The sequence below is a fragment of the Rhodococcus sp. IEGM1428 genome (assembly GCF_050321865.1).
Classification (GTDB): Bacteria; Actinomycetota; Actinomycetes; order Mycobacteriales; family Mycobacteriaceae; genus Rhodococcoides.
Genome location: NZ_JBNQFW010000001.1, coordinates 409,917 through 522,661, shown reverse-complemented (window position 1 = coordinate 522,661; position 112,745 = coordinate 409,917). Strand labels below are relative to the sequence as shown.

Sequence of the window (112,745 nt, the reverse complement as noted above, 5' to 3'; positions counted from 1 at the left end):
GCGCGCGATCGACAGCCCGGATGCGTCGACCACCTGGACCGAATTGAACACGGATTCACCGCTGCTCTCGGGATACCCGTACACGATTGCGACAGTTCGAGATCGTGCGATCGCGGCGATGCGCTCGAAGATCGGACCGTCGAACGGTTCGGCGCGCTCCCGCACGAGATCTCCGATGTCGTAGCCACTGACCGACATCTCCGGGGTGACGAGGATGGACGCCCCTGCCGCGGACGCGCTCGCCGCGGCGGCGTCGATCGCCGCGAGGTTCGCCTCGACATCACCGGACAACTCCGGCCCTTGGAACAGCGACACGGTGACAGTCATGAGGAAAACTCCTGTTTCGTCGCAGGCAACTCCTCCGGCAACGCCGGGGCCAGTACCCACAGAACCTGCGCACCGCCGCTACCCTCGCTGCGAAAGCTGTGCGGTCGCCTGGGCGAGAAGGTGAACGCATCGCCCGCCCCGAGCAGGACGTCGTCGCCGCCGAAGCTGCCGTCGGGGTCGGCCTCGAAGGTCACCCGCACCTCACCGGACAACACGTGCACGAACGTGACGTCCAACGGCAGGGTATACGCCTCCGCCCCGCTGCCGCCGCCCTCCTCGATGTCCCCCAGCAACACCTGGACGCGGCGTTCCCCCACCGGAGTCAACAGATACTCCGTCATCGCCTCGCCGCCGAAGACGATGCGCGGCAACGACTGTGCCCGTACGACGTCACCCGCCGGGGCATCGTCGAACAGGGAGCCGACCGGTACGTCGAGCGCAGCACAGACCCGCACCAACGACGCAACCGAGGCGTTCACCTGATCGCGCTCGAGCTTGGACAGGTAGCCCTTGGTCACCCCGCACGTCTCGGCGAGCGCGTCCAGAGTCAACCGCTTCTTCTGCCGAGCCTCCCTGAGCCGCGCACCGATACGCGGTGCATCGCTGACAACCGACGTAGCAAGGGACACTGCTCTCGCCTTTCAGGAAACTCGTGTTGACAAGATCGAGCATCAGAGTAACGCTTGCCGGGCGAACTGGTCGACCCGACGTGACCGGACTCCTGAAATTTCGGAAGGATTTGTCGATGAACCCGAGCAATCCCGAGCACCCCCCGATCGGTCCGGTCGACGCCACCAAGGTCCCCCGCTTCGCCGAGCCGACCACTTTCGCACGGCTGCCCCGTCTCGACGAGGTGTCTCGCGCCGACGTCACCATCCTCGGTGTGCCGTTCGATTCCGGCGTGAGTTACCGCCCAGGGGCACGTTTCGGCCCGGGTCACATCCGCGCGGCCTCGAAACTGTTGCGGCCGTACAACCCTGCGCTGAAGGTGTCGCCCTTCGCCCGTCAACAAGTGGCGGACTTCGGCGACATCGGGGTCAATCCGTTCGACATCACCGAGGCACTGACCACAGTGCACGACGCGGTGACGGACCTGCGCGCCGACGGCTCGTCGGTTCTCACCCTCGGCGGTGACCACACCATCGCACTGCCGATCCTGCGTTCGCTCGCGCGCGACCACGGGCCGATAGCAGTGCTGCACTTCGATGCTCACCTCGACACGTGGGACACGTACTTCGGTGCGCCCTACACACACGGGACGCCGTTCCGACGAGCCAGCGAGGAAGGGCTCATCGACCTCGAACGCTCACAGCACATCGGCATCCGCGGCCCGCTCTACAGCGAGCAGGACCTCGAGGACGACCGGGTGCTGGGCTTCCAGGTGATCCGTTCCGACGACTACGAGGTCGACGGCGTGGCCAGCATCGTCGAGCGGATGCGTCGTCGCCTCGACGGTGGACCGGTCTACGTCTCGGTCGACATCGACGTACTCGACCCAGCACACGCTCCGGGCACCGGCACTCCCGAAGCCGGGGGAATGACCTCTCGCGAGCTGTTGAACACGCTGCGTGGACTTGTCGGACTGAACGTGGTCGGTGCCGACATCGTCGAGGTCGCGCCTGCGTACGACCACGCCGAGATCACCGGAATCGCCGCGGCTCACGTGGCCTACGAACTGCTCTCGGTGCTGGCCCTCAACCGATAGAACGTCACCGACGCGGCAGCACCAGGATCGGTACCGGTGAGTGACGAATGATCTTCGTTGCCCGCGAACCGAGGAACACCCGAGCGATGGGCCCCAACGGTCCGGACGATCCGATGGTCAATACTTCGCCGTCCTGCCAGTGCAGTTCGTCGAGGGCTTCGCGCCAACTCCCGGCCGTGGCCAACTCGGTCGTCACCTGTTCGGCCGGAAGTCCCACCGCAACAGCGTCGTCCACCGCCGCAGTGAGTGCCTCGCTCAACCCCCGGGCAAGCTCGGCGGCAACATCGTCCTCGGCTCGCAGGCCGACCTCGGGTGGGTACATCGTTGCCCCGCGGACGACGAACGACGCCAATCTCAGTGGAATCCCGGCATCCCTGGCCAGTTCCGCGGTGGGTCCCACCACACGCGAGGCCTCGCTGTCACCGGAGAACGCGCAGGTGATCCGCGTCAGCGTCGCACGTTCTCGCATGCGATAGCCGCGCGGAGCGAGCGCTACCGTCACCGGTGAGGAGTGCAGGAGCTTGTCCGCGGTCGACCCGACGACAACTTGCCCGAGCGCCCCGTCCCCCGAGGAACCGAGTACCAGAACCGACGCCGAAAGGTTCTGTGCCGCTTCGGTCAACGCCGTCGATACCGAGCGGTGTGCCAGACGATGGAACGACGCTGCGATGTCGGGGGCCCGGTCCTCCAGGTAGTGGCGCGCCTTCGATTCCGACTCGGCTGCCGTCACCGCCGCCCAATCCGCGAACTCGGCATCGACGCGTGCCATCGACGGCGTGGACCACGGTTTGGGCACCACCGTCGCAACGTCGATGTCGGTACCCGACGACCGCGCGAGTTGGGCACCGAGATCGAGGGCACCGACACTGCCTTTTCCCGGCGCGAAGGCGATCAGAACGCTCATTCCGCGTCCTTTCCAACCGATCGAAGCGCCGAATGATGCCGACCCCACAGGAAGTAGAACGCGAGAACCACAGCGAGCCAGAGCCCGAACCAGAACCACGTGGTCCACCGCAGACCCGACAGGATGTACACGCATGCGGCGACCGACAACACCGGCGTCACCGGGTAGCCCGGCACCTTGAACGGACGCTCCAGGTCCGGCATCGTCCGACGAAGCACGACCACCCCAACCGCCACGACGATGAACGCGACGAGCGTTCCGATCGACACCAGATCGGCCAGCTTGTCGAGCGGAATGAACGCAGCGAGTATCGAGATGATCACCGCGACCACGATCGTGTTGTTGACCGGGGTGTGCGTGCGCGGACTGACTTTGGCAAACGCCTTCGGCAACATGCCGTCTCGGCCCATCGCGAACAGAATGCGAGTCTGCCCGTACATCGTCACCAGGGTCACCGAGAAGATCGAGATGACCGCGCCGGCAGCCAGAATCGTTGCCGGCCAGGCCTGCCCGGTGACGTTGCGAAGAATCTCGGCCAAGCCGGCTTCCTCCTGACCGGCGAAGGCGGTCCACGGCTGAGTCCCCAGCGCTGCCACCGCGACCACGAGGTAGAAGACGATGACGACGATGAGCGCAGCAATGATGGCCCGCGGCATGGTCTTCTGCGGATTCTTCACCTCGTCGCCCGCGGTGGACACCGCGTCGAGTCCGATGAACGAGAAGAAGATGGTGCCTGCGGCCGCGGTGACACCGGCAGTACCCAGCGGCATGAAGTCGGAGAAATTCCCTGAGTCGAAGGCGGAGAATCCGACGACCGCGAACAGTGCGAGCACACCGAGTTTGATGACGACCATGACCGCATTGACTGCAGCGGATTCACTGGCACCGCGAATGAGCAGCACGGCGCACAACACGATCAGCACCACCGCGGGCAGGTTCATGACACCGGGGTCGGCGTCGCCCGGTGCAGCGGACAACGCATGCGGGATGGTGAAACCGAAGAGGTTGTTGAGCAGTTCGTTGAGATACCCGCTCCACCCCACGGCGACGGCGGCACTCGACACCCCGTACTCGAGCAGCAGACAGGCCGCGACCCCCATCGCGACCACCTCACCCATCGTCACGTAGGCGTACGAGTAGGTCGAGCCGGAAACCGGCACTGCCGATGCCATTTCGGCGTAACAGATAGCGGCGAGACCGGCCGCGATACCTGCCGCCAGGAACGAGAGGATCACTGCGGGACCGGCCTCGGGAACGGCCAGCGACAGCACGAAGAAGATACCGGTGCCGATGGTGGCACCGACGCCGAACATCGTCAGCTGGAACGTGCCGATAGTGCGTTCGAGCCCCCCGCTGCTGTGCTGTTCGGGGTCCACGATCGGCTTCTTGCGTAGCAGCTGTGATCGAAGACCCGATGCAGGTCTGTTCGACGAAGTCATGGTCGGCTCTCCCAACGTGGAGGCGAACGTGCGGATCGGCTGATTGTGCTCCCAGATAGTGCCTGCCGCACATCGAACACGCCGCGAAATCTGTCGATTCACGCAGCGACTCGTTTCGGGACGGCCACTGCGATGCCTACCATTGACCTTCGATCGAATGGGAGACGAGCGAACACATGGCCACACAGGAGGGCGGGGCACGGCTCGACACGGTCGCAGCGCTGGCTGCGTCGGACGCAGGCGGCCTCGACGTCGTGTTCCTCGGAAACTTTCTCGATGTCCTCACCGACGCGGTGAACGCCGGCGTCCCGCTCAGACGACAACAGCTCAGACCGTTCCGGGCGCAGGGTGATGCTGCCGCGCGCGCCGGAGTCGCATTGCGCGCGCTTCTCGACATGTATCTGTCCTCGGCATGGCGACTGTGGCGAGAACTGCCCGCAGTGACGGCAGCCGCCGACAATCCGGCCGGCGTCGTGACGGCAGGCGAGGTGATGCTGCGGGCCGTCGACGACGCAGTGGCCGAACTCGCCGAAGGGTTTCAACTCGCCCGCCGCACGCTCGTTCGTGCCGAGGTACTCGCCCGCCGCGAGTTCGTGGACGATCTGCTCTCGGGAACGTCCGACGTCGCCGGGGTACTCGGACGCGCCCAGACGTTCGGACTCGACCTGTCGAGTCCGCACGCGGTTGCGGTGGTCACGTCGAGCAAGCCGTTCACCGACGCGAGCTCGGCGATCGGACTCGTCGAGCGCAGCGTGCAGGGCAGCAAAGGTGACGCCGAGTTGCTCGTCGCAACCAAGCAGGGCCGGTTGATTCTGGTCTTTCCCGCACCCGACCGCGAGGCCGTCGAGCATGTTCTCGACAGGGCGGGACGTGTCCTCGGTACGTCCGCGCACACCCCGACCGACTCCGTCGACCTCCGTCGCGACGGCGAGTACGGCAGGACGCAGATCGGGGTCGGTCGCCCACGCGGAGGAGCAGGGGGCGTCGCCGCGTCCTACCGGGAGGCGCTCGATGCTCTCGAACTGGCCTCCGCGCTCGGACTCGATACCCCGGTGGTCGATGCCCGAGATCTGCTCGTCTACCGAGTTCTCATCAGTGACCGGGCCGCCATCGCAGATCTGGTCGACACGTTGCTGACGCCGTTACTGGTCGCCCGCGGTGGTGCAGGTCCGTTGCTGGAAACGTTGCAGGTGTACTTCGACACCGGCGCGAACTCTGCGTCCACCGCGCGGCGCATGCACTTGTCGGTGAGGGCGGTCACGTACAGATTGTCGCGAATACATGATTTGACCGGTCAAGATGTGGGCAACCCCGTCGAGGCATTTGCGCTGCATACAGCCGTACTCGGCGCGATGCTGCTCGACTGGCCGGGCGGTCGCTTGCCGTCATGACAGGTACAGTCGACCAACTTGCCGGGTTCCGGCAAAGAAATCCGACGAAACATGTCCGCAAAACAACCCTGCCTGCATGAACCTGAACAGTCACACTGGAGTAGTCGCGGTCGGACCCACCAGGCGTGGGGCCCCGCGGAAAGACCCACGATTCCCGTCGAGCAGAACGCTCGGCCAGAACGCCACCGGGATCATACGAACGAGAACGCAAGGAGCATGTGACAGATGTCGTCATTGGTACAGAAGTTGACCACATTCGCTCGCAGCCCACAGGGCAAGAAGATGGTCGATCAGGCACGTAGATACGCAACCAAGCCGGAGAATCAGGCGAAGTTGAAGCAACTCGGTAGCAAATTCAGCGGTAAGGGTGGTCGTCCATGAACGTCGTTCCGTGGTGGGCGTGGGCGGCTTTCGGTGCCGTCGTCCTCATCCTGCTGGCAATAGACCTGCTTGCGCACCGCGGTGCCCACATCATCGGCTTCAAGGAGGCCGCGTGGTGGAGCGCTCTGTGGGTCGGCGTGGCCATCATCTTCGGTATCGTCGTGTTCTTCACGCTCGGCACGACTGCCGGCGTGGAATACACCACGGCGTGGTTGCTGGAGAAGAGTCTGTCCGTCGACAACCTGTTCGTCTTCGCGCTGATCTTCGGCTACTTCAAGGTTCCCCGTGAGTACCAGCACCGCGTGCTGTTCTTCGGTGTCATCGGCGCCCTGGTCTTCCGTGCCATCTTCCTGGCCGCCGGTGTGGCCATCGTCAGCAAGTTCGCGGCCGTTCTGTTCGTCTTCGCAGCCATCCTGCTCTACAGCGCTTACAAGCTGATGAAGGACGAGGACGACTCGTACGACCCCGGCACCTCCATCGCAGTGCGCTTGCTCAAGAAGATCGTCCCCGTTCAGGACGAGTACTCCGGTACCAAGTTCTTCGTCAAGGAAGCAGGCAAGCGGGTGGCCACGCCGCTGCTCGCCGTCGTGGTAGCGATCGAGGCCGCCGACCTGGTGTTCGCAGTCGACAGCGTTCCCGCTGTTCTGGCCGTGACCGACGACCCGTTCATCGTGTACTCCTCGAACGCGTTCGCCATCCTCGGACTGCGTGCCCTGTACTTCTTGCTCGCAGGGTTGCTCGAGAAGTTCCACTACCTGTCCAAGGGTCTGGCAATCATCCTCGCCTTCATCGGCGTCAAGCTGATTCTCCAGGCCGGACACAAGGTGATCAGCACGTCGATCCCCGAGATCCCGTCTCTGGTCAGCCTGGTGGTCATCATCGTGGTCCTGGCAGGCTCGATCATCCTGAGCCTGAAGAATCCCCCGGAGGAAGACAGCGCCGACGCGATCGACAAGGCCGCGGCCGACAGCCCTATCGTCGACCCGACGGACGGAACATCCACCGCCGGCTCCTCGTCGACGGGAACGTCGGGTACGGATTCACCGAGACTCGACAAGTCCTAGCACCGCACGACACATGCCCCGCCGATCAGTTCGGCGGGGCATGTTTGTGTTCCGGGGCGTTGGGGCAAACACTGATCATGGCTGAAAAGAACTCGTACACCGTTCCCGGACTCACCTCGGAAAAGGGCGCGCGCGTCGCCGAGATCTTGCAAGATCGACTGAACGCGTACAACGACCTACACCTGACGCTCAAGCACATTCACTGGAATGTCGTCGGACCCAACTTCATCTCGGTGCACGAGATGCTCGACCCGCAGGTCGAGGCAGTTCGCGGTTTCGCGGACGACGTCGCCGAGCGCATCGCAACCCTGGGCTCCTCGGCCAAGGGCACGCCCGGCACCATCGTCTCCGAACGTAGCTGGGACGACTACTCGATCGGACGCGCAACGGCCATCGAGCACCTCGGAGCTCTCGATCTGGTCTACACCGGCGTCATCGAGACCACTCGTAAGAACATCGACGAGGTCGGCGAGATCGACCCCATCACCGAGGACATGCTCATCGGCCAAAGCGCCCAGCTCGAACTGTTCCACTGGTTCGTTCGCGCGCACCTGGAGAACTCCGGCGGGCAGCTGTCCACCGCGAGCGCAACCAGCGAGGTCGACGCGGCAATTCAAGCAGGCTAGACCTCCTCGACACCAGCACCGACCTCGCCGTGAGCGGCGAGGTCGGTGCTTTTCGTCCGAGTGCAGTCAGTCGGTCGGCCTGGCCTCGTGCCCGCGGCGGCCATGGGTACGACGCTGCTCCTTCATCTCTGCCTCGAAGACGTGGCGGCGACCGTCGAGCAGTTCGTCTCGCACCGCCCGCTCGTGTTCGCGCAGCGGACTCCAGTAGCCGTCGTCGAATTCCTCGACGAGCTGGAACGTCCAGCGTCCGGGTGCGATGTTCCTGCCGATCATGTCGTCGCCGATTCGCAGTGCGATCGCATCGTGATCTGCTTCGGCGAGTGCCTCGACGGCTTCTCCGAGCAGCAGGTCGGAGTGACCCATCAGTTGATGGAACGAATAGAGGTGCCCGCGGGCCCGCTCGGCGCACTCGAGCGCCTCGGACATCTTGCCCACCGCGGCCACGGTCGCGTCGTTCACACCGCTCGGACGCCGATGCTCCGGAGACGGTGTCTCGTGGGCGGGCTTGGCGTCGCTGTCTGAGTTCATGGTCGACGGTTACCCGGATCGCATCCGTACAACCGCACCCACAACGGGGATTACCGCGTCCGATCGTGGGTATAGCTCTCTGCGAACAGGTAGGACAATCTATTTCGAGGAGTTCACATGGCTGATTTCATCGACAAGGCAAAGCACAAGGCCGAAGAGCTGGTGGGCGAAGCCAAGGAAAAGATCGGCCACAAGACCGACAACGACGATCTTGCTGCCGAAGGCGCAAAGGATCAGGCTTCGGGTAAGACCAAGCAGGTCGGCGACGACGTCTCCGACGCTGCAGGCAACATCAAGGACAAGTTCACGAACTGACTTCGTGTTCGGACGACCGAGGACCCCGCATCTCGAGCTGTTCGAGATGCGGGGTCCTCGGTCTGTGCGCGATCGACGGCGTCAGATCTGCGGATTCGGGAGCGGCATCGGCCGGCCGAACAGCCAGCCCTGCCCCAGGGTCGCGCCCAATGCCATTGCACGACGCAGATGCCGACGAGTCTCGATTCCTTCCGCCAACAGAGTTGCGTCGCTCGTGCGCAGGTAATCTCGCACCTGCCGCATCGCAGTACGCGATCGGTACGGCGACCGGACGATCGACGCGTCGAGTTTGACGATGTCCGGCGCGACCGACGCCAGCAGACCGAGTGTCGCCGGGGTCGCACCCACGTCGTCCATCGCCACCGACATCCCGCGTGCGCGAGCACCTCGAACCAGCGCCATCAGCATCGGTACGTTTCGATCGAGGTCTCGCTCGGTGATCTCGAGGACCACGTCGAGATCGTTGCCGATCGCATCGAGGTGGGTGTCGACATCCCGTTCGTCGATGAAGCAGCCCGGCTCGATGTTGAGGAAGAATCGCACTCTGCGTGCGTACGCACGCTCACGAGCCGCCCGCAACGCGGCCGCGCGACATGCGACGTCCACACGGCCCACCATGCCGCGCTCGCGAGCGAGGGCGAACACGGCCTCGGGAACGGCCAGGCTGGGAGAGGGCCACCTGGCGAGCGCCTCGTATCCGACGACAGCCCCGGTCGACAGTTCGACGACGGGCTGAAACATCGCAGCGACCGACTCGATCGAATCGAGCGCCGCCGATGCTGCCAGCACCGCGCCGTCCGACACGGTCACGATATTCGCTCGTCCACCGGAGCGCGGCGTGCCTCGAGGCGGTCGGCGATCAGAGCCGCGTGCAGTCGGCGCAATCCCGACGGCTTCATCGGATCCAGCCCGGTGAGCTGCTCCACGCGCTTGAGTCGGTAGTCGACCGTGTTGGGGTGCACCGTGAGCCAGGTGGCCGTCTTCTTTCGGTTGGAGTCCGATTCGACGAAGGCCTGCAGCGTCGGCAACAGATCGACCGAATCGCGTAGCGGATCGATCAACGTCACGAGGTGCTTGCGGCCCAGACCCGGCCTGCTCACCTGATACTCGAACACCAGATCCGCAATCCGATACGTTCCCGGTGAGTATCGCAGCCGACGAACGAGACTCAGCAACTCGTACAGATGCGGTGCGGTAGCAGCGATGTCGTCGATCGCTGCCGACGCAGTGGTCGCGGTAACGGCTATCTGCCCGCCGTCAGTGAAACGACCGACCAGTTCGTCGACGTCGACACCGGGTATGTCGGGGAGCAGAACGGTTCCACCGGTAGCGCTGACGGATGCGATCGGCGCACAGTCCGCGTCCAACGTCGCCAGCGCACCATGGATTCTGCGCAGTTTGCGGGCTGCCATCATGCCGGCGTCACCTCTGCGGGCACCTTCGTCGGCGTGGGCCGGGAAGTGCAGAGCCACCACGTGATAGTCCTCCGCGAGCAGTGCGCCCATTCGATCGGCGATCTTGCGGGCCGTCCCGTCGCCGGTCAGCAGCGCGTCGAGCAGTTCCGCGTCGTGGCGGGGACCGTTCTGCGTCAGTGTGCGAAATTCCGCGAGGTAGGCATCGGAGACGGATTCGGTGACTGCGTCGAGGAGCTCCATGATCAGTACGGTGCCGTCGACCATCGGAGCATCGGCGTTCTCTTCGACCGAGCGTGGGGCAGTACGCAAACCCAGTGCGCAGCCCTCGTTTATCGCGTGCTGGATCCGTCCGAGCGGGACACCGTCGCGGGCCCACCTGGTTGCGGCATCACGAAAGATGTCCATCGCACCCGCGATCGGTAGACGGCCGGATTCCAGGACCCCCGTTGCCAGTTCGCAACAGGTGGTCGTCATGTCGTCGAGCTCACCGCGAGCACAGTCCCGGGGCGGTGGAGTGTCCTCCGGTTCCCCGATGTCCTGATCCAACATCCGGGCTGCCGTCTCTCGCGGTGTCCGCAAGCGATCGGATGCACGTCGCCCGCCCACGTAATCCTCCTGTGGCACGCGCACGCTCTCTGTCATGGTCACCCGACTCCACCCCTCGCACTCGAAACCTGTCACAGGTTTGTCTGTCGTATCGGCTCGGCACCCACCTGCTGCGGCATCGACCTCGTGCGTCGCTCTCTACCGCGCCCGCTGAACCACGAACGAAGAAGCGAACACACGAACCGTAGAACAATAATCAAACCTACGGATTGTTTTCGCCAACATATCCGGCATCGCATCCTGAATCGAGGTGGCCCACGTCACTTGTGATGTCACCTCACAAATGACGCAGCGGTTACGGGCAGATTCCAAACGCCAGGCCGGAGGCCGTAATCGACGGAAATCCGCGCCTACTGTTCCGGCTTGTCCATCAACCCTCGTCGAAAGTCAGGCTCCATGACCACTTCTCGGTCCACTTTCCGCGCAACACGGAAAGCCACCACTGTGCGCGCTGCAATGATCGCGGCAATGGCGTGCTCGCTTGCCCTCGGTACCGGCTCGGCAGCACTTGCCGCTCCCGCCGCTCCCGCTCCGCCCGCCACCGTGCAGGGCGAGGACGTCATCCCGCCCGCACCGACCGAGGCATCACCCAAGGCCTCCGACCAGGGCATCGTTCCTCCGAGTCTCGACTCCGCTCTTCCGGCGACCAGCACCTACGATCCGAAGACCGAGACGAAGGGCTACGGACCGGTATTCACCAACTTCCTCGCCGGCTTCCTGTACAGCGTCGTCAATCCCGACGTGGCACCGCAGGGGGCCAACGACTGGAACTGCAAGCCTTCGGCAGCGCATCCGCGACCGGTTGTCCTGTTGCACGGCACCTGGGAGAACGCGTTCAACAACTTCGCTCGGATGTCGCCTGCGCTGAAGAAGGAGGGCTACTGCGTCTTCGCCCTGAACTACGGTGACACGGACTCCAGCGCCATCGGTCACATCAAGTCGCTGCGCGGCACGGACTCCGTCGCTTCGAGCGCCAAGGAAATCGCGACCTACATCGACGCAGTGCGGGCCGCTACCGGCTCCGCTCAGGTCGACATCGTCGGTCACTCTCAGGGTGGACTCGTCACCCGTCAGTACCTTCGCTTCGAGGGCGGAGCCAACCTGGCCGATCCCACCAAGAACAAGGTGAACACCGTCGTCAGCGTCGCCGGCTCGAACCACGGCACCACGCTGGTCGGAATCGGTACGCTCGGTCGCACCATCAACAATCTGGGTCTGAACGTGCTCGGCGTCGTCGGTGCCATCGCCGGCCCCGCTGCCTCCGACCAGGTCATCGACTCTCCGCTGGTCAAGGCACTGGCTGTGGGCGGTGACACCGACCCCGGTATCAAGTACACCGTGATCGGCACCAAGTACGACGAGGTCGTCACCCCCTACAAGACGACGTTCCTCACCGCAGGCCCCGGTGCCACGGTCAACAACGTCACCCTGCAGGACGGCTGCGGAATCGATCTGTCCGACCACCTGTCGATCTCCGTCTCGGAGCGCGCGATCGGAATCGTGAAGAACGCACTGGATCCGAAGGGCTTCCCCACGAAGTCGATCCCGTGCGCGTACAACTCCCCCATCACCGGCGGCTAGTCACCCCGCTCAGCACTCACCGATGAGGACGATCGGCCGTACGGTCGATCGTCCTCATTGCTGTGCGGGCCTCCATCCCAGGGCCGGACCCAGCTCGAGTGCCATGTCGGTGAGGATCTGTACGTAGTCCTCGTGGTCGAAGCTGAACGGCAGAGCGAACGCCACCTCGTCCACCTCACGAAACGACTTGTTGGCATACAGCTGCTCGGCAATGTCATCCGAGGTACCGACCACGTCGGGTGCGAACATCATCCGCGCCGGACCCTGCGGCTCGTGCGTGCGCGCCGATCGGTTCCGCGCATACTCCTCGTACTTGGCGACCTGAGTAGCACTGGCGTTGTCGGTCGGAATCACGACCAGTCCCTGCGACACCCTCGCATCGCGCCCTGCCGGGTGGAACTGCCGAAACGTGCGGATGTGCGAGAGCTGAATCTCGTCGAACTCGGTCGACTCCTCGGCACGTACCACGCTGCTCACCAGAAGATTCATCTCGTTCTCACCGGCCCACTGCGCCGACCGAAGGCTTGCGCCGCCGTACCACATCCGATTCCGCAGACCTGGCGAATGCGGTTGCACTCGATCGGAGTACGACTCGATCCCCTCGGTTCCCGACCAGCTCGACGCCGGCTCACCCGCAACGAATCCGAGCAACCTCGATACCCGTCCGTACCCGAAATCCTCCTCGTTCGCGGTGTCGGGATACAACGAATTCCGAATGCGATCGAACTGCATCGGTGGACCCACACTGACGCCGGGATTGATCCGTCCTCCCGAGAGCACATCGACCGTCGCGAGATCCTCGGCCAAGCGCAGTGGATTCTCCCAACCCAACGGTGTCACCGCCGTACCGAGTGCTATCCGGTCGGTCCGCTGTGACGCCGCAGCCATCACCGCGATGGGTGACGAGATTCCGTACTGAAGATGTCGGTGGCGAAGCCACGCACTGTCGAATCCCAGCCGCTCGCCGAGTTCGATGATGCTCAACGTCGATTCGTGCCCTCGCGCGGGATCGTCTTCGTCGAACAACCCGATCGTGAGGAAGCCGAGCGAGCGCAGCGGCTGAGAAGGCTGGGGCACTGGGTTACTCCTCGGTCCGAATGTTCGACCAGCCTAACCGACGTGACCGGATGTGCGCCGAATCCCGGAGTCGCCGAACTCGATGAGACCGCGGGCCGCGAACGCGTCGAGCCAACCGACCATCGGCCACCGACCCCATCGATCGAAGAACCTACGCGCGTTGGCAACGATGTCGTCGAGATGCTCCACCGGAGGATCGGAGACCGGATGCCACTGGTGATACGCATGCGCCCCGCCCACCCACCGCAACCCCATGCCCGACGCCACCGCGGTGGCTCCGAAATCGGTGTCCTCGCCGCCGTAGCCGGTGTAGTCCTCCCAGAAACCACCCAGTTCGGTCCAGGTCTGTGTGGTGACGGCGAAGGACAGCGACCAGAAGAGGTCGAAGTTGTCCCCGTGTGCGACGGTTCCGGCCGGCGGATTCGGGCGCGCCGGATGCGGCGCGGTCAGTGCCGCCAGAGCCGGACCCTCGGTACCGACGTCACGTTCTTTCAGGTAGGTCACCGGACCGCACAGCAAGGATCGTTCGTTACCCGGAGCGGCTGCCGCACAACGGTATCGCTCCAACAATTCCGGCCCCGGGATGCAGTCGACGTCGAGGAACACCAACAACTCCGCGCCGCGGTCGACCGCAGCAGCAGCGCCGAGGTTGCGCGCACGGGCCAGCGGTAGCGCGTTCTCCACAGGGATCTCGAGACATGTGGCGGCCGAACCGGTCCGGGTCAGTACGTCGGCAATTGCGTCGTCTCCCATGGACACGACGATGTGGTCGACCTGTTCCGCGGTGGTCCGTCGCAGACCGCGCACCTGAGCGCGCAGGTGCTCGTGTCGCCCGGCCACCACGGTGACGACCGCGATCTTCACTGCCGACTCCGTCGAGGAACGGACTGCTCGATGGCCCGGGCGGCTCTCTCAGGGGCACCATCGGTGCGCAGTGCCGACCACCGGGCACCCCCGAGATCGAGGGCGCGATCCGCTGCGGCATGCCACCGGGCTACGGACGGCCATGTGTCGAGCACCTCGGCGATCGAGCCGTCGGCCAGGGCCCGTCCGGTGGCCGACTGCTCGCCGAAGGGCCGGACCTGCGGCACGACGACGGCGGGCGCACCGGACGCGGCGACGTCGGCGACGGCGTTCTGCCCGGCGTGTGTGACGACGAGAGCGGCCGAACACAGCACCGGCCACACGTCGTCGATCCACTCTCCGCCGGCGACGCCGAGGGCGCGAAACTCGAAGCGGTCGTCCACCGCGGACCACGAGTTCACCAGATCGCGGGTGAGCGACGTACCGCCTGCCGCACCCAACACCACAACCGTCGGATCGCCCGAACGCGAGGTTCGCTCGCGTCCGGCGAATCGACTGATCGATCCCGAGAACGTCGTCTTGTCCGCGTAGGGCAGCAGCCAACCGGGGTCGTAGACCTCGCGTGACCACGGCGCGAGGATGTGTGTCGCTGCTCGGTAGGCGAGACCATGGATCGGATCGGTGCGCTCCCCCGGGATTGCCATGACGATCACCCGAACTCCCATGAGACGCAGGAACATCGCCACTTCCACCGACACGTCCACCACTACCGCCGACGGTTTCTCACGCGCCACCCACTGCGCGACGATCGCCATCCGCTCGGTCAGACCGTCCACGTCGTGCGGTGCCCAGTGCAGCACTCCGCCGGCCGAACCATCCTGTGCCACAACGTCTGTGGACTCGTCCACATCGAAGGGTAGCGAGAGCCACTCCGCCGCCGCATGCCCTGGAGGTCGAGGCCTCGAGGACAGAACGGTCATCGGTTCCGACATCGAGCGTGCGATGGCGTCGGCACGGGTGACATGACCGACCCCGTGATGATGCGCGTAATAGCCGATCATGCGATCGCGAGCCGATCGTCGACCGGGTCTGCGACCGCCTGGAGCGTCGAGCGGTACAGGGCCTCGTACTCGTCGACCATCCGATCCATCGAGCACACCGCTTCGGCGCGTGCCCTGACGTCGCTTCTCTTCAGAGCAGCGGCCCGAGGGATCGCCGCGGCGAGGCCCTGAACATCGTCGGCCGGTACGAGTACGCCCGACGACGAGTCGACGATCTCCGGAATGCCGCCTCGTGCGAACGCGGCGACGGGAGTACCGCAGGCCAGCGCTTCCGCCACCACCAGGCCGTACGGCTCGGACCACACCGGCGACACCAACGCGACCTCGGCGCCGGCCACCAACGCCGCCAACGCTGGCTGGTCGAGGTGACCGACGTAGCGAATGTCCTCGTCGAGCAACGGTTCGACGACGTCGTGGAAGTAGTCGAGGTTACTCAGCGGACCCGCGATGCGCAGCGAGCGTCCTGCTTGCTTCGCAGCGGCGATGGCCAGGTGCAGCCCTTTCTCCGGAACGACCCGGCCGGACCACACCACGTAATCGCCACCACTGCCGAAGGGCCACTCCTCCAAGGAAATTCCGTTACGGATGACTACGGTGCCGGTAGTGACATCGGCCCATTGCGAGGCTGCGAACTCACTGACCGCGGCAAAAGTGTTGGCCCCGGCAGGGGCCAGCGCAACGGCCGACTCCAACCATGCGAACGGCGGTGTGTGCAGAGTCGTCACCATCGGCACCGACAACGTCGAGGACATGGCCAGCGGCAGGTAATGCAGGCTGTGGTTGTGCACGATGTCGAACGACTCGGACAACGTCCCTGCCAGTTCCATCATGACCGCAAGATAGGCGTGGTGTTCGCGAATCGCGGTCGGAGTGATCGCGACGTCGGCAATGGATATCGGCGTCAGATCCAGTGTTCGGACCGGCAGCAGCGTCGCGTCCAGATCGACGCTCGAGCCGTCCGCTGCGAACAAACTCACCCGGTGCCCGCGCTCGGTGAGCGCACGCACCAGGTTGTAGACATGTGCCTCCAGACCGCCCGCGAAAGGCTGGGCCACCGGAAAACTCGATGACGCCAGCACCGCGATGCGAAGTGGGTTCTCGTTCAACGCATCTCCTTTGTCACTGCTGAATAGATTGCTGCGTGGGTTTCTGCGATCGTTCGTCTCTGCTTCGCTCGGACGTCGGGATCGAGTGCGGGCGTTCGATCGTCGTGCGCTGCCTGCACGGCCGCAACGAGGCCGGCCGCATCGAAAGAATCGATTCCCATTCGGAAGCTGTGCACCGGGGCTTGGTCTGCATAGAAGCCACAGTCCGACGCGACCACGGCCGTCCCGAGATCGCGGCACGCCTCCAGCCAGCCCGAGTGGGTGCCGAATCGATACGGCAGCAAGGACACGTCGATCTCGGTGAGATAGTTCCAGAGCGCATCGTCGTCGAACCGCTGGTGCACCCGCACATCGACATCGGGAAACGTGTTGTAATCCAACAGCTTTGCGCCGACCGTGGGACTGTACCAGTGGCTCGTGGACTCGAAGACATCCTGGTCGATATCCAACCGAACCGTCGCGTCGGGCAGCGATCTCGCGGCCTCGATCACCGCGTCCATCACCGCCAGCGGGTCCATGTTGGATCGTAGGTTCTTGGCGTGGACACCGATGACGAACGAGTCCGACCGGGGGCGGGCACAGTTCATTCGCTCGAGCGGCACCACGTGAGGGTGCTCCACCACACTCGCGCGCACCCCCCACCGGTCGTGGATCCAGGCGGCCGCACCCTCGGTCAGGGTGATCACCGCATCGGCCCCGCAAACCAGGACGTCCAGTTGCCGCAGATGTTCGGTGTTGTCGGCGACATGGGGATTGTGCAGATCGTGGACGGTCAGCACCAACGCCTGACGGTGGGCACGTAGGTGTTCGACGGTGCGAGCGAGCTCCTCGGGACCGAAGGACTCGAACCCGAAATGCACGTGCAGAACGTCGAACTGGACGTCGGTCTGCTCGGCGAGCCACTGTGCATCGAGCAGCCGCGGCGGCCACCACTGCCCGGGCACATCCACGCGGACCGGTGGAGGGTCGGGTAGCAACGTGACGGACTCGAGGGTGGATGTCGCACCGTCGCCGAGCACCGGCTGCAGGTGCTGAACGTAGACGTGCGAGGACGGAACCGAGGCAACACGAATCATGACATCCTTCGGGTACAGGCAGGGCAATCGTGCCTGGTCCCGACACGCGATACGTGTCCAGTACCCACTTTCTTCCGGGTTCAATCGGGGTTGGCGCAGCAGGTCTTCCGGGGTTACGTTGACGAGGAAATGGTCCACTACGAACGAGCACACGACGTCGGGGCAAGCATGGACGGGCGCACCCGCCACTACGGCGAATTCTACGAAGTAGCCGAACGACAACAGGGCCGTGACGCCCCTGAACACGACGACCGGCCGCTCCTTCTGGTCTGGGGAAATTGTCAGGCCGAGGCACTGCGTATTCTCCTCGATTCCGATCCGGCCATGCCGCTGCGGACGGTGCGCGTACCACCCGTCCACGAGCTCGAGTCCTCGGACTTGCCCTATGTCGACCGGCTCGTGCGCCAGGCGTCGGTCCTTCTCACGCAACCAGTTCGGGCCGGCTATCGTTCGCTACCGCTCGGGGTACCCGATCTTGCCGAGATCCTGCCGCCCGACGCCACCGTCGTGCGATGGCCGGTGCTCAGATATGCAGGGCTGCATCCCTTTCAGGTGATCGTTCGACATCCGAGCGATCCTGCCGCCGTTCCGAGCCTGGTGCCGTACCACGACCTGCGCACGATACTTGCCGCTGAGAGCGGACTCGGAGAAGACGACGACTGGGACCGCTCCGTCTCGGACGACGGTCTCCGACACGCAGCCGAGTCGAGCCTCGACGAGTTGCGTCGGCGCGAGAGGCGAGATACCGACATCGCAGCGTCCGACCTGTTCGCCGATGCCGGGCGCGCTGCCACCCACACGATCAATCATGCGACCAATGTGGTGTTGACTGCGCTGGCGCAGCGGATTCTTGACCAGCTCGGCACCGGCTGCACCGCCGCGGATCCGGGCCGCGAATTGCTCGGTGGCGTCCGAGCACCGGTCGAGCGACGAGTACTCGACGCACTCGGTCTCGACGGCGATCCACGGCCCGAGTGGACGGTGGACGGCACACCGCATTCATCGAGTTCGGTGCACCGTGCCCATCTGCGTTGGTATGCAGCTCATCCAGAATTCGTCGGTGCGGCGCTGCAGCGGCACTCGGAACTGATTCGCATCCTGGAGCTGGTGCCGTGACCCAGCATGTGCACCATCTGGTCATCGGCCCTCCTGAGCACGGAGTGACTCGTTGCGCGCGCGAAATGGCCTCTGCGACAGCCAGTCCGGTGATCCCGAGCTTCGAAGATCTGCCCGTCGACATTCCGATACACGTGCATTTCACCGACCGGCTGTTCGGCCGAACCGCGGGTGAGGCCGCAGACGTCTTCGTCTCCGCGGTGGAGCGGCACCGAGCTCCGATCACCGTCACACTGCACGACATCCCGCAGGCCTCGGATGGAACCGCATTCGAAGCGCGAACGACATGCTATCGGCGGGTAATGGACTGCGTGTCTGCAGTCGTCGTCTCCAGCATGCACGAGCGGCTGCTGCTCGACGACGTAGCGCACGACCGAATCGGCACTCGCGTCATTCCCCTGCCGATCCACAGTGCTACAGCAGAACCCGGACCGCGCGACGCCATGCGCAACGTCGTCGGCGTACTGGGGTTCGTGTACCCGGGCAAGGGGCACGAGGAAGTACTGCAGGCCATGAGATCTCTCGACACTGCTGTCGACCTGCTGTCGATCGGATCCGCGTCGCCGGGCCACGAGACCATGATCGACGAACTCGCCTGTGCCGCGGTTCGACTCGGCCGTTCGTTCGACTCCACCGGTTTCGTTCCCGACGCCGACCTCGACGAACTCCTTCGGTCGATCGCGATACCCGTCGCGTTCCACCGGCACCTGTCGGCATCCGGTTCGATCAACTCCTGGATCGCGGCAGGCCGCAGGCCGCTGGTCCCCCGCGGTCGGTACGTGGAGGAGATCGAGGCCAATTCTCCGGGGACACTCTGGATCCACGAGAACTCCGTCGACGGCCTCGCAGCCGCCATGATCGAGGCGCTGGAACAACCCGAAAAGACCTGGCAGCAACCCGGCGTGGTTCCTTATCCGACACTCCAGCAGGCAGCGACGCTGTACTCCGCATTGTTTCGCGAACAGAGCGTGCCGACGGCGCAGCAGCTGCCCGATGGCCGCTGGGTGGTACCGGGCAATCGGTGGGACCTGTTACCACCCGCCGACCGGAACCCGTCGGTGTCGGTGGTGATTCCGTACTTCGAGCAACAACGCCGGTTGGAGTTGGTTCTGACCGCGCTCACCGCACAGACGTATCCGGCCTCTCGCATCCAGGTGATCGTCGCCGACGACGGGTCCCCCGTCGCGCCCGACGTCGGGGCCTTTCGTTCCGCGCTCGATATCACCGTCGTACGACAGCCCGATCTCGGGTTTCGTGCGGCAGCGGCCCGCAATCTCGGCGCGTCGGCCGCCCATGGTGAGATTCTCTGTTTTCTCGACGCGGACACCGTTCCCGAGCCCGGGTACATCGCGGAATCGGCCCAGCTGCTCGCGGCCCTGCCCGACGCCCTCGCCGTGGGACGTCGACGCCACGCCGATATGGAGGGCTGGACCTCGAGGGACGTGGTGGAGTGGCTCGGCGGGCGATCGGCCGGACCGCCCGAGTTGACGGAACCGCTCTGGCTCCGAGACGGATATGCGCACTCGCGTGACTTGCTCGACGCCGATCGACGCTCGTACCGGTACATCATCAGCGCAGTCATGTCGTGTACCCGGCAGCTCTTCACGGAGATCGGCGGGTTCGACGAGACCATCGTCGGATACGGCGGAGAGGACTGGGATTTCGCGCACCGCGCCTACGACGCCGGAGCCGTCCTGGCACACCTGCCACGCGCAGTCGCTTGGCACGACGGGCCGGAATGGGCCGAGCGGACGGGCGGAGACCGCGAACGCAAGAACCTGGAGGCCATGATGTTGGCCTCGCGGATCACCGACCCGGCGGCTCGCACCCACGGTTTGGTCTACGCCGTGCCCGAGATCGTTGTGGTCGTGGATTCCGCAGGACACACCTCGGCGTCTCTGTTGCACACCGTCGGATCCGTTTTGCGCGAACGAGATTGCGTCGTATGGATTCACGGCACCGACGCAGCCGAGTTGCGACGGCCGTGGGGCGACGTCGATCCGCGAGTGAAACAGGGGCAACCGAGCGACACCGGCCGCAGCCACGCCGTTGTGCACGTACGCGGCCCGGTGCTGTTCGGCGAGCACGCTCTGCGTCGACTGCTCGCCACCGGGACCGATCGGATGACAGTGGACGTCGGGGGTACGGGAGTGGTCGAATTCAGCACTTCGCGGTCGAATGCACGTACGGCGCGGTGGGCAGCGGCCCTGGGGCGCACACCGGAGGACGTGGCCGACGCGTTGTTCGGCCACACGCACCGCACAGGTGTCGAATTCGGGTTGTCGATCGGCGAGCAGCAGCCGAACCTGGCCTGGTGACGGATAATGCGTTGCCGGAGCGAACGATTCAGTCAAGGTCGATGGATAGTACGAGTCGAGGCTCGTCGGGACGAAGTGAAGAGCAAGGTCGGATGAAGATGAACAGAACGCTGTATTCGATGATCTGCATGATGGCGATCATCGCCTTCGTTGCATTGCTGTGGGGCACAGTCGGGTACGTCTATGCCGACACCCACCCGTTGCGCCGCGCGGCGTTCGTCGGTGGCGGGGTGCTGATCTCGGGATGGCTGATCGTGCTCGTCGCCGCGGGCGTCAAGGTATCTCGGTTGAAGGCCCGCAGACGAGAGAGCAACTCCGACTCCGATTGAGAACGCCGGCGACGGGTACTCGGGACGGAAGTCTCGACGTACACCCTCCAGTTCGGATGCTCGTCGGGTCCCTCGTATCGGGTGCCGAGCAAGGATCGTCGATGGTCAGTCAGCGCAGTGTGTCCAGTCAGCGGGATTCCCCGGTTCGTCCGGCGACTCGCGACGAATACCTGGCGACGTGGTCGACGCTGCACAACGGCATCGATCCGTCTTCGTCGGTGTTGGTCAGATGGTGGCTCCGAGTGGTCTACACGCTGAGCGCCCCGCTGGTTCGTGCATCCGTGTCTGCCCATGTCGTCACCTGCACCGCCGTCGTCATGGCCGGGGCTGCGGTCGCTCTGTCTCGGCCCGGCACCTCGGCCCCCCTGCTCGCCGCTGTGCTCATTGCTCTCTCGGGCCTGCTCGACAGTATCGACGGCGGCGTCGCGATGATCGGTCGATCCCAATCGCAGTGGGGTTATCTGCTCGACACGGTCGCAGATCGCTGCAGCGATCTGCTGTTGCTGGCGAGCGGCCTTGCGCTGGGAGCCCCGATGCCTCTGGTCGTCGCGGTCGGGGTGACGACCCTCCTGCACGAGATGGCCCGAGCCCGAGCAGTCGGGGCCGGCATACCCGACGTCGGATTTCTGACGGTATGGGAGCGCCCGTCCCGAGTCATCGCTGCCGCGGTCACTGCCACCGTTGCCGGTGCCGCTCCGGCGAGTGCCGGTACATCGGCGACGATCGGTATCTCCGTGACGTGCACACTGGCCGTTCTCGGCTTCACTCAGTTGATGTTCGGGCTGCATCGCCGGGCAGATCGAACTCCGCGGTGACCAGCCAGCCTGCGAGCGCCAAGATATGGAACACGAACATCCACAGCATGATTGCCACGCCCCCGCCGATCGCGGTGAGGCCGCCGAACGGCGCGCCGAGATCCACCGGAATCGCCAGGAACAGAATGAATCCGTGCACGAACCCGGTGACGATGGACGAGGTGACCAACGATCCCACGGCCAACGCCCGCCAACCCACCGCCCGTGGAGCAATCACTCGGTAGGTCCACGCAAGGGGAACCGACAGAATCAGCCACAGACAGTTGAACCCGAGGAACACGCGCAGCGTCATCGCACCGATGCCGCCGTTGCCGGTCGTTGCTTCGAGCAGCCGCGCAACACTCAGCACGCCGGCCAGCAGCACCGGGGCTGCGGCGAAGAACGGCACCATCGCCAGTCGGCCACGCCAACCGGTGAACGATTCTCGAGTCGGAGCGAACCGCACGATCGCCCGGCGTAGGCCTTCCCCGTAGAACGTCGCGGGAAAGATCGAGATCAGGACCCCGAGTGGACCGAGTTCGATTCCCGCGGTGGCCAATCCGTCGACCGCAGCCCGGGCGCCGAGTGCGTCGGGCAGCAATGCCGACACCGCATCGAAGCCGGACCGTACCCACTCCGCCGATACCAGCAGAGCAGTGGCGCGAATAGCGAGCAGTAGCAGCGGCACAACGGCGATGACGGCGTAGAACGTGAGTCCGCCAGCGATCAGAGTGGTGTCCTCGCGGGCGAACCCTGCTCTGATGGCACCGAGGCTTCGACTTGCCCGCGTACGAATTGTCGTCACGGCTGGAAATGTGCCACAGAACGCCGGCGCGGCGTCATTCGAGGCTTACGTCCACTCCGTCGATCACCTTGAGAAACGGGCAGATCGACGTCGCCTGCGCAAGGACCGCCTCGGGATTCTCCGTGCCCGGCAGTGACACGGCCAGAGAGAACTTCGCGTCGTACCCGGATGCGTCGGAGTCGGTGAGGACGACAGTGCCCTTGACGGCCAGTTCGTCGACACTGCCGCCCACTGTGCCGAGGGCGATGCGCAACGATTCGACCAGGCAACTCGACAGGGCGGCGGCCATGAGTTGCTCGGGGTTGGTGCGTTCCCCGGGACCACCGAGTTGTTGGGGTTCGCGCACTCCGAGGGACAGGACGCCGTCATCGGATGTGACGCCGGTCGCGGTGGCGGAAACGGTTGCTGTGTAGAGCTCGGTGTTCATCGATCACGAATGTCCACTCGGTGCGCGATCGAAACCGGCGTACGTCGCGATCATTCCGCGCATCCGTCCGCACGTGTCCCTGTTCACACATCCGCGACTCCTGTTTGACCGAACCTACCCACGGGTAATGACCGGTACAGGGCCGAGCATCACGCTGCGACCCGCAGGCATCGGCCACAGGGAATCGATCACCAACCGAAAGGGGAGCACCATGAGCACATCCACACTGATCGCTCAGTTGCGCGTCGCGCTGCAGCTGACGAACACGGAAATCCAGATCGCGGAAACTCGCGTCGTTCAGGCGCGCACCGAGGCGGTTCGTCGAGAACTGGCCCAGAATGCCGCTAACGGCCGGGATCGCGCCGCAGCCATCGAGGAAGCCCTTCGTGGTCTCGGCGGCTTGCCCGATCTCGTGTCACCGTTCCTGGGACGCACCCTCGCTGCTGTCAAGGCGGTCGCCGAACAGGCTCAGCCGTTCGACGAAGCCCTGCTGGGTGACCTCGCACTCGAGCAGCAACTGCTGGGCCGCGCGAAGTACATCAAGGCACTGGCAACGGCAGCGAACGAGCCGTCCGTGGTTGCACTGGCCACCAGGCTGGCCGCCGCTCACACCGCCACGGTCGAGTGGCTCGAGACGGTACTTGCCGAGGACGCTCTGGGCGGACCCGCAGCATTGCGCCGCACCCCGTTCCAGGCCGCCGCAGGTACCGCGGTCAAGATCGTCAACGCACCGGCAACGTGGTCGGCACGAGGCCTCGACCGCGCACTGGATGCAGCTCGCGCCACCCCGGACCGCCTCAGCGCACTGCTGGGCCGCGGTGCACATGCCGGTGACGTCGCAGTCAAGACACTCACCGCGAGCCGCGATGCAGCACTCGAGGCTGCCGAGGACGTGACCCGCAGCGAAGGCGTCGATGCTGTCGCCGACGCGATCCACACTGCTCGCTCGGCCAGCGGAACCCTCGACGCCGACGAGCTCCCGATCTCGGACTACGACGATCTCAACGTCTCGGACGCCGTCGCCGCCATCAAGGACCTCAGCAACCCGACCGACGTTCGCACCGTCGTGACGTACGAAGAGGCACACAAGAACCGCCACGGAGTCGTGTCCGCAGGACAGACGCGCGTGGCAGCAATCGCCAAGGACGTCATCTCTGTCGACTGATCCTTCTGCGAATACCGATGCGGCCCGTGATTTTCCGGGCCGCATCGCTGTATTCGAAGCCCTACGGCTTCAGCAGAACCTTGATGGCGCCGTCCTGCTTCTTCTGAAAGATCTCGTACGCGTGCGGGGCATCGTCGAGCGACAGCTCGTGCGTTGCAAAGGAATCGACGCCGAGAGGATCGTCGTCGCCGAGCAACGGCATGATGTCGTCGACCCACCTCTTGATGTTCGCCTGCCCCATGCGAAGCTGAATCTGCTTGTCGAACATGGTCATCAGCGGTAGCGGATCGGCCATACCGCCGTACACGCCGATGATCGAAATGGTTCCGCCGCGGCGAACGATGTCGATGGCCGAGTACAACGCACCGAGCCGATCGACACCGGCTTTCTGCATCATCGGAGCCGCAACGGCGTCCGGGAGCATCCCGACGATCTGCTGCGCCATCTTGCCGACCGGAGATCCGTGCGCTTCCATGCCCACGGCGTCGATGACGGAGTCGGTTCCCCTGCCGTGGGTCATCTCCCGGATCACGTCGCCGACGCCACCGCTGTGTTCGGCGAGGTTCACCGTTTCGATTCCTCGCGCCGCTGCGCGGGCAAGCCGTTCGGGAACGAGGTCGACCGCGATCACTCGGAAACCCTTGTGCTGAGCGATGCGAGCGGCCATGTCTCCGATGGGCCCGAGACCGAGGACCGTTACCGATCCGCCCTCGGGGATCGCTGCGTATTCCACGGACTGCCACGCGGTCGGCAACACGTCCGACAAGTAGACGAATCGTGAATCCGGCGGTCCCTCGGGAACTTTGATGTGGGTGAACTGCGCCTGCGGGACACGAAGGTACTCGGCCTGTCCGCCGGGCACCTGCCCGTAGAGCTTGGAGAAGCCGAACAATGCTGCGCCCATTCCCTGCTCGCGAACCTGGGTGGTCTCGCACTGGGTGTACAGACTCGAATTGCACATGTAGCAGTGTCCGCAGGAAATCTGGAACGGGATGACGACGCGGTCGCCGACTGCCAGATCACCGGTGTGCGAACCGACTTCCTCGACGATGCCCATGGGCTCGTGTCCCAGAATGTCGCCCTCGTCCATGAAGGCACCGAGAGTTTCGTACAGATGCAGATCCGATCCGCAGATGTTGGTGGTCGTGATTTTGACGATCGCGTCCGTCGGCTGCTCTATCTGCGGATCGGGAACCGTGTCCACGCTGACTTTTCTCTTGCCCTGCCAGGTGACTGCGCGCATGAGGTCCTTCCGGTGGATTCGACACCGAAGTTCGATGTCGTGCACAACGGATTGCCGGTTGTGACGGCTCACAAACACCTACGCCGACTGCGATTGGTACCGCCCCGCGGTGGGTAGCCTCAGGTATGACCGAGCTTCTGTCCGCCCGACCGACCGCCGCACGCTCCCCCGTCCTGCCGGTTCCGTGCGGGCCGATTTCGGAAGCCGTCGTACAGTGCTTGACCACAGGTGAGCCGGGAACGGTCGGGATCGTGCCGACACCGACAGACGTCGATTCCACGTCGCGAGACGTACAACTCGCCCTGCTGATCTGCTACGAATTGCACTATCGCGGATTCGACGGTGTCGCCGACGCATGGGAGTGGGACCCCGATCTGCTTCGCCTGCGAGCAACACTCGAATCCGCTTTTCTCGAGTACGTCCGGGCTCACGTCGAACCCGGGCACGATGCAGCCGCAGAGATGGACTCCCTCTCCGTCGAGGCCACCTCGGGAACCGGCCCGTCGTGGTTCCTGCGCGACGAGGGCTCGTGGGAGCAGATGCGCGAGTACTTCGTGCATCGGTCGATCTACCATCTCAAGGAGGCCGATCCGCACGCCTGGGCCATCCCCCGGTTGACCGGTCAGGCCAAAGCTTCCTATGTGGCAGTCGAATTCGACGAGTACGGCGGCGGGAAAGGTGATCGCGTCCACCAGAAACTGTGGGCCGACTCCATGGTGGCAGCCGAACTCGATGCGTCGTACCTCGGATACGTCGACCGTGTTCCCGCTCAGACTCTGGCGTGGGTGAACCTGATGTCTCTCTTCGGTCTGCACCGAAGACTCCGTGGTGCCACAGTCGGACACCTTGCGGCCACCGAGATCACGTCGTCGCCGGGCTCACAGCGGTACGTACACGGTCTGAAGAGGTTGAAGGCGCCCCAGGCATGCATTGCGTTCTACGCAGAGCACGTCGAGGCGGATGCAGTGCACGAGCAGGTGCTTCGGCACGATGTCGTCGGCAATCTAATCCGCGACGAGCCCGAACTCGAGGCCGATGTGGTGTTCGGAATGCGCGCACTGGATTTCGTGGAGAACGAGCTCGCCGATCATGTGATGTCGCGCTGGTCCGCCGGTCGGTCCTCGCTCGACTGAGCCTGCCGCTTCTTGGCGCGATGGCTGGTGTCGCAGAGCGGATAGTTCTTGCTCCGTCGGCACGTGCAGACCGCCACCGCGAATCGGTCGGAACACACTCGTGTGCCGTCGTCCAACTCGATGTCGACCGGTCCGTCGATGACGATCGGCCCACCCCTGACGATGCGGACGGTGGTGCGTTTCGTGGTGGGCGCCGCGGGACCATGGTTGCCGCCGTCGGCACTGCCCTCATCGTCGGTCGGCACGAATGACCACTAGATCCTCGATGTCGCGGGATGCTTCGAGCAGTCCGACCTGCTCGAGCCAGGCAGCCCTCTCCGTCATGACCGGGCCGAACGAGATCGATCGACGTGCGGCCACGGACACCGTCATGCCCGTACGGCGCAGCATCGCCTCGGTTCGTGCAGGGTCGGAGTACTCCGACTGCACCACCATCAGGGTCCCACCGGGAACGAGTAGGTCGTGAGCGGCATCGCACAGCGGATCCAGCACCACGCGGCCGTCGTGGCCGCCGTCCCACGCTCGGTGCGGACCGACACCCTCGGGCACCGCCTCCGAGGGCACGTACGGCGGATTGCACAGAACCACGTCGAACGGCTCGAGCACCGACGCGTCCGCGAACGACCCGAGGCGGACGTCGACCTCGACATCGAGGGCGGCTGCGTTGCGACGAGCGCACGCCACTGCGAGCGGCGAAATGTCGAACGCCAGCACTTCACGTGCTCCCAACGACGCCGCAGCGAGCGCCACGGCACCGCTCCCGGTGCACATATCGAGCACACGGGCACCGCGCACCACCCCGGCCCGCGACGCCATCTCGCACAGCAACCATGAATCGTCCTGTGGCTCATAAACTCCGGGATCTGCATGAACCGCGCGGGTGGATCTGAACGTATCGAATTCCGCCGTCGTCATCGAGGTGTCCTCTCGGAGATCGTCATCGCAAGACGTGCCCTCTCGGGCTGTGTGCCGAGCGTGGACTCCACTCGAAGGTGGCTACTGTATGCCCGATCGAACCGGCCGCAAACAAGCCGCTTGAAACCGCGCGAATCGGGTAATCCGTCAACAACACGCGGTGAAGCAAACGCCGCCGTTCGCCCGTCTCGGGCCCACACCGTCCGCTTCGGCAGCACTGACCGCCGTCGTTCATCGAGGAGATTCTCTTGTCGGTTCTACCGTCCATCGACCCTGTTCCCGCCGTCGTCGTACCGTCGCTTCGGCAGGTGTTTCCGGCACCGACTGCCGGGGCCGGCATCACCGTCACCGAATTCGGAGGTGCCACCGTCGTTCGCGTCGCCGGAGAATTCGGTCGTCAGGATCTCGGCGTGCTGGCCGAGACACTCGGTGACGCATCGGTCGAAGGTTCTCGGTTGGTGCTCGATCTGACCGCGGTCGACGCGGTGCCGGCAGGCACGGCGGCAATTCTCGATGCCACGTCGATGCACCTGAGCCGGTGGGGCACTCGACTGGCTGTGGTCGGTTCGATCGAATCGACCCGAGCGCTGGCCGCAAACACACGCGGCCGCACCGCCTTTCACACCACTGTCGACGCTGCACTCGCATACAGAGAGATGTCGGCTTGACCTCGGCCGGCGTCGACGGCCGCCACGACGTTCTCGTTCTCGGCGGCGGCAACGCAGGCGTCAGTGCGGCCGCACGCGCACTTCGTCTCGGGATCAGCGATGTAGCGGTCATCGAACCCCAGTCCGTGCACACCTATCAGCCGTTGCTGTCGTACGTCGGGGGCGGCCAAGCCCGACTTCGCGATGCCAAGCGAACCCAACGCTCGGTGACGCCGAAGGGCAGCACCTGGATCCAGGACACGGTAGCCCGCGTCGACCCCTACGAGAAGGTGGTCACGACCGCGTCGGGTCGGCGATACGGCTATCGCGACCTCATCATCGGGACCGGTCTGGTACCCGACCACGAGGCTCTGCCCGGCATCACCGCAGCCGCCGACTCGGACGCGGTGACGAGCAATTATCTGGGTCGAGCAGAGAAGACCTGGCAACTGATCTCCCACTTCCCGTCACCCGAGATCGGCGGCTCCTCCGAGCGCGGCACGGCAGTGTTCACGGTGCCGCGGCCACCCGTGGGCTGCACCGGTACCACGCTCAAACCACTGTTCCTGGCCGCCGCCCACTGGCGGGCGACCGGGCAGCTCGCCGACATCGACATCACCCTGGTGATCGACCGCGAGGGTCTACTCGATGTGCCTCGGCTCGATTCGGTGTTGCTCGATCATCTCCGCGATCTCGGCGTCCGGATATTGCACCGCACAGCAGTGACCGCCCTTTCCCCTGCAACTCGGCAGATCACCGTCACCGATCACCATGGCGCACAGCAGATCATCGACTACCGGATGCTGCACCTGGTGCCCCCGTTTCGCGGACAGCCATGGGTCGAGTCGTCGAAACTGACCGGAGACGGACAGCACGGTCTCGTCGACATCGACCCCCGCACACTGCGACACCGCGAACACAGCGAGATCTGGGCCGCCGGTGACGGTGCCGGAATCGACACCGATTCGTCCGGCGGTGGGCTGAGAAAGCAAATCACCGTTCTCATCGACAATCTGCTGGCCGCCAGAGCGGGACGAGAACTGTCCTCGTACGACGGCTACACCGTGGCACCGGTGACGACCGACGTCCACCGTCTCGTTGCGGCCGAGTTCGACCGAACCGGGGAACTCACGCCATCACTACCGTCGTTTCTGGATCCACTGAAATCGCGACGATCGGCCTGGTTGTTCGACCGCTACGGCCTGCCCCTGAGCTACTGGAACATGATTCTCCGCGGACGGCTCTGACGGCACCGCCCACCGATCAGTCGAGTTCGAGCACTGCCATCAGTCCGTGCGGATCATCGATGTCGACGTCGTGGCCGTCTTCGCGCAGACCAGCGGCTGCGTCCTCGAGAAGCCGACGCGCCACGTCGTCCATCGCGCGAACATGGTTCAGATCGAGGGTGATTCGGGGATGGGCGTCGATGCCCTCGGCCAAGGTGGCCAGGACCGACTCGGCACCGGCGAAACGTAGGTCACCTTGCAGGTGCACGATTGTGGCGTCCTCACCCGTCACCTCACGAAGGGCCGACGTACCACTCGGTGCCACATGCATCATGTGCAATTCTAGATCCCGAGAGAGGCGCTCGAACACGGCGACGCCCCGCACACTGTTTCCGTGTTGGTTCAACTTGGGCGACAGCACAGCCAACCCGACCTGCCCGGGCAGCACACCGACGATCGCACCGGCCACCCCACTCTTGGCCGGAATGCCCACCACCGCAACCCAACTCCCCGATCCGTCGTACATCCCGCAGGTGGACATCACCGACAGCACGTGCCGATTGACCGCACCGTCGATCAACCGTTCCCCGGTGCTGGGATCTACTCCGCCGTTGGCCATCACCGACGCAATGGTGGCCAGGTCCACGCAGTTGACGTCCACCGAACATTGACGGGCGTAGCCGTCGACCACCTCGGCCGGATCGGCTGCGAGAATTCCGACGGATTTCAGAAGGTAGGCGATCGCAGTGTTGCGGTCGTCCGATTCGATCTCGGCTTCGTAGACCGACGTGTTGGTGCTCAATTGCCGTCCGGCGCACCGGCTGTGCAAGTCCCTGATGCGATCGGCACGCTCCTGCGCCGAGCTCCCCCGAATCATCGAGTGCACAGCGAGTGCTCCTGCATTGATCAGCGGATTGCGCGGTCGACCCGTGGCGCGTTCGAGCGAGATCTCGTTGAACGAATCGCCGGAGGGTTCGACGTCGGTGGCCTCCAGCATTCGTTCGAGTCCGTTGTCCTCGACGGCCAACGCATACGCGAGGGCCTTGGAGATGGACTGGATGGAGAATTCGGTATCGCAATCACCTGCGGCATAGACCGATCCACCGACGGTCGCAAGTGCCACCGCGAAGGTCTCGGGGTCTGCTCGCTCGAGTTCGGCGTTACCCTCCGCGATTGCCCCGCCGTCGAGGTGTCGGCAATCGTCGAGGACGGATTCGAGGTAGCGGTTGATCGGTGACTGCATACCGTCACGCTAACTCGGCGCAGAGGTCACTTCCGCATTGCGCGATTCAGCGCTCGCGCTCGGAGTTCGTCGTCGACGCGCTCTGAAACATTTCCAGGAAGGATCCGAAGCCCTGGCCACTCGTCGCAGTGTTGTCACGTGTGTCCTGTGCGGGTCCGACCGCCGCGTTGTCTGATTCCATGTCACCGATGCTGCCGTTCGGACATGTCAGCAGATCTGGGGGCAATATCACGATAGGGCAACAAAATATAACGAAGCGATAACGGCCGCCGAGGTAGCGCCGTCGTGACGAGTGACAAATGGCGGAGGGAATTCTCGGGCTCGCGAACGGCCGAACCTCGACGTGCGCCGTTTGTCGGATCGGCGACTGTAAAGTCGGGCCCGACCGAAAGGACGATGTGACGCACGCGACACCCGGACGGCGCACCGTATCGCGTCGTTCCTTCTTCACCGCTGTAGTGGCCGGCTCCACGTTGATGCTCGTCACACGCACCACCGCGTCTGCGGAACCGGCCGCCACCGACGGTGAGCCCGATCAGGTCCTCACCGCGATTCCCGCCGACTCGAATCTGGTGATCCTCGAGGTGCGCGGGGACGGCTCCGTGCACTGCGCGTTGCCCCGCGCCGAGATCGGACAGGGACTGACCACCTCGGTGGCGATGCTGATAGCGGAAGAGCTGGACACGTCTCTCGACAAGACCGTCGTGTCACTCTCACGTGGCCGGCAGGAACTGATCGGAAACCACTACACGGGCGGCTCCAACTCCATCCAGTCTCTCTGGGAGCCCGTTCGATCCATCGCTGCGACGGCACGAGCGCGGCTGCTGCGCGCTGCCACCGATCGGTGGGGTGCCGATGTCGGCACGCTGAGGATCGTCGACGGTGTCGTCATGGCACCGGACGGACGGGCGGCGCACTTCGGCGAGCTGGCAGTCGCTGCCGCGGCCCCGCAACTGCGCTTCGAGGCGGTGGATCCGAAGGCGGAGGAAGATCTGACGGTCGTCGGCACTCCGACCACGCGCCAGGATGCTCGCGCGATCGTCACCGGTCGGCTCACCTACACGCTCGATCTCGACGTGCCCGACGCCATGCCTGTCGTCGTCCGACGCCCACCGACGATCAACGGAACCGTTGCCTCGGTGGACGAGGCGGCCTTGCGAGCGATGCCAGGGGTCATCGATGTTGCCGTCGTGTCCACCGGGGTCGCCATCATGGCGCGCACCTTCGGATACGCGCTCGCGGCGAAAGACGCCGCGGTGGTCACGTGGAACGCCGGAACCATCGACGACGAGTCCACCGATTCCATCCAGGACAGGCTTCGGCGGAGCACCCCGGCGTTCACGGGTTTCGGCGGAGTGGGTAGGCCCGAGCTGCCGGGCGAAACGAAACTGAACGTCGATTTCGACTTCGCTCCCGTTTCGCATGCCGCGATGGAAACCAATTCGGCAGTCGCCGACGTGCGATCCGATCGCGCGGACGTATGGGCATCGATGCAGCTACCCAACTACGCCGGTCAGAAAATTGCTCTGACACTGGGTATTCCTTTGAACAGGGTCACCACCCACGTGATGAACGGCGGAGGCTCGTTCGGCCGAAGGCTCTACTTGGACGGCCCACTCGAGGCCGCCGTCATCTCCCGAGCAATGGGCAAACCGGTGCGCCTGATGTGGTCCCGGGTGGACGACATGCGGCACGGCCGAGCCCGGCCCGCGGTACACACCAAGTTCGACGCGGTCCTCGCCCGCGGCTCGGTGATCTCCTGGGAGCAGCGCGTGGCCGCAGTGTGCACCGATTTCGACGGCGGCTTCGGTGACCTCGTCACCGACGCATTGGCACCGTCCCCGCTGATTTCCCAGACGCTGTTCCACAGCACCCGCGACCCGTACTCGTTCACCGACAGCAGCATCAGGACCCTCGTCGAGGTACCGGTGGAAATGCCTACCGGCAGTTGGCGATCGGTGTTCTCCGGAACGGTACGTACAGCGGCCGAGATCATGGTTGATCGCATCGCCGACGCCCTCGATACCGATCCGCTGGAGCTACGCATCGGGGCCGTCGCGAGCGACCGCCACCGTGATGTGCTCAATACGCTCGCCGCAGAGGGCAACTGGGGTGCAGACCTCGGCCCCGGCCGGGCGCAGGGTATCGGGTTCCATTCCGAGTTCGGTTCCAGTGCAGGATATCTCGTCGAGATCGATGCGCAGGACCCGCGAGCGCCCCGCGTGAGAAAAGCCGTCATCGTCGTGGACGTCGGCCGCGTGGTCAACCCTCGCAGTCTCGAGGCCCAGATGATCGGCTGCCTGATGGACGGCATCTCGACCACCCTCAGGGCCGGACTGCACTACGAGCAGGGGCTGCCGCTCGAAGGTAGTTACTCGCAGTTCCACTACGCCCGCCAACGCGATTCACCACTGGATGTGTCGGTGGTGATCATGCCGCCCACCACCGAGAACCCCGGTGGGGCAGGAGAATTGGGAGTGCCCGCTGCGGCCGCCGCAGTGGCCAACGCGTACGCGCGCGCCACCGATACCACCCCCACCAGCTTCCCGATCCTGTTCGACGTCGACTTCGACCCGTTCCCGAAATGAGGACCCATGGCTGAACAGAAGTTCGTCGTCAACGGGGTCGCGGTGTCGGTCGACCTACCCGACGACATGCCGTTGCTCTGGGCCCTGCGGGACGAACTCGGTGTCCGCGGCCCCAAGTACGGGTGTGGCATCGGCGTGTGCCATGCCTGCACGAGCCACCTCGACGGGGAGGAGGTACTCCCCTGTGTCACACCGGTCTCCGATGCCGTCGACAAAGAGGTCACGACCATCGAGGGGCTCGCGGACGGCGACGTTCTCCATCCCGTGCAGCAGGCATGGATCGACGAGGACGTCTCCCAGTGCGGTTACTGCCAACCCGGTCAGATCATGGCTGCCGTCGCACTGCTGAAGCGCATCCCCGACCCTACGGACGAGGACATCGACACCATCGAGAACGTCTGCCGGTGCGGTACCTATCCCCGAATTCGACGGGCCATCAAGGCGGCCGCGAAAGCGATGTCGCAGCGCTGATCGAAAAAGTTTCTGCCACAGCACAGCACCCCGCGAACCACAGGTTCGCGGGGTGCTGTGTGAACTACCCGATTCAGCTCAGTTCGAAGCGATCGAGCATCATGACCTTGTCCCAGGCCGCGACGAAGTCCCGGACGAACTTCTCCTTGGCGTCGTCGCAGGCGTACACCTCTGCGAGAGCGCGCAATTCGGAGTTCGAGCCGAAGACCAGATCGTTGCGAGTTCCGGTCCACTTCTTCTCACCGGTCGCGGCATCCTTGGCCTCGTAGATGCCGTCCTCGGCGGTGGGAACCCACTCGGTGCCCATGTCGAGGAGGTTGACGAAGAAGTCGTTGGTGAGCGTGCCGACCTTGTCGGTCAGGACGCCGTGTGTCGACTGCTTGTAGTTCGCGCCGAGCACGCGCAGACCACCGACGAGCACGGTCATCTCGGGTGCACTGAGCGACAGCAGGTTTGCGCGATCGACCAGGTTGAACTCGGCCGGCAGCTTCTGGCCCTTGCCCAGGAAGTTACGGAAACCGTCGACCTTGGGCTCCAGATCGGAGAACGAGTCGACGTCCGTCTTCTCCTGCGTGGCATCCATGCGGCCCGGAGTGAAGGGAACCGTGATGTCGACGCCTGCGTTCTTGGCGGCCTGCTCGACGGCTGCGACGCCACCGAGTACCACGAGGTCTGCGAAGGACACCGTTCCGGAGAACGACTGCTGGATTCCTTCGAGGACGCGGATGACCTGCGCGAGCTCGTCGGGCTCGTTGACCTCCCAGCCGGCCTGCGGCTGCAGACGCAGACGGCCACCGTTGGCACCGCCGCGCTTGTCACTGACGCGGAACGACGACGCCGCCGCCCATGCAGCCGAAATCAGCTGCTCCTGAGTCAGTTCGGATCCGAGGATGGCCTGCTTCAGTTCGGCGATCTGTGCGTCACCGATCAGCTCGTGGTCGACGGCCGGGATCGGGTCCTGCCAGAGCAGGGGCTCCGCGGGAACCTCGGGGCCGAGGTAACGCGAGACCGGTCCCATGTCGCGGTGGGTGAGCTTGAACCATGCCTTCTGGAATTCCTCTGCGAGCTCCTCGGGATGGTCGAGCCACCGCCGGGTGATCTGCTCGTAGATCGGGTCGACGCGCATCGCGATGTCGGAGGTGAGCATCGACGGGTGGCGACGCTTGGAGGGATCGGCGGGGTCGGGAACGAGATCCGCGCCCTCGCCGTTCTTCGGGCGCCACTGGTGTGCACCGGCCGGGCTCTTGTAGAGCTCCCACTCGAACCCGTACAGGGTCTCGAGGAACGAGTTGTCCCACTGGGTGGGCGTGGGGGTCCAGATGACCTCGAGGCCACTGGTGATCGCGTCTGCGCCGACACCACTCTGGTAGCTGTTCTTCCAGCCGAGGCCCATCTGCTCGATGGGGGCACCCTCGGGCTCGGCACCGATGTGCTCGTCGGGGTCCGCTGCGCCGTGTGTCTTACCGAACGTGTGTCCGCCGACGGCGAGTGCCGCGGTCTCGATGTCGTTCATGGCCATCCGGCCGAAGGTCTCGCGAATGTCCAGTGCGGACTGCACGGGGTCCGGGTTGCCGTTGGGGCCTTCCGGGTTGACGTAGATCAGGCCCATCTGTACTGCGGCAAGCGGGTTTTCGAGGCTCGTGCGATCACCGTCGTAGCGCTCGTCGCCCAACCAGGTCTGCTCGGGGCCCCAGTAGACGTCCTCGTCCGGCTCCCAGGCGTCGACGCGTCCGCCGGCGAAGCCGTAGGTCGGCAGACCCATGGACTCGATGGCAACGTTGCCGGTGAGCACGATCAGGTCGGCCCAGGACAGCTTGCGGCCGTACTTCTGCTTGACCGGCCAGATCAGGCGCCGGGCCTTGTCCAGGCTTGCGTTGTCGGGCCAGCTGTTCAGCGGCGCGAAGCGCTGCATGCCGGCTCCGGCACCGCCGCGTCCGTCCTGCTTGCGGTACGTGCCCGCTGCATGCCATGCCATGCGAATGAAGAAGGGGCCGTAATGACCGAAGTCGGCAGGCCACCAGGGCTGCGAGTTCGTCATCAGGGCCTCGATGTCACGCTTGACCTCGGCGAGATCGAGAGAGTTGAACTCGGCTGCGTAGTCGTAGTCGGGCCCCATGGGGTCGCCGACTGCCGGGTTCTTCTTGAGGATCTTCAGATTCAGCGACTTCGGCCACCACTCACGATTGCTTCCGCCTTCGACGGGCCTCGGCATCGAGTCGTGCATGACCGGACACTTGCCGCCGCCACCTTCCTGCGGCTGATCCTCGTTCATCTCTTTTTCGCGTGTTACGTGATCTTCAGACACGTGCTTCCTTCCAAGGTATGACGATCGGGCTGTGATCGGTGGTCACGAACTCTGCTGTGTTCGAGACCGGGGAGGGAACTGAACGGGAACCGACGGCTGCTCGCGAGCTGCCGAACACTGTGCGCAGAGGCCCCAGTAGATGACCTCTGCCTCGTCGATGGTGAAACCGACGGAGTCCGATGCCGTGAGACACGGCGTCTCGCCTACTGCGCAATCCACATCGGCGATGACGCCGCACGAGCGGCATACGGCGTGATGGTGATTGTCGCCGACGCGCGACTCGTACCGCGCGGGCGAACCCGCCGGCTCGATCCGCCGAACCAGGCGCGCAACCGTCAATGCATTGAGGACGTCGTAGACCGTCTGCCGCGACACCTCGGGCAGCATGGATCGCACGAGCCCGAGAATGGTGTCGGTGTCTGCGTGCGGGTTGGTTTCGACGACCTCGAGTACCGCGACCCGGGGACGGGTTACGCGCATATCGGCAGTGCGCAACTGCTCCGCATGCGGCGAGATCGGCATCACGTGGTCAGTATCCACCGGCTTTCTGGACTAAGTCAAGTATTCGTTCGGAATCCACCAGCCGGACGTCACATGTTCATCGCGGACGGGTTCCGGGCAACCCGAACACCGCACACGCTACTGCCGTCAGCCGCCGATCAGTGCCGACCGTTCCACTGCTTCTCTATCCCCCGCAGAACCTCCAGCGTCTGGGCAGAGTCCGCATCGACCGCCATCCGCGACCGGGCGCGCTCGAGCGCACGCTCGGCGCGCGTCACTGCACGGTGACCCGAGTCGGTGGCCTCGACCAAGTACTGCTGTCGGTTCCGCGGATTGACGCTTCGCACCAGCAGCCCCGCGTCCACCAGGCTCGAGGTGGTCGCGGTGATACTTGTTCTGTGCCGCACCAACTCTCGCGACAATGTGCTGTACGACGTCGGCCCTCGCCTGCACACCAGTTCCAGCACCTCGTACCTCGCCCAGCTCAGCCCCTGTGCGTCCAGTGCCTCCGCCAGACGAACCCGCGCGGCCGACGCCATGCGCAGCACCGTCGACACGATTTCGAGCTCGGTCGAATGCACCGGAGAGGTATCACCGTCGAACGATTCAGCGAGGGCAGTCATCGGATACTCCCTACTTGATTTCTGTGAGGACGGTGCCTTGGGTGATGGCGTCGCCTGCGGTGACGCTCAGGCCGGTGATGGTTCCGCCTTTGTGGGCGGTGACGGGGTTTTCCATTTTCATCGCTTCCAGGACGGCGATGAGGTCCCCGGCGTCGACGGTTTGGCCTTCGGTGACGGCGACCTTGACCACGGTGCCCTGCATCGGTGCGGTCACCGAGTCACCGGACGCTGCTCCCGCGCCGGCTCCACCGCGAGTACGGGCTTTCGGCTTACGCCGCACCGCTCCGGCAGGCCCGCCTCCGTTGCTGCCGAGGGACAGTTCCCCGGGCAGTGAGACCTCGACGCGGCGGCCACCGACCTCGACGACGACGGACTGCCGCGGCAGGACCTCGTCGCCGTCGATGGGTTGCCCGGCGGTGAACGGGGGAACCTGGTTGTCCCATTCGGTTTCGATCCAGCGGGTGTGCACCGAGAAGGAGTCCCCGTCGCCGATGAACGCCGGGTCGGAGACCACCGCGGCATGGAACGGGATCACTGTCGCCAGGCCTTCGACGGTGAATTCGGCCAACGCCCGACGCGAACGCGCCAGTGCTTCCTCGCGGGTGGCTCCGGTGACGATGAGTTTGGCGAGCATCGAATCGAACTGGCCACCGATCACCGAGCCGGATTCGACACCGGAGTCGACGCGGACACCGGGGCCGGAGGGGGCGGTGAAGGTGGTGACCGGTCCGGGTGCGGGCAGGAACCCACGGCCGGCGTCTTCGCCGTTGATCCGGAACTCGAACGAATGCCCCCGCGGTTCGGGGTCGTCGGTGATGGTCAGTTCTTCGCCGTTGGCGATGCGGAACTGTTGCAGCACCAGGTCGATGCCGGAGGTTTCCTCGGTGACGGGATGCTCGACCTGCAGGCGGGTGTTGACTTCCAGGAAGGAGACGAGTCCGTCTTGGCCGACGAGGTATTCGACGGTTCCGGCGCCGTAGTAGCCGGCTTCGAGGCAGATGGCTTTGGCGGAGGAGTGGATTTCTTTGCGTTGGGCGTCGGTGAGGAACGGGGCGGGGGCTTCTTCGACGAGTTTCTGGAAGCGGCGTTGCAGGGAGCAGTCGCGGGTGCCGGCGACGATGACGTTGCCGTGCTGGTCGGCGATGACCTGCGCTTCGACGTGGCGGGGTTTGTCGAGGTAGCGTTCGACGAAGCATTCCCCGCGCCCGAACGCGGCGACGGCTTCGCGGGTGGCGGAGTCGAACAGTTCGGGGATTTCCTCGCGGGTGCGGGCGACTTTCATGCCGCGGCCGCCGCCACCGAACGCGGCTTTGATCGCGATCGGGAGGCCGTGTTCGTCGACGAACGCCAAAATTTCGTGGGCGTCTTTCACCGGCTCGGACGTGCCCGGGACCGACGGGGCTTTGGCGCGGGCGGCGATGTGGCGGGCGGTGACCTTGTCGCCGAGGTCGCGGATGGACTGCGGGGACGGTCCGATCCAGATCAGGCCTGCATCGATCACGGCCTGGGCGAAGTCGGCGTTCTCGGAGAGGAATCCGTAGCCGGGGTGGATGGCGTCGGCGCCGGACTTGGCGGCGGCATCCAAAATTTTGTCGATCACCAAATAGGATTCGGCCGAGGACTGCCCACCGAGGGCGAATGCTTCGTCGGCGAGGCGGACGAAGGGGGCATCGGCGTCGGGTTCGGCGTAGACAGCGACACTGGCCAACCCGGCATCAGCAGCCGCCCGGATCACCCGCACCGCGATCTCACCACGATTGGCAACAAGAACCTTGGTGATCTTCCGATGAGAATTGGACGTGGTCATATTGTCGAGTTCCTTCACTGGCCGTATCGGGCATTGACGAAAAGAGCTGGGGCACTGGCGAGTCCGTAACGGTGCATATCTTCCGGGCGACCCCACAGATCGAGCACCGGCGGAGATTCTTCGACCACGGTCGGCCGCGCAGCGGACAACACAGCAACAACAGCGGCGATGTCGACGTCGGTCGGACATCCTCGAAACGACCAACTACTCGACGCCGCACCGCGATTCGCTTCGGTCACTGCGTCATGATTCGCTTCGCCGCTCATAGGGGAATGTTTCCGTGCTTCTTCGGTGGGAGGGTGACTTGTTTGCGTTCGAGCAGACGCAGCGCGGTCACGATCTGACCACGGGTATGACTCGGCGGGATGACGGCATCGAGGTACCCACGCTCGGCAGCGACGTACGGGTTGACGAGAGTGTCCTCGTATTCCTGCTGCAACGTCAGCCGCAACGCATCGACGTCCTCACCGTTCTTCGCCGCCTCCAACAACTGCTTGCGGTACACGAACCCGACCGCACCCGAGGCCCCCATCACCGCGATCTGCGCCGTCGGCCACGCCAAATTGACGTCGGCACCCATGTGCTTGGACCCCATCACGTCGTACGCCCCGCCGTACGCCTTGCGGGTGATGACGGTGATCTTCCCGACCGTCGCCTCCCCGTAGGCATACAACAATTTCGCGCCCCGCCGAATGATGCCGTTGTACTCCTGCCCCGTCCCGGGCAGGAACCCCGGCACATCGACCAACGTGATGATCGGAACGTTGAAACAATCACACGTGCGGACGAAGCGGGCCGCCTTCTCCGAGGCATCGATATCGAGTGTGCCCGCGAACTGCGTCGGCTGATTGGCCACGATCCCCACCGACCGGCCGTCGATCCGCCCGAACCCGACGATGATGTTGCGGGCCCGCCCCTCCTGCACCTCGAGGAACTCGTCGTCGTCGAGGATCCGGGTGATCACCTCGTGCATGTCGTAGGGGGTGTTCGGTGAATCCGGGATCAGGGTGTCGAGCTCGAGATCCTCCGCTGTGAGCGAGTCCTCGATGGCCCCGGTGATCGGATCCGACGGGACCGTCCGCGGGGCGTCGGCGCGATTGTTCGACGGCAGATACGACAGCAGATCCCGCACGTACTCCAATGCGTCGTGCTCACCGGAGGCGACGTAATGCGCGACCCCGGACTTCTCCATGTGTGTCTTCGCGCCACCGAGCTCCTCCATCGTCACGTTCTCACCGGTGACGGTTTTGATGACATCGGGGCCGGTGACGAACATCTGACTGGTGCCGTCGACCATGACCACGAAATCGGTCAATGCCGGGGAGTAGACGTGCCCACCGGCGGCGGGGCCCATGATCAGCGAGATCTGCGGGATCACCCCCGACGCGCGGACGTTGCGGTGAAAGATCTCCCCGTACAACCCGAGAGAGACGACACCTTCCTGGATGCGGGCACCGGCACCTTCGTTGATCCCCACCAACGGGCGTCCGGTCTTGACCGCCAGGTCCATCACCTTGACGATCTTCTCGCCGTAGATCTCCCCCAACGAGCCACCGAAGACGGTCGCATCCTGGGAGAACACACACACATCACGGCCGTCGACGGTGCCGTAGCCGGTGACGACACCGTCACCGAGGGGCCGATTCTCACCCAACCCGAAATTCTGGGACCGGTGCCGCGCCAACGCATCGAGCTCGACGAACGAGCCCTCGTCGAGCAATGCCGTGATCCGCTCGCGTGCGGTCAACTTGCCCTTCGCGTGGACCCGCTCCACCGCCGCCTCACCCGAGGGATGCTCCGCACCCGCGAGACGTTTACGAAGATCGGCCAATTTACCCGCAGTGGTATGGATATCGGGTTCGGTTGTCGTCATGCAGATGTCCCCTACGTTGTGTGAAAAGCCGGGTACGGATCGTCAGTTGGTTGCGAGCGATCGCGCGATGACCAGACGCTGAATCTGGTTGGTGCCCTCGAAGATCTGGGTGATCTTGGCGTCGCGCATGTATCGCTCGACGCGGAAGTCCCTGGTGTAGCCGTAACCGCCGAACACCTGAACTGCATCGGTGGTCACCTTCATGGCTGCGTCCGTGGCGATCAGTTTTGCCACGGACGCATTGCGGGAGTACGGAAGTCCTGCGTCCCGGCGGCGAGCCGCATCGAGGTAGGTGGCGCGGGCGGAATCGACCGCAGCCGCCATGTCCGCCAGTACGAAGCCCAGACCCTGATGGTCGATGATTTTCTTGCCGAACGCAGTGCGTTCCTGGGCGTACTTCACTGCATCGTCGAGTGCTGCCTGGGCGATTCCAACTGCGACAGCGGCAATTCCGAGCCTTCCGGCGTCCAGCGCACTGAACGCGATCTGCAGCCCTTGGCCCTCCGCTCCGATTCGCCATTCAGTGGGTACGTGCACGTCGTCGTAGTGCGCGGAGGTCGTCGGGATCGCATGCAACCCCATCTTCTCCTCGGGCTTGCCGAAGCTCAACCCCTCGGTTCCATTCGGAACGAGGAAGCACGAGATCCCCTTCGAGCCTTCTCCGGTGCGGGCGAAGAGGTTGTAGAAATCGGCCACACCGCCGTGCGTGATCCAGGCCTTCGATCCGTTCACCGTGTAGCCACCATCGGTTGCGGTGGCCTTGCAACTCAGCGCCGCTGCGTCGGAACCGGCCTGGGCCTCGGACAGCGAGTACGCACCGATCTGTCCGCCGCCGAGCATGCCGGGGAGCTTGTCTTCCTTCTGCTGATCGGTACCGAACGCCATCATGGGATAGCAGGCCAGACCGTGCACGCTCACCGCCACTGCAACTGCGGCCCATCGTGATGCCAACTCTTCGAGAACCTGCAGGTAGACCTCGTACGGTTGGCCGCCACCGCCCCACTCTTCGGCGTACGGCAGGCTCAGCAGGCCCGCCTCGCCCAAAGTCGCGAACACCCCGTCCGGGTAGGTCTCATGGCGTTCGTGTTCGTCGACGATCGGGTCGAGTACCTTGTCCGCCACATCTCGGGTGAGCGCTATGAGGTCACGTGCTTCGGCGGTGGGCAACAGGCGATCGACGGGCACGGACAACCTCCGGGACTTTTCAGCATCAGTACTGCAGGGTGATCCGCAGTACTGATGCACAGTACTGCACAAGTCGATGCAGTACCATCCTTGGTGTGAACGCACCCGTGACCTCGCACGCCACGGCGCGCCGTTCCGAGCTCTTCGACCAACTCGTGAGTCTGTTCTTGGCCGAGGGATTCGCACACCTGACACTCGACACAATCGCGGCACGGCTTCGCTGCTCCAAGTCCACCCTCTACACCCTGGCGTCCAGCAAGGATCAGCTGGTCGGCGCAGCTACAGTGCACTACTTCAAGTCCATGACCACCCAGGTCGAAAATGCGGTAGCCGAGGTGGACGGCACCCGCAATCGCATCACCACCTACCTCACAGCCGTCGGCGCAGCTCTGGAATCGGCATCCGAACAGTTCATGACCGATCTGGCATCGCTCGAGTCGGCGCGTTCGGTGTACGAGCGCAACACCGCAATCGCCGCACGACGCGTCCAGGAGCTGATCAGCGAAGGAGTCGCCAGTGGCGAGGTACGCGACGTGCACGCGGCCTTCGTCGGCGACGTCGCGTCCTCGGTCATGGTCCGAATTCAGACGCGAGAAGTGTTCCGATTGACCGGCCTGAGTGACGGAGATGCGTATCTCGAACTGGCGAAATTGCTGACCGCTGGAATCGGCGCGTAGCAGCGGAGTCGGGAATGAATCCACCCCGACACGTGCTGAAGTACAGTGAATATGGTTGATCCTTCAACGAAAGAGCACGTGATGAAGAAGATCGGATTCCTGTCCTTCGGTCATTGGTCCCCGTCCCCGCAGTCACAGACGCGATCGGCGTCGGATGTGCTGCTGCAGTCGATCGACCTCGCGGTGGCGGCCGAAGAACTCGGGGCCGACGGCGCGTACTACCGCGTGCACCACTTCGCCAACCAGCTTGCCTCTCCGTTTCCGCTGCTCGCCGCCGTGGGCGCCAGAACGAGCACCATCGAAATCGGTACCGGCGTCATCGACATGCGCTACGAGAATCCTTTCTATATGGCCGAGGATTCCGGCTCTGCCGACCTCATCTCGGGCGGGCGGTTGCAACTCGGCGTGAGCCGAGGATCGCCCGAGCAGGTCATCGAGGGTTACCGGTATTTCGGATACTCCCCCGCGGAGGGCTCCGATCATGCAGACATGGCTCGTGAGCACACCCGCATCTACCTCGACCTTCTGGAAGGCAAGGGCTTCGCTCAGCCGAACCCGCGGCCGATGTTCCCCAATCCGCCCGGGCTGCTGCGCCTGGAACCTCACGCACCGGGTCTGCGCCAACGCATCTGGTGGGGTGCAGGCACCCGCGAGACGGCCGAGTGGACAGCACGCCAGGGCATGAACTTGATGAGCTCGACCCTGCTGAGCGAAGACACCGGAGTGCCCTTCCATCAGTTGCAAGCCGAGCAGATCGAACGTTTTCACAAGACGTGGAGCGACGCAGGCCACGACTTCGCTCCTCGAACGTCCGTGAGTCGTAGCATCTTTCCGATCGTGAGCGACCTGGATCGCGCCTACTTCGGACGGGAGGGAAGCGGCGACGACCAAGTCGGCTACCTCGACGGCGGCAAGGCCCGGTTCGGCAAGACCTACGCGGGTGAGCCCGATCGACTGATCGAAGAACTCGCCGCAGACGAGGCGATCGCTGCCGCGGATACCCTCCTGCTCACCGTCCCGAATCAGTTGGGCGTCGACTACTGCGCTCACGTGGTGGAGACACTCCTCCGCGACGTGGCCCCCGCACTGGGGTGGCGCTGATCACTCGGTGACGAGTCGCGATTGGTTTCGGTGGATACGGGTACTGGCAGCAGGTTCACCCACCACCACCTGCCAGGAGTTCCAGTGCTCAAACGCGACGTATCCGCGCGCCTCGATGTAGACATCACCGCAGCCACCACACTCGAATTCCAGATCGCGATTGCTCCGCATCCGGGCACGACGGTCACCGAATCACTGTCCTTCGTCCTCGACGGCAAACCCATCGAGGCAAAGGAAGTGAGCGGGCCGCACGGCAACCGAATTCACGTCATGCCCGCCGATGTCGGCAACCTTCAGGTCTCGTACGATGCCACGATTCTGGGCAACACCACCCCGGCACCGGTCACCGATTACGACATGTCGCTCTATCTGCGACCGAGTCGGTACGCCGAGGCCGACAAGTTCTATGGTTTCGCCGCCACCGAATTCGGCGACTACGCGGACTCCGAGGAACTGCTGGCGAAGATTTCCGCGTGGGTCGGCGCTCGGCTGAGTTACGTTCCGGGAAGCAGTGATCCGATCGACGGTGCTGTCGACACGTTGCTCGCCGGACAGGGCGTCTGCCGGGACTACTCGCACCTCGTGGTCGCCATGCTGCGTGCGGTCAACGTTCCGGCCCGTCTGGTTGCGGTGTACGCGCCCGGCTGCGATCCGATGGACTTCCACGCTGTCGCCGAGGCGTTCGTGGGCGGCCAATGGCGTGTTGTCGATGCCACCTGCCTCGCCCCCCGCTCCACTTTGGTGCGAATCTCCGTCGGTCGCGATGCTGCCGACACAGCATTCCTGGACAACCACAAGGGTGCCATCACGTTGAACAGTTCCGTGGTCACCGCCGTGGTCGACGGCGAGCTCCCCCAGGACGACATCACTGAGCTGGTCTCCCTCACCTGATCGTTCGACCGAACGCCACCGCGATATGAGCTACATCACAGCGGCGTTTGTTTTCGCGCGCGAAAACCGACTATCTATCCGTTACCAACATTCACAGCCACATGAAAGGCGAACACCATGAGCTTCATCGACAAGGCCAAGAACGCAGCAGAAGACGCCATCGGCAAGGCGAAGGAAGTTGTGGGCGACGCTACGAACAACAAGGACCTCGAGGCCGAGGGCAAGAAGGATCAGGGTTCGGCAGGCGTGAAGAAGGTCGGCGAGAACATCAAGGACACCTTCAAGTAACCACCCCAAGCTCATCGAGTGCCGCCGATCTCGATGATCGGCGGCACTCGCACTTCACCCACTTTTCACACCGGAGAACGGAAAACCCCTCATGACCACATCGACCGACACCACGACCACCAAGCGCCGCGGCGGATTCGCCTCGAAGCTCGCCCTGCTGATCACGCTCGTGCTGGTCGCCGCACTGGTGATCTTCGTACTGCAGAACACCGTGCACACCACGATCAACTTCCTGGGCTGGAACTTCGATCTCGGCCAAGGAGTCTCGCTGCTCGGCGCAGCCGTCGTCGGTGCCGTCATCACGCTGACCGCTACCGCCGCACTGAAGGTTCGACGCGCAGTCCGCTGACCGACTCCCACACGAAAAGGATCCTTCCGATGCTTCCCTTGCTGGCACGCAAGTACCTGTACCGCTATCTCATCGTCGCGATCGGGCTTCCCATCCTCGCGCGCATCTTGGCCTTCGCCGGGCAAAGCCTCGAAAAGCGAACGGGGAAAGACAACTTCGTGTCCAAGGGACTCAAGTCGGCCGGCAGATTTGCGCAGAAGCGAGCCGATAAGTCGCAGGGCAAGAAGGAACGCAAGTCCCAGCACGCCCTGCGCTAGGCCCGCCGAAGAGTACGTCGCCCGGCTGCACCGGCCGTGAGGGCAACGATCGAGGTCGGGTCGATCAATGTCCAGCTGGGTCGGTCAGCGACTTGCCTTCCCGAGCCTTGACGCGCTTGCGCTCGAGGAGGACCAGGGCAATCCCGGCCACGAGTAGAACCGGCGCAGCGATCGCCCCGATCCACACCCACCCGGTGAATCCATAACCTGCCGCGGTGAGGGTGAGGCCGAGGCTCACCAACGCCACTCCGATGCAGATGTAGCCGGGCCAGTTACGCGTGTCGACGATTGCCTCACCCGCGTGACCGCGAGTCGTCCGATCGTCGTCGGTTGCCCCGGCGTCGGATTCGCTCGTGTTCTCGTCTGCCATGTGGATCCTCTCCGGATACGGACCGTTCGTCCCACTCGAGACGAACCGTCCACGTCGGCTGCCCGCTGGACCTCGGCGGTAAACCTGACGTCGGATCGGACCGTCAGTCGTGCCAACTCACAGCAGCGAACGGAGCACGGCTCGCGAGCCGACCGACGATGCCGGCGTGCGCGAAGTCCTTGGCCGTCGCAACGGCGTCCAGCACGTCCGCGCCCTTGGCCAACTCCGCAGTGATGGCTGCGGCGAATACGCAGCCCGCACCCGACACACGTTCTTCGCCCACTTTCGAAGCACGGAGCACGGTGAGGTCGGACCCGTCGTAGACGACATCGACGGCCTCGCCGCCGGGCAGCCCGGCACCACCCTTGACCACCACGTAGCGAGGTCCGAGGTCGGCAATTCTCTTCGCGGCCTCGCCGAGCTCCTCGACGGTGGTGATCTCGTTCATCCCGGACAGTGTCTGCGCCTCGAACAGGTTGGGGGTGATCACGGTGGCCAGCGGAAGAATCTCGCGCCGGAGCGCATTGTCGGTGTCGAGCGCGGCACCGGGTTCCTGGCCTTTGCAGATCAACACCGGATCGACCACCACGTGCCGCCACGACTGCCGACGCAACGAGCTGGCCACCGTGTCGACGGTGTCCGGGGTACCGAGCATGCCGATCTTGACGACATCGAGATCGTGTGCGGCAGTGGCGACTTCGATCTGATCGGCGATGACGGAACTGTCGATGGGAACGAACCGGTGACCCCAGCCGGACTTCGGATCGAACGACACGATGCAGGTGATCGTTCCGACGCCGTACACCCCGAGCCGCTCGAATGTCTTCAGATCGGCCTGCAACCCGGCTCCGCCGGTAGCTTCCGAACCTGCAATGACATACGCGATTGTCGACATGCACTCAGTATGACAATCCGCGATCGCCCGTGAATCAGGTGGTCGACATCCGATTGGGTCCGGCTGTTTCGGGGCATACGTCGAATTCGGTTCGGCTCACCCAGCGACCGACGACACCGCGCAGCACACCGACTTCGAGCCCAGGAGTAGCGGAGCACGATCGCTGATCGTGCAATCACGCCCAACGACCAGAGTCTCGGAGGCCGAACAGTGCCCACCAGCAGGAACACGACAGCCAGTTGCGACGACGTATGGGACGTTCTCGCGAACGGATGGAGCTATGCGACATGGGTTGTCGGTGCTTCCCGAATTCGCGCCGTCGACGGCAACTGGCCCGCCGCCGGAAGCTCGATCCATCATTCGGTCGGTGCCTGGCCCGCAGTACTCAGTGACGTCACCCGCTCGGTGGGAATGCACGCCGGTCGTGAACTCCGGCTGGAGGCGCGTGCACTGCCGTTCGGAAAGGCGTCGATCACAGTTCGTGTGCACCCGACAGCCACCGGATGCCGCATCGAGATCATCGAACACGCGATCACCGCACCGTTCGACCTGGTGCCGGACCGCATCCAACATGTTCTCGCGCATCCACGCAACGCCGAAGCGTTGCGCAGACTTGCACTCCTGGCCGAGCGATCCACCGCTCCGTGAGCAACACTGCACTGCGACAAGCAGTCTCGGGAAAGATGCTGTTCGTGTTCATTCTCGGCGACGTGCTCGGTGCCGGAATCTACGCTCTCGTCGGCGAGATCGCGGGCGAGGTCGGCGGAGCCATCTGGCTTCCCATGCTCGTCGCCCTGCTGATGGCACTGCTCACCGCGGCGTCGTATGCAGAGTTGGTCACCAAGTACCCACGAGCAGGCGGCGCAGCCGTGTTCGCGCAACAGGCGTACGGAAAACCGCTCGTGTCGTTCCTGGTCGGATTTTCGATGCTCGCCGCAGGCGTCACCAGTGCCGCCGGGCTTGCGCTTGCCTTCTCGGGCGATTACCTGGGCGTGTTCCTCGACGTGCCGGCCGTACCCGCTGCAGTGGTCTTCTTGCTGCTGGTCGGATTGCTCAACGCGCGCGGAATCACCGAATCTCTCCGGGCCAACCTCGTCATGACGGTGGTCGAGGTATCCGGGCTGGTGGTCGTCATCGCCCTTGCCGGACTCGTACTGAGCCGCGGAGACGGCGTGCCGTCTCGCGTCCTCGAATTCACCGACGAGACAACCCCGACGCTGGCCGTGCTCGGGGCGGCCCTGCTCGCCTTCTACTCGTTCGTGGGCTTCGAGACCTCAGCGAACATCGCCGAGGAAGTCGAGGACGTGCGCCGAGTCTACCCACGAGCCCTACTGGGTGCCGTCACGGCGGCCGGTGTGGTGTACGTGCTGGTAGGACTGGCAGTCTCGACCGTCGTGCCTGCCGACACGTTGGCGCAATCGACCGGCCCGCTGCTCGAGGTCGTCGCCGCCGCAGACGCCGGTATTCCGCCGTGGGTGTTCAGCCTCGTCGCGCTCGTCGCGGTGGCCAACGGCGCATTGCTGACGATGATCATGGCGTCCCGCTTGACATTCGGGATGGCGCGCGACGGTTTGCTCCCCGGAGCGCTGGCCAAGGTTCTGCCCGGGAGAAAGACACCGTGGCTTGCCATCGTGGCCACCACCGTCGTTGCAATGGTTCTCTGCACCACCGGATCTGTTGCTGCACTGGCCGAAACCGTGGTGTTGCTACTGCTGTTCGTCTTCGTGAGCACCAACGTCGCAGTGCTCGTGCTACGCCGCGATCGCACAGATAGCGACCATTTCCGAACGCCCACAGCACTTCCCGTCCTCGCGCTCATCACCTGCGCTGTACTGCTCACCCAACAGTCGGGAGCAACGTGGCTGCGCGCCGGACTGCTCCTCGCGGTGGGGGTCGCACTGTACGTCGTCGGTACAGTCCTGACCAGGAAGACCACCACCGAGCAGAGGAGCACTTCCCGATGACCACCACCGAGGTCGACGCGATAGTCATCGGCAGCGGTCACAACGGATTGGTGGCTGCTGCGGCGATGGCCGACGCGGGCTGGGACGTGGTGGTCCTCGAAGCTGCCGAGCACCCCGGCGGTGCCGTGCGTAGTGCCGAGCTGGTTCCGGGTTTCACCAGCGACCTTTTCAGCGCCTTCTATCCGATGGCGCTTGCATCGCCGGCAATGACCGCCCTCGAGCTCGAACGACACGGGCTGCAGTGGTCGCACTCGCCCGCGGTGTACGGCCATGCACGGTCGGCACAGGACGTCGACGCTCCCGTCGTCCACCACGACGTCGAGACCACGGCGGCGCTACTGTCCGAACACGACGCGCGAGACGGCGATACCTGGCTGCGGCTCTTCGAGCAGTGGGAGCGCATTCGCGAGCCGCTCCTGGGTTCACTGTTCGGACCGTTTCCGCCCGTGGCACCCGCAGCACGGTTGGTCCGCACCCTCGGGGTGCCCGAGACACTGCGTTTCGTCCGATTCGCGGCCCTTCCGGCCCGGGTGATGGCTCACGAGTTGTTCCACAGCGAAGCTGCGCGTTGCTTGCTGCTGGGCAATGCGATGCACGGCGACGTGCCGACCGATGCCCCCGTCAGCGGAATGATGGGCTACCTGCTCACGATGCTCGCCCAGGACGTCGGCTACCCCGCCCCGGTCGGTGGATCATCGGCACTGACCGGCGCTCTGATTCGCCGAGGGGCCGCATCGGGGGCCGCGCTCGAATGTGGACAGCTGGTCGAATCGATCGACGTTCGCGGCGGCCGTGCACGTGCGGTGCACACGGCGGCCGGAGACACGTTCCGTGCACGCAGGGCAATCGTCGCCGATGTATCGGCACCGGCACTGTACGGCTCGCTGCTTCCGTTCGACGCAGTTCCGAGTCGAGTGCACGACGACCTGCGCACCTTCGAGTGGGACACCCCGGTAGTGAAGGTCAACTACGCCCTCGATCGTCGAATACCCTGGAACTCACCGTCTTTGGCGGATGCAGGCACAGTTCACCTCGGTGCCGACGACAACGGCCTCGTGCACTGGGCCGCCGACCTCACCACCGGAGTTCTTCCACAGAGCCCGTTCATGCTGTTCGGCCAGATGACCACGGCCGATCGAAGCAGGTCGCCGGAAGGTACCGAAAGCGCTTGGGCCTACACCCATCTACCGAGAGGCGTCGTCGACGATGCTGCGGCCGACACCGTCGCCGACCGTGTGGACAGAGTTCTCGATGCTCATGCACCGGGATTTCTGAATTCGATCGTCGGCCGGATCGTGCAGCGACCGAGCGATCTGCACGGGGCCGATGCCAACCTGTACGGCGGCGCGGTGAACGGTGGAACCGCACAGCTTCAGCAACAGTTGATATTTCGGCCGACGTCGGGGCTGGGACGGTCGGAAACTCCCGTCGAGGGTCTGTTCCTCGGTTCTGCATCGGCGCACCCCGGTGGCGGGGTGCACGGAGCAGCAGGCCTCAACGCTGCTCGGGCAGCGCTCGGGCAGCGCGGCGTACGAGGCTGGATGAAGAAGAAGGTCACGAGTTCTCTCATAGAGCTGCTGGCCAGGTGACGGCGTTACCGAACCGAGACTTGTCGTTACCGATTCGAGATCTGCGGCAGAGCCTTCCGCAACTACCCACTGACATTGTTGAAAGCACAACAACTCAGCGTCTCGCACCGCACGGGCACACCGATCGGTGCGAGCGCTTCGGGGAAGAGGTAAGGACATGCTGACGAGCACTGCAACCATGGAACGCTCCCTCCGCGACGACGAAAGCGTCTTCCGACTCGAGACAGTTCGCAATTCCGACGGCCTCGACACACTGCGCGCATTCGGCGAGCTGGACATGTCCACTCGGGCCGAATTCGTCCACAGCCTCGACTGCCTCGCGTCCACGTCGGATCGGGTGGTGGTCGATCTGTCGCAGGTGTCGTTCATGTATTCGGGTGTGGCCAACGCGATCATCGATGCGACGTACGCGCATCCGGGCAAGATCGCCGTATTCGCACCTGCACGATCGGTTCGTATGGTTCTGGACGTGCTCGGTGCCGGCGGGTTGTTGATCGACACTTTCCGGTCGTGAATCGCACTCGATAACAGGTAACGTCGCAGACATGTCAGAGGAGCCGACCGGAGGGCCGTTCGAGATCGTGTCGGCTGCGCACGACTCGACGACCGTACTCACTGTTCGAGGGGAATTGGACCTCGACACCATCCCTACGCTGTCTGCCACAGCGTTTCCTGCGGCCGACACCGCCGAAGGGGGCTTGGTCGTGGACTTGACCGACGTGAGTTTCCTGTCGTCGAGCGCGATCACAGTGTTGGTGCGCGTGTGCGATCGACTGCCGGACGCCTCGCGCATGGCGTTGGTTGCGGTGAACGGCGTGGTCGTTCGGCCCGTGCAGCTCAGCGGAATCGATCGCGTGATGGCCACGTTCACCACCGTTCCCGACGCCGTTGCGCACGTGCAGTCGTCGACTCGCAGCGGCGAGGCCGACCGATGACACCACATCCCCGGTCGGAGCGCAGATCGTGACCGAGAGCAATTCGGGGTCGGCCCCTCTGCGTTGGAGTCACACGGCACAGGCCGAGCCGACGACGGCGAGCACGCTTCGTCGGCGGCTGCGCGGCTGGGTGCTCGAACTCGGAGTGAACAGCGCTCTGGTGGACGACATCGTGCTCGGGGTCTACGAGGCACTCGCCAACGTCGTCGAACATGCCTATCGCGCGTCCCCCGAAACCGGAACGATGACGATCACCGCGGCGTACGACCACGAGACGCTCACCGTGACCGTCTCCGATACCGGAACGTGGCACCCACCGACACCGACGACCACTCGTAGCCACGGCCTGCAGTTGGCCGCCGCAGTATCGGACGAGCTGTCGGTCGATCATCGACCCGGTCTCGGCACGGTGGTGACCGTCGCGTGGAGCAAGCCGCTCGCCGCGGCCCGCCCCAGCGGGTCATCCCACCGCGCGACCTGATCAGGAGGAGTACCCATGACCGCTTCGGCTGCCGAACTACTCGCCTCTGCGCCCTGCGGAGTGTTCTCGGTCGACGTCGCCAGCGGCAGAATTCTGTACGCGAATGTGGCCGCCTCTCGAATCACCGCCCGCAGCCGTGACTCTCTGGAGGGAACCCCCGTCGCAGACCTCTTCGGTACCGAATTCGCGCCGGTGCTGGCCGGCCTGCTCGACGCTGCATCCACATCCGATTCGGACGTGCCGATCGGGACTGCAGCCCAGCTGACAGGCGCGCCGGGGCGAGCGTCGTCCACTGCGGTGTCCGTGCTGGCGAACAGACTTCGTTCGGAGTCGGGCGCGATGACCGTCACGATGACGCTGCACAACGAGACGGAACGCCGAGTGCGCGAAAAAGATCTCGTCGACGCTCGTATCAACGCCGAGGCAGCTCAGGACGATGCCGAAGCAGCCCTCGATCGATCCCAGGATGCGTTGGGAGCATCGGAGCAAGCCCGAAAGTTGGCCGAGGCCGAACGAACTCAGGTTCAGATCTTGGCGTCGACGCTTCAGCGGACTCTGCTACCGCCGATCCTCTCCGCGCCGACCGGCATGAACGTCGCAGCCCATTATCACCCCGCGTCCCTCGACGAAGTCGGTGGTGATTTCTACGATGTGTTTCCACTCGACAAAGACACGTGGGGCTTCTTCCTCGGTGACGTGAGTGGCAAGGGTGCCGGCGCAGCCGCCGTCACGTCGTTGACCCGGTACACCTTGCGGGCCGCGGCAGTGTTCGACCGCAACCCGATCTCGGTGTTGGAGAACCTCAACACCGTTCTGCATCACGAGTTTCACGGCGACGACCCGAGGTTCTGCACGGTGGTGTTCGGCACCATCACTCCGCAACCGAACGGCGCGGTGGTGCACCTCGCAAGCGGCGGGCACCCACCTGCGATACGCGTAACCCACGACGCTGCAGTCGATTTCGTCGACACCACCGGTGGGCAGCTCGTCGGTGCCCTGTCCGAGCCCCACTTCGAGTCGGCATCGGTGACACTGCGGGCCGGTGACGTCATGGCGTTCTACACCGATGGCCTGACCGAAGCCATCGTGGGGCCCGGCCGAACTCGCTTCGACGACAACGGCAACCTGGAGACCTTCGTCGCCGAGATGGGGCCCACCACTGCTCCGAAGATCGTCGACGACCTCACCACCCTGCTGGCGTCGTTCGGAGACGGACTTCAGGACGACGTGGCTCTGCTCGCCTTCGACGTCCCACTTCCCGACACAGACTCTGTGGAGGCGTAGTTGTCGCGGAGTGCGTCGACTACCGAGACAATATTCCGGACAGGAACACCTTCAGCACATTGTCGGCGACTTCTTCCGGGGATTCTCCCGATCGCGTCAGCGATCTGATCACCACATTGTTGGCGAGCACGGTGGCCGATTCGACTGCGGACACCTCGGTAGCGAAGTCGCCTCGGAGCTGACCGCTCTCGAGAATCGGGGTCAGTGCCGACGGCACGGGAAGGTGGTCCCTGATGGTGGTGACGGTACCGGGCTCGTGAAACTGCTCGAAGCTCAGCGCAAGCAACATTCCCGAGCTCATGGCCCGGTTGCGCGACACGAACTCCGCCAGACGATTCACCGAACGCACCAGAGCCACAACCGGTTCCACGTCGAGCCGAGCATCCGCGCGACCCAGCCGGAGTACACGCTCGAACTCGGAGGTGAGTGCGGCGACGATGATGTCGACTTTGCTCGGAAACAATCGCTTGAGATCGGTGACGGCGAGCGACGAGGCCGACGCGATGTCCGCGAGGGTGACCGAGAAGTATCCGTGTTCCGAGAACAGCGTCTCGGTGGCCACGATGACATCGGATTCGATGTCGACCCTTGCCGGATCGAGGGATTCGAGCGATGGCAGCGCATCGACCTGCTCGTCGGTACGCTGCCGACGATCCGAGTGGACCGGGTCCACCGCCCAAGCGCTCGCCGGTGCTGGAGGAACCTGGATAGGCATTGTGGAAAGTCTGATGCGACAGTCCTGCTTCTTCGACGACGGCTGCAATGGACAGCGAGCGCGCGAACACCGTCATATCGAGATCGGTCAGCAGGCGGGAACCGGCCAGGAGCAATTGTTCGCGTGGTGTGGATCTCGAGCTCAACGACAACCGCCTACGAATGTTCGATCTGATGGATCGTCGACTATATCGATTCACACCACGAGCTGAATTTTTACAAGTATATAAAGTCCATTGGATGCGGATATCGAATTACGCAGTGGTCCTCGAACATGGTGGTGTTGTTTCATATTTCGCGGCGTGGTCGGATGATCGAAACACCCAAGACGGACAACGGGGGTCGACTGCCATGCGGGACACGAACACAGGTGTGACGACCACGACGCTCGAGATTGCGTCCGGTGGGTCGCTCCACCCGTCGCAGCGATTTGCGCCTCGGCGAAGCGCGTCGGCGGTGCGCTCCCGAACCACGGCAACCCCCGGCACCGATAGGCCTCGGGTGCCGCAGGTACCGGCCGAGTTCGTCGATCCCGGATTGACCACGCGCGAAATCGCGGTTCTCGGAGCCTGGTTGCGCTGCGACTCCAAGCAAGAAGTGTGCGCGGTGCTGCATATTGCGCTGGGCACGGTGAATACCCATCTGTCCCGTATTCGCGCGAAGTATGCCGGTGTCGGTCGAGCCGCGCCGACCAAAGCGTCGCTGGTGGCGAGAGCGCTGCAGGACGGCCTGGTCGCCCTGGACGATCTGTGAGCGAAGGTCGGCACGAGGCGGACGGTGCAACGATGCCCTGTCCGCCCGGGTGACGACGCACATGGCACACTTCGGTCGATGAACGACAAGCCTGTGTTGATGTTGCTGCACGGTGTCACCATGTCGGGAGCAGCGTGGAACGACGTCGTGCCGTTGCTGGCCGAACGATTCGATGTCATTGCTCCCACCGCGGCCGGTCATCGTGGAGGCCCGACGCTCGCAGGCGTGGCGACAATAGCCGCCGTCACCGATGCCGCAGAACGCGAACTCGACGAGCGCGGCCTGGATGCAGTACACATCGCCGGAAATTCGATGGGCGGATGGATGGCCGTCGAACTGGCGAGACGGGGACGCGCACGCTCGGTCTGTGCATTCTCACCTGCGGGACTGTGGGAAAAGGACGAGAAGCCGGGTGCCAGCCGAGCCACCTTGATCCGTACCAAGAGATTGGCCGACGCGACTCGTCGCCTGGCCCCAGCGCTGATGAGGTTCGGTCTCGCTCGCCGAATTGCCATGCGCGACATTGCAGTCCATGGAGAGCGCATGACACCGCAGCAAGCCGTGCGATCGTTTCAGGATCTCGTCGGGTGCGAGGCAGCGTACGAACTACTGAACACCCGCGAAAGCATGGATCCACTCCTCGACCTGCCATGCCCGGTCACCGTCTCGTGGGCGGCTCACGATCGCATCTTTCCGCCTGCAGAGTTCGTCCCCATTGCCCGGCAGCGCCTCCCTCGGGCCCGGTTCGTCACCCTGCCGGGCGTCGGCCACGTTCCGATGATCGACGACCCGGTTCTGTGCGCACGAACGATCGTCGATTCGATCGAGAACCAGGCGGGCTGACGCGTCCGTCAGGCCCACGGGTCCACACGTCGCCACAGCGTCGGTAGCTCGAGAACGACTCCGTCTCTCCGTGCGCAGTCGGCCAGCACGCCGATCGAGGCAGTCATATCGTCGAAGGCGTACGGGAGTGCATGCAGGGGCTTGTGCAAAGGCCGAAAGAAGTTGTCCCAGTGCGTCAGGACGACGCGCCGGGCACCGACGACCGAGACCGTCTCGCGCCAATACTGCTCGATGAACGCTCGCGATTGCCGGCCGAGTTGGCCTATCGACAGATAGACCACGTCTGCGCGGTTTCCGTGGAGCAGGCCCACCCGGAAACCGGCGCTGCTGTGGACCAGTGCGGTTCGGCCGCTGGGAATGTGTTCGATCAGCATCGACCACGCCTCGCCGCACCGATACTCGCTCACCCGAGCGGGCTGGCTCAGAGGTCGCTCGATCACCCCGTGTGCTCGATCCGGATGCGAGTGAACGGATTCGAGGAATGTGACGGCGAAATTCCCATGCTCGGTCGTTTCACCGTTCTCGACCGCGACGATGCGGTCGTCGGGTAGGTCCGAACCCTTCCCGATGAAACCGGTCGAGGAACCACCGACCAGAACCGCCCCGGTTATCCGAGCCACCGCCGCTGAATCGAGGGCGTGATCGTAGTGCGAGTGGGCACACAGAACAGCGTCGAGCGAGATGATTCCCGCTCTGCGCAGGGCGGCGTCGATGCGCTGCATGTCGGAACGAAGCGGCAGCGCAAGGGTTCTCGCCAGAGACGGGCGCGAGAAGAACCCATCGGTGAGAACCGCAGATTCGCCGTCGTCGAACAACACCGTACTGACACCGAGGAAAGACACCGTCACCGGCGAGCGAGGAGTCGCCGACACGGTGGTGGCGATCTCCGACGGACCCGGCAACGGGGGCCGACCGACGCGTCGGAACACCGTCACGCCTGCGCTGCGAGCGCACGCCCGGCTTGCCGGCCCCCGAAGATGCACCCGCCCAGGAACGTTCCCTCCAGCGAGCGATATCCGTGCACTCCACCGCCGCCGAATCCGGCAATCTCGCCTGCCGCCCACAGCCCCTCGATCGCTCGCCCCTCGCTGTCGAGAACGCGCCCCTGAAGGTCGGTTTGGATTCCGCCCAAAGTCTTTCGGGTGATGATGTTCAGCCGCACCGCAATCAACGGCCCCGATTTGGGATCGAGAATCTTGTGCAGAGACGCAGTACGCGCGATGCGCTCCCCGCGCGAACGACGGGAATTGTGAATCGCGGAGACCTGCAGGTCCTTGGTGAACGGGTTGTCGACTTCCCGGTCGCGAGCCTCGATCTGCCGGCGCAAATCCACCAGGTCGATCAGGTCCTCGCCGGCAACCCTGTTCATTCCCTGCACGAGTTCACCGAGGGTGTCGGCGACGACAAAATCCTCGCCGTTCTTCTTGAACGCCTCGACCGGTGCACTGGCACCGGGCAAGACTCGACCGAGTACGAGCTTGAGGTTCTTGCCGGTGATGTCCGGGTTCTGCTCCGATCCCGACAGTGCAAATTCCTTCTCGATGATCTTCTGGGTGAGGACGAACCATGAGTACTCGAAACCGCTGTCCTGGATGGCTTTCAATGTTCCTAGTGTGTCGAAGCCCGGGAAGTTGGGGGCCGGGAATCGCCGACCACGCGCATCGAACCACATCGACGACGGTCCTGGAATGATCCTGATTCCGTGGTTCTTCCAGATCGGGTTCCAGTTCTTGATGCCCTCGGTGTAGTGCCACATCCGGTCCTTGTTGACCAGACGACCGCCGACCTTCTCGGTAATGCCGAGCATGCGGCCGTCGACGTGTTCGGGAACTCCCGAGATCAACGATTTCGGAGCCGTTCCCAGACGGGCCGGCCAGTTCTCCCGCACCAGATCATGGTTCGCTCCGATGCCTCCCGCGGTGACGAGCACCGCACCGGCGTGCAACTCGAACTCCCCCACCTCGACGCGAGTACTGCCCGCACCGCGTTCCGCTGCGCTGGGTTCGAGAATTGCGCCGCGCACTCCCTCGACCACCCCTGCGCTGACGACGAACTCGTCGACGCGATGACGAAAACCGAAGCGCACCAGTCCCGTGTCCGCAGCCTCGCGGACACGACGCTCGAACGGTGCGACGACGCCCGGCCCGGTGCCCCAGGTCAAGTGGAAGCGTGGAACCGAGTTGCCGTGGCCGTCGGCGAGGTACCCGCCGCGTTCGGCCCAGCCGACGATAGGAACCCACCGCACACCCTGCGCGTGCAGCCAAGACCGCTTCTCCCCTGCCGCGAAATCGAGGTATGCCCGTGCCCACTGGTGACCCCAGTAATCCTCGCCTGCGGGATCGTCGATACCCCGATCGAATGTCGCGGTGCCGAGCCAGTCCTGCCAGGCCAGTTCGGCCGAATCCTTGATACCCATGCGTCGCTGTTCCGGAGTGTCGACCATGAACAGCCCGCCGAGTGACCAGAACGCCTGCCCGCCCAGGTTCTGCTCGGGCTCCTGGTCGAGAAGGAGCACACGCTTTCCGGCGTCGGCCAATTCGGCGGTTGCCACCAGTCCGGCCAAGCCCGCGCCCACCACGATCACGTCTGCGTCCATTGCCCCACTCTTCTGCTCGACCCGGATGTCTCCTTCGACTGTGCTGAGGTCGCCGCCGGAACTCAAGGAAACCGACTCGAATGACTATAGGATTTGTCAGACACTGACAGAGCGTAGGAGGTGGATCGATGTACCCAGCGCGGGTCGCCGTGGTCGCGACGATCGAGTCGGAGTTGGGCCCCGTCGTCGCATCGGCAGTAGACGCGATTCGCGACGCGATCCCGGTCTACCGATCACTGCAGGGTGCACAGTTGGCCGATGTCGAGGCCATTGCGTATTGGTCACTGAGGCGGTTGATGGCCCTGTGGGCGCACGGCGATCGGACGATCGACGACCGTGACCACAGCAGATTCCGCGCAATAGGTGCCGCGCGCGCCGCGGACGGGCGCCCGCTGGCCGACGTGCTCCGTGCGTATCGAGTCGCGTCGAGCGTGTTCGTTCGGCACGTGACAACCGAGTATCTCGATGTACTCGAACCACAGGACATCGCCGAACTCGGCCTCGGCGTGCTCGACGCCATCGACGCAATCTCCGAGGAAATCATCGGCGCGTATGTCATTGCGCGCGAACAGCTCACCACCAACCGCGCGCAGGCGCACGCCGCATTGCTCGACGACTTGCTGGCTGCCAGACATAATTCACCCGGGACGGTGTCGGATCGTTGCCGCGAACTCGACCTGAAGCTACCCACGCACCCGAATCTGCTCGTGGTGCAATCGACAGATCCGGGCCGACCCATGTCCGACGACACCGTCGAATCGCTGGTTCTCGCAGTGGGACTCGTTCCCCCGGACCGCACCGCGGCGTCGGGTCAGCGGACTCACCTGTGCACTCGGCGCGAACAACGCGCGATCGCGTTGCTGCCACCATCGATCCACCGCGTCGAGGCCGACCTCGCGTGTCGAGATCTACTGCTTCGCGGATGCCTCGTGGAGAGATCGACCATTGCCGGTATCAGCAGTTCGTGGCGACTCGCCTCGGAAGCGCTGGACACCGCACCGGATCACGCGTTCGACCACCGGGCACTGCTCGATCAGGGTGACGGTCAGCTGCTGGCACTGTTGACCGCGCGTACCACCGCGGACACGAGCGAGGTGGTACGTAGCGTGCTCGGTCCGCTGACCGAGGCGGCGAACGAACACATTCTGCAGGGCCTTTCGGCCTTCATCTCCACCGGCAGCGCAACGGCTGCCGCCACCCGACTACAGGTGCACCCGCAGACTTTGCGCTACCGATTGCGCCGGGCCCAGGAACTGACCGGCCGCGATCCGCGATCGGCCTGGCACAGACTGGCCCTGGATACTGCGATACAACTACGTCAACTCGGTTGACCCGGCTCGGCTGAACCCAGCGTCGTCGGTGGTCATGCGCACACGCGACCGTGCCTGACTACTCGAGCCCGAGTCGTCGATCCTAGGATGAGCGGTATGTCGGAACAGGTCACGTTTTCCAGCGCAACCGGACCCACCTTGGCAGGCGTGGTCGATGTTCCCGAGGGTGAGGCGCGAGGGTGGGGTGTATTCGCTCACGGATTCACGCTGGGCAAGGACTGCCCGGCGGCGAATCGAATGTGCAAGCAGCTCGCGGCCGACGGCATCGGAATGCTTCGCTTCGATAACCTCGGTCTGGGCCACTCCGAGGGCGACTGGGGCGACGGTTCGTTCTCGAACAAGGTGCACGACACCGTCAAAGCCGTCGAGTTCATGAACGCGACCGGTCGCGAGGTGAAGTTGCTCGTCGGCCATTCCTTCGGCGGCTCGGCGGCCATTGCTGCGGCGCACGACTGTCCGACGGTCGAAGCGGTCGCCATCGTCGCCGCCCCGTTTCAGCCCGCGCATGTCGAGCACAACTACGACGCACTCATTCACCGGATCCAGGACGAGGGCGAAGCGCCGTTCCACGCCGGCGGCAAAGCGCTGACCCTCAAACGACAGTTCGTCGACGACGTCCGCAAAGCAGACCTGCGCGAGCGCATCACCACCCTGCGGAGACCGCTACTCGTCATGCACTCCCCCACCGACAACACGGTAGGGATCGACAACGCCAGCGAGATCTTCCAGGCCGCCCGCCACCCCCGGAGCTTCGTTTCGCTCGAGGGGGCCAATCACCTTCTCACCGGCAAGAATCAAGCAGCTCGTGCCGGTCGGATCATCAGCGCCTGGGCGGATCCGTACCTCTGACAGGCGGGATCGAGCGATTCAGTTGATGTTCCACGACTCGACAGCATCCAGTCGCTGGCCGTCGGAGTCGTACGTGTAGAAGCCTTCACCGTCCCCGAGACCGGTCTTTCCCGCGTCGATACCCTTTTGCAGTATGTCGGCAAATTTGACCTGATCCTCGCCACCGTGTGCGCGCGCGATATGAGCTGCGACGTTGAATCCGACAGTGTCGTATATCTGGAACGGACCGGCGGGTGCCCCGGTGGCTATGCGCCACACGTTGTCGATGTCTGCCGGATTGGCAACCCCGCCGACGTAAAGGTTGGCTCCTGCTTGCAACAGCGGGATCAGAAGACTGTTCAGCACGTATCCCGGAATTTCCTTTCGGACCGGAACGGGAACGAGACCGATCTCCGAAGCAAAGCCCAATACGACATCGAAGTAGACAGGATCTGTTGCAGCAGTTGCCATCACCTCACCGGTGTTGTACCGCCACACGAGATTGGCGAAGTGCAATGCAAGAAACTTTTCCGGCCGCCCGGTGGCCTCGGCGAAACTGCTGGGCAGTAGCGACGACGAGTTGGTCACGAAGATAGTTTTCGGCGGAGCGGACGCGCCGATATCCGACCAGACCTTCTTCTTCAGGTCGAGATCCTCCGGAACTGCTTCGATCACCAGGTCGGCGTCCGAAACGGCCTCGGCGACGCTGGTGGTGGTCGTGATGGATTCTATGGCCTGGTCGAATCGCGCCTCGTCGAAAGTCTTCAGGTCACGCTTGTAGTATCCGCGCATCCATTCCCAACGATCCGGCAGCTTGGCAAGTAGTTCGTCGGAAATGTCGTATCCCACAACGGTTTTTCCGTGGTAGGCAGCCTGCATCATGATCTGCGAACCGAGCACTCCGGTTCCGAATACGGTCACGTTCTCGACATCAGTCATGGACGACACACTTCCCTCTATGGAGTCACTGGTTTCCCGCTCTCCAAGTTCTACCGCTGAGCGCGGAGCCATCGTCTCGTGGGGTCCAACCGTGGACCGACTCGACCGACGACCTGTTCGCGCCGCGGGACCTCACGGCGTTGCGAGCAACTTACTGCGGAACAGGTCGAGTACCTGGTCCAAAGCCTGCCGGGTCGGCTGACCCGGCTCGTCGATCAGCCCTTCCGTCACGACGGAGTGTGGCGGCCCGAATGCTTCCGGGTTGAACGCAGAATCGGGCAATTCCACCGACACGAATGCGTCGCCGAGTTGTTCCCTCAGAAACTCGAACCGTACAGGGGGACACATCTTGTCGCCCTGAAACCGCATACCGAGAACAGTGAGATCTCCCGCAGCGCAACGGCTCTTCACCTTCGAAAGGTCGCCGGCACTGATGTCGATGGAACGACTGCGTGACTTCGATGCCGCGAACGGAAGTGACGGTTGCGAGAGCACCGGTGCGATCAATCGATCGTCGGCGGCCATTGCCAGGGCGAACCCGCCCGTGAAGCACATTCCGATGGCACCGACACCTGGTCCGCCGCACCGCTCGTGTTCCTCGGCCGCGAGAGCACGCAGCCACACCACGATCCGCGACGACTTGCCGGTGGCCAGGATGGTGAACTCTCGGCTGATGCACGCCGGCACCATGGCACGGGACATGGTGGCAGCGGTACCGAGAAGTCCGAGGGGTGCGGTCAGCGGGTCCTTTCCGTCGACGCCGAACAGATGCGGCACGATCGCGGTGCATCCGATTCCGGCGACGGTGCGCGCGAAGTCCGCCACTCTCGGCGTGATGCCCGGCATTTCGGACATCACGATCACAGCCGGTCCGGTGCCGATGCGATAGACCGGTGCCGTGCGCCCGTCCGCGGTGAACTCGGTTCGTTCGAAATCGGCCAACGCGTCGTCGGTCATGGAAAACACGTCCTTCTGAGAGGGGCACACGGCGGCTGCGGTACCGGACACGAGCATGAAACGGTGGAGAAGTAAGCCCTGATGGACCTGGACTACCGCGAATACTCACGCAGCAGGAGGTAGAGCGGTGCCGCGAAGCAGATACCCACAGATCCGGTACCGACGGGCACCAACCACCAGTGCTTGACTCCGTTGTCCCTCGAGTCCCAGAGGGACCAGACCCCGAAGGCAATGCTCGTGATACCCAGATCGGCGGTCAATGCACGAGTGGGAGTCGAGGCCACCCAGTCCGCGAAGAATGCGGTTGCGCTGTCGCGACTGACGCCGTGCTCCTTGAAGTAGGCGACGACGAACGAGTTGGGGACGACGAACCCGATCACGGTCAGCAGGAGCAGGAGGCGTCGACGAGTGGCATCTGCTGTTCTCATGGATCTCAACCTAGGCCACTTCGCGATCTCCTCGGCGTGTCGTTCGAGATCGTCGTCCTCGGTCGATCCTCACATGGCTGGGACAGCGGTACGATTCCGAGCAATGTCCGGCCATCATGGGGGTCTGTAGTGCGCACCAGGACAAAACGGCTCGGGCTCGGAATTGTCGTGTCCGTCGTTGTCGCGCTGGCGATCCCCTCCCATGCAACAGCGTCGCCCATCGAATACGTCAACCTCGGCGACAGCTTCGGTGCAGGCAACGGCGTGCTGCCGCTGGCACCGAACACGCCACTGAGGTGCCTCCAGTCGGAACGGAACTTTGCTCATCTCGTAGCGCGCGAGCAGGGCTACAGCCTCACCGATGTCAGCTGCGGCGGTGCGGCCACCGACGACTTCTATGCCCCTCAATTCGAGGGCACACGACCGCAATTCGATGCGTTGTCGCCATCGGCAGATGTAGTGACTCTGATGATCGGTGGCAACGACAACAGCGTGTTCTCGGGAGCGATCGCAGCGTGCGTGAGTGCGCTCGCAACCCACGCCGGTGCATTCGATCCGTGCACGCAGCAGAACGGAAGTAGCTTCGACGACCAGATTCTCGACAGCACGCTGCCGGCCGTTCGACAGGCGTTGCGAGACATACATACTCGTGCGCCCGAGGCACAGGTGATCATCATCGGCTATCCATGGCTCATCCCGGCCGCAAGCACGTGCGAACCGTCGGTCCCCGTCGCGCTCGGCGACGTTCCGTATCTGCGCAACCTCCAGGCCACGCTGAACGATGCCATCCGCGAGGCAGCGGCCGACACCGACACGACCTTCGTGGACATGTCCGTGGCGTCGGAGGGGCACGACGCCTGCCAGCCCGTCGGAGTGCGGTGGGTGGAACCACTGCTGTTCGCAGATCAGTTCGTGCCGCTGCACCCGAACTCGCTGGGCGAGGCCGCCATCGCGGCCGAGGTGACCGAGGCGCTGACTGCCTGAAGTCGATCCCCGATCGGCTGATTCGGAACGGTCGTCGGTGAGTTCAGGACGCCGCCGATTCTGCGAGTGGCGTCTGGAACGACCACAGATGTCCCTCGGGATCGCGAACGCTGTATTCACGAACGCCGTAGGGCATGTCGGTCGGCGGGTAGTCGATCGCTGCTCCGGTTGCCGCCACGCGAGCGTGATGGGCATCGACGTCGTCGACGAGGATCGCGAGCGACGCGGTGACCGCGCCGGTGGTCAGCGGCGACACCATGCGATGTTCGGGGGCCTCGCGGTGCAACCAGACAACACCGTCACCGGCGTGAACCTCGCCGTGGACGGCTCGGTCGCCGTCGTATTCGATCTGTCCGGGAGCCAGTCCCAGCACGTCGACGAGGTAGGAATGGGCTGCTGCGATGTCGCGGTAGACGAGCAACGTGGTGCGGCGTGTGACCGCAGGCTCGTCGGTCGACAGGCCGGAGAGAAGGTCCAGTAGGGCGTCGTCGCTCGGGCGATCACCATGAAGAAGTCGGTCCTCCACGGCCCGAACACGCTCTCGCACACGAGCGAGCTCGGCCATCCGTTGATCCAGGTCGGCCAGATGCTGCCGCGTCAGGTGCTGGAGGTCCACTGCCTCCGGATCGACGTCCGCAAGCGGAGTGCCCAGTTCTCGGAGCAGTCGAATCCGATACAGCCGATCGAGATCTCCGCCGTCGTACCGGCGCCTGCCCCCTCCGTCCCGATCCGGAGCAAGCAGGCCCAGCTCTTCGTAGTAGCGCAGGGTCCGCTCGGTGACGCCGGTCCGACAGGCGACGTCACCGATACCCCAGGTGGTCGAATCACTGCTGTTCATGCAAGCAACGGTAGAACCTCACGCCACGTCAGGAGCAAACTCTCGGCCCGCGGCATCTACGGTGAACGCATGACCGCGACCCACACCTGGCGAACCTACGAGGGCTCGAACCTCTCCCCAGCTTTGGCGTCGGCGCTGAACATGTTCGTCGAGCAGGGGTACCACGGCACGTCGGTGCGGCAGATCGCCGCAGGTGCCGGCCTGTCGGTTCCCGGCCTTTACCACCACTTTCCATCGAAGCAGGCCTTGCTGGTCGGCATCATGGATGCGTCGATGGACGAACTGCTGGATCGAACTCGATCGGCAGAGGACGGGGCGGGTACCTCGCCCAGCGACCGATTCGACGCTGTCGTGGAGTCCCTGCTGCTGTTCCACATCCACCGGCGCGACGCCGCCTTCGTCTGCTCGACGGAAATCCGCAGTCTCGACTCGGCGAATCGCACCGCGTACATCGCCAAGCGGGACGAAGAGCAACGACTGCTCGACGCGATCGTTGCCGACGGAGTCGAATCCGGGGTCTTCGACACCCCGCACCCGGCGGATGCCAGCCGAGCCGTCACCACCATGTGCGTCGGCCTTGCCACCTGGTATCGCCCCGACGGACCGATGACACCAGGCGAATTGGTCGCCGTGTATCTCGACATCGCCCGACGGACGGTCGGTGCCGCGACCGCGATACCCGAGTAGCGGCCCGGGCCGGGCCCCTTGACCCGGACGGGCAGTTGTGTCAACCTTCGAGGAACCGAGCGAGTGTTCGGTCGGTACTGGACAAGGAGCACATGGTGGCCATCGATCTGACGTACGACCCGGACATCGAGAAGCTGATCGACCGGACTCGCGCCTTCACTCGAGACCACGTGCTTCCCATCGAGGACCGGTTTCTGGGCAACGTCACCGATGCGGGCGGCGACCGACTTCGCGTCGAGATGCAGGCGGCCGCGAAGGACGCGGGTGTGTTCGCGCCACATGCGCCCGTCGAATACGGCGGCCACGGGCTGTCGATGAGTGACCGCGCCCCGGTGTTCGAGGAAGCCGGATATTCACTGTTCGGCCCCATCGCACTGAACCTCGGTGCGCCCGACGAGGGCAATGTCCACATGCTGGCGCACATCGCGTCGGCGGCACAGAAGGAGCAATTTCTCGCTCCCCTCGCGCACGGAGACGTGCGCTCGGCTTTCGCAATGACCGAACCTGCACCGGGTGCCGGTTCAGATCCCTCGGCGTTGACCACCGCGGCCGCACGGGTCGAGGGTGGATGGAAGATCAACGGGCACAAGTGGTTCATCACCGGTGCCGACGGTGCGGGGTTCTTCATCATCATGGCCCGAACATCGGGTGAGCCGGGTGATCGAGGCGGAGCCACGATGTTCCTGGCCCCCGCCGACACTGCGGGCATCACGGTCGGCCGACATATCGGCACTTTGGACAAGGCCATGATCGGCGGACACTGCGAGGTGTTCTTCGAGAACGTATTCGTGCCCGACGAGAACGTGCTCGGGGCCGTCGACGAGGGATTCACCTATGCCCAGGTGCGTTTGGGACCGGCCCGCATGACCCATGTGATGCGCTGGCTCGGAGCCTCCAGGCGCGCTCACGACATTGCCGTCGCCCAGGTGGCCCAGCGCGAAGGGTTCGGCGGGAAGCTCGGCGACCTCGGCATGGTGCAGAAGATGGTCGCGGACAACGAAATCGACATCGCGGCCACCCGCGCACTGCTGATCAAGGCGTGCTTCGAGCTGGACCGGGGTGGACACGCGAGCAACGAGACATCCATCGCCAAGACGTTCGCCGCCGAAGCGATCTTCCGCATCGTCGACCGAAGCATCCAGATGTGCGGAGGACTCGGCGTTTCGGACGATCTTCCGCTCGCGCGGCTCTCCCGCGAAGTGCGGCCGTTCCGCGTGTACGACGGTCCGTCCGAGGTACACCGCTGGGCCATCGCCAAACGGACGATCGGTGCCGCCAAGCGCGCCGCGCGGAAGGCACAGTCGTGAGCGATCTGCAGGGAATGAATCGCGATGCGCTGGAACGGTTCCTGCAGAACAACGGTATCGAGCTCGATGGCGCGTTGTCGGTAGAGATGATCAGCGGTGGTCGCTCCAACCTCACCTACAAGGCATACGACGACACCTCGACATGGGTCGTTCGTCGACCGCCCACCAGTGGGCTCACCCCCTCGGCACACGACATGGCCCGCGAGTGGGCCGTCACCGAGGCTCTTGCATCCACCGATGTCCCCGTCGCCCGGACAGTGGCCTTCGATCGGGACGGTTCGGTTCTCGGTGCTCCGATGACCGTCGTGGAGTTCGTGTCCGGCCGAGTGGTCCGTACGCGTGAGGATCTTTCCGACCTCACCGATATGCAGATCACCGAGAACGCCGCCGAGCTCGTCCGGGTGCTCGCCAGGCTGCATGCCGTCGACCCCGCCACCGTAGGCCTCGACAGCTTCGGACGACCCGACGGCTTCGTCTCCCGTCAGGTCGCGACGTGGGCTCGGCAGTGGCACAGCGTCAAGACCCGCGATCTACCCGATGTCGACCGACTTCACTGTGCACTCGAGGCTGCGATACCGACGCACTCGGCGTCGTCCATCGTCCACGGAGACTATCGCGTCGACAACACAATTCTCGATGCCGACAACGTGGGTTCTGTTGCCGCCGTGGTCGACTGGGAGATGTCCACCCTCGGCGATCCCCTCACCGACGTCGCACTGATGTGCATCTACCGTCAACCCGTGTTCGATGCGGTCCTGGGCGCGGACGCGGCATGGACGAGCGACCGATATCCCTCGGCCGACGACCTCGCCCAACAGTACGCAGTGGAATCCGGTCGTGAACTGCACAATTGGGGCTTCTATCTCGCCCTGGCCAATTTCAAGCTCGGAGTGATCGGCGAGGGCATCACTCACCGCGCGCTGTCGGGTTCCGATACCGGAGCCGGTGCCCGTAACGCCGCAGACGCTACCGGGGAGTTCATCGCAGCCGGGCTCAGAGCTCTATCGGGTTCCACCGACTGACACGGACGCCCTCGTCAGGCAGGCTCTCTCATCACGCCGACATGGCGCACGGTTCCCGACAGGCCCGGGAGTTCCGTCGGTTCGGACCAGGTGTTCATACCGTCCGAACTGTCGGAGTAGAAGTACTTCCGGTTGGTGTAGTCGTCGTAGTAGAGCCGCCAGGTGCCGTCCGGCAACTCGATGACGGCGGGGCCTTCTTTCAGAGGACCGAAGTCGCGGAACGGAGCGGGCGTGTAGGGCCCGATCAACGACGGCGCGGTCCAATGCTCGATCACCTTGCGGGTCTCGTTCTTCGTGAACGCGTGATAGGTCGATCCGGATTTCACGACCGTGGTATCGATGTGGTCGGCGTTGATCCCGACGAACGGAACCGGGAAGCTCCACATTCTCAGGCCCGGATCCATCGCGGTCATCAGATACGGCACGAATCCACCACCGGTCGAGAGCGACACGATGATGTTGACGCGGTCACCGTCGACGAACCATTCGGGTGCCCAAGCCTTCGTGGTGAACGGCGACAGAGACGGCCCGTCCGAGAAGCCGGCCGAGCCGGTGAAGCCGGGCGGGCTGGCCGATCCGGTACCGGCGCCGGTACCGGGCAGGAAGGCGCAGCAGAACGGAATCGGGAAGTTCTGCAGGAACGTCCAGTCGACGCGGTCGCTGCTGCGAGCGAAGCCGATGTTCGCTCCGCCGCCCGTCGTGTAGGTCGCGTAGTACATACCGTCGGTGTGCCGAAAGATGCTCGAGTCTCGCACCACGCCGGACGGCGGCTGGTACGCCGAGGTCTGCAACGCCGTGAAGTCGGTGCCGTCGCTGGATTGGTAGACGTCCATGTTGCGATCACTGTCGTTGCTGAACGCCACCATCGTGTAGCGCCACTCGGACGGCGCGGCGGCACCCGTGCCCGCAGAGGCGAACAACAGGCCGGCGACAGCGAGGACCACCATCGGCATCGCGAGCATGCACTTTCGAACGGTCGGTATCACCGAAGCAGTATTTACGACCCACACGCCTCGTGCGTAACATTGGCAGCACGCACGAGAAATTGTTACCGATTCTGTTACGGATGCGAAAGATACTGCGTTGCAGGCTTGGATTGATACATCTCGTGGTCGGCGTCGTCGAGAATGTCGAGTGCACTTCGGCTGTCATCGCTGTCGACGGTGACACCACCGATGCTCGCCGTCACCGTCAACACACGTCCCGCCGTCGTGATGGGAGAGGCGAGTTCGGCGCGCACATCATCGGCCTCGGTGCCCACTCGATGTGGAACCACTGCCACGAACTCGTCGCCACCGATTCGTCCGACGAAGGCGTCAGCCGGGAGCGCTCTGGTCAGACGCGCGGCAACCACCCCGAGCACAGCGTCGCCGACAGTGTGTCCGTGCAGGTCATTGATCGTCTTGAAGTTGTCGAGGTCGATGAACAGCACCGCCATGGCGTCGTCGCGGGCCGGCCGCGCCAGTTCCTCGTCGAGGCGCGCCAGGATCAGCGGCCTGTTCGGCAGGCCGGTCAGATCGTCGTGAGTCGCGGCATGTTCGAGCTTGATGTTCATCCGGTAGGCGTCGGTGATGTCGACGAACGTGGCGACTACGGAGGGGGACGGGCTGCCCGACGTCAGCATCGTCGCCGTCAACGACAGCCAGAAGTTCCGGCCGTCTCGGCGACGCTCGACGCCGATCACCGCCTGGCTGGGCGCGCCGGTCTTTCTCGTAGCGGCGACCGGGTGCTCGAACGGGTGAATCGGCCCCTCGTCGGTTCCGTACACGCGGAAGGGGAGGGACGCACCCTGCCCTGTCTCGGTCCCCACCTGAATGTCGAGGATCGTCTTCGCCGCGAGATTCGCCGACTCGATGCGGCCGGTGTGATCGAGCACGACGACCCCTGCCTCGAGCGATTCCACCACGGCGGTGAAGTGGTCCTCGGCCCGTCGCACCGCACTTCGGTCGGCGCACACCAACACCCAGCCATCGGGCATCTGAGCCGCGGACACCACCACCGCCAGCGCGGTGCCGTCCGCACGACGATGCGACTCGCACAGTTGTCCACCGGCCCGCAGAATCGAGGCCGGATCGCACGGAACGCCGACCGCGTACGAGACGCTGCGACCGAGAACGTCGGCCGAACACCGTCCGTACACCGACTCGGCTGCGGGGTTCCAACTCGACACCAGGCCGTCGGACGACACTCCGACGATGGCATCGCTGACGTGCTCGACCAAGGCGGCTTGATACCGCAATGCCTTCTGCGCCGCCTTGTGCTCGGTGAGATCTCGCAGAATGACCTGAAACGCCGGCTCGCCGTTCCACACCGTGCGCACGGACACTGCTTCCATGGTCAGTGTCGTCCCGTCGAGTGCAAGCACCGTTGCCTCGGACGCAGCGCTGGCCGTGCCGTGAGTGCCGAGAGCGGCGATGCGCTCGAACATGGGCCCGATCGACTCGGCAGCGATGAAGTCTTCGATCGGCCGCCCGATGACGTCTTCGGCGCTTTCGGCGCGTAGGTATCGCATTCCGGCAGGGTTCAGATAGACAAGCGTCCCACGTCGGTGAACACCGATCGCGTCCGGCGAATGCTCGACGAGAACCCGGTAGCGGTCTGCCAGTCCAGGCGACGCGGGACCTTGTTCAGGGTCGCCGACGCTCTCGCGCTCCCCTGGGGCCATGCTCGGTCCTCGCGTTCGTAGACAGACGGTCAACACCCGATTGAACCACCAGAACGGAGATCGGTGGAGTTCGATGCCCGATTTACAACGAACATCCGATTCTCGACTGGACCTGATGCCGGTTTCACGGGCTAAATCGAGGCGTGAGCCGAATCCGGCTTGCATACCTCGGAAAGAAACGGATATCGACGATGAGCACTCAGGGCATCGGCATCACGGGGATCGACATCAGCGGGATCGGCGCAGTGTCCGGCTACGGCTGGGGCACAGACGCCCTGTGGCACGGCCTGTCCACGGGCAAGGCGGCAGCCACCCTGCATCACGATCGCACCAGACCCGGCAGAAATCCGGTGTGGCTGGCCAAAGTCCCCGACGGTGGAGACCACGGCGACGGCACCAGCCGATTCGGTCGGGCGCTTCGCGGGGCCGCACGGGAGGCCATCGACGACGCGATGACGCGTGGTTGGCATCCAGGGCGACGTGTCGGTCTGATCCATGCCGTCGTCCTCGGCGAAGTGGACGAGTGGCGAAACTTCTACCTGGAGGACGGTGGTGAGCGCCGAGTTCGTGACTATTTGACCCTGATGCCGTCGACGCCGGTGTCACTGTTGATGCAGGAATACGGTTTTCACGGTCCGGCCATGAATGTCTCGGCCATGTGCGCATCGGGCAACGCCGGCCTGCTCACTGCCAAGATGTGGCTCGATACCGGCTTCGTCGACGACGTCGTGTTCGTCGCCACCGATCTGTCGCTGACGCCGGAGAACATCGATCATTTCGTCAAGCTCGGCGTCGGTGTCGTCGACGTGGAGCCCCAGGAGGGTTGCCGGCCGTTCCAGGAAGGCAGCCGCGGATTCGGAATGGGCGAGGCGGCAACGGCATTCGTGCTGTCGACGCGAAGCACGGCCTCGTATGGCCGGGTGTTGGGTGGCTCCATGACACACGACGCCTTCCACGCCACCTCCATCGACCCCGCGCTCACCCAGGTACGAGAATGCTTCGAGCAGGCCTTGGCCGATGCCGGCGTCACACCACGCCAGGTCCGTTACCTCAATGCCCACGGCCCCGGCACCGCGCAATGCGACGCAGCGGAGACGCAGATGTTGGAGACGGTGCTCGAGTCACACGCGCAGGTGTATTCGGTGAAACCACTGACCGGACACTGCCAGGGTGCGGCGTCGGCAATCGAAACCGTCTCTGCGGTCATGGGATTCGAACGTGGAATCGTGCCCGCAGCACCTCAGGTCTCCGATGCCCATCCCCTGTTGCTCGACGGATTCACCACTGCAGAAGCAGGATTGACGGTGAAGTCGTCATTGGGAATGGGCGGACACAACTCGGTCGTCGTGTTCGCTCCGGCGTGACGTGCCTTCCTCACACCTCGGTGGCAGCTCCGCAGATTCCGCACTCCTCGAATTCGACGCGCTTCCAGCGTGCAACAGGAACGAAGAACAGCGTGAATTGCTGGTACTGCTTCATTCTCGACCACTGGGTTGTGTTGTGGCATCGCGGGCAGTTTCGCGTTGCGCCAGGGCCGACGTGTTTGCGCTTGCTGCCGAAACCGAAGAGTAGGAACATCACCCCAGCATAGGTGGCCGACGACTGCCGAACTCGATGCAGCGAACGTTCGAGCCACCCTCGCGTTCTCGCGATGGTGGCTCGAACGACTGCCGGGGTCGGACGCTGTCAGCCGGCGATCATGCCGTGCGGGTCGATGACGAATTTCTGTGCCACACCACTGTCGAACTCGCGGTAGCCGCGTGGTGCATCGTCGAGCGTGATGACCGTGGCATTGACGGCCTTGGCAATCGAAACCCGTTCCTTGAGAATTGCATTCATCAATTCTCGGTGGTAGCTCATCACTGGGCACTGCCCGGTGGCGAACGACAGCGACTTGGCCCAACCGGTACCGAGGCTGAGCGAGAGAGCACCACGCTGCGCAGCCTCGTCCACACCGCCCGGATCGCCGGTGACGTACAGCCCGGGGATCCCGATGCCGCCACCCGCCGTGGTGATCTCCATGAGCGAGTTGAGCACAGTCGCCGGCGCCTCGTGGGACGAATCTCCACCGTGACCGCGAGCCTCGAAGCCCACTGCATCCACCGCGGCGTCGACCTCGGGGATGCCGAGAATCTGTTCGATCTGATCCTGCGGTGCACCCTTGCCGACGTCGACGGTCTCACAGCCGAAGGTTCGCGCCTGGGCCAACCTGTCGGCGTTCATGTCGCCGACTATCACCACCGACGCTCCCAGTAGTTGCGCACCGACCGCAGCAGCGAGGCCTACCGGACCCGCACCCGCGATGTAGACCGTCGCACCGGGTTTCACTCCTGCGGTGACCGCTCCGTGGAATCCAGTGGGAAAGATATCGGACAGCATCGTCAGGTCCAGGATCTTCTCCAGCGCCTGCTCCCGGTCGGGAAACTTCAACAGGTTGAAGTCCGCATACGGTGCCATGACGTACTCGGCTTGGCCCCCGACCCAACCGCCCATGTCGACGTACCCGAACGCCGACCCGGGTCGATCGGGGTTCACGTTGAGGCAGATGCCGGTCTTGCGTTCCTTGCAGTTTCGACACCGTCCACACGCGATGTTGAACGGTACCGAGCAGATGTCTCCGACCTTCAGGAATTCGACGTCACGTCCCACCTCGACGATTTCGCCGGTGATCTCGTGGCCCAACACGAGCCCCTCGGGTGCAGTCGTACGCCCGCGCACCATGTGCTGGTCGCTGCCACAGATGTTGGTCGAGACGACTTTGAGGATCACACCGTGTTCGCATTTCCGGCCGACATTGGCGGGGTTCACTCCGGGTCCGTCGGTCAACTCCAGGCCCGGAAACGCGATGTCCTGAACCTCCACCTTGCCTGGTCCGGCGTACGTCACTGCTCTGTTGTCTGCCACGATTTCTCCTCTTCGACGGTGTCCTGCTGCGATCGACAGACCGAGATTGCTTGTGCACTCACAGATTTCGTACACATACAACAGTGAAAGCATGACAATGTGGCCTGCATCACACCATAGTATGCGCACTTGCGAATGCGGAGAGCGCGGCCCACCGTACGCAGCAATCAGCGGACCGACCCCACTCCGCGGCGCTATCGTCGACCGGTGCCCACCGACGAAAATCACAACAAGACCATCACCATCGGAAGCGCGCCCGGAGTGGAAGTAGAGGTACTGCCCTACGGTGCGACACTCCAACGAATGTCGGTCACGGGAGGCGACGGCGAACGACGCGACGTTCTGGTCGGCGTAGCCGGCGAGCACGAATTACGCTCGTCCACAGCTTATTTCGGCTCCACCGTCGGACGGTTCGCGAACCGGATCAGGGACGGACGGCTCGAGATCGACGGGCAGCCGGTACAGCTCACGGTCAACGACGGCGCACACCACCTACATGGCGGAACCGACGGCTTCGACTCTCGACACTGGACCGTCGTCGGACACTCGAGGAACTCCGTGGAACTCGACTTGACAAGTCCGGACGGGGATCAGGGCTATCCAGGGGAGGTTCGAGCAGGCGCATCCTTCTCGGTCACGCCCGAGGCCGTGAGGTTGGAGTTGACCGCAACGACCACCGCGACGACGGTGGTGAACCTGACCTCGCACGCATACTTCGATCTCGACGGCCACGGCGTCGACGAGCACACCCTGCAGGTGTTCGCTTCCGCATACACCCCGGTCGATGCCGGTGGAATACCCACCGGAAGCATCGCTTCCGTGGATGGCACCGCGCTCGATCTACGCGTGCCGAGACGCGTCGGCGACCTGGCTCGTGCCACTCACCCGCAGCTGCTGACTGCCCGGGGAATAGACCACAACTTTGTCATCGACGGTGCGGGACTGCGACGCGCAGCGGTTCTGCGCTCGGAAAGGAGTCGATCGGCCCTGGAAGTGTGGACCGATCAACCCGGCGTTCAGGTCTACACCGGCAACTTCCTGGACGGCAGCGATGTCTCCCGGCGTGGCTCGATGCTGCGTCAAGGCGACGGCATCGCGCTGGAACCCCAGCTGTTTCCCGATTCGCCGAATCACCCGAACTTTCCCTCTGCGGTGCTGCGACCGGGCCAGATGTACCGGTCCGTGATCGAGTGGAGATTTTCCGCACACGTTTGAGTGAGCGCTCACAAAATTTTGGAAATTAAACGTTTGAAGTCTTGACGCGGTCCGATGTTAACGCTCACACTGTGTTGCACACGTCACAGTGGAGTGGCGACATTGAGGAGATCACCATGGCGTCGAAGACAATTTTTGCGGCGAGCGCGCTCATTCTGAGTGGTGCGATCGTCCTGAGTGCGTGCAGTAGCGGAGGCGGCGGCGACGCGTCCGGCGGCGGTGACGGCGCAACGGTACTGGGCTTTTCCCAGGTCGGTGCCGAGAGCGGATGGCGCACGGCCAACACCACCTCCATCCAGGACGCAGCCAGCGCAGCCGGCATGGAATTGAAGTTCTCCGACGCGCAGCAGAAGCAGGAAAACCAGATCAAGGCGATTCGCACGTACATCCAGCAGAAGGTCGACGTCATCGCTTTCAGCCCCGTCGTCGAGACGGGATGGGAGCCGGTCCTCCAGGAAGCCAAGCGCGCGAACATCCCGGTGATCCTCACCGACCGCTCCGTCGACACCACCGACGATTCGCTGTATGCCACGTTCCTCGGCTCCGATTTCGTCGAGGAGGGCAAGAAGGCAGGCGATTGGCTGGTGCAGAACAGCGCCACTGCGGACACCACCGGCGACGGCAAGATCAACGTGGTCGAACTGCAGGGAACCACCGGAGCCGCTCCCGCCATCGACCGGGCCGAGGGATTCCGCGACGCCATCGGCGGCCAGTCCAACATCGCGATCACCGCGTCACAGACCGGCGATTTCACCCGTGACGGCGGCAAGCAGGTGATGGAGTCGTTCCTCAACTCCAATCGAGGCCAGATCGACGTCGTCTTCGCCCAGAACGACGACATGGGCCTGGGCGCAATCCAAGCCATCGAAGCAGCCGGGCTGGTTCCCGGAAAAGACATCAAGATCATCACCGTCGACGCTGTCAAGGACGGAATGCAGGCACTGGCGGACAAGAAGATCGACTTCATCGTCGAGTGCAACCCACTTCTCGGACCGCAGCTGATGGAGCTCACGGACAAGGTCGTCAAGGGCGAGGACGTTCCCAAGAGGGTCGTCACCGAGGAGACCACCTTCACGCCCGACCAGGCGGCGGCAGTACTCGCCGACCGCCAGTACTGAAAGTCGACGCATGCATACCGACACTGTTCCCACCGCGGAGCCGATCCTCAGCACAGAGCCGACTCCGCTCGTGGAGATGAAAGACATCTCGATCACCTTCGGTGCCGTCCGAGCCCTCGACGGGGTGTCGTTGCGGCTCTTCCCCGGCGAGGTGCATTCGCTGATGGGTGAGAACGGTGCCGGTAAATCGACGTTGATCAAGGCACTGACCGGGGTCTACTCGATCGACAGCGGAACGGTCACGATCGACGGAACCGAACACGAGTTCGCGACGCCGAGCGCGGCCCAGGCTGCAGGTATCAGCACCGTCTACCAGGAAGTGAACCTACTTCCGAATCTGACTGTCGCAGAGAACATGCTCTTGGGGCGTGAGCCCCGACGCCTACCCGGAAAACTGTTGGGGGCCATCGGCGGTATCGACACGCGAGCGATGAACCGCCGTGCCAGAACGACTCTCGACCGGCTGGGGCTCGACATCGAGCCGTCGTCGGTCCTCGGTGACCATCCGATCGCCGTGCAACAGCTCGTCGCCATCGCCCGTGCAGTCGATGTCGACGCCCGCGTCCTCATCCTGGACGAGCCGACCTCGAGTCTGGACAAGGACGAGGTCGAAACCCTGTACTCCGTCATCGAACGGCTGAGGGAAGACGGAACCTCGATCGTCTTCGTGTCGCACTTTCTCGACCAGATCTACCGCATCTCCGACCGAATGACGATCCTGCGCAACGGAAAGCTCGTCTCCGAGCGCCTGGTCGCCGACACTCCGCAGTTCGAGTTGGTCGAGTTGATGATCGGTCGCGAACTGGACACCTTGCGCGAACTCGACAGCCGCGAGCCGGTGATGGTTTCCGATGAACAGACGCCCGTCGTGGAAGTGTTGGGCATCGGACGCAAGGGCGCGCTGGAAGCAACCGATCTGCGTCTGCATGCGGGACAGGTCGTCGGCATCGCCGGTCTGCTCGGGTCCGGCCGTACCGAGCTCGCTCGCCTGCTCGGCGGTGCCGACAGATCGGACTCGGGATCGATCGAAGTGCATGCAACCAAGCACCGCATTCGCAGTCCACGCCAGGCCGCCGATCAGCGCATCGCCCTCACCAGCGAGGATCGCAAGGCCGACGGTGTGGTGGCCGATCTGACGGTGGCCGACAACATGCTGCTCGCTCTGCAGGCCAAGCGTGGATGGCTTCGTCCCATCCCCCGTGCCACCCGCACCAAGCTCGTCAAGGAGTACATCTCTGCACTCGACATCAGGCCCGCCGATCCGAACGCATTGATGCGCAACCTGTCCGGTGGCAACCAACAGAAAGTGCTCCTCGCCCGCTGGCTCATCACCGAACCCGAGCTGCTGATTCTGGACGAACCGACACGCGGAATCGACATCGGTGCCAAAGCGCAGATCCAAACCCTGGTGGCCGATCTGGCCGCGCGCGGAATGTCGGTGGTGTTCATTTCCGCCGAGCTCGAAGAGATCCTGCGCCTCAGTGACCGCATCGTGGTCATGCGAGATCACCGCAAGATCGACGAACGTATCAACGACGGTGTGTCGGTCGGCGACGTGCTCGCCACCATCGCAGCCGGGGTGCGCACCGACGAACCCGTCGCGGCCGCCACTTCGACCACCGACAGGAATGTCGCATCATGACCGAAACCCTCGAACCATCGGCCGGCGCGCCTGCTCGCGCACGTGCCGCCCTCGCCCAGCCGGTCATCTGGCCGCTGCTGGCTCTGATAGCGCTGATCGTCGTCAATGTCATTGTGACACCGGATTTCCTCGACATTCGAATAGAGAACGGTGGCCTGTTCGGAAACATCGTCGATATCGCACGCAACTCCGCGCCGCTCATTCTGGTGGCCGTCGGCATGACGCTGGTGGTGGCAACCCGCGGCATCGACCTCTCCGTCGGCGCAGTGGCAGTCATCGCTGCCGCCGTGGCGTGTACCCGAATCGTCGCGGCACCGGACGAGGGTGCCACCACGACGATGATCATGGCTGTCGTCTGGGCACTGGGAACATGTCTGTTGCTGGGTCTGTGGAACGGCCTTCTGGTGTCGGTCTTCGGGATTCAACCCATCATCGCGACGCTCATTCTGATGGTCGCCGGTCGTGGCCTGGCCATGTTGATCACCGACGGAAACATCACGACAGTCAACAACCCTGCCTTCAGCAAGCTCGCGTCGGGCACGCTTCTCGGACTACCACTGGCACTGATCATTGCTCTGGTGGTCGTGGCAGCAACCGCACTGCTGACCCGTCGGACCGCACTGGGAATGCTCGTCGAAGCCGTCGGAATCAATCCGGAGGCAAGCAGATTGGCCGGTGTCCAGTCGCGGACGATCGTCTGGACGGTCTACGTGTTCGCCGCGGTGTGCAGCGGGATGGCCGGTCTGATCATTGCTGCGAACACCAACTCGGTGAACGCGAACAGTCTGGGCCAGTGGATCGAGCTCGACGCCATCCTCGCTGTCGTCATCGGCGGCACTGCTCTGACCGGTGGTCGATTCTCCATCGCCGGCACCGTCGTCGGTGCCCTGCTCATCGGCACACTCACGCGCACCATCACCAATGTCGGTATTCCCTCCGAGGCCAACTACCTGTTCAAAGCGGTCGTCATCATCGTGGTCTGCCTGCTGCAATCACCACGAGCCCGCGCATCACTGCGGACGTGGTTCCGCACCGACTCCACCAAGGCGGTACGACCGTGAGCGACCTCATGACTGCTCCCCCCACGACTACCGCGGCAGCACCGGGCTCCTCGCCCTCGACCTGGGACCGCGTGAAACGGTACTCCCCACCGTCTCGGTTTCTGCCGGTCATCGCCACATTCGCGCTGTTCGTCGGTCTGTTCGGACTCGGCGAATTCCGCTACAGCGGGTTCGCCGATCCACAGGTGTTCCTCTCACTGCTGATCGACAACTCGTTCCTCATCGTCCTCGCGGTAGGGATGACCTTTGTCATCCTCACCGGCGGAATCGATCTCTCCGTCGGGTCCGCCGTCGCACTGTCGACGATGATCGCTGCGCGCACACTGCAATTGGGCTGGCCACCACTGCTGGTCATGGCCGTGGTGTTGCTGTGCGGCGCCGTGCTCGGCACCGTCATGGGTGCCCTAATCCACTACCTGCAGATTCAGCCGTTCGTCGCCACACTCGCGGGGATGTTTCTGGCCCGGGGCCTGTGCTACATGATCGGTGTCGAATCGATCCCGATCACAGACGACACATTCTCCTCCATCGCATTCGCCGTCATCGAACTACCCGGCGGCTACACCATCACCTGGAGCGTGGTGATCGCGCTGGTCACGGTGGCGATTGCTGCATACGTGTTGGCCTGCACTCGTTTCGGACGTTCGGTCTACGGCATCGGTGGCAACGAAGCGTCCGCGCTACTGATGGGGCTCAAGGTGGCGGCCGTGAAAGTCGGCGTCTACACGATCAGCGGATTCTGCGCGGCGCTCGCCGGCCTACTGTTCTCCTTCTACGCACTGTCGGGCTACAGCCTCAACGCCGTCGGCATGGAGCTCGACGCCATCGCTGCGGTGGTGATCGGCGGAACGCTGCTCACCGGTGGTCGCGGGTACGTCCTCGGCTCGCTGGTGGGAGTCCTGATCCTCGGTGCCATCCAGACTTTCATCGCCTTCGACGGAACCCTGAGCTCGTGGTGGACGCGGATTACGATCGGAGTGCTGCTCCTGGTGTTCGTTCTCGCCCAACGTCTGCTGACGGCGAGAAAGAGGTGACCAACACAGGGATCGACGGTAAGGCACCGGTCATGACCGACGTCGCCCGATTGGCCGGGGTATCCCATCAGACGGTCTCGCGAGTCATCAACGGTCAGAACAATTTACGCCCCGAAACCCGCGACCGGGTACAGAATGCCATCGACCAACTCGGCTATCGCCCCAATCGTGCCGCCAGGGCACTGGTCACCAAACGCTCCGCGTCGATCGGAATCATCGGCTCCAAAGGCGGGTATTGGGGGCCGAGCACCACGCATCGCACCGTACAGAGCGCGGCACGTGATGCCGGATTCTCCGTCAGCGCAGTCAGTCTCGCAACCCTGACACACGACGAACTCGTCGGCGCACTGCACCACCTGCACGACCAGGGCGTCGAAGGCATCGTGTTGATCGCCGCCACCGACGACGCTGTGGCAGCGGCTCGATCCGAGGAGTCCGTCGTTCCCGTCGTGGTCGTCGAAGGTGACCCCACCACCTCGACCTGGACCGTGGGCATCGATCAGATCGGCGGCGCTCGGTTGGCCACCCGACACCTGATCGAGGCAGGTCACCAACGCATCGTGCATCTGTCCGGACCGCAGGGATGGACCGAATCCCGCGGCCGTGAACAAGGGTGGCAGGATGCGCTCGACGAGGCCGGGCTGGCGTGGACACCGGTCCTCCGCGGCGACTGGTCCGCACGCAGCGGCTACGAGAACGGGCTCCGCCTCGCCGAGGACCACACCGTCACGGCCGCATTCTGCGCCAACGACCAGATGGCCCTCGGCTTGCTGCGCGCGTTCCACGAGAGCGGCCGCCGTGTGCCCGAGGACTTCGCCGTCGTCGGATTCGACGACATCCCCGAGGCTGCTTTCCTGATCCCACCACTGACGACGGTCCGCCAGGACTTCACCGAAGTCGGCAGACGTGCGATCGACGTCCTGCGCGCGGCACTGGACAACACTGCCGCGCCCGAGGCGTCCATCGATCCTGAACTCGTCGTTCGATCGTCCAGCACCACTGCACCGAAACCGACCACAACCGTTGCACCGCAACAAGGAGAATCGCATGTCCAATGACCGCTACACGGTAGGAGTGGACTACGGCACACTCTCCGGCCGTGCCGTAGTCGTCCGTGTGTCCGATGGTGCCGAAATTGCATCTGCCGTACACGAATACCGCCACGCCGTACTCGAGGAAACCCTGCCCGGCAGCACCGTGCGACTGCCCGACGCGTGGGCTCTGCAGGTGCCGGACGACTATCGCGACGTCCTACGCCGCGCGGTCCCCGCTGCGATGGCCGCCGCGGGCATCGCGCCGGAGCAGGTGGTGGGCATCGGGATCGACTTCACCGCATGCACCATGGTGCCGACCTACGCGGACGGCACGCCGCTCAGCGAGGACCCGCGGTTCGTCGATCGCCCACACGCCTACGTCAAACTGTGGAAACACCATGCGGCGCAGGGGCAGGCCGATCGCATCAACGAACTGGCCGCCCGTCGCGGCGAGAGCTGGCTCCCCCGCTACGGCGGCTTGATCTCCTCGGAATGGGAATTCGCCAAGGCGCTGCAGATTCACGAGGAGGACGCCGAGATCTACGAGTCCATGGACCGGTGGGTCGAGGCGGCCGACTGGATCGTCTGGCAACTGTGCGGAAACTACGTGCGTAACGCCTGCACCGCGGGATACAAGGGCATCTATCAGGACGGCAAGTACCCTTCCGTCGATTTCCTGACCGAGCTCGCGCCCGGTTTCGGCGGATTCGTGGACGACAAACTCGATCAGCCGCTGGGCGAACTGGGGTCGCGGGCAGGAACATTGACCGCCGAGGCCGCGGCATGGACGGGATTGCCCGAGGGGATAGCCGTCGCGGTCGGAAACGTGGATGCGCACGTCACGGCCCCGGCCGCGGGTGCCGTCGAATCGGGCCGAATGGTCGCCATCATGGGAACCTCCACCTGCCACGTGATGAGTTCGACCGTGTTGAACGACGTTCCGGGTATGTGCGGGGTCGTCGACGGCGGCATCGTCGCAGGGTCGTATGGGTACGAGGCCGGCCAGAGTGGGGTCGGCGACATCTTCGGGTGGTTCACCCGCACCGGAGTTCCCGCGTCCTACAGCGAAGCGGCAACTGCCGCAGGCGAGTCCGTGCACGAATACCTGACGCGGCTCGCGTCGGCCCAAGAGGTAGGCGAGCACGGTCTGGTCGCGCTCGACTGGCACAGCGGTAACCGGTCGATCCTGGTCGATCACGAACTGTCCGGCCTGGTCATCGGATCGACGCTTGCGACGCGGCCCGAGGACACCTACCGCGCACTGCTCGAGGCAACGGCATTCGGCACCCGCGTCATCGTCGAGACGTTCCGCGACAGCGGCGTTCCCGTCGAGGAATTCGTCGTGGCGGGAGGGCTGGCCCGAAACCCACTGCTGATGCAGATCTACGCCGATGTGCTACGAATGCCGTTGTCCGTCATCGCTTCCGCACAGGGCCCCGCACTGGGCTCCGCCATCCACGCGGCAGTGGCCGCAGGCTGCTACCCGGACGTGCCGGTGGCGTCGAAATCGATGGGCAAGGTTCGCCGCGGTGCATTCGTTCCGGACGAGTCCCGCTCGGAGGCATACGACTCGCTGTACGAGATCTATCTGGAACTGCACGATCGCTTCGGTCGGGACGTACCGACCATGCGCCGGCTGCGATCACTGCGTCGCGCAGCCCTGACGAGGAAGCTGGAAGCGAAATGACAGTTGTCGACGATGTTCGCGAGGTCGTCGAGGAGATTCGCCAGGACGTGTGCGCATTGCATGCGGAATTGGTGCGCTACGGGTTGGTCGTGTGGACGGCGGGCAACGTATCCGCACGCGTTCCCGGGCGAGATCTCATGGTCATCAAGCCGAGCGGCGTCTCCTACGACGACCTGACGCCGGGCAACATGGTGGTGTGCGATCTGCACGGTCGAGTGGTCGAAGGAGATCACGCGCCGTCGTCGGACACCGAGGCGCAGGCATACGTCTATCGGCACCTCGACCACATCAACGGTGTGGTGCACACTCATTCGCCCTACGCGGTCGCGTGGGCCGCGCGAGGAGAACCCATTCCGGTGGTGACCACGATGTGCGCCGACGAATTCGGCGGCGACATTCCGGTTGGTCCGTTCGCCGTGATCGGTGACGACTCGATCGGACGCGGCATCGTCGACACCCTCGCCGACAGTCGGTCCCCGGCAATACTCATGCAGAACCACGGTGTCTTCGCTGTCGGCCCGTCCGCCCGATCTGCGGTGAAGGCTGCGGTCATGTGCGAGGACGTGGCCCGCTCGGCGCACCTGGCATATCAACTGGGACAACCACTTCCCATCCCCCGCTCGTCGGTCGACGCACTCTACGACCGATATCAGAACGTCTACGGCCAGCGCTGACCGGCGCCACACACTCTTTCCACGGAAGGTACATCTCCATGTCCGAAGTATGGTTTCTCACCGGCAGCCAAGCCCTCTACGGTCCCGAGACGCTCGAGCAGGTAGCGGTCCAATCACGTGAGATCGCAGACAAACTCGACGACGCACTACCGGTGTCGATCGTCTGGAGGTCGGTACTGCTCGACGCCTCGTCCATCCTGCACTGCATGCGCGAGGCCAACGCCTCCGACGACTGCATCGGCGTCGTCACCTGGATGCACACCTTCTCCCCCGCCAAGATGTGGATCGCCGGCCTGGATGCACTGGATGTTCCGCTGCTGCACCTGCACACCCAAGCCGGAATGTCGTTGCCGTGGTCCACGATCGACATGGAGTTCATGAACCTGAACCAGGCTGCACACGGCGATCGCGAGTTCGGGCACATCGAATCCAGGGTCGGTGTACTGCGGACCACCGTCGCAGGCCATGTCGACAATCCGACGGTACGGACGCGGGCGGAACAGTGGGCACGTGCGGCCCTCGGGCGGGCCGAGCTGCGGTCGCTACGGCTGGCTCGTTTCGGCGACAACATGCGCGACGTCGCCGTCACCGAGGGCGACAAGGTCGAGGCACAGCTACGCTTCGGCGTTTCCGTGAACACCTACGGCGTCAACGATCTCGTGGACGTGGTCGACAGTGTCAGCGAGGCGGCAGTCTCGGAACTCGTCGACGAGTATCGGTCGCTGTACGACATCGCCCCCAGTCTGGACAAAGACGGGGACCGTCACGACTCCCTTCGATACGGTGCACGCGTCGAAGCCGGAATGCGGCAGTTCCTGACCGACGGCGGATTCAAGGCCTTCACCACCAACTTCGAGGATCTCGGTGGGCTTCGTCAGTTGCCGGGACTCGCAGTGCAACGGCTGATGGCCGACGGTTACGGCTTCGGCGGCGAGGGCGACTGGAAGACGTCGATGTTGTTGCGCGGCATGAAGGTGATGGCCGAGGGACTGGACGGTGGCACGTCCTTCATGGAGGACTACACCTACCACCTGGTTCCCGGAGAAGAGAAGATCCTCGGCGCACACATGCTGGAGGTGTGCCCATCGATCACGACGTCGCGACCCACACTGGAAATCCATCCACTCTCGATCGGCGGACGTGAGGATCCGGTGCGGTTGCGATTCACCGCCGATCCAGGACACGGCGTCGTCGTCGGGCTGTCCGACGTCGGTGAGCGATTCCGATTGACGGCCAACGTGATCGACGTGGTCGAACCCGACGAGGCACTGCCGAAGCTGCCGGTGGCGTGTGCAGTGTGGGAACCGCAGCCGTCACTGTCGGTATCGGCAGAATCGTGGTTGACAGCCGGCGCTCCCCACCACACTGTCATGAGCACGGCCATCGGTCTGCCTGTGCTGGAGGCATTCTCGGACATGATCGGTGTCGAACTGCTCGCGATCGACTCCACCACCACGACGCGTGGGTTCCAGCAGACTTTGCGATGGAACGCGGCTTATCATCGACTGGCTGCGAGGTTGTGAGCCGACTCGACTGCCGATCAACCGTGTCGTCGGCGGTATTCCTGCTGCGCCCCGGGATGCAGGGGAATGCTGCCGGTCATGACGAGCGAGCGGGCGTCGAGGAATTGACTGCCGACCGCCTGCCCCGGAACCAGCGCGGACGATCGATCCAGCAGCACGCCCACCAGTTTCGAGACAACACCGTCCGGCACTTCGGGGTGCGCCAGTAGCACGTTCGGAATCCCGACGGTCGTCACCTCGGGGTGCTCGCCGTACACGTTCGCCGGAACGAGCACCGCCTCGTAGGCAGTACCGAATTCGCGGCGCAGATCAGCGACGACGGCTCCCAGATCGAGCAAGCGGATCGCGGTTCGAGGCGCGGCGAACGCCGGGGTCGGCAATCCACCCGCCCACATCACTGCGTCGATCTCGTTGTCGGCCAGTGCATCTGCCGCCGCGCTCATCGGCAACTGCACCTGTTCGACCGCAGCCGATCCGGATACACCCACCGCGTCGAGGACACGTTGCGACACCATGGTCGCACCGGACCCCTCGGCTCCGATACTCACCCGGCGATCCCGCAGATCCCCTGCGGTCCGGATGGCGGAGTCCGCTCGTACCGCGACCTGAAAGTAGTTCTCGTACACGCATCCGACCGCCGCGAGATCTGCACTCGGATGGCTGTACGCCGCGTCGATGAGAGTCAGCGCCAACTGGGCCCGTCCGGTACCGAGGGCTTCGAGGTTGTCGATCGAGCCGGCCGACGTCAGGGGAACGATATCCGCTGCACCGGTGTCTGCGGCACCGTCGGCCAGCAAGCCTGCAAACTCCCAGAAGAAGCCGCCGATCTCACCGGCGGCGAGACGCAACCGAGGCGGCGGGTCCGATGCGCAGGCTTCCGTCGCAGCTGCGACCGAAGCGACGACAGCGGCCCGCAGCGCTGTCCTTCGAGAGAACAACGCTGCGGGCCGGAACATGTCACTCACTGTAAGACGCCACAGGTCACTCGAATGCGCGTCCCTGCTCGCGATCGAGCACGGTCTCGGTCTTGTTCCGCAGAACGAAGATGTACACCAGAAGGGAAACGGCGATGACGATCGTCACGTACAGGATGAACCAGCCGACGTGCCCGCCGTTCTTCGCGGCCTGGTAGATCAACGGAGCCGTACCGCCGAAGGCAGAGTTCGCGAGCGCGTATCCCAAACCGACGCCGAGTGCACGAATGTGCGAGGGGAACAGTTCGGCTTTGACGATCGCATTGATCGAGGTGTAACCGGTGAGAATGACGTAGCCCACGCAGACCAGCGCCAAGGACTGCACCACCGACGTGGCCGACGGCAGATACGTGATGAGCACATAGGTGTACAGCACCCCACCGACGCCGAAGAAGACGAGCAGCGGCTTGCGACCGACCTTGTCGCTGATCAACCCGCCGATGGGCTGCAACAGCATGAGGAAAACCAGCCCGAACAGGTTGATCCACGTTCCGGTCATTCCGCGGTCCTCGTACGCCGCCTTGATCATCGAGGGTGCGTTGACGCTGTAGGTGTAGAACGCGATGGTGCCACCAGCGGTCACCATGAAGCAGATCAACAGCGCGCGCCAATGCTTGGTGACAAGTTCTTTCATGGATCCCGAGGATTGATCGGCTCCGCTGCGCACGGCCTCGAGCTGATCCTTGGTCAGCGACTCGTCCATGCTGCGGCGCAGCCAGAAGACGACCACTGCGGCGACGCCACCGATGAAGAACGCGATCCGCCAACCGAAGTCCTCGATCTGTTCCCGCTCGAAGAAGACCTGCATCAGCAACAGCGTCACCTGCGCCAGAACGTGTCCGCCGATCAGCGTGACGTACTGGAACGAGGAGAAGAAACCGCGACGCTCACGGGTGGCGGCCTCGGACATGTAGGTGGCCGACGCTCCGTACTCACCACCGGTGGCGAAGCCCTGCACCAGACGGCACAGGATGAGGATGACGGCGGCCCAGACGCCGATGCTCTCCCGCCCGGGGGTGAACGCGATGACCATCGAGCAGGCCGCCATCATCGAAACACTGAACGTCAACGCGGCACGACGGCCTCTTCGGTCTGCGTAGCGTCCGAAGAACCACGAACCGACCGGACGCATCAGGAAGGTGACCGCAAAGATGCCGTAGACGTAGATCGTCGAGTTCTTGTCTGCCGAGTCGAAGAACTGATTCTCGAAATAGGTCGCGAAGACGGTGTAGACGTAGACGTCGTACCACTCGACGAGGTTGCCCGACGACCCGCGCAACGTGTTGTACACGGCGCGACGGGTGGCGGCGGGAGACGAGATGGGTGGGGTCGATCCCGGCGAACCGGTGATCGAAGTGGCCTCGTTGGCCATGCTCTGGTCCTTCCACATTCAGCGTGCGGTGGGCTGCCGGCTGGCAGTCGGCAACCGAAGTCCCCCTACTGTGACGGCAAGCACAGCGCGAAACCAAGCTGTTTCACGATTCCTAACACTCCCTTAGGAAACGACCCTCGGTAGCCGAATCTCGACGCGCAGTCCCGACGGTCGACGTGCCTCGACCCGGATGGATCCGCCCGCTCGCTCGGCGAGCGCGTGGACGATGGACAGACCGAGGCCGGTTCCGTCTCCGCGAGCAGTCGACGCCCGAAAGAATCGATCGGCGACCTTCGGCAGCTCGTCGACAGGCACGCCGGGCCCGGTATCGGACACCCACATCGTGATGTCCGTGTCCGATGTCCGACGCCCGATCTCGATGTCCGAACCGGCCCCTGCGTACTTGGTTGCATTGCTCAAGAGGGCGTCGAAGATTCGAGTCAGGTCGTCCCCGGGCATCGCCACTCGGCCGTCCTCCTCGGAGTCCCACGTCGTGACGTGGACACTCATTCCTGCCGAAATTACTGCACTCGACCAGAACTCCACCCGATCCGCAATGACAGCGCCCGAGTCGCACCCCGTCGATCGGGTGCTGGACGGGGTTTCGGCGGCCGCGAGAACGAGCAGGTCTTCGACGACGGCACTGAGGCGGTCGACCTCGAGGGTGGTCCGACGGTGCGCTTCGGTTGCCGACTCGGGTACGCGCATCCCGAGCACATCGTTTCGGATTCTCAACGCAGCCAACGGGTTACGGAGCGCATGAGCAGTATCTGCCACCAACCTGCGCTGCGCAGCGGTGGCTGCCTCGACATCGTCGGCCATGGCGTCGAACGCGCGAGACAGTTCTCGAACTTCCGGCGGCCCGTCGTAGGCGGCCGGCTCGGTCGTCGGAACCTCGTCGATCGGTAGCTGATCGTGGAACTTTCCGCCGAACGAATGGACTCGCGAGGACAATGCGGTCAACGGTCGAACCACCCAGCGAGACAACGCAACAGCGATCACCGCCACCGTTGCGAGAATCAGTAGAGCTCCGCCGGCGATCACCATCCAGGCAGTACCGACATCCCGACGGGCGGAGGTAGTGGACGCTTCGAGGACCACCGCGCCGTCCACCTGAGTTCCCCCGCCGACCGGGGCAGTGATCAACGCCGTCGACTGCGACCACGGCGACAGACTCGACGGTAGGTCACCCCGCTGATTTCGCAACGCTCCCGCGATGGCCTGCTGGACGTCGGCGCGTTCGAAGTCCAGACCGGACAGTGCACGCGCCTGACCGTTGCGGTCGACGACGGCAATTCCCTCGTCGTACAAATTGCTGTAACGCTCGACAGACTCCTGAAGGCGAGGGATCCCGGATCGGTCCTCTCGCGAACCCAGATCGGCGAAAAACGTTGCAGCGGCTGTCCTGTTCTCGGTGAATCTCTGGGCCCGCTCTCTGCCCACCAATACTGCCAACGGCGCTGCCAACGCCAGCACCACGACAGTGGAGTAGATCATCAGCACCATCAGTACACGCAGGCGCACGTCAGCTGTCCCAGCGATAGCCGAAGCCGCGGATGGTGACGATGGTTCCCGGCCGATCGAGCTTGGATCGCAAGGCCGTCATGTGCACATCCAGCGTCCGCGAAATCGCAACGTACGCATCGCCCCAGATGGCATCCATCAACTGCTCCCTGCTGACTGCTTCGCCCCGTCGCGTCACGAGATGAGCCAGGAGGTCGAACTCCTTGGTCGTCAGCGAAACTTCACGCCCGTCGATTTCGACACCTCGACCGACGAGATCGACGGCGATGTCGCCGAGAACCAACCGGTCTTCGGCGGTGTCGTTCGTCGCGCTCCGACGACGCGCGGCCACTTCCAATCTGGCGTGCAGTTCACCCAACCGAGCGGGTTTCACGACGTAGTCGTCCGCACCGCCCCGCAGAGCACGAACCACCGAGCGTTCGTCGTCCCGTGCAGTCAACACCACCACCGGGACCGAACTCAGAGTCCGTAGTTTGCGCAGAACGTCGAGGCCGTCCATGTCGGGCAGCCCGAGATCGAGCAGAACGACATCCATCTCGTGATAGCCGAGCAACAGGTCGGCACCACGACGCATTCGAACAGGTGCGTGCCCCACCTCGGTCAGCGCGTCGACCAACGCGTCACCGACCCCGTCGTCGTCTTCCACCACTGCAATACGCATCGAGATCAAGATAGGCCACCATCAGGGTTGGACGAACGTCACCGGCGTATCTCGCCCGGCCGTGAAGCCGCATATCGTCAGCGGAATCATGACCACGAGCAGTGCGAGTACGGGTGCCGTCCACGAACCGGTCGAGCTGTGCAACGCGCCTGCCGCGACGGGTCCCGCTGCGGCCACGAGGTAGCCGATGGACTGGGCCATCGTCGACAGGCTCGTTGCTGTCGCTGTGTTCGGGGCTCGAAGATTGATCATCGTCAGGGCAAGCGAAAGTTGGCCTCCCTGACCGAGTCCGAGCAGGATTGCCCACACCACCGCCAGCTCGACGCCGCCTGCGAGGACGCCGATCAGTCCCGCGACGGACAGCGCGACGACAGCGATTGCGAGCGCACTCTGTCGACGGAAGCGGGCGGCGAGGATGGGGACGGTCAGTGCTGTGGCGATGCTCGACACCGACAGTGCAGTCAGCAACAGTCCCGCATTCTCGGCACTGAGCCCGCGATCCCGGTAGATCGTGGGGAGCCACGCAATCATCGAATAGGCCAGCAGCGATTGCAGTCCCATGAATCCAGTGACGGCCCAGGCAACAGGTGACCGCAGAACAGCGGTCTGCCACTTGGGCGCAGATCGGTCCGTTGAGGTCGTCGTGCAGTCGACGTGGCGATACCGTCGTGCGAGAAGTGCCATGGCCACCACCGCGAGGGCGGACGGTATTGCCCAGGCCATCAGCGTCGTTCGCCAGTTGTGGAACACGAATGTGTCGAACGGGACGGTCGCACCCGAGGCGATGCCGGCGCTGGCGCTGACCAATGCGGTGAACAGGCCCGTCGTCAATCCGATCCGGTGCGGAAAGAGCAGGCGAATCAAGATGGGCCCGAGAACATTTGCGACAGCGATACCTATCCCTGCGAGCAGAGTTCCGAACACGAGCGCCGGCCACCACGGCGCTCCCCGCAGTACTGTCCCAACGAAAATCAGTATCAGACATCCGGTCAGCACGACGGGCACGGTCCATCGCCGAGCCGCCCGAGTAGCCGCGACGGCAAACACACCGAGGCACACGACCGGTCCTGTGGTCAGCAGCGCGGCCGAACCGGAACCGAGCCCATACGCCTGCCGAATCTCGGTCAGCATGGCAGACGCGCTCCCGAACACCACGCGAAGATCGATGCCCAACAGAACGATTGCCGCCACAGCTGCACCCGGCCCCACGACGGACAGAGCGGTCGAACCGTGAACTTTCCGGCTGCCCGACGGTTGTTCCGAGCCGATATCGGTCACCGCTGCTCCCATCCCTCGATTGCTGTGGCCAGGATCGACCATCGCAGGCGGGAGTCGACAAATCAACCCTGGAGGCAACACCCGTAACCCAACAGGCAATACCTGCCGGTCGATGTGAGTACGATTCCTGCCATGCCAGACCATCCGAGTGACGAGAACTGGATCGGACGCAGAATCGCGAGTCTCCGCCGCGAACGGGGCTGGACCCTGGCCGCCCTCGGGGAGCGTGTGGGCCTGTCCGCCACGCAGCTCTCACGAATCGAATCAGGGAGTCGGCAGTCGTCGGTGGGCACACTGATCGAACTTGCGCGCGTCTTCCAGGTGACGTTGAGTGAACTCGTTGCCGAGGAGCCGACCCTCTCGTTTCACCTGGTGAGAGCCGGGGAGCAGCGTCGCCACGGTTCTGCCAACGGAGCGATGACTCCCCTGTCCGGCAACTACCCCGGTATCGATGCCGTCCTGTTGACCATCCCGCCCGCCTCGGATGCCCCGGTTGCCCACCACGCCGGCGAGGAATGGCTCTACGTACTGGACGGCTCGGTGGAGGTCACCATCGGAAACGATGGTGTTCGACTCGAAACCGGAGATGCGCTGCACTTCCCGTCGCTCAACGCTCACTCGGTCCGCGCACTCGGCGACGAACCCGCGCGTGCACTGCTGGTGTCCACCACCTCGCGCACCCACTGACGTCATGCGACGAAGAGCCGCCACCGCAGCTCCGCTCGAACCCCGGGACAGTAAGGTCGAGGAATGACTGTGCGAGCGGGTGTAGTGGTCACAGGAACCGAAGTGCTGGCCGGTCGGGTTGCCGACCGAAACGGCCCGTGGGTAGCCCAGCAACTCCTCGAGCTGGGCGTCGACGTCGCACACATCACGATCTGTGGCGACCGACCCGATGACCTGACGGCACAACTGCGATTTCTCGCGGATCAGCGCGTCGATCTGATCGTCACCACCGGAGGCCTCGGTCCGACCGCCGACGATCTCACGGTGGCGACAGTCGCTGCGTTGTACGGCCGAGAAATGCACCTCGACGTTCAACTCGAGAAGCGAATTTCCGAGATCGTCGAGCGTTGGCGCGGCCGGCTCAGCTCCGCGGTCGACTCCGAGCCGCTGAAGGCGGGAATTCGCAAGCAAGCCATGGTTCCCGAAGGCGCGCAATCTATTTCACCAACCGGAACTGCGCCTGGCGTGGCGATATCAGCGAACGATTCCGGGACGCTTCCCGCGGTGTTGATCTTGCCCGGCCCTCCTCGCGAGCTACAAGCGATGTGGACGGAGGCTCTCGCGTGCGCGCCCATAGCCCAGGTCTTGTCTCGGCGCGCGCAGATCCGCCAGGACACCATTCGCGCATACAGGCTGTCCGAAGCCGATCTCGCCGCAACATTGCGGACGGCAGAACGTGCCATCCCAGGATTCGACGCTCTCGAGATCACCACGTGCTTGAGTCTCGGAGAGCTGGAGATGGTGACCCGTTACGCGGAGTCGGCAGCAACCGCGTACTCCGACCTCGTCGGCCTCATCGACGAACACCATGGTGCACAAGTGTTCTCGACCGACGGATCCACCATCGACGACATCGTGGCCGACCGACTGACCGGCCGAACAATCGCCACTGCGGAATCCTGCACCGGAGGTATGATCGCGGCCCGGCTCACAGACCGCGCAGGCTCGTCGGCGTATGTGATCGGCGCTGTGGTGTCGTACGCGAACGAAGCGAAGATCGGCCTACTCGACGTTCCCGCCGAGACCATCGAACAGCACGGAGCCGTCAGCGAACCGGTCGCGGCTCTGATGGCAGAGGGCGCACGGACCCGACTGGGCGTCGACATCGCCGTATCCACCAGCGGAATCGCAGGACCGGGCGGCGGCACGGAGCTCAAACCGGTCGGCACCGTCTGCTTCGCCATTGCCGCTGTCGGCCGACCGACCTCGACCCGCACGCTTCATCTCCCCGGCGACCGGGCAAGTGTGCGTGCGCTGTCCACCACAGCAGCGATGCACATGCTCGCCGACGCGTTGAAGCCTGACCGGGTGTAGTTCTGTGTCCAGCGGGGCATTCCCAGGAGGTCCTGATACCGGCGACCGGTCGCCTCGACCACTAGGAGATTCCATGACGATGCCCAGCGATGCAAGCGAAGCAGTACCGTCCCACGGCAGCAATGACGGTCCGCGTGACCACACCGCCGAGACAGATGCAGTCGAAGGCGCGCACGTGGACGAAGAGAACGTGCCGCATCCTCCGACCGACGAGGTTCCTCAGAACTGAGCGGTCGCCCGAGGGCTACCGAGTGGTCGAGTAGTGGCGTCCGAAGGTGACGGTGTGTACCTATGCGGACAACGATCGAACGAGCTCGGTTTCGTCGACACGGGTGCTGTGTCCGTCACGGATCACCGCTTCGCCGTCGACCCAGACGGTATCGACGATCTGACGTGTTCCCGTCGTCAACAACGACGCACCGGGATCGCGTACCGGCAGGCATGCGAAGTCACGCTCGAACCGAACCATTGTCAGATCTGCTACGTCTCCGACCGAGATTCCGCCCGATCGCGCGTGCAGTCCCAACGCCGAGTTCGCCCCGCCCACAGCCATGTTCACCATCTCGTCGAATCCGAAGAGATCCGCCTTCTTGTTGACGGCCCGCTGCACATAAGCGCCGATCCGCAGAGTCTCCAGCATGTCCTGGGTGTCGTTGCTGGCGGCACCGTCCACTCCGAGCCCGACATGCAGCCCTGCGGCGAGCATGTCGGGTACTGCGGCGACGCCCGAGCCCAGGCGCATATTGCTGAGCGGGTTGTAGGAGACCCCGACGCCACGCTGAGCCAACACCGTGCGCCCGTATGCGTCCAATTCGACACAGTGGACGGCCAGGACCCGATCCCACAGAAACCCGTGCCGATCGAGATAATCGACGGCACCGAGTCCGGCGCGTTCACGGCACATGGCGTCGTCCGTCTGCGTTTCCAACAGGTGAATCATCACCGTCATCTCGCGTGTGTGAGCGAACTCGCGAACCGCCGCCATACCGTCGGGCGTCAGGGAACGGGGGTTGGGCACGGCGATCGCGGGCGTAATACGTGTTCCCGCCGTTGCTTTCGTGAGTTCGTCGATGTGATCGAGAACGTCGTGCAGTGGCTGCATCAACCGCGGATCGAAACCCCAGCGCCGAGTAGGGTCCGCTCGATCGGCGGTTCCGCGGCCGAGAATCGCCCGAATACCGGTGTCGCGCAAACCCTTCATCACCGCATCGTGGACCGCAGTCGATGGGTGCGGCCACATGTGTTCGACCAGTGTCGTGGTGCCACTGCGTAGCGCTTCGAGGGATGCGGCCACGGTGGCCGTGTACGCCCGCTCGGGGGTGATTGCCACCGAATCCTCCGCCACCGCCAACAACCACTCGAGCAACGGAATGCCCTCCGCAATCCCACGCATCAACGACTGCTGCATATGCGTGTGCGTATTGACGAAGCCGGGAATCAGATAGCCGCCGGCTCCATCGATGCCCACGGCGTTCGACGAAGCCGCGTCGCGGATGTCGGTGACCGTACCGCCACCGACCACGACGTCGCGGTGTGGCAGCCACTGCCCGCCCGAGTAGACCGTGACGTCGTGGATCAGTGTGTCGTGCACAGGATTTGTCCCTTCGATGACGCTCGGTCGACGCTCAGCGGGCGAAGTTGGCGTTGATGCGTTGGTAGAGATAGTCCTCGGCGGTGATCGGCGCATACTTGCCCGACGGACCTTCGATGACGGCGTCACGATTGGCCTGAGCGAAGAAAGCCAGGCTGTACCGAGCACCCTGATACTCGTCGGGCCCGGGGTTCTTCACCCGGTGGAAGTTGGACGGCAGCAGGTCGTCGCTCCACCGCATCAGCATGTCGCCGATATTGCAGGTGATCGCATCATCCGACGGTTCGATCGGCGTCCACTCCTGCGCATCCATCTCGCGTCCCGGACACACTTGAAGTCCACCTTGCCCGTTGCGCTGAAAAAGCAGAGTGAGACAGTCGAAGTCGGTGTGAGCTCCTGCGCGCCAGGTGTCGGCCTGCTCGCCCATCGCAAAGTAGTGCAACATCCGAAGCGTGCTCTGATAGTTCTGCGACGACGGGTCGTGGGCCCTGGTGAAGAATTCTCGATCGAATCCCAATTTCGACGCGAAGCACGAGAGCAATTTCATGGCCAGCTCCCAGCACTTCGCCTCGAACGACAAAATGGTCTCTCGGAAACCAGCGAGCTCGGACTCGGACGGCCACAGAGATTCCATGTGTGGTCGTGTCACCTGATAGGACTCTTTCTGATCGGGTGTGCCGATGGACGGCCGGACCTGGGATTTGTACTCCCAGCCGGAGTTGACGCCCTTCTTCAGCGGATACTGCGTCTTGACTGCCTCCGGTAAGGCGAAGAACGCTTCGGCCGCCTCGAAGGCGCGGCGCACCTCGTCGAGGTCTATCCCATGCTCGACCACCTGGAAGAAGCCGATGTCCGTGGCCGCGGACCACAACGCCTCGGTGATGTCGTCGCGACGAGCATCGAAGTCGGACAGATCGATTCGTCTGATCTCGCGGGTCGTCGTCTCGGTCCCGACGCCGCCCATCCGGCTTTCGCGGTCCAGTTCGGTCAGGTCGTAGTTCATTGTGATCGATTCTCCTATGAGTTGGGCAGTTCTTGTCGGGTGAAGCGCCGTCAGCCGATCCCGATGGCCGAGTCGGTGAAGCGGTTGGTGAACAGCTGCTCGGCAGTCAGATCGGCCGGAAGCTGCGCGCCTCCGGCGGTGAGAACCGGACCGAGCTCGGTGAGATTGCTCTGCGTGCGAACCGGGTCGTATGTCCCGACGGAACCGTCGGCTTCATCGGCGATCAGCCCCTGGTCTTTCAGCAGCGTCGAGCTGAACGCGGCCTCGCCTTCGGTGTACGGGGTGAACGAGGTGTCCTGCGACACGATGTCGACGATCACGGAATTGGTGGCATCGGGTGAGGTGATGTAGTCCGCGGTTGCCTGCTGAACGATCGGAACCAGCTTGTCGAGGCAGGGCGACAGAGCCTCCAGCCTGTCGGCCCGAACCGAAACGTTGGATGCGTAGATCTCGAATCCTGTGTCCTTCACCAGTTGGTACGAGACGGGCTTGGACCACGCCGGGGTGTCCGATTCGTAGGTGTACGGCTCGGAGTTGGCAAATCCTTGCTGGGCGATCTCAGGGTCACCGACGAAACGAGCCGGGGCACCGTCGTATCCGGTGTCGAGTTGAGAAGATTTCAGCAGCCCCTTGTCGACGAGCCATTGCGGAAAGATCTGTTCCTTGGACACCACGACGGTGGCGTCGGACTTGCCGATGTCCTCGATCGAGGTCCAGTCCGGATGACTCTCCGGATCCCACATCAGAATTGCGGGACTGTACTTCAACAGTGGAGTCACACCGACCACCGGCTGATCTGCAGCCGCGGCAATGACCTGGTCCCCGTGCACGATTCCGAGGTCTATCGAATCGTCCACGTACATCTGTGAAGTCACCGACTGAAAACCGATGGCCGGCCCGCCCGCCCGGAGCGTGATGTCGACTCCGGTGTCCTTGCCCTCCGCGACGAGGGGGCCGGTGACCGACTTCTCGTCGGAGTCGACGGTATATCCCGGACCGAGCATCTCGAACAGTGCGCCCATGTCGGATTGGGGCTGCCACTGCAACTGAACAGTCACCGCGGAAGGACATACGCCGGACAGGCTCTCCTCGGCCGCAACGGGTTCGATCGACGCGACGGCAGTGGGGTCAGCCTCGTCGGCGCTGCAGGCACTCGCGGTGATCGCGACGGCCAGCACTACCGCTGCGCCGACGAAGTGGTTCTTCTTGACCATGGCAAGCAACTCTCTACTGAAGGAAATTACGGGAGACGGTGCGCGAAGCCGCTATTCGACGCCCAGGGCGGTCAACGACTGACGACAGTGTGCATGGAATCAGATTGCATGTAAAGCTGAACGGCACTTCAGCCGCACGAATCATGCCCATTGCTCAGCAAATTCCAGCTCGAGAGTGCTGAAGTGCCACGTTCGTGATATGAACTTAACGAACCGCAACGTCACTGCAATGCATGTAATTCATGCTACAAATCAAGCAATTACATGCACTCAACTAGGGAGGCTGCAGTGGATCTGATCGATACCATGCAGGATGCCGACGCAACCCGGCTGACGAAAAATACTCAGATCGTCTTCGACTCGGTGGTGAAGCGCTTCTCCACGGGCACGACGGCACTCGACGGCATCGACCTCGATGTTCAGCGAGGTGAATTCGTCGCCGTGGTCGGACCGTCCGGCTGTGGCAAGTCGACGTTGTTGCGGATGGCAGCGGGTCTCGAAAGCTGCACCGACGGAAGTGTGGCACTCGGCACCGATTCCGTTGGTTTCATCTTCCAGGAGCCGACGCTCCTTCCATGGCGCGATGTGCTGGGCAACGTCGAACTGTCTGCCGAATTGGGGTCCATCGACCACAAGATCTGCCGCAGAAGAGCGCTGTCGGCAATCGACGCGGTCGGTCTGGACGGCTTTGCCGATCAGCTTCCGAGCGCGCTGTCCGGGGGCATGAAGATGAGGGTGTCGCTCGCCCGCGCACTCACCTTGCTGCCGGACGTCCTGCTGTTGGACGAGCCGTTCGGCGCACTCGACGAGATGACCAGATACGACATGCAGTCTCTCCTTCAGAAACTGTGTACCGACAGGGAATTGACCGCAATGTTCATCACGCACTCGGTGACGGAGGCAGTGTTTCTCGCTGATCGTGTCGTCGTGATGACGCCGCGCCCGGGCCGTATCCACTCGGTGGTCGACATCGAGTTCGACGGCCCACGCACGGAAGACCTTCGATTCGATCGCACGTTCACGGACTATGTCGCGCGGATCTCCTCCAGTCTGCGGGGAACGGCATCATGACGTTGTCTCTCGCAGTCCGTATGCCCCGAATTCGCACCGACAGGGCCGAGGGCAGGCGGTCGAGTTCCGTTGCACGCGCGTCGAAAAGCGCGTCGAGTTCCATCGGCGTGCCCATCGCCTCGTTCGGGGTCGCGATTCTCGCGTGGTACGTGGTGACCTACGCCGTTCTGGCACCCGAACGGCGATTTCTTCTGCCGGCACCGCATCGCGTCCTGACAGGCTCTCTGGCCGATTGGTCTCATCTGCGCCCCATGCTCGAAGCCCTCGCCGTGACCGCACGAGTAACGGCGTTCGGATTCGTGATCGCGGTGCTGTTCGGTCTGGCGGTAGGCATCCTGATGAATCAGGCCCGCTGGATCGAGCGGGCCGTATATCCATACGCCGTTGTCCTGCAAGTTATCCCGATACTCGCCATCGTCCCGTTGATCGGACTCTGGTTCGGCTACGGCATGGTCGCCCGCATCATCGTGTGTGTCATGATCGCTGCGTTTCCGATCATCACCAATACCCACTTCGGCCTCCGATCGGTGGATCGCGGGCTGCACGAGCTGTTCACGCTGGGTCGTGCATCACGCTGGGAGCGCTTGACCAAACTCGAACTGCGCGCTGCACTTCCGGCGATCATGACCGGCATCCGCACCGCGGCAGGGTTGGTCGTCGTCGGCGCGATCATCGGTGACATGTTCTTCGCCAAAGGACAACCAGGTATCGGCACGCTTCTCGACGTTTACCGGAGCCGGTTGCAGTCCGAGGACCTCATCGCCGCGATCGTGATCGCCTCGGCGTTCGGGATCGCGGTTTTCTCCCTGTTCGGCGTTCTCTCGCGCGCTCTGGTGGGCAAGTGGCACGCATCGGGCTCCCCGTCATGACACAGCACACAATTGGAAAGGTTTATCGGACATGACATTCGAGATACCGACTATCGACATCGGATCGTTCATCGATGACTCACGGAGCAGTGAGCAAGCCGCCATCGCAAAGAAGCTGGACACGGCGTGCACCGAAGTAGGCTTCGTACAGATCGTCGGCCACGCCATCCCCGACGAGGTCATCGAAGACCTTGCACACGGACTCGACGAGTTCTTCGCACTGCCGCTGGGCATCAAGAAGCAGTATCGCCGCTCACCGGAGCAGAACCGAGGCTACTCACCGCCGAAATCGGAGTCGCTGAGCATGAGCCTGGGCACCCCGTCGAAAGAAAACATGAACGACTTCTACGAATCGATAGTGGTGGGAACCGAGGCGTCGGATTACCCCGAATTCGACCTGCCGCATTCCAGCTACGCTCCCAACGCATGGCCCGTGGAGTCCCCCCGGTTCACCACTGCCGTGCAGACCTACTTCCGGCACGCTCAGTCGTTGTCTCGGGTTCTACTGCGCGCGTTCACAGCTGCGCTGAACTTGGAGAACGGGTATTTCGACGACCTGGTGCACCATTCCATCGACGCATTCAAGATGAACAACTATGCGTTGCCCGACGGAGATACGAGGTTCGAGACCGGTGCGACCGGCATGGGGGCTCACACCGATTTCGGCATCCTGACGATCCTGTGGGCAGATCGAGTACCCGGCCTGCAGATACTGGGACCCGATGGCCGGTGGCACGACGCACAACCGGCCGATGGTGCCTTGCTCTTGAATCTGGGGGACGCGATGGCACGGTGGACGAACGATCGATGGATGTCGACAGTCCATCGTGTCGACCCGCCGATCGTCGACGGCCTGATCATCCGTCGCCGTTCCGCGGCCTTCTTCTTCGACGGTAATCACGATGCTGTCATCGAGACGCTTCCCGGATGCGCACGAGAAGGCGTCGCCGACTATCCACCGATCACGGTAGCCGAGAACATCGCCGCGAAAGTCGCTGGTCTCCGCACTGGAGTCGCTCCCACTGGTGCAACCCGTGAAGCCGCGCGAGTGCTGGCGGCGCAGTAGGTGACAATGGTGCACTGCACGGTACTTCACATGCGCGGATGGGACACATGACCACAACCGAACGCGAACTGCTCACCGAATCGGTTCACGCCACACTGCGTGAGCAGATCTTCTCCGGCGAGCTTCCTCCCGGCACTGCCCTGAGCGTTCCTGCATTGGCAGCCAAACTCAACGTCAGCCGCACGCCGGTCCGGGAGGCCGTGCAGCAGTTGATCTACGAAGGTATTGCCGTCCACACCCGAAACGCCGGCGCGAAGGTCGACTCGCTCGACGACAACACCATCAGGTCGGTGTTCGAGGTTCGGGAACTACTCGACGGACTGGCAGCGCATCGCGCGACCTTGAACGCCACGAACGACGCGATCGAAGAACTTCGGACGATGATCGCCGAGCAGCGAGAGCTGCTCGGCGAACCTGCAGATTCCCGACGCGACTCGACGCTCGATCTGCGTTTTCACACACGTATTCGAGACATCGCCAAGAACCGTCCACTCAGCGATGCACTCCTGCGTCTCGACAGCCAGGCACATCTCTATCGGTCCGATATCTGGACCGGAGACACAGGTCGACGACTCGCAGTCGGGGAACACGAGAGGATCGTGGACGCGATCGAGACCGGGGACGCCGAAGCCGCACGAATCGCCGCTTCTGCGCATGTCGCAGGACTACTGGTACGGATCACCCGACGGTAGGTGCGACGGTCGACCCGTGTGGCAGCATGCCCACGGTGTACCGCGGCCACCTGTTGTCGGTGAGAATCAGACGAAGTCTCGGAGGAACTCGATCCTGAGACGGTTGTAGTCGTCGGTCCACTGCGAACTCACCGCCATGAATCCATGGTCGAGTCTCGCCTCGTTCTTGCTGTACAGGTTCAGGCGATTGGCGACACCCACTCTGTTCAGCTTGGCGCTCAGTTCGGCTGCCTGGTCCGGGAAAGTACCGGTGTTGCCGTCGGAGATGAAACTCGGCGGGAAGTCGGCTGTGGCGTTGTCGGTGACATTCGTCTGCGCCAGCAGCGCCGTGTCGGTGGTGTCCAGGTAGCTTCGGGCCGCGATGTCGAAAAAGAAACCGTTGGACGGGCTCGGTGATTGTGGTGAACCTGCTCTCCCGACGTCGAGGGCAGCGCTTTCGAACACGATCGCCTTCAGGGCATTTCGGTCCAGGGTCGGTACGATGCCCAGTGCGCGCGCGTAATCGGGGTTGGTCTGCACGATGGCGTAATTGCCCACGATGTGGCCACCCGCGCTGGTTCCGGCGAGCACGACCCGACTCATGTCGAGTCCGTACCGGTCGGCGTTCGTGTCGAGAAAGCGCATGGCCTGGCCCAGTTGGATTGTCTGCGTGGGAAAGCGGTACTGCGGCGCGAACGCGTAGTTCAGCGACACCACGTTGTAGCCGGCGTCGAGCATGGGGCCGGCCCAGGACGCACCGTCCGAATCTGTGGTGGGAGCACCGTCCGCTTTGTCTCCGACTATCCAGCCACCACCGTGAACCGATACGTACGTGGGCCGACGGATCGATGCATCGTTGTCCGCGATGTAGATGTCGAGAAACGAATTCGGTAGCGCCGAGCCGTATTCGACGTCGCTGGTGAGACGGGCCCCGTCGACCACCGCCGTCGCTGTCGGCGCGTCGGACTCGAAGGAGTTGCTCTGCCCCAACGCGTGCAGCGATCGAATCAGCGGTGCCGGACTGGCTGCGGTAGTTATCACCAGCGCGGAGACCACCACCGCACTCGCCGCAGCGAAACCGGCCGAAACCACGGCAACCGCCCTACGGGTACCGCCCCGACCCGAGGAGCTCGCCGAACGGCCCGCCCAAGCCGACGCGAGCAGAAAGAATCCGAGTGCAATCGCCGCGGTCAAGCACAAGACCCACAGTGAGTGAAAGCCCGTCACCAGCCATGCGACCTGAGTGACGACGGCGGCAGCGCCGAGCGAAGTACCTACGGCTGCAGGCTTCCCGGCATCGGACGAGACGAGCCGTATCGCCACCACTGCCATGGCGATGACCCACAATCCCACCGCGAGCTGCTGACGGATGAGAACGAACTCGAACCACGCCAGTAGGACGCTGCCGCCACCGGTCGCTGCGAGCGCGGTTGTCATCGCACTCGTACGCTGCCTGTTTTCGATCTCGATGCCGTCCGGCACGGCCTTCCCCTCTGTGTTGCTCTCTACTGCCCAGACGCGTGACGTTGCCGGTGTAGTTCACGAACAGCATCGCCGAACTCGGCGACCGGCCCGTCCACCACGATCCCCGGCACGATCTGTTCGATGGGCGACGGTGTGATGGCGAGTTGTGCAGCGCCGAATTCTTGGAGCCACGTGAGCAATTGAGCGGTGGACGTGGCGTACACGATGCGCCCGAGCCCGACTATTCCGTGACTCGCGGCGCACATCACACAATGCTCACCAGAGGTGTAGACCGTCGCCGCTCGACGCTGAACAGGGCTCAGATTGGTAGCGGCCCAACGTGACAGAGCGATCTCGGGGTGCTGGGTTGGATCGTTCCGGTCGCCCACCCGATTCCTGTCCTCGGCCAACACTTCCCCGCCCTCCGAGACGAGCACCGAGCCGAACGGATCGTTGCCCGTCCGCACCGCCTCCGCCGCCAAGTCCACAGCACGGGCCAGGAATGTGCGGTCGCTCGAGGAGATACTCACAGCGCACCGCCGGGTGCGTCGACGATCGAAGTGTCCACGCCACGACCGTACCGGGTCGAGACGCGGAAACTCCGGGCCGGTTCGTCCGGGCAACCGGGTGCCTGTTCCGGGGCACCATCCATCGATGCTCGGTATGGTCGGCGGGTGAGCTTCTCGATACGGCCGGCCACGTCGTTCGCGGATCTGCGTGAAATCCTCGGCCCGAAGAACTCGACGTCCTCGGTCTGCTGGTGCCTGAGCCACCGAATCGATTCCGCGACCAACAGGGCACTCGTCGGCCCCGAACGCGCCGAGTACGGGAAGAAGCTGACCCGTCGAACAGTCGCGCCGGGGGTACTGGCCTACGACGGCGACGAGGTGGTCGGCTGGGCTGGGGTTGCACCGCGCTCGGAGTTACCGTTCGCGCGGTCCAACAAGATTCCGCACGTCGACGATCTGCCGGTCTGGACGGTCTGGTGCTTCCGGGTCAAGGCCGGCCACCGAAAACGCGGAATCGCACATGCGTTGTTGAACGGTGCCGTTCGGTTCGCGGACGACCATGGTGCCCCGGCGGTCGAGGGATATCCGGTGGACAACAAGGGACGAAAAGTCGATCTCACCATGGCATACGTGGGAACCCGCCGGCTGTTCGAGTCGGCGGGCTTCGAGTTCGCCGTCGAAACAACGTCGGTGTCGGGTGGCTTCCCTCGGGTGATCATGCGAAAAGACCTGCGCCACTGAGGTGGTGCGGTTCTGCCCCTGCGCCACATCGGAATTGGACAACCATAGCGGTTCATCCGGCTCGCGTCGACGCGGAGAGAAGCAGGCGCAGATCAGCAGCAGGTGGACGATCTACAGCAGAACCGACAAGGGGTGCTCTCCTGGTACACCTCTCGTCAGAGACTGTCTCGATCTCGCCGACTCATGTTTCATCGAAACATGACAACTTCCGTGAAGGCCTACGCCGCCACCGCAGCCGACCAGCCCCTGTCCCCCATCACGATCGAGCGCCGCGACCTCGGACCACACGACGTCCGTATCGACATCGAGTTCGCCGGCATCTGCCACTCCGATATTCACACCGCGCGCGGCGAATGGGGCCCGGTACCGTACCCGCTGGTAGTCGGCCACGAGATCGCAGGAACGGTGGCCGAAGTCGGATCCGAGGTCACCACGCACGCCGTCGGCGATCGCGTCGGAGTCGGCTGCATGGTCGACTCGTGCGGCGAATGTGCCCAGTGCGTCAAGGGTCTCGAACAGTACTGCCTCGTCGGCAACGTCCAGACCTACGGCGGCACCGACCGCGACGGCACGACCACCCAGGGCGGCTACTCCCAGCAGGTCGTCGTCACCGAACACTTCGTGGTGAAGATCCCCGAGGGCATCGCGCTCGACGCCGCCGCGCCGCTGCTGTGCGCCGGGATCACCACCTATTCACCGCTCCGGCACTGGGGAGCCGGTCCCGGTAAAAAGGTCGCTGTGGTCGGCATGGGCGGGTTGGGCCACATGGCCGTCAAGATCGCCCACGCGATGGGTGCCGAGGTGACGGTTCTGTCGCAGTCGCTGAAGAAGCAGGAGGACGGACTTCGACTGGGAGCCGACCACTACTACGCAACCAGTGACCCCGACACATTCGAGAAGCTCGCGTCCACATTCGATCTGATCATCAACACCGTCAGCGCCTCGATCGATCTGAACGCACACCTGTCTCTGCTCGCCGTCGACGGCGCAATGGTCAACGTGGGCGCTCCCGCAGAACCCCTTCCGTTGCAGGTCTTCTCGCTCATCCCCCACCGCAGGACGTTCGCGGGCTCGGCCATCGGATCGATCGCCGAAACTCAGGAAATGCTCGACTTCTGCGCCGAGCACCATCTCGGTGCCGAGATCGAAGTCATCTCCGCCGACAAGATCAACGACGCCTGGGAGCGGGTCCTTGCATCCGACGTCCGCTACCGCTTCGTCATCGATACCTCGACCCTGGCCTGACGGCCTAGGAACGCGAACAGCAGACGCAGAAGAAGAAGTCCACAATCGATCCGAGAGAAAAGCTGTGTCCTCCACCGAAGAGCGAAAGCCACTACCCTTTCTGGTCACCGTCCTCGCAATGGGTACGTTTCTCATGGGAACGTCCGAGTTCGTTGTGGCCGGTCTCCTGCCCGATCTCTCCGCCGATCTGGCAATCGGCATATCGGAAGCAGGCCTCCTCGTCACCGCTTTCGCCATGGGAATGATCGCCACACCCCTGGTCGCGATCGCCGTGTTGAAAATCTCTCAGCGGACCACCCTCGTACTCGCACTCGGTGTGTTCGCCGCCGGTCACGTCATCGTGGCACTGACCGAGGAGCTGTCGGTGATTCTCGTGACTCGTTTCGTGACAGCCCTTGCTACAGGGGCATTCTGGTCGATAGCGGCGTCGGTCGCCGCCGGTGCAGTAGACCTGGAATCGAGCGCACGAGCCATCGGCCTGGTACTCAGTGGCGGCATCCTGGCGACGGTGGTCGGCGTGCCGCTCGGATCGGTCGCCGGTCAGCTGGTCGGGTGGCGTGGCCCGTTCTGGATCCTCGCGGTTGCAGCGATTCTGGCCGCGTTCGTCATTGCCCGGTTCGTCCCAGGCGGCCGCGCAGACACTGCAGTAGTTCCAGTCCGCTCGCAGCTTGCTGCGCTGGCCAGAGGACGATTCTGGTTGGTGATGGCTGCGTGCGTGCTGATCTCCGGCGCGGTTATGTCCACGTATTCCTTCATCTCGCCTTTACTCACCGACCACGGCGGCCTCTCTGCCGATCTACTCCCCCTCGGCCTTGCCGTCTTCGGTGTCGGGGCGGTGACCGGCACTCTGAACAGTGGCCGATTCGCTGATCGCGCGCCCTACGGCACTGCGCTGACCGGCGGCATCGTGGTGGTTCTCGCACTCTGCCTGCTGAATGTGTTCTCGCACTATGCCGTGCCTTCGATCATGTTCCTCGCCCTCGCCGGGATGGCCGGTCTGGGAACGAACCCGGTCCTGATGTCGCTGGCCGTACGATTCGCTCGGGGAGCACCGACCTTGGCGACCTCGCTGTCCACCTCCATGTTCAACCTGGGAACTGCTGTAGGCAGCTGGGTCACCGCGCGCGCGATCGGTACGTCAGGCCCCGCCTCCATTCCGCTCGTCGGCGTGTTGTTCGCTGTCGCGCTTCTGATCCCGTTGGCGGCGCTCGTGCTCATCGATAGGTCCCGCCGACGCGGGCACGAGTCAGCGAAGCTCACGAGGGCCACCGACGACGCGGTGTCGTGTTGAACCCGCGACCGACGGGTCCTGCCGAAGGGTTTACCGGCAGGGCATCGTTCGATCCGAAGAACGGTCTTACCCTTGAAGGTATGGACAACAAGGCCGAAGTGCGTGAGTTCCTCATGACCCGCCGAGCCAGGCTCACCCCGGATGCGGCCGGGATCCCGGGTGGAAGCAACCGTCGCAGAGTCGCCGGGCTACGGCGAAGCGAAGTGGCAACCCTTGCGGGCCTCTCCGTCGAGTATTACGCACGTATCGAGCGCGGTGCAATCGGCGGTGCGTCGGCATCCGTGCTCGATGCACTTTCCCGCGCTCTGCAACTCGACGACACCGAACACGCACACCTCCTCGATCTGGCGCGAGCCGTCGACGGAGTACCGACATCCGGGCGTCCGCGGCGTAAGGCGGCGCGTCCTGCGACACCAAGGGTCAGCCTGCAATGGGCTCTGGACTCGATCACGGATGGAATCGCCTTCGTTCGCAACCAGCGTCAAGATCTACTGGCGACCAACGATCTCGCAAAAGCCTTTTACGCTCCGGTGATCGGGGACGGTGGACGAACTCCCAACCTTGCCCGATTCCAGTTTCTGGATCCGTCGTCTCGGGAGTTCTACCCCGATTGGGACACGTTCGCCGAAATGTGCGTAGCCATCATGCGAGCCGAAGCCGGCCGCGACCCGCACGACAAGGGGCTACAAGACCTCGTGGGTGAGCTGTCCACCCGTGACGAGACGTTCCGAAAGCTATGGGGTGCCCACAACGTTCGAAACCACGGAGCGGGAATGAAGCGCTTCGCCCACCCGATCGTAGGCGAGATCCACCTCGCCTACGAGGCGCTCGCCATCACCGCCGACCCCGGATCTGTCCTCATGGTGTACACCGCCGAACCAGGTTCGCCGAGCGCGGAACGCCTGCGCCTGCTCGGATCGTGGGCAGCAGAACATACCGGAGCTCAGACTCAGGCGTGAATGGTCTTCCGGCCAGGGAAATTTTCTTCGGGCCGAGGGTGCGATGACGGTTCCGGGTATATCGAACCGACATGGATACCCCGTTTTCTACATTGCAGCGCAACGCTTTTCGTTTTGACGATACTATTGCGAGCGTGTCACCGTGACGGTCACGTCTCCGTCGATCGAGCCGATTGCCTCGGCCCCTGACGCGTCCATGGTCCCCAGAATGACGATGCCCGGGTATTCGCTCTGATCGCCGTAATAAAGGACGAAGTCGTTCCCCGGTGCGTAGTACCCGATGTCGCCCGGGTCGGGATCCGCACTCCAGGGCGCTCCGTCGGTCGACAACTCGGCAGGGAGCGGCCCTGTCTTCTCCACCGCACCGTGGTCGGACAGCGTCAGTGTCAGAGGAAGCAGCGCGAGGAGATCGCGGCTGGCCGCGCTGTCGTTCATCGTTCCCGCAACAGTTTGTCCACCTACCTGAATGTCGATACGCGCGGGTTCTCCGTTCTCACCCTGCCCGTGAGCAGACGTACCGGCCACACTTGGAGGTGTACCGATCGAATTTGTGACGCTTGCGGATTCAGTCGAGGAGTCTTCGCCGGTCCCGGCCGAACAGGCGGCCAGCATGACCGACAACCCGACCACTGCCATCGACTGCTTCCTCATCGTGCATTCCTTAGGTGCTGGGTGGGCAACGAACTGCGCGGAGCGATGACATCAGCGGCCCTCGTACTGCGCGTCGGTGATGTGCTCCGCCCACGTCGTCGTCGCGGTGGGATCCTCCCCGTTCTGAAGCATCGCGATGTGCTCCATGTACACACCCGGCGCCGCGGCGTGCCAATGCTCCTCACCAGGAGGCGTGTACAGCGTCTGGCCCGGGTGCACCTCGATGATGCTGCCGTCACGACTTCCGAATCGTGCGATTCCCTGTGTGACGCGGAGATATTGGCCGTTCTCGTGTGAATGCCACGCTGTGCGAGCACCGGGTGTAAAACGTACGGTGGCAACCACCATCGACTGGCCCTCCTCGTGCGGCATCGCAATTGGGTCCAGCCACACATCGCCGACGAATTGCGAAGCGGGGTTCTTGGAGGTCGGAACAGCAGGTTCGATGTTCACGGCAGGCTCACTTTCTGCACAGAAATACCCGGAAAGAGTGTGCGGTGCGCTCACCGCGAATCGTTGGTTCAGTCAATCGCGAAAACAGTGTCGTGGGGAGTCACTGGCGAGAGGTGTACCAGCAGGGCACCTCTCGATACCGATCCGATATCCATGGCGGCAGTCTTCGCAGACAGGACTACTCGAACACAACAGCGCCGGAACAATACGGACGACTACGGTCGTCGCAGGCGGAGCAACGATCGACTGGGATGCGGTTGATCACCGGGGAGCCGCTTTCATTCCGGTCTCCACATCCTTCTGGGTCTCGGCAAGGAAGGTGTCGAGCTCGTCGCCGATCATGAAGGTCGTCGTGAATTTGCTGCGCTCCGCGATCTGCTTCCAGGTAGGTGTCTCCACCATCTTCCCCAGCGCCGTCCGCCAGTACTCGACTGCGTCGACGGGCATGTCCGGTGGCCCGTACAGTCCGCGCCAATTGGCCAGCGTCACATCGAATCCCAGCTCTCGCGCGGTGGGAACGTCGAGACCGGGGATCCGATTGTCGGCCAGAACGCCGATACCGTCGAGGTCCCCGGATGCCAGTTGATCGACGAATTCACTGACGCCACCGATGGCCACGTCGATCTCACCACCCAGAAGTGCGGCGATCTGTTCGCGGCCACCCTCCTGGGTGACGTAGCGGACGGCAGACGGGTCGCCGCCTGCAGCCGAAACCAGCAGGGAGAAAGGCAACTCGTCATCGTGGGCCGCACCGACCACGACACCCGATGGGTTGGACGCCACTGCAGTCATGACTCCGCGAAGGTCTGTGAGAGGACTGCCGGGACGCATCACGACGACGTAGTACTCGGTCATCATTCGCGCGATCATCGTGACGTCGTCGTAGCCGTATTTCGACACCCCACTCACCTGATTCACCATCATCGACAACGACGTCACCGCAAGCTGATCGTCGGCGCTCCGATGATCCTCGACCATCGTGGCAAGGTAGTCAGCACCACTCCCGCCGGGCCGATTCTGCACCGGCAGAGCCGTTTCGACGATCTTCTCCGTCTGCAGGGCATCGACGACCGAACGGATGGTGAGGTCGAAGCCACTGCCGGGATCGGCTCCCGCCGTCATCGTGACGGGGCCGTCTGGATAGGGCACCGAATCGGACGTAGATGCAGGATCGGTGTCGGGTCCGGAATCGGTACAACCGGTCGACACGAGGGCGGCCGCGATCATGACGCTGAATATCGATTTCTTCGCGATCACAGCTTCGCCCCTCGGCCCGGACAGCACAGCGGTCGCTGCTTCCACCCAACTCTAGGATGCAGTGACAAGGGGCGGAGCAAAATGACGTCCGGACAATCGCATTCACTCACGCGCGACCAGTACGCGATTTCACCAACGCGCGGGAACGCACTCACTTACAGTTGCGCAGTGCCGAGCTGGATACTGGGTCTGATCGTCGTACTCGTCGTGGTGTTGGCCGTGACGGCCAAACTCGCTGCTCGCACCCGCGCGCCCGATCCGGGATGGTTCATCGACAGCACTCGTGCAGCCGGTGCACTGACGGTCATCGGAACGATGTTCTCTGTCCTGCTGGCATTCACCATCTTCTTCGCACTGCAGAGTTATCAGCGCGCGAGCAATGGAGCCAGCGTCGAAGCCGTCGCCGTGACGGAGCTGCACAATGTGGCCGATGTCCTCGAAGGACACGACGGTGAAAAGCTGCACGGCGGCCTCATCTGCTACAGCCGTGCTGTCGTCTCGGACGAATGGTCTGCGATGTCGCGGAGTGAAACGTCGCCGTCGGTCAATCACTGGGTGGACACCATGGTCGAGGATTTTGCGGCCACCACACCGGAAGGTGCCTCGCAGGAGGCGGCGTACGGACAGTGGTTCGATCAGCAAGCCGAACGCCGCGACGGTCGCCGCGACCGACTGGCCGAGGCAACACCGTCGGTCCCGTTTCCTCTCTGGATCGTGCTGGGCATCGGAGCGTCGGCAATTCTCTCGTACATGTGCGTACAGGCGGATCGCCGCGAATCCGCTGTAGTGCAGGCCGTTCCGATCGCGTTCGTATCCGCGCTCGTGGCCTCGGCGTTGGTCGTCGTCGCGTTTCTCGACCACCCGTACTCCGATTGGTCGGGCAGCATCCAACCCACCGAGATGAACGTGACGCTGCAGTTCATCGACGACGGCCACCCGGCCCCGTGCGACGAGTCCGGCAACCCCACCTGACCCGACGGATGCGCAGCACCCACTACCGCACTATCGGCATGACCTGACGCACCTTCGGATCCCGCAGATACAGCGCACCCCAAGCAAGAACTCCGACGTACACCGCGAACAAGACCGTACTGAACAACGGCTTGTCCACTCGCCAATTGGTGAGGACGGCACCACCGAGATATCCGGTCAGCAGAACCGCACCGAGAAACGCGGTACGAGGCACCAGATAGAGCACCAGGCACACAAGCAGGACGATGCCGATGACGGGCGTCATCTCGTCGCGCAGCCCCAATTCGAGCGTCGCATCTTTCACCTGCTGGACATTCAGCAATTTGCCGACGATATCGAAGATCAGAAACAGCGCCAGCAGGCCTGTGAGGCCCCAGCCCGCGCGGGTTGCGCGGCGTGAATTGGTCGCAGGGGTGGTCGTCGTGGTCATGGTCGTCTCCGATGCTCGATATGTAAGGTGTCGCCGGTATCGACTGCCATCGGTACGAAAACTCACCGCCGTGAGGATCACACCTGGACTGCTCCAGCCTCGATCACGGACACTGCGAACTCACAACAGCCGTGACAGCAATTTCCACCCGCATCATCGGGGCGCCGAGCGCGCTCACCCCGACCTGAGTCCAGATCGGGGCGCGGTCGCCCATCCGCCTCTCGAATTGCTCCACCATGACCCGGTTGTGCTCGTCGCCGATGGACACCTCGGACTCCGGAATATGGTATGAGACAACAGATACGACATCGTTCCATGTGGCTCCCGCCGTTGCCAGCGTCCTCTCCACGTTGTCGAACGCGCGCACGATCTCGTCCTCGAGTGTTGCCGGAAAGTTGAACTCGTCGTCCCAGCCGCCCTGACCGGACGTATCGACGCGATCTCCGATGCGGACAGCTTGGCTGTATCGCATGTTGGCGAGTTGCGTGTCGCCGTAACCCGGGGTGACGAAGAATTCTGCAGTAATCATGGCTACTCCTCGAATAGATGGCGAGCTCCTGGGTGCCGCTCGTCCAGAACTTCATGCGTGAAGTAAATGTAGCACATTTACTTCATGTATGAAGTGAATACGCTCGAGTAGGATGCCGATATGGCGACGACCGACTTGCCGGATGCAGATCCGGACACATCCGAAGAACTCCCCTGGCTGACCGCAGACGAAAAGGCCGCCTGGACCGGATTGGTCTCGCTGATCCTGCTGTTGCCAGGCCGATTGGAGTCTCCGCTGCAGCAGGAGTCAGGACTCACCCTCTTCGAATACCTGACGCTGAGCCACATCTCCGAGTCGCCGGGGCATCGGCTGCGAATGAGCGAATTGGCATACCTGACAAATGGATCGCTGTCCCGTCTGTCGAATGTGGTCAAGCGTTTCGAGCAGCGCGGCTGGGTGGTTCGATCGACCGATCCCGAGGATGGCCGCGTCACCACAGCCGAACTCACCGACACCGGTTACGACGTCGTCGTAGCCGCGGCACCGATTCACGTACGCGCAGTGCGCGACTTCGTACTCGACCCGCTCACCCAGACCGATCACCGAGCGTTGGCTCGCATCGCAGCAAAGCTACGGATACGACCGGATGACCTGAACTGAAACTACGAGTTCAGCGAACGGTGATTGGACTCGGCCCATTGTGCAAGAGCCAGCAACGGCCCGTTCGCAAAAGACTCCCCGGTGTCGGTCAGCCGGTACATCCCACCGACGTCGTCCTTCTCGACCAATCGGAAAGTCCGCAAGCGTCTCATCGATTCGTGCAGAGACTTGTCGCTGATACCGCCGATCATCGACACCAGGTCGACGCGTCGAGTCGGTCCGGACCTCAATGCAGTCAGGACTACCGCGTCCCACTGATGCGCGATCAACTCGACGCCGAGCCTGACGAAGCAGTCGGCCGCGGCGGGTAACACATCGCGCATCGGAACCTCCCTGTCGTGAACGAACGCCTACCGAATGGTAGGCGTCATGACGCTAGCGTTCGGTGCGGGCGGCAGCGAGCACCGAGAACATACCGAGTTTCGGACGTGTGCCGCGATAGGAGAAACCGTGGACGAGCAGCAACTCACCCGTCGAAAAACAGCCTCCGACAGGGTGATCACCGTATTGGGCGCAACCGGGCAGCAAGGTGGGTCAGTGGCCACGGCCCTACTCGAAGCCGGGTGGAGGGTTCGTGCCGTGGTGCGTGATCCGTCGAGCTCGCGAGCCCGGCGACTCGAGGCAGCCGGGATAGAGACGGCCACAGGCGACCTCGGCGACCCTGCATCGCTCCGGTCCGCCTTCACCGGTGCTCACGGGGTGTTCAGCGTGCAACCCAGCTCAGGCCAGGCCGGGTCCGAGGTCACCGATGACGACGAGGTGGCGTACGGAATCTCGGTCGCCGACACCGCCAGGGACGCAGGGGTCGAACACCTCGTGTACAGCTCGGCGATCGCCGCTGGCCCGACATCGACCGGCATCGCTCATTTCGACACCAAGAGTCGCATCGAAGAGCACATCGAAGGGCTCGATATCTGCAGCACGATTGTCCGCCCCGCGAGCTTCATGGAGATTCTTCTGCTCCCCGGCATGGGTCTCGCCGGCGGTCGGTTCTCGTTCCTGATGGACAACGAGCAACCGATGCAATTCATCGCAGTACGCGACATAGGCGCGATAGTCGGGCAGATCTTCTCGACACCGAACGAATTCGCGCATCGAACACTCGACATTGCCGGAGACGCGCTCACCGGACATCAACTGGCACAGCACTTCAGCGTTGCCCTGGGCCGACCGATCGACTATCAACGAATGAATCCGAGCGTCCTGCAACGGGGCGATGTGCTGAGCCGGTTGGCGGCCGCGGTCGACGACGGCCGCTTGGCCGGGCATGTCGACCTGACGGAGCTCAGGCAGAGATTCCCGTTCCTGCTTCGTTTCGGGGATTGGCTGGCGAGTCGAGATGCAGGCAGCATCGCGACCGCTGGACGACCGGTGATGGGCGACGTCGAACTCCGCTGACTCGGTCCGCACCTACGTTTGTACCTCGCGGATCAATGCCACTGCCGACTCGGTCAATTGGACGTTCGACCGCGCCGGTGATCCGTCGGCCAACACGAATGTGTCTTCGAGCCCCGTTCTGATGCTGTGACCACGTGCGACGGCGCGACGGCTCACCGCCCACGACGCCGCGCCGACACCATGGTGCAGCTGAGGCAGCGCAATACCTGCCGCAGCGATCATGTCTTCCATTTCGATGTCCAGCGAGAGTGCGTCGTCGACATTCTCTTCGAGGGGCTCGATCACCAGCCGAACGAACCGAGCGGAGTTGCCCGAGCAGATGAATCGCTCCGTATCGTGAACGCCGAGCACGCACGCTTCTACGCCCACACCCCGTGCCGAGAGCAGTTCGGCAATGTCGTCGATGCCTTCCTCTCCTTGATTGGCGGCAATGAGGTCCGGTAGTTCCGTCCACCCACTGATCAATTCGAGGCGTTCACGTGGATCCTCGACGATAGCGGCGAAGGTGGTGACGTTCAACGGGGTTGCAGGACAGACCTGCCGAACCGCCCTGAGCATTCTGCCTACCGGGCCGGGCGCGAGCGATTCGACGCCGTCGTCGTCGAAGGCATGGAGGTGCAGCAGTGTCGCGCCGACCGCGACGCACGCTGCCGCATCCAGCGCGATTTCCTCTGCCGTCTGCGGCATCGCCGGATGGATGACGGCACCATTGAGAGCGATCTGCAGTTCTGTCATATTGCCTACCCTCTCGTCACCATCCCACTGTTCCATGCCGGTCGATGAACCGCCCGGATCCGTGGCCCGGCCCCTCGGTTGCGAGTTGCACGATGGCGTCGGTGCCCTCGGTGACAGTCTGCGGTCCACTGTTTCCGTTGAATTCGGTATCGGTGTATCCCGGGTCAGCCG

Annotated in this window: 119 protein-coding genes (2 of these 119 cut by a window edge); 62 read left to right on the top strand and 57 right to left on the bottom strand. The window is 63.9% G+C overall.

Annotated elements, in window-relative coordinates:
- On the bottom strand, positions 1-327 hold the beginning of the coding sequence (locus tag ACQR3T_RS02630) for a carbon-nitrogen hydrolase family protein (protein ID WP_428692449.1). 510 nt of this gene lie to the left of the window's left edge; the window shows 327 of its 837 coding nt (coding positions 1-327); the start codon lies at positions 325-327; the stop codon falls past the left edge of the window.
- Positions 324-956, bottom strand: a complete 633-nt coding sequence (locus ACQR3T_RS02625) for a helix-turn-helix domain-containing protein (RefSeq protein ID WP_032376566.1) — start codon at positions 954-956, stop codon at positions 324-326. The genes ACQR3T_RS02630 and ACQR3T_RS02625 overlap by 4 nt, the downstream gene beginning before the upstream one ends.
- Before the next feature lie 116 nt (positions 957-1,072).
- Between ACQR3T_RS02625 and speB the strand changes: the two genes are divergently transcribed.
- Entirely contained in the window at positions 1,073-2,032 is a 960-nt protein-coding gene (speB, locus tag ACQR3T_RS02620; protein ID WP_032405057.1) for an agmatinase, read from the top strand.
- A 4-nt stretch (positions 2,033-2,036) separates the two neighbouring features.
- Here speB and ACQR3T_RS02615 read toward each other — a convergent pair whose 3' ends face one another.
- Positions 2,037-2,936, bottom strand: coding sequence for a universal stress protein (locus ACQR3T_RS02615; RefSeq protein ID WP_032376565.1), 900 nt, complete (start codon positions 2,934-2,936; stop codon positions 2,037-2,039).
- Positions 2,933-4,375: an amino acid permease gene (locus ACQR3T_RS02610; protein ID WP_032378020.1), complete on the bottom strand. Its 1,443-nt coding sequence runs from the start codon at positions 4,373-4,375 to the stop codon at positions 2,933-2,935. The genes ACQR3T_RS02615 and ACQR3T_RS02610 overlap by 4 nt, the downstream gene beginning before the upstream one ends.
- Before the next feature lie 176 nt (positions 4,376-4,551).
- Here ACQR3T_RS02610 and ACQR3T_RS02605 point away from each other — a divergent pair, with 176 nt between their 5' ends.
- From ACQR3T_RS02605 to ACQR3T_RS02590, 4 genes are all read left to right on the top strand, one after another.
- Complete coding sequence (locus ACQR3T_RS02605; RefSeq protein WP_032376564.1) at positions 4,552-5,766, top strand: PucR family transcriptional regulator; 1,215 nt, start codon at positions 4,552-4,554, stop codon at positions 5,764-5,766.
- Between the two features lie 225 nt (positions 5,767-5,991).
- On the top strand, positions 5,992-6,147 hold the full coding sequence (locus ACQR3T_RS02600; protein ID WP_196249065.1) for a hypothetical protein: 156 nt from the start codon (positions 5,992-5,994) through the stop codon (positions 6,145-6,147).
- A complete protein-coding gene (locus ACQR3T_RS02595) occupies positions 6,144-7,211 on the top strand; it encodes a TerC family protein (RefSeq protein WP_032376563.1) in 1,068 nt (355 codons plus the stop codon). The genes ACQR3T_RS02600 and ACQR3T_RS02595 overlap by 4 nt, the downstream gene beginning before the upstream one ends.
- Positions 7,212-7,288: 77 nt before the next feature.
- On the top strand, positions 7,289-7,837 hold the full coding sequence (locus tag ACQR3T_RS02590) for a Dps family protein (protein ID WP_032376562.1): 549 nt from the start codon (positions 7,289-7,291) through the stop codon (positions 7,835-7,837).
- Between the two features lie 66 nt (positions 7,838-7,903).
- On the opposite strand, the gene ACQR3T_RS02585 is transcribed toward ACQR3T_RS02590, so the two are convergent.
- Positions 7,904-8,365: a hypothetical protein gene (locus ACQR3T_RS02585; protein ID WP_032376561.1), complete on the bottom strand. Its 462-nt coding sequence runs from the start codon at positions 8,363-8,365 to the stop codon at positions 7,904-7,906.
- A 117-nt stretch (positions 8,366-8,482) separates the two neighbouring features.
- Here ACQR3T_RS02585 and ACQR3T_RS02580 point away from each other — a divergent pair, with 117 nt between their 5' ends.
- Entirely contained in the window at positions 8,483-8,680 is a 198-nt protein-coding gene (locus tag ACQR3T_RS02580; RefSeq protein WP_027496220.1) for a CsbD family protein, read from the top strand.
- Positions 8,681-8,761: 81 nt separating this feature from the next.
- On the opposite strand, the gene ACQR3T_RS02575 is transcribed toward ACQR3T_RS02580, so the two are convergent.
- Both ACQR3T_RS02575 and ACQR3T_RS02570 read right to left on the bottom strand, forming a co-directional pair.
- On the bottom strand, positions 8,762-9,490 hold the full coding sequence (locus ACQR3T_RS02575; RefSeq protein WP_428692448.1) for an EAL domain-containing protein: 729 nt from the start codon (positions 9,488-9,490) through the stop codon (positions 8,762-8,764).
- Positions 9,487-10,737, bottom strand: a complete 1,251-nt coding sequence (locus tag ACQR3T_RS02570; protein WP_155293010.1) for a PucR family transcriptional regulator — start codon at positions 10,735-10,737, stop codon at positions 9,487-9,489. The genes ACQR3T_RS02575 and ACQR3T_RS02570 overlap by 4 nt, the downstream gene beginning before the upstream one ends.
- A 360-nt stretch (positions 10,738-11,097) precedes the next feature.
- Between ACQR3T_RS02570 and ACQR3T_RS02565 the strand changes: the two genes are divergently transcribed.
- Positions 11,098-12,282 carry an esterase/lipase family protein gene (locus ACQR3T_RS02565; RefSeq protein ID WP_032404755.1) on the top strand — a complete coding sequence of 395 codons (1,185 nt, stop codon included), beginning with the start codon at positions 11,098-11,100 and terminating at the stop codon, positions 12,280-12,282.
- A 54-nt stretch (positions 12,283-12,336) separates the two neighbouring features.
- Here the strand turns inward: ACQR3T_RS02565 and ACQR3T_RS02560 are convergent, their stop codons facing one another.
- Genes ACQR3T_RS02560 through ACQR3T_RS02540 form a run of 5 tightly spaced genes read right to left on the bottom strand, consistent with a single transcriptional unit; the run spans position 12,337 to position 17,406 of the window.
- Positions 12,337-13,359 (bottom strand): LLM class flavin-dependent oxidoreductase, encoded by a 1,023-nt coding sequence (locus ACQR3T_RS02560; protein ID WP_428692447.1) that lies wholly within the window; start codon positions 13,357-13,359, stop codon positions 12,337-12,339.
- Between the two features lie 33 nt (positions 13,360-13,392).
- Positions 13,393-14,223, bottom strand: coding sequence for a glycosyltransferase family 2 protein (locus ACQR3T_RS02555; RefSeq protein WP_428692446.1), 831 nt, complete (start codon positions 14,221-14,223; stop codon positions 13,393-13,395).
- The gene (locus ACQR3T_RS02550) at positions 14,220-15,224 is read right to left on the bottom strand and encodes a glycosyltransferase (RefSeq protein ID WP_032376557.1); all 1,005 of its coding nucleotides are present in this window, start codon (positions 15,222-15,224) and stop codon (positions 14,220-14,222) included. Before ACQR3T_RS02550 ends, ACQR3T_RS02555 begins: the two co-directional genes overlap by 4 nt.
- On the bottom strand, positions 15,221-16,330 hold the full coding sequence (locus ACQR3T_RS02545; RefSeq protein WP_032376556.1) for a glycosyltransferase: 1,110 nt from the start codon (positions 16,328-16,330) through the stop codon (positions 15,221-15,223). The genes ACQR3T_RS02550 and ACQR3T_RS02545 overlap by 4 nt, the downstream gene beginning before the upstream one ends.
- Entirely contained in the window at positions 16,327-17,406 is a 1,080-nt protein-coding gene (locus ACQR3T_RS02540) for a glycosyltransferase (protein WP_032376555.1), read from the bottom strand. The genes ACQR3T_RS02545 and ACQR3T_RS02540 overlap by 4 nt, the downstream gene beginning before the upstream one ends.
- A gap of 129 nt (positions 17,407-17,535) precedes the next feature.
- Here ACQR3T_RS02540 and ACQR3T_RS02535 point away from each other — a divergent pair, with 129 nt between their 5' ends.
- From ACQR3T_RS02535 to ACQR3T_RS02520, 4 genes are all read left to right on the top strand, one after another.
- Positions 17,536-18,522, top strand: coding sequence for a WcbI family polysaccharide biosynthesis putative acetyltransferase (locus tag ACQR3T_RS02535; protein WP_080730435.1), 987 nt, complete (start codon positions 17,536-17,538; stop codon positions 18,520-18,522).
- Positions 18,519-20,840 carry a glycosyltransferase gene (locus tag ACQR3T_RS02530; RefSeq protein WP_230594465.1) on the top strand — a complete coding sequence of 774 codons (2,322 nt, stop codon included), beginning with the start codon at positions 18,519-18,521 and terminating at the stop codon, positions 20,838-20,840. Before ACQR3T_RS02535 ends, ACQR3T_RS02530 begins: the two co-directional genes overlap by 4 nt.
- A gap of 98 nt (positions 20,841-20,938) precedes the next feature.
- Positions 20,939-21,169, top strand: coding sequence for a hypothetical protein (locus tag ACQR3T_RS02525; RefSeq protein WP_155293009.1), 231 nt, complete (start codon positions 20,939-20,941; stop codon positions 21,167-21,169).
- 101 nt (positions 21,170-21,270) lie between these two features.
- The gene (locus tag ACQR3T_RS02520; RefSeq protein WP_428692445.1) at positions 21,271-21,984 is read left to right on the top strand and encodes a CDP-alcohol phosphatidyltransferase family protein; all 714 of its coding nucleotides are present in this window, start codon (positions 21,271-21,273) and stop codon (positions 21,982-21,984) included.
- Here the strand turns inward: ACQR3T_RS02520 and ACQR3T_RS02515 are convergent.
- Positions 21,932-22,768, bottom strand: coding sequence for a YihY/virulence factor BrkB family protein (locus ACQR3T_RS02515; RefSeq protein WP_052070044.1), 837 nt, complete (start codon positions 22,766-22,768; stop codon positions 21,932-21,934). The two genes, ACQR3T_RS02520 and ACQR3T_RS02515, sit on opposite strands and share 53 nt — an antisense overlap.
- A 34-nt stretch (positions 22,769-22,802) precedes the next feature.
- The gene (locus ACQR3T_RS02510; protein ID WP_032376554.1) at positions 22,803-23,195 is read right to left on the bottom strand and encodes an OsmC family protein; all 393 of its coding nucleotides are present in this window, start codon (positions 23,193-23,195) and stop codon (positions 22,803-22,805) included.
- Between the two features lie 211 nt (positions 23,196-23,406).
- Between ACQR3T_RS02510 and ACQR3T_RS02505 the strand changes: the two genes are divergently transcribed.
- Positions 23,407-24,360 carry a ferritin-like domain-containing protein gene (locus ACQR3T_RS02505; protein WP_428692444.1) on the top strand — a complete coding sequence of 318 codons (954 nt, stop codon included), beginning with the start codon at positions 23,407-23,409 and terminating at the stop codon, positions 24,358-24,360.
- Positions 24,361-24,421: 61 nt separating this feature from the next.
- On the opposite strand, the gene ACQR3T_RS02500 is transcribed toward ACQR3T_RS02505, so the two are convergent.
- Positions 24,422-25,603: a zinc-dependent alcohol dehydrogenase gene (locus ACQR3T_RS02500; RefSeq protein WP_428692443.1), complete on the bottom strand. Its 1,182-nt coding sequence runs from the start codon at positions 25,601-25,603 to the stop codon at positions 24,422-24,424.
- A gap of 125 nt (positions 25,604-25,728) precedes the next feature.
- Here ACQR3T_RS02500 and ACQR3T_RS02495 point away from each other — a divergent pair, with 125 nt between their 5' ends.
- On the top strand, positions 25,729-26,736 hold the full coding sequence (locus tag ACQR3T_RS02495) for an iron-containing redox enzyme family protein (protein ID WP_428692442.1): 1,008 nt from the start codon (positions 25,729-25,731) through the stop codon (positions 26,734-26,736).
- On the opposite strand, the gene ACQR3T_RS02490 is transcribed toward ACQR3T_RS02495, so the two are convergent.
- A complete protein-coding gene (locus tag ACQR3T_RS02490; protein WP_032376552.1) occupies positions 26,691-26,981 on the bottom strand; it encodes a CDGSH iron-sulfur domain-containing protein in 291 nt (96 codons plus the stop codon). The two genes, ACQR3T_RS02495 and ACQR3T_RS02490, sit on opposite strands and share 46 nt — an antisense overlap.
- Positions 26,965-27,651 carry a HemK2/MTQ2 family protein methyltransferase gene (locus ACQR3T_RS02485; protein WP_428692441.1) on the bottom strand — a complete coding sequence of 229 codons (687 nt, stop codon included), beginning with the start codon at positions 27,649-27,651 and terminating at the stop codon, positions 26,965-26,967. Before ACQR3T_RS02485 ends, ACQR3T_RS02490 begins: the two co-directional genes overlap by 17 nt.
- Positions 27,652-27,899: 248 nt before the next feature.
- Between ACQR3T_RS02485 and ACQR3T_RS02480 the strand changes: the two genes are divergently transcribed.
- Both ACQR3T_RS02480 and ACQR3T_RS02475 read left to right on the top strand, forming a co-directional pair.
- A complete protein-coding gene (locus ACQR3T_RS02480; RefSeq protein WP_032376550.1) occupies positions 27,900-28,319 on the top strand; it encodes an STAS domain-containing protein in 420 nt (139 codons plus the stop codon).
- A complete protein-coding gene (locus ACQR3T_RS02475) occupies positions 28,316-29,545 on the top strand; it encodes an NAD(P)/FAD-dependent oxidoreductase (RefSeq protein WP_428692440.1) in 1,230 nt (409 codons plus the stop codon). Before ACQR3T_RS02480 ends, ACQR3T_RS02475 begins: the two co-directional genes overlap by 4 nt.
- Positions 29,546-29,561: 16 nt before the next feature.
- Here the strand turns inward: ACQR3T_RS02475 and glsA are convergent, their stop codons facing one another.
- Together glsA and ACQR3T_RS02465 are read right to left on the bottom strand one after the other, a co-directional pair.
- Entirely contained in the window at positions 29,562-30,767 is a 1,206-nt protein-coding gene (gene glsA / locus ACQR3T_RS02470; RefSeq protein WP_428692439.1) for a glutaminase A, read from the bottom strand.
- 46 nt (positions 30,768-30,813) lie between these two features.
- The gene (locus tag ACQR3T_RS02465; protein ID WP_255182535.1) at positions 30,814-30,948 is read right to left on the bottom strand and encodes a hypothetical protein; all 135 of its coding nucleotides are present in this window, start codon (positions 30,946-30,948) and stop codon (positions 30,814-30,816) included.
- A 217-nt stretch (positions 30,949-31,165) separates the two neighbouring features.
- On the opposite strand from ACQR3T_RS02465, the gene ACQR3T_RS02460 reads away from it, so the two are divergent.
- Positions 31,166-33,355 (top strand): molybdopterin cofactor-binding domain-containing protein, encoded by a 2,190-nt coding sequence (locus ACQR3T_RS02460; RefSeq protein ID WP_428692438.1) that lies wholly within the window; start codon positions 31,166-31,168, stop codon positions 33,353-33,355.
- 6 nt (positions 33,356-33,361) lie between these two features.
- Entirely contained in the window at positions 33,362-33,826 is a 465-nt protein-coding gene (locus tag ACQR3T_RS02455; protein WP_032376547.1) for a (2Fe-2S)-binding protein, read from the top strand.
- A 73-nt stretch (positions 33,827-33,899) separates the two neighbouring features.
- Here ACQR3T_RS02455 and katG read toward each other — a convergent pair whose 3' ends face one another.
- The 7 genes from katG to ACQR3T_RS02420 form a co-directional block, all read right to left on the bottom strand.
- Entirely contained in the window at positions 33,900-36,131 is a 2,232-nt protein-coding gene (katG, locus tag ACQR3T_RS02450; protein WP_080737363.1) for a catalase/peroxidase HPI, read from the bottom strand.
- Between the two features lie 42 nt (positions 36,132-36,173).
- A complete protein-coding gene (locus ACQR3T_RS02445) occupies positions 36,174-36,653 on the bottom strand; it encodes a Fur family transcriptional regulator (RefSeq protein ID WP_032378010.1) in 480 nt (159 codons plus the stop codon).
- A gap of 137 nt (positions 36,654-36,790) precedes the next feature.
- Entirely contained in the window at positions 36,791-37,255 is a 465-nt protein-coding gene (locus ACQR3T_RS02440) for a MarR family winged helix-turn-helix transcriptional regulator (RefSeq protein WP_428692437.1), read from the bottom strand.
- 10 nt (positions 37,256-37,265) lie between these two features.
- Positions 37,266-39,062, bottom strand: coding sequence for an acetyl/propionyl/methylcrotonyl-CoA carboxylase subunit alpha (locus tag ACQR3T_RS02435; RefSeq protein WP_428692436.1), 1,797 nt, complete (start codon positions 39,060-39,062; stop codon positions 37,266-37,268).
- A gap of 14 nt (positions 39,063-39,076) precedes the next feature.
- A complete protein-coding gene (locus tag ACQR3T_RS02430; RefSeq protein ID WP_428692435.1) occupies positions 39,077-39,301 on the bottom strand; it encodes an acyl-CoA carboxylase epsilon subunit in 225 nt (74 codons plus the stop codon).
- 23 nt (positions 39,302-39,324) lie between these two features.
- Positions 39,325-40,935, bottom strand: a complete 1,611-nt coding sequence (locus ACQR3T_RS02425) for an acyl-CoA carboxylase subunit beta (RefSeq protein WP_428692434.1) — start codon at positions 40,933-40,935, stop codon at positions 39,325-39,327.
- A gap of 42 nt (positions 40,936-40,977) precedes the next feature.
- A complete protein-coding gene (locus ACQR3T_RS02420) occupies positions 40,978-42,120 on the bottom strand; it encodes an acyl-CoA dehydrogenase family protein (RefSeq protein WP_032377155.1) in 1,143 nt (380 codons plus the stop codon).
- 95 nt (positions 42,121-42,215) lie between these two features.
- On the opposite strand from ACQR3T_RS02420, the gene ACQR3T_RS02415 reads away from it, so the two are divergent.
- The 6 genes from ACQR3T_RS02415 to ACQR3T_RS02390 all read left to right on the top strand — a co-directional run bounded on the left by ACQR3T_RS02415 (position 42,216) and on the right by ACQR3T_RS02390 (position 45,683).
- The gene (locus ACQR3T_RS02415) at positions 42,216-42,797 is read left to right on the top strand and encodes a TetR/AcrR family transcriptional regulator (RefSeq protein WP_230592549.1); all 582 of its coding nucleotides are present in this window, start codon (positions 42,216-42,218) and stop codon (positions 42,795-42,797) included.
- Positions 42,798-42,878: 81 nt separating this feature from the next.
- Complete coding sequence (locus ACQR3T_RS02410; RefSeq protein WP_032377156.1) at positions 42,879-43,898, top strand: LLM class flavin-dependent oxidoreductase; 1,020 nt, start codon at positions 42,879-42,881, stop codon at positions 43,896-43,898.
- Positions 43,899-43,982: 84 nt separating this feature from the next.
- Positions 43,983-44,789 (top strand): transglutaminase-like domain-containing protein, encoded by an 807-nt coding sequence (locus ACQR3T_RS02405; RefSeq protein WP_052058828.1) that lies wholly within the window; start codon positions 43,983-43,985, stop codon positions 44,787-44,789.
- A gap of 117 nt (positions 44,790-44,906) precedes the next feature.
- Positions 44,907-45,077: a CsbD family protein gene (locus ACQR3T_RS02400; RefSeq protein ID WP_027495724.1), complete on the top strand. Its 171-nt coding sequence runs from the start codon at positions 44,907-44,909 to the stop codon at positions 45,075-45,077.
- A 91-nt stretch (positions 45,078-45,168) separates the two neighbouring features.
- On the top strand, positions 45,169-45,426 hold the full coding sequence (locus ACQR3T_RS02395) for a lipopolysaccharide assembly protein LapA domain-containing protein (RefSeq protein WP_032377157.1): 258 nt from the start codon (positions 45,169-45,171) through the stop codon (positions 45,424-45,426).
- Between the two features lie 29 nt (positions 45,427-45,455).
- Complete coding sequence (locus ACQR3T_RS02390; protein WP_032377158.1) at positions 45,456-45,683, top strand: hypothetical protein; 228 nt, start codon at positions 45,456-45,458, stop codon at positions 45,681-45,683.
- Positions 45,684-45,747: 64 nt separating this feature from the next.
- Here ACQR3T_RS02390 and ACQR3T_RS02385 read toward each other — a convergent pair whose 3' ends face one another.
- A complete protein-coding gene (locus tag ACQR3T_RS02385) occupies positions 45,748-46,053 on the bottom strand; it encodes a membrane protein (protein ID WP_032377159.1) in 306 nt (101 codons plus the stop codon).
- 103 nt (positions 46,054-46,156) lie between these two features.
- On the bottom strand, positions 46,157-46,948 hold the full coding sequence (gene thiD / locus ACQR3T_RS02380; protein WP_428692433.1) for a bifunctional hydroxymethylpyrimidine kinase/phosphomethylpyrimidine kinase: 792 nt from the start codon (positions 46,946-46,948) through the stop codon (positions 46,157-46,159).
- A gap of 210 nt (positions 46,949-47,158) precedes the next feature.
- Here thiD and ACQR3T_RS02375 point away from each other — a divergent pair, with 210 nt between their 5' ends.
- The 7 genes from ACQR3T_RS02375 to ACQR3T_RS02345 all read left to right on the top strand — a co-directional run bounded on the left by ACQR3T_RS02375 (position 47,159) and on the right by ACQR3T_RS02345 (position 53,201).
- Positions 47,159-47,596 carry an SRPBCC family protein gene (locus ACQR3T_RS02375; protein ID WP_037176401.1) on the top strand — a complete coding sequence of 146 codons (438 nt, stop codon included), beginning with the start codon at positions 47,159-47,161 and terminating at the stop codon, positions 47,594-47,596.
- Between the two features lie 35 nt (positions 47,597-47,631).
- On the top strand, positions 47,632-48,912 hold the full coding sequence (locus tag ACQR3T_RS02370; protein ID WP_428693036.1) for an APC family permease: 1,281 nt from the start codon (positions 47,632-47,634) through the stop codon (positions 48,910-48,912).
- The gene (locus ACQR3T_RS02365; RefSeq protein WP_428692432.1) at positions 48,909-50,501 is read left to right on the top strand and encodes a phytoene desaturase family protein; all 1,593 of its coding nucleotides are present in this window, start codon (positions 48,909-48,911) and stop codon (positions 50,499-50,501) included. The genes ACQR3T_RS02370 and ACQR3T_RS02365 overlap by 4 nt, the downstream gene beginning before the upstream one ends.
- A gap of 157 nt (positions 50,502-50,658) precedes the next feature.
- The gene (locus ACQR3T_RS02360) at positions 50,659-51,015 is read left to right on the top strand and encodes an STAS domain-containing protein (RefSeq protein ID WP_428692431.1); all 357 of its coding nucleotides are present in this window, start codon (positions 50,659-50,661) and stop codon (positions 51,013-51,015) included.
- A gap of 31 nt (positions 51,016-51,046) precedes the next feature.
- A complete protein-coding gene (locus ACQR3T_RS02355; RefSeq protein ID WP_037176399.1) occupies positions 51,047-51,436 on the top strand; it encodes an STAS domain-containing protein in 390 nt (129 codons plus the stop codon).
- A gap of 28 nt (positions 51,437-51,464) precedes the next feature.
- Complete coding sequence (locus ACQR3T_RS02350; protein ID WP_032377164.1) at positions 51,465-51,917, top strand: ATP-binding protein; 453 nt, start codon at positions 51,465-51,467, stop codon at positions 51,915-51,917.
- A gap of 15 nt (positions 51,918-51,932) precedes the next feature.
- Positions 51,933-53,201, top strand: coding sequence for a PP2C family protein-serine/threonine phosphatase (locus tag ACQR3T_RS02345; RefSeq protein ID WP_032377165.1), 1,269 nt, complete (start codon positions 51,933-51,935; stop codon positions 53,199-53,201).
- A 19-nt stretch (positions 53,202-53,220) separates the two neighbouring features.
- On the opposite strand, the gene ACQR3T_RS02340 is transcribed toward ACQR3T_RS02345, so the two are convergent.
- Positions 53,221-53,916 carry a TetR/AcrR family transcriptional regulator gene (locus tag ACQR3T_RS02340; RefSeq protein WP_428692430.1) on the bottom strand — a complete coding sequence of 232 codons (696 nt, stop codon included), beginning with the start codon at positions 53,914-53,916 and terminating at the stop codon, positions 53,221-53,223.
- 371 nt (positions 53,917-54,287) lie between these two features.
- Here ACQR3T_RS02340 and ACQR3T_RS02335 point away from each other — a divergent pair, with 371 nt between their 5' ends.
- Positions 54,288-54,668, top strand: coding sequence for a LuxR C-terminal-related transcriptional regulator (locus ACQR3T_RS02335; protein WP_428692429.1), 381 nt, complete (start codon positions 54,288-54,290; stop codon positions 54,666-54,668).
- Between the two features lie 78 nt (positions 54,669-54,746).
- Positions 54,747-55,511 (top strand): alpha/beta fold hydrolase, encoded by a 765-nt coding sequence (locus tag ACQR3T_RS02330; protein WP_428692428.1) that lies wholly within the window; start codon positions 54,747-54,749, stop codon positions 55,509-55,511.
- An 8-nt stretch (positions 55,512-55,519) separates the two neighbouring features.
- On the opposite strand, the gene ACQR3T_RS02325 is transcribed toward ACQR3T_RS02330, so the two are convergent.
- The gene (locus ACQR3T_RS02325) at positions 55,520-56,440 is read right to left on the bottom strand and encodes an MBL fold metallo-hydrolase (protein ID WP_428693035.1); all 921 of its coding nucleotides are present in this window, start codon (positions 56,438-56,440) and stop codon (positions 55,520-55,522) included.
- A gap of 2 nt (positions 56,441-56,442) precedes the next feature.
- Positions 56,443-58,107, bottom strand: a complete 1,665-nt coding sequence (locus tag ACQR3T_RS02320) for an FAD-binding dehydrogenase (protein ID WP_428692427.1) — start codon at positions 58,105-58,107, stop codon at positions 56,443-56,445.
- Positions 58,108-58,235: 128 nt separating this feature from the next.
- Between ACQR3T_RS02320 and ACQR3T_RS02315 the strand changes: the two genes are divergently transcribed.
- Both ACQR3T_RS02315 and ACQR3T_RS02310 read left to right on the top strand, forming a co-directional pair.
- Positions 58,236-59,438 (top strand): PucR family transcriptional regulator, encoded by a 1,203-nt coding sequence (locus ACQR3T_RS02315; protein ID WP_428692426.1) that lies wholly within the window; start codon positions 58,236-58,238, stop codon positions 59,436-59,438.
- A gap of 96 nt (positions 59,439-59,534) precedes the next feature.
- Complete coding sequence (locus tag ACQR3T_RS02310) at positions 59,535-60,287, top strand: alpha/beta hydrolase family protein (protein WP_032377170.1); 753 nt, start codon at positions 59,535-59,537, stop codon at positions 60,285-60,287.
- An 18-nt stretch (positions 60,288-60,305) separates the two neighbouring features.
- Here ACQR3T_RS02310 and ACQR3T_RS02305 read toward each other — a convergent pair whose 3' ends face one another.
- From ACQR3T_RS02305 to ACQR3T_RS02295, 3 genes are all read right to left on the bottom strand, one after another.
- Entirely contained in the window at positions 60,306-61,205 is a 900-nt protein-coding gene (locus tag ACQR3T_RS02305) for a 3-hydroxyacyl-CoA dehydrogenase (RefSeq protein WP_428692425.1), read from the bottom strand.
- Positions 61,206-61,337: 132 nt separating this feature from the next.
- Positions 61,338-62,162, bottom strand: a complete 825-nt coding sequence (locus ACQR3T_RS02300; RefSeq protein ID WP_428692424.1) for a dienelactone hydrolase family protein — start codon at positions 62,160-62,162, stop codon at positions 61,338-61,340.
- Positions 62,163-62,254: 92 nt separating this feature from the next.
- Positions 62,255-62,590 (bottom strand): DUF2834 domain-containing protein, encoded by a 336-nt coding sequence (locus ACQR3T_RS02295; RefSeq protein WP_037176388.1) that lies wholly within the window; start codon positions 62,588-62,590, stop codon positions 62,255-62,257.
- A 168-nt stretch (positions 62,591-62,758) separates the two neighbouring features.
- On the opposite strand from ACQR3T_RS02295, the gene ACQR3T_RS02290 reads away from it, so the two are divergent.
- On the top strand, positions 62,759-63,574 hold the full coding sequence (locus ACQR3T_RS02290; RefSeq protein ID WP_428692423.1) for an SGNH/GDSL hydrolase family protein: 816 nt from the start codon (positions 62,759-62,761) through the stop codon (positions 63,572-63,574).
- 43 nt (positions 63,575-63,617) lie between these two features.
- On the opposite strand, the gene ACQR3T_RS02285 is transcribed toward ACQR3T_RS02290, so the two are convergent.
- A complete protein-coding gene (locus ACQR3T_RS02285; RefSeq protein ID WP_428692422.1) occupies positions 63,618-64,412 on the bottom strand; it encodes a MerR family transcriptional regulator in 795 nt (264 codons plus the stop codon).
- 69 nt (positions 64,413-64,481) lie between these two features.
- On the opposite strand from ACQR3T_RS02285, the gene ACQR3T_RS02280 reads away from it, so the two are divergent.
- The 3 genes from ACQR3T_RS02280 (at position 64,482) to ACQR3T_RS02270 (ending at position 67,428) form a co-directional block, all read left to right on the top strand.
- A complete protein-coding gene (locus tag ACQR3T_RS02280; protein ID WP_032377176.1) occupies positions 64,482-65,099 on the top strand; it encodes a TetR/AcrR family transcriptional regulator in 618 nt (205 codons plus the stop codon).
- A gap of 95 nt (positions 65,100-65,194) precedes the next feature.
- Entirely contained in the window at positions 65,195-66,406 is a 1,212-nt protein-coding gene (locus tag ACQR3T_RS02275; RefSeq protein WP_428693034.1) for an acyl-CoA dehydrogenase family protein, read from the top strand.
- Positions 66,403-67,428, top strand: coding sequence for a phosphotransferase family protein (locus ACQR3T_RS02270; RefSeq protein WP_428692421.1), 1,026 nt, complete (start codon positions 66,403-66,405; stop codon positions 67,426-67,428). The genes ACQR3T_RS02275 and ACQR3T_RS02270 overlap by 4 nt, the downstream gene beginning before the upstream one ends.
- 14 nt (positions 67,429-67,442) lie before the next feature.
- Here the strand turns inward: ACQR3T_RS02270 and ACQR3T_RS02265 are convergent, their stop codons facing one another.
- Together ACQR3T_RS02265 and ACQR3T_RS02260 are read right to left on the bottom strand one after the other, a co-directional pair.
- Positions 67,443-68,375, bottom strand: coding sequence for an arabinofuranosidase (locus ACQR3T_RS02265; protein WP_428693033.1), 933 nt, complete (start codon positions 68,373-68,375; stop codon positions 67,443-67,445).
- A gap of 113 nt (positions 68,376-68,488) precedes the next feature.
- Entirely contained in the window at positions 68,489-70,093 is a 1,605-nt protein-coding gene (locus ACQR3T_RS02260; protein WP_428692420.1) for a diguanylate cyclase domain-containing protein, read from the bottom strand.
- Between the two features lie 191 nt (positions 70,094-70,284).
- On the opposite strand from ACQR3T_RS02260, the gene ACQR3T_RS02255 reads away from it, so the two are divergent.
- Entirely contained in the window at positions 70,285-71,457 is a 1,173-nt protein-coding gene (locus ACQR3T_RS02255; RefSeq protein WP_428692419.1) for a beta-ketoacyl synthase N-terminal-like domain-containing protein, read from the top strand.
- A gap of 10 nt (positions 71,458-71,467) precedes the next feature.
- On the opposite strand, the gene ACQR3T_RS02250 is transcribed toward ACQR3T_RS02255, so the two are convergent.
- Positions 71,468-71,671: a zinc-ribbon domain-containing protein gene (locus tag ACQR3T_RS02250; RefSeq protein WP_037177021.1), complete on the bottom strand. Its 204-nt coding sequence runs from the start codon at positions 71,669-71,671 to the stop codon at positions 71,468-71,470.
- 108 nt (positions 71,672-71,779) lie between these two features.
- A complete protein-coding gene (gene fdhA, locus ACQR3T_RS02245; protein ID WP_428692418.1) occupies positions 71,780-72,997 on the bottom strand; it encodes a formaldehyde dehydrogenase, glutathione-independent in 1,218 nt (405 codons plus the stop codon).
- Between the two features lie 207 nt (positions 72,998-73,204).
- Between fdhA and ACQR3T_RS02240 the strand changes: the two genes are divergently transcribed.
- From ACQR3T_RS02240 to araA, 9 genes are all read left to right on the top strand, one after another.
- On the top strand, positions 73,205-74,212 hold the full coding sequence (locus ACQR3T_RS02240) for an aldose epimerase family protein (RefSeq protein ID WP_428692417.1): 1,008 nt from the start codon (positions 73,205-73,207) through the stop codon (positions 74,210-74,212).
- Between the two features lie 116 nt (positions 74,213-74,328).
- Complete coding sequence (locus ACQR3T_RS02235) at positions 74,329-75,330, top strand: ABC transporter substrate-binding protein (protein WP_032368885.1); 1,002 nt, start codon at positions 74,329-74,331, stop codon at positions 75,328-75,330.
- Between the two features lie 10 nt (positions 75,331-75,340).
- A complete protein-coding gene (locus ACQR3T_RS02230; protein ID WP_428692416.1) occupies positions 75,341-76,972 on the top strand; it encodes a sugar ABC transporter ATP-binding protein in 1,632 nt (543 codons plus the stop codon).
- Positions 76,969-78,033 (top strand): ABC transporter permease, encoded by a 1,065-nt coding sequence (locus tag ACQR3T_RS02225; protein WP_428692415.1) that lies wholly within the window; start codon positions 76,969-76,971, stop codon positions 78,031-78,033. Before ACQR3T_RS02230 ends, ACQR3T_RS02225 begins: the two co-directional genes overlap by 4 nt.
- Positions 78,030-79,067: a galactofuranose ABC transporter, permease protein YjfF gene (yjfF, locus tag ACQR3T_RS02220; protein WP_428692414.1), complete on the top strand. Its 1,038-nt coding sequence runs from the start codon at positions 78,030-78,032 to the stop codon at positions 79,065-79,067. The genes ACQR3T_RS02225 and yjfF overlap by 4 nt, the downstream gene beginning before the upstream one ends.
- Complete coding sequence (locus ACQR3T_RS02215; RefSeq protein WP_230594525.1) at positions 79,064-80,125, top strand: LacI family DNA-binding transcriptional regulator; 1,062 nt, start codon at positions 79,064-79,066, stop codon at positions 80,123-80,125. The genes yjfF and ACQR3T_RS02215 overlap by 4 nt, the downstream gene beginning before the upstream one ends.
- Positions 80,115-81,788 (top strand): ribulokinase, encoded by a 1,674-nt coding sequence (gene araB / locus ACQR3T_RS02210; protein ID WP_428692413.1) that lies wholly within the window; start codon positions 80,115-80,117, stop codon positions 81,786-81,788. The genes ACQR3T_RS02215 and araB overlap by 11 nt, the downstream gene beginning before the upstream one ends.
- Positions 81,785-82,462, top strand: coding sequence for an L-ribulose-5-phosphate 4-epimerase (locus ACQR3T_RS02205; protein ID WP_428692412.1), 678 nt, complete (start codon positions 81,785-81,787; stop codon positions 82,460-82,462). The genes araB and ACQR3T_RS02205 overlap by 4 nt, the downstream gene beginning before the upstream one ends.
- Positions 82,463-82,500: 38 nt before the next feature.
- Positions 82,501-83,985 carry an L-arabinose isomerase gene (gene araA / locus ACQR3T_RS02200; protein ID WP_428692411.1) on the top strand — a complete coding sequence of 495 codons (1,485 nt, stop codon included), beginning with the start codon at positions 82,501-82,503 and terminating at the stop codon, positions 83,983-83,985.
- Positions 83,986-84,002: 17 nt separating this feature from the next.
- On the opposite strand, the gene ACQR3T_RS02195 is transcribed toward araA, so the two are convergent.
- From ACQR3T_RS02195 to ACQR3T_RS02175, 5 genes are all read right to left on the bottom strand, one after another.
- Entirely contained in the window at positions 84,003-84,941 is a 939-nt protein-coding gene (locus ACQR3T_RS02195; RefSeq protein ID WP_428692410.1) for a TAXI family TRAP transporter solute-binding subunit, read from the bottom strand.
- 25 nt (positions 84,942-84,966) lie between these two features.
- Positions 84,967-86,331, bottom strand: a complete 1,365-nt coding sequence (locus ACQR3T_RS02190) for an MFS transporter (protein ID WP_032378247.1) — start codon at positions 86,329-86,331, stop codon at positions 84,967-84,969.
- Between the two features lie 123 nt (positions 86,332-86,454).
- Positions 86,455-87,855: a sensor histidine kinase gene (locus ACQR3T_RS02185; RefSeq protein ID WP_230594526.1), complete on the bottom strand. Its 1,401-nt coding sequence runs from the start codon at positions 87,853-87,855 to the stop codon at positions 86,455-86,457.
- Position 87,856: 1 nt separating this feature from the next.
- The gene (locus ACQR3T_RS02180) at positions 87,857-88,516 is read right to left on the bottom strand and encodes a response regulator transcription factor (RefSeq protein ID WP_032377186.1); all 660 of its coding nucleotides are present in this window, start codon (positions 88,514-88,516) and stop codon (positions 87,857-87,859) included.
- Positions 88,517-88,537: 21 nt separating this feature from the next.
- On the bottom strand, positions 88,538-89,794 hold the full coding sequence (locus ACQR3T_RS02175; RefSeq protein WP_428692409.1) for an MFS transporter: 1,257 nt from the start codon (positions 89,792-89,794) through the stop codon (positions 88,538-88,540).
- Between the two features lie 132 nt (positions 89,795-89,926).
- On the opposite strand from ACQR3T_RS02175, the gene ACQR3T_RS02170 reads away from it, so the two are divergent.
- The 3 genes from ACQR3T_RS02170 (at position 89,927) to ACQR3T_RS02160 (ending at position 92,063) form a co-directional block, all read left to right on the top strand.
- Positions 89,927-90,481 carry a helix-turn-helix domain-containing protein gene (locus tag ACQR3T_RS02170; RefSeq protein WP_428692408.1) on the top strand — a complete coding sequence of 185 codons (555 nt, stop codon included), beginning with the start codon at positions 89,927-89,929 and terminating at the stop codon, positions 90,479-90,481.
- 63 nt (positions 90,482-90,544) lie between these two features.
- Positions 90,545-91,834, top strand: coding sequence for a competence/damage-inducible protein A (locus ACQR3T_RS02165; protein ID WP_428692407.1), 1,290 nt, complete (start codon positions 90,545-90,547; stop codon positions 91,832-91,834).
- A 73-nt stretch (positions 91,835-91,907) separates the two neighbouring features.
- Positions 91,908-92,063 carry a hypothetical protein gene (locus ACQR3T_RS02160; protein WP_428692406.1) on the top strand — a complete coding sequence of 52 codons (156 nt, stop codon included), beginning with the start codon at positions 91,908-91,910 and terminating at the stop codon, positions 92,061-92,063.
- Between the two features lie 60 nt (positions 92,064-92,123).
- On the opposite strand, the gene ACQR3T_RS02155 is transcribed toward ACQR3T_RS02160, so the two are convergent.
- Genes ACQR3T_RS02155 through ACQR3T_RS02145 form a run of 3 tightly spaced genes read right to left on the bottom strand, consistent with a single transcriptional unit; the run spans position 92,124 to position 95,642 of the window.
- The gene (locus ACQR3T_RS02155) at positions 92,124-93,425 is read right to left on the bottom strand and encodes an amidohydrolase family protein (RefSeq protein WP_428692405.1); all 1,302 of its coding nucleotides are present in this window, start codon (positions 93,423-93,425) and stop codon (positions 92,124-92,126) included.
- Positions 93,426-93,459: 34 nt separating this feature from the next.
- On the bottom strand, positions 93,460-94,428 hold the full coding sequence (locus tag ACQR3T_RS02150; RefSeq protein ID WP_428692404.1) for an isopenicillin N synthase family dioxygenase: 969 nt from the start codon (positions 94,426-94,428) through the stop codon (positions 93,460-93,462).
- Positions 94,429-94,478: 50 nt separating this feature from the next.
- Positions 94,479-95,642 carry an ABC transporter substrate-binding protein gene (locus ACQR3T_RS02145; RefSeq protein WP_428692403.1) on the bottom strand — a complete coding sequence of 388 codons (1,164 nt, stop codon included), beginning with the start codon at positions 95,640-95,642 and terminating at the stop codon, positions 94,479-94,481.
- 288 nt (positions 95,643-95,930) lie between these two features.
- Between ACQR3T_RS02145 and ACQR3T_RS02140 the strand changes: the two genes are divergently transcribed.
- Genes ACQR3T_RS02140 through ACQR3T_RS02125 form a run of 4 tightly spaced genes read left to right on the top strand, consistent with a single transcriptional unit; the run spans position 95,931 to position 99,340 of the window.
- Entirely contained in the window at positions 95,931-96,713 is a 783-nt protein-coding gene (locus tag ACQR3T_RS02140) for an ABC transporter ATP-binding protein (RefSeq protein WP_428692402.1), read from the top strand.
- A complete protein-coding gene (locus ACQR3T_RS02135; protein ID WP_428692401.1) occupies positions 96,710-97,582 on the top strand; it encodes an ABC transporter permease in 873 nt (290 codons plus the stop codon). The genes ACQR3T_RS02140 and ACQR3T_RS02135 overlap by 4 nt, the downstream gene beginning before the upstream one ends.
- Before the next feature lie 31 nt (positions 97,583-97,613).
- A complete protein-coding gene (locus ACQR3T_RS02130) occupies positions 97,614-98,648 on the top strand; it encodes an isopenicillin N synthase family dioxygenase (protein ID WP_428692400.1) in 1,035 nt (344 codons plus the stop codon).
- Between the two features lie 47 nt (positions 98,649-98,695).
- A complete protein-coding gene (locus ACQR3T_RS02125) occupies positions 98,696-99,340 on the top strand; it encodes a GntR family transcriptional regulator (protein WP_094617016.1) in 645 nt (214 codons plus the stop codon).
- Between the two features lie 66 nt (positions 99,341-99,406).
- Here ACQR3T_RS02125 and ACQR3T_RS02120 read toward each other — a convergent pair whose 3' ends face one another.
- Entirely contained in the window at positions 99,407-100,756 is a 1,350-nt protein-coding gene (locus ACQR3T_RS02120) for an alpha/beta hydrolase (RefSeq protein WP_428692399.1), read from the bottom strand.
- Positions 100,757-100,824: 68 nt separating this feature from the next.
- Positions 100,825-101,313: a nucleoside deaminase gene (locus ACQR3T_RS02115; RefSeq protein ID WP_052070252.1), complete on the bottom strand. Its 489-nt coding sequence runs from the start codon at positions 101,311-101,313 to the stop codon at positions 100,825-100,827.
- 144 nt (positions 101,314-101,457) lie between these two features.
- Here ACQR3T_RS02115 and ACQR3T_RS02110 point away from each other — a divergent pair, with 144 nt between their 5' ends.
- From ACQR3T_RS02110 to ACQR3T_RS02095, 4 genes are all read left to right on the top strand, one after another.
- Positions 101,458-102,033 (top strand): GNAT family N-acetyltransferase, encoded by a 576-nt coding sequence (locus ACQR3T_RS02110; protein WP_428692398.1) that lies wholly within the window; start codon positions 101,458-101,460, stop codon positions 102,031-102,033.
- Between the two features lie 198 nt (positions 102,034-102,231).
- Positions 102,232-103,278, top strand: a complete 1,047-nt coding sequence (locus ACQR3T_RS02105; protein WP_428692397.1) for an NAD(P)-dependent alcohol dehydrogenase — start codon at positions 102,232-102,234, stop codon at positions 103,276-103,278.
- Between the two features lie 118 nt (positions 103,279-103,396).
- Positions 103,397-104,569 carry an MFS transporter gene (locus tag ACQR3T_RS02100; protein WP_428692396.1) on the top strand — a complete coding sequence of 391 codons (1,173 nt, stop codon included), beginning with the start codon at positions 103,397-103,399 and terminating at the stop codon, positions 104,567-104,569.
- An 80-nt stretch (positions 104,570-104,649) separates the two neighbouring features.
- Positions 104,650-105,528: a helix-turn-helix transcriptional regulator gene (locus tag ACQR3T_RS02095; protein ID WP_032377192.1), complete on the top strand. Its 879-nt coding sequence runs from the start codon at positions 104,650-104,652 to the stop codon at positions 105,526-105,528.
- Between the two features lie 123 nt (positions 105,529-105,651).
- Here ACQR3T_RS02095 and ACQR3T_RS02090 read toward each other — a convergent pair whose 3' ends face one another.
- The 3 genes from ACQR3T_RS02090 to ACQR3T_RS02080 form a co-directional block, all read right to left on the bottom strand.
- Complete coding sequence (locus ACQR3T_RS02090) at positions 105,652-106,179, bottom strand: cyclophilin-like fold protein (RefSeq protein WP_428692395.1); 528 nt, start codon at positions 106,177-106,179, stop codon at positions 105,652-105,654.
- Positions 106,180-106,230: 51 nt separating this feature from the next.
- Entirely contained in the window at positions 106,231-106,632 is a 402-nt protein-coding gene (locus ACQR3T_RS02085) for a (R)-mandelonitrile lyase (RefSeq protein WP_032377194.1), read from the bottom strand.
- A gap of 261 nt (positions 106,633-106,893) precedes the next feature.
- Positions 106,894-107,934, bottom strand: coding sequence for a tripartite tricarboxylate transporter substrate binding protein (locus ACQR3T_RS02080; RefSeq protein ID WP_428692394.1), 1,041 nt, complete (start codon positions 107,932-107,934; stop codon positions 106,894-106,896).
- 123 nt (positions 107,935-108,057) lie between these two features.
- On the opposite strand from ACQR3T_RS02080, the gene ACQR3T_RS02075 reads away from it, so the two are divergent.
- Positions 108,058-108,861: a DUF4239 domain-containing protein gene (locus ACQR3T_RS02075; RefSeq protein ID WP_032378252.1), complete on the top strand. Its 804-nt coding sequence runs from the start codon at positions 108,058-108,060 to the stop codon at positions 108,859-108,861.
- A gap of 22 nt (positions 108,862-108,883) precedes the next feature.
- On the opposite strand, the gene ACQR3T_RS02070 is transcribed toward ACQR3T_RS02075, so the two are convergent.
- Together ACQR3T_RS02070 and ACQR3T_RS02065 are read right to left on the bottom strand one after the other, a co-directional pair.
- Entirely contained in the window at positions 108,884-109,291 is a 408-nt protein-coding gene (locus ACQR3T_RS02070) for a DoxX family protein (RefSeq protein WP_032377196.1), read from the bottom strand.
- 103 nt (positions 109,292-109,394) lie between these two features.
- A complete protein-coding gene (locus tag ACQR3T_RS02065) occupies positions 109,395-109,820 on the bottom strand; it encodes a Rid family hydrolase (protein ID WP_032377197.1) in 426 nt (141 codons plus the stop codon).
- A 120-nt stretch (positions 109,821-109,940) separates the two neighbouring features.
- On the opposite strand from ACQR3T_RS02065, the gene ACQR3T_RS02060 reads away from it, so the two are divergent.
- The gene (locus tag ACQR3T_RS02060; protein ID WP_032377198.1) at positions 109,941-110,441 is read left to right on the top strand and encodes a MarR family winged helix-turn-helix transcriptional regulator; all 501 of its coding nucleotides are present in this window, start codon (positions 109,941-109,943) and stop codon (positions 110,439-110,441) included.
- Positions 110,442-110,443: 2 nt separating this feature from the next.
- Here ACQR3T_RS02060 and ACQR3T_RS02055 read toward each other — a convergent pair whose 3' ends face one another.
- On the bottom strand, positions 110,444-110,764 hold the full coding sequence (locus tag ACQR3T_RS02055) for a winged helix-turn-helix transcriptional regulator (protein ID WP_032377199.1): 321 nt from the start codon (positions 110,762-110,764) through the stop codon (positions 110,444-110,446).
- 127 nt (positions 110,765-110,891) lie between these two features.
- Between ACQR3T_RS02055 and ACQR3T_RS02050 the strand changes: the two genes are divergently transcribed.
- Positions 110,892-111,839 (top strand): NmrA/HSCARG family protein, encoded by a 948-nt coding sequence (locus ACQR3T_RS02050; protein ID WP_428692393.1) that lies wholly within the window; start codon positions 110,892-110,894, stop codon positions 111,837-111,839.
- Positions 111,840-111,851: 12 nt separating this feature from the next.
- Here ACQR3T_RS02050 and ACQR3T_RS02045 read toward each other — a convergent pair whose 3' ends face one another.
- Both ACQR3T_RS02045 and ACQR3T_RS02040 read right to left on the bottom strand, forming a co-directional pair.
- Positions 111,852-112,574 (bottom strand): 3-keto-5-aminohexanoate cleavage protein, encoded by a 723-nt coding sequence (locus ACQR3T_RS02045; protein WP_428692392.1) that lies wholly within the window; start codon positions 112,572-112,574, stop codon positions 111,852-111,854.
- A gap of 16 nt (positions 112,575-112,590) precedes the next feature.
- Positions 112,591-112,745 carry the 3' portion of an SDR family NAD(P)-dependent oxidoreductase gene (locus ACQR3T_RS02040; protein ID WP_428692391.1) on the bottom strand. 541 nt of this gene lie beyond the right edge of the window, so 155 of the gene's 696 nt are visible here — the last part of the coding sequence; its start codon lies off the right edge, out of view; its stop codon occupies positions 112,591-112,593.

Excerpts from the sequence above, each read along its gene's own strand:
- speB (WP_032405057.1), top strand. The coding sequence starts at position 1,073 with ATGAACCCGAGCAATCCCGAGCACCCCCCGATCGGTCCGGTCGACGCC.
- ACQR3T_RS02615 (WP_032376565.1), bottom strand. The coding sequence starts at position 2,936 with ATGAGCGTTCTGATCGCCTTCGCGCCGGGAAAAGGCAGTGTCGGTGCC.
- ACQR3T_RS02610 (WP_032378020.1), bottom strand. The coding sequence starts at position 4,375 with ATGACTTCGTCGAACAGACCTGCATCGGGTCTTCGATCACAGCTGCTA.
- ACQR3T_RS02605 (WP_032376564.1), top strand. The coding sequence starts at position 4,552 with ATGGCCACACAGGAGGGCGGGGCACGGCTCGACACGGTCGCAGCGCTG.
- ACQR3T_RS02600 (WP_196249065.1), top strand. The coding sequence starts at position 5,992 with ATGTCGTCATTGGTACAGAAGTTGACCACATTCGCTCGCAGCCCACAG.
- ACQR3T_RS02595 (WP_032376563.1), top strand. The coding sequence starts at position 6,144 with ATGAACGTCGTTCCGTGGTGGGCGTGGGCGGCTTTCGGTGCCGTCGTC.
- ACQR3T_RS02590 (WP_032376562.1), top strand. The coding sequence starts at position 7,289 with ATGGCTGAAAAGAACTCGTACACCGTTCCCGGACTCACCTCGGAAAAG.
- ACQR3T_RS02585 (WP_032376561.1), bottom strand. The coding sequence starts at position 8,365 with ATGAACTCAGACAGCGACGCCAAGCCCGCCCACGAGACACCGTCTCCG.
- ACQR3T_RS02580 (WP_027496220.1), top strand. The coding sequence starts at position 8,483 with ATGGCTGATTTCATCGACAAGGCAAAGCACAAGGCCGAAGAGCTGGTG.
- ACQR3T_RS02570 (WP_155293010.1), bottom strand. The coding sequence starts at position 10,737 with ATGACAGAGAGCGTGCGCGTGCCACAGGAGGATTACGTGGGCGGGCGA.
- ACQR3T_RS02565 (WP_032404755.1), top strand. The coding sequence starts at position 11,098 with ATGACCACTTCTCGGTCCACTTTCCGCGCAACACGGAAAGCCACCACT.
- ACQR3T_RS02550 (WP_032376557.1), bottom strand. The coding sequence starts at position 15,224 with ATGATCGGCTATTACGCGCATCATCACGGGGTCGGTCATGTCACCCGT.
- ACQR3T_RS02540 (WP_032376555.1), bottom strand. The coding sequence starts at position 17,406 with ATGATTCGTGTTGCCTCGGTTCCGTCCTCGCACGTCTACGTTCAGCAC.
- ACQR3T_RS02535 (WP_080730435.1), top strand. The coding sequence starts at position 17,536 with ATGGTCCACTACGAACGAGCACACGACGTCGGGGCAAGCATGGACGGG.
- ACQR3T_RS02525 (WP_155293009.1), top strand. The coding sequence starts at position 20,939 with ATGAACAGAACGCTGTATTCGATGATCTGCATGATGGCGATCATCGCC.
- ACQR3T_RS02520 (WP_428692445.1), top strand. The coding sequence starts at position 21,271 with ATGGTCAGTCAGCGCAGTGTGTCCAGTCAGCGGGATTCCCCGGTTCGT.
- ACQR3T_RS02510 (WP_032376554.1), bottom strand. The coding sequence starts at position 23,195 with ATGAACACCGAGCTCTACACAGCAACCGTTTCCGCCACCGCGACCGGC.
- ACQR3T_RS02505 (WP_428692444.1), top strand. The coding sequence starts at position 23,407 with ATGAGCACATCCACACTGATCGCTCAGTTGCGCGTCGCGCTGCAGCTG.
- ACQR3T_RS02500 (WP_428692443.1), bottom strand. The coding sequence starts at position 25,603 with ATGCGCGCAGTCACCTGGCAGGGCAAGAGAAAAGTCAGCGTGGACACG.
- ACQR3T_RS02495 (WP_428692442.1), top strand. The coding sequence starts at position 25,729 with ATGACCGAGCTTCTGTCCGCCCGACCGACCGCCGCACGCTCCCCCGTC.
- ACQR3T_RS02485 (WP_428692441.1), bottom strand. The coding sequence starts at position 27,651 with ATGACGACGGCGGAATTCGATACGTTCAGATCCACCCGCGCGGTTCAT.
- glsA (WP_428692439.1), bottom strand. The coding sequence starts at position 30,767 with ATGCAGTCACCGATCAACCGCTACCTCGAATCCGTCCTCGACGATTGC.
- ACQR3T_RS02465 (WP_255182535.1), bottom strand. The coding sequence starts at position 30,948 with ATGGAATCAGACAACGCGGCGGTCGGACCCGCACAGGACACACGTGAC.
- ACQR3T_RS02455 (WP_032376547.1), top strand. The coding sequence starts at position 33,362 with ATGGCTGAACAGAAGTTCGTCGTCAACGGGGTCGCGGTGTCGGTCGAC.
- ACQR3T_RS02445 (WP_032378010.1), bottom strand. The coding sequence starts at position 36,653 with ATGCCGATCTCGCCGCATGCGGAGCAGTTGCGCACTGCCGATATGCGC.
- ACQR3T_RS02440 (WP_428692437.1), bottom strand. The coding sequence starts at position 37,255 with ATGACTGCCCTCGCTGAATCGTTCGACGGTGATACCTCTCCGGTGCAT.
- ACQR3T_RS02435 (WP_428692436.1), bottom strand. The coding sequence starts at position 39,062 with ATGACCACGTCCAATTCTCATCGGAAGATCACCAAGGTTCTTGTTGCC.
- ACQR3T_RS02425 (WP_428692434.1), bottom strand. The coding sequence starts at position 40,935 with ATGACGACAACCGAACCCGATATCCATACCACTGCGGGTAAATTGGCC.
- ACQR3T_RS02410 (WP_032377156.1), top strand. The coding sequence starts at position 42,879 with ATGAAGAAGATCGGATTCCTGTCCTTCGGTCATTGGTCCCCGTCCCCG.
- ACQR3T_RS02400 (WP_027495724.1), top strand. The coding sequence starts at position 44,907 with ATGAGCTTCATCGACAAGGCCAAGAACGCAGCAGAAGACGCCATCGGC.
- ACQR3T_RS02395 (WP_032377157.1), top strand. The coding sequence starts at position 45,169 with ATGACCACATCGACCGACACCACGACCACCAAGCGCCGCGGCGGATTC.
- ACQR3T_RS02390 (WP_032377158.1), top strand. The coding sequence starts at position 45,456 with ATGCTTCCCTTGCTGGCACGCAAGTACCTGTACCGCTATCTCATCGTC.
- ACQR3T_RS02385 (WP_032377159.1), bottom strand. The coding sequence starts at position 46,053 with ATGGCAGACGAGAACACGAGCGAATCCGACGCCGGGGCAACCGACGAC.
- thiD (WP_428692433.1), bottom strand. The coding sequence starts at position 46,948 with ATGTCGACAATCGCGTATGTCATTGCAGGTTCGGAAGCTACCGGCGGA.
- ACQR3T_RS02370 (WP_428693036.1), top strand. The coding sequence starts at position 47,632 with ATGCTGTTCGTGTTCATTCTCGGCGACGTGCTCGGTGCCGGAATCTAC.
- ACQR3T_RS02365 (WP_428692432.1), top strand. The coding sequence starts at position 48,909 with ATGACCACCACCGAGGTCGACGCGATAGTCATCGGCAGCGGTCACAAC.
- ACQR3T_RS02360 (WP_428692431.1), top strand. The coding sequence starts at position 50,659 with ATGCTGACGAGCACTGCAACCATGGAACGCTCCCTCCGCGACGACGAA.
- ACQR3T_RS02355 (WP_037176399.1), top strand. The coding sequence starts at position 51,047 with ATGTCAGAGGAGCCGACCGGAGGGCCGTTCGAGATCGTGTCGGCTGCG.
- ACQR3T_RS02345 (WP_032377165.1), top strand. The coding sequence starts at position 51,933 with ATGACCGCTTCGGCTGCCGAACTACTCGCCTCTGCGCCCTGCGGAGTG.
- ACQR3T_RS02340 (WP_428692430.1), bottom strand. The coding sequence starts at position 53,916 with ATGCCTATCCAGGTTCCTCCAGCACCGGCGAGCGCTTGGGCGGTGGAC.
- ACQR3T_RS02330 (WP_428692428.1), top strand. The coding sequence starts at position 54,747 with ATGAACGACAAGCCTGTGTTGATGTTGCTGCACGGTGTCACCATGTCG.
- ACQR3T_RS02320 (WP_428692427.1), bottom strand. The coding sequence starts at position 58,107 with ATGGACGCAGACGTGATCGTGGTGGGCGCGGGCTTGGCCGGACTGGTG.
- ACQR3T_RS02315 (WP_428692426.1), top strand. The coding sequence starts at position 58,236 with ATGTACCCAGCGCGGGTCGCCGTGGTCGCGACGATCGAGTCGGAGTTG.
- ACQR3T_RS02310 (WP_032377170.1), top strand. The coding sequence starts at position 59,535 with ATGTCGGAACAGGTCACGTTTTCCAGCGCAACCGGACCCACCTTGGCA.
- ACQR3T_RS02305 (WP_428692425.1), bottom strand. The coding sequence starts at position 61,205 with ATGACTGATGTCGAGAACGTGACCGTATTCGGAACCGGAGTGCTCGGT.
- ACQR3T_RS02300 (WP_428692424.1), bottom strand. The coding sequence starts at position 62,162 with ATGACCGACGACGCGTTGGCCGATTTCGAACGAACCGAGTTCACCGCG.
- ACQR3T_RS02295 (WP_037176388.1), bottom strand. The coding sequence starts at position 62,590 with ATGAGAACAGCAGATGCCACTCGTCGACGCCTCCTGCTCCTGCTGACC.
- ACQR3T_RS02285 (WP_428692422.1), bottom strand. The coding sequence starts at position 64,412 with ATGAACAGCAGTGATTCGACCACCTGGGGTATCGGTGACGTCGCCTGT.
- ACQR3T_RS02280 (WP_032377176.1), top strand. The coding sequence starts at position 64,482 with ATGACCGCGACCCACACCTGGCGAACCTACGAGGGCTCGAACCTCTCC.
- ACQR3T_RS02265 (WP_428693033.1), bottom strand. The coding sequence starts at position 68,375 with ATGGTGGTCCTCGCTGTCGCCGGCCTGTTGTTCGCCTCTGCGGGCACG.
- ACQR3T_RS02260 (WP_428692420.1), bottom strand. The coding sequence starts at position 70,093 with ATGGCCCCAGGGGAGCGCGAGAGCGTCGGCGACCCTGAACAAGGTCCC.
- ACQR3T_RS02255 (WP_428692419.1), top strand. The coding sequence starts at position 70,285 with ATGAGCACTCAGGGCATCGGCATCACGGGGATCGACATCAGCGGGATC.
- ACQR3T_RS02250 (WP_037177021.1), bottom strand. The coding sequence starts at position 71,671 with ATGTTCCTACTCTTCGGTTTCGGCAGCAAGCGCAAACACGTCGGCCCT.
- ACQR3T_RS02235 (WP_032368885.1), top strand. The coding sequence starts at position 74,329 with ATGGCGTCGAAGACAATTTTTGCGGCGAGCGCGCTCATTCTGAGTGGT.
- ACQR3T_RS02230 (WP_428692416.1), top strand. The coding sequence starts at position 75,341 with ATGCATACCGACACTGTTCCCACCGCGGAGCCGATCCTCAGCACAGAG.
- ACQR3T_RS02225 (WP_428692415.1), top strand. The coding sequence starts at position 76,969 with ATGACCGAAACCCTCGAACCATCGGCCGGCGCGCCTGCTCGCGCACGT.
- araB (WP_428692413.1), top strand. The coding sequence starts at position 80,115 with ATGTCCAATGACCGCTACACGGTAGGAGTGGACTACGGCACACTCTCC.
- ACQR3T_RS02205 (WP_428692412.1), top strand. The coding sequence starts at position 81,785 with ATGACAGTTGTCGACGATGTTCGCGAGGTCGTCGAGGAGATTCGCCAG.
- araA (WP_428692411.1), top strand. The coding sequence starts at position 82,501 with ATGTCCGAAGTATGGTTTCTCACCGGCAGCCAAGCCCTCTACGGTCCC.
- ACQR3T_RS02195 (WP_428692410.1), bottom strand. The coding sequence starts at position 84,941 with ATGTTCCGGCCCGCAGCGTTGTTCTCTCGAAGGACAGCGCTGCGGGCC.
- ACQR3T_RS02190 (WP_032378247.1), bottom strand. The coding sequence starts at position 86,331 with ATGGCCAACGAGGCCACTTCGATCACCGGTTCGCCGGGATCGACCCCA.
- ACQR3T_RS02180 (WP_032377186.1), bottom strand. The coding sequence starts at position 88,516 with ATGCGTATTGCAGTGGTGGAAGACGACGACGGGGTCGGTGACGCGTTG.
- ACQR3T_RS02170 (WP_428692408.1), top strand. The coding sequence starts at position 89,927 with ATGCCAGACCATCCGAGTGACGAGAACTGGATCGGACGCAGAATCGCG.
- ACQR3T_RS02165 (WP_428692407.1), top strand. The coding sequence starts at position 90,545 with ATGACTGTGCGAGCGGGTGTAGTGGTCACAGGAACCGAAGTGCTGGCC.
- ACQR3T_RS02160 (WP_428692406.1), top strand. The coding sequence starts at position 91,908 with ATGACGATGCCCAGCGATGCAAGCGAAGCAGTACCGTCCCACGGCAGC.
- ACQR3T_RS02150 (WP_428692404.1), bottom strand. The coding sequence starts at position 94,428 with ATGAACTACGACCTGACCGAACTGGACCGCGAAAGCCGGATGGGCGGC.
- ACQR3T_RS02145 (WP_428692403.1), bottom strand. The coding sequence starts at position 95,642 with ATGGTCAAGAAGAACCACTTCGTCGGCGCAGCGGTAGTGCTGGCCGTC.
- ACQR3T_RS02135 (WP_428692401.1), top strand. The coding sequence starts at position 96,710 with ATGACGTTGTCTCTCGCAGTCCGTATGCCCCGAATTCGCACCGACAGG.
- ACQR3T_RS02130 (WP_428692400.1), top strand. The coding sequence starts at position 97,614 with ATGACATTCGAGATACCGACTATCGACATCGGATCGTTCATCGATGAC.
- ACQR3T_RS02125 (WP_094617016.1), top strand. The coding sequence starts at position 98,696 with ATGACCACAACCGAACGCGAACTGCTCACCGAATCGGTTCACGCCACA.
- ACQR3T_RS02120 (WP_428692399.1), bottom strand. The coding sequence starts at position 100,756 with ATGACAACCGCGCTCGCAGCGACCGGTGGCGGCAGCGTCCTACTGGCG.
- ACQR3T_RS02105 (WP_428692397.1), top strand. The coding sequence starts at position 102,232 with ATGACAACTTCCGTGAAGGCCTACGCCGCCACCGCAGCCGACCAGCCC.
- ACQR3T_RS02100 (WP_428692396.1), top strand. The coding sequence starts at position 103,397 with ATGGGTACGTTTCTCATGGGAACGTCCGAGTTCGTTGTGGCCGGTCTC.
- ACQR3T_RS02095 (WP_032377192.1), top strand. The coding sequence starts at position 104,650 with ATGGACAACAAGGCCGAAGTGCGTGAGTTCCTCATGACCCGCCGAGCC.
- ACQR3T_RS02090 (WP_428692395.1), bottom strand. The coding sequence starts at position 106,179 with ATGAGGAAGCAGTCGATGGCAGTGGTCGGGTTGTCGGTCATGCTGGCC.
- ACQR3T_RS02070 (WP_032377196.1), bottom strand. The coding sequence starts at position 109,291 with ATGACCACGACGACCACCCCTGCGACCAATTCACGCCGCGCAACCCGC.
- ACQR3T_RS02065 (WP_032377197.1), bottom strand. The coding sequence starts at position 109,820 with ATGATTACTGCAGAATTCTTCGTCACCCCGGGTTACGGCGACACGCAA.
- ACQR3T_RS02060 (WP_032377198.1), top strand. The coding sequence starts at position 109,941 with ATGGCGACGACCGACTTGCCGGATGCAGATCCGGACACATCCGAAGAA.
- ACQR3T_RS02055 (WP_032377199.1), bottom strand. The coding sequence starts at position 110,764 with ATGCGCGATGTGTTACCCGCCGCGGCCGACTGCTTCGTCAGGCTCGGC.
- ACQR3T_RS02045 (WP_428692392.1), bottom strand. The coding sequence starts at position 112,574 with ATGACAGAACTGCAGATCGCTCTCAATGGTGCCGTCATCCATCCGGCG.